109 protein-coding genes, 2 pseudogenes and 1 riboswitch are annotated in these 115343 nt (G+C 44.2%); of the genes and pseudogenes, 39 read left to right on the top strand and 72 right to left on the bottom strand.

The features are described 5' to 3' along the window. Positions 1 to 62: 62 nt before the first annotated feature. The gene (locus JMN17_RS07825; protein ID WP_087993266.1) at positions 63 to 815 is read right to left on the bottom strand and encodes a (S)-benzoin forming benzil reductase; all 753 of its coding nucleotides are present in this window, start codon (positions 813 to 815) and stop codon (positions 63 to 65) included. 152 nt (positions 816 to 967) lie between these two features. Further along, a riboswitch (purine riboswitch) is annotated at positions 968 to 1069 on the top strand. 127 nt (positions 1070 to 1196) lie between these two features. Between JMN17_RS07825 and JMN17_RS07820 the strand changes: the two genes are divergently transcribed. Further along, positions 1197 to 2390 carry a NupC/NupG family nucleoside CNT transporter gene (locus tag JMN17_RS07820; RefSeq protein ID WP_202327847.1) on the top strand — a complete coding sequence of 398 codons (1194 nt, stop codon included), beginning with the start codon at positions 1197 to 1199 and terminating at the stop codon, positions 2388 to 2390. Between the two features lie 42 nt (positions 2391 to 2432). On the opposite strand, the gene JMN17_RS07815 is transcribed toward JMN17_RS07820, so the two are convergent. The 3 genes from JMN17_RS07815 to JMN17_RS07805 form a co-directional block, all read right to left on the bottom strand. Further along, complete coding sequence (locus JMN17_RS07815; RefSeq protein ID WP_087993268.1) at positions 2433 to 3107, bottom strand: DUF3298 and DUF4163 domain-containing protein; 675 nt, start codon at positions 3105 to 3107, stop codon at positions 2433 to 2435. A gap of 97 nt (positions 3108 to 3204) precedes the next feature. Next, positions 3205 to 3495 (bottom strand): hypothetical protein, encoded by a 291-nt coding sequence (locus JMN17_RS07810; RefSeq protein WP_087993269.1) that lies wholly within the window; start codon positions 3493 to 3495, stop codon positions 3205 to 3207. 49 nt (positions 3496 to 3544) lie between these two features. Then, positions 3545 to 5605 (bottom strand): catalase, encoded by a 2061-nt coding sequence (locus tag JMN17_RS07805; protein WP_202327846.1) that lies wholly within the window; start codon positions 5603 to 5605, stop codon positions 3545 to 3547. Between the two features lie 209 nt (positions 5606 to 5814). Here JMN17_RS07805 and citH point away from each other — a divergent pair, with 209 nt between their 5' ends. Both citH and JMN17_RS07795 read left to right on the top strand, forming a co-directional pair. After that, positions 5815 to 7095, top strand: a complete 1281-nt coding sequence (gene citH, locus JMN17_RS07800) for a citrate transporter CitH (RefSeq protein ID WP_202327845.1) — start codon at positions 5815 to 5817, stop codon at positions 7093 to 7095. Between the two features lie 97 nt (positions 7096 to 7192). After that, the gene (locus tag JMN17_RS07795; protein WP_202327844.1) at positions 7193 to 7774 is read left to right on the top strand and encodes a DUF421 domain-containing protein; all 582 of its coding nucleotides are present in this window, start codon (positions 7193 to 7195) and stop codon (positions 7772 to 7774) included. A 384-nt stretch (positions 7775 to 8158) separates the two neighbouring features. Here the strand turns inward: JMN17_RS07795 and bglS are convergent, their stop codons facing one another. The 3 genes from bglS to JMN17_RS07780 form a co-directional block, all read right to left on the bottom strand. Further along, entirely contained in the window at positions 8159 to 8890 is a 732-nt protein-coding gene (gene bglS, locus JMN17_RS07790; RefSeq protein ID WP_087993272.1) for a beta-glucanase, read from the bottom strand. 748 nt (positions 8891 to 9638) lie between these two features. Then, complete coding sequence (gene licT, locus JMN17_RS07785) at positions 9639 to 10466, bottom strand: transcriptional antiterminator LicT (protein ID WP_087992012.1); 828 nt, start codon at positions 10464 to 10466, stop codon at positions 9639 to 9641. Between the two features lie 96 nt (positions 10467 to 10562). Further along, complete coding sequence (locus tag JMN17_RS07780; RefSeq protein WP_202327843.1) at positions 10563 to 11243, bottom strand: hypothetical protein; 681 nt, start codon at positions 11241 to 11243, stop codon at positions 10563 to 10565. 205 nt (positions 11244 to 11448) lie between these two features. Between JMN17_RS07780 and JMN17_RS07775 the strand changes: the two genes are divergently transcribed. Then, positions 11449 to 12735 (top strand): MFS transporter, encoded by a 1287-nt coding sequence (locus JMN17_RS07775; protein ID WP_087992014.1) that lies wholly within the window; start codon positions 11449 to 11451, stop codon positions 12733 to 12735. Between the two features lie 18 nt (positions 12736 to 12753). Here the strand turns inward: JMN17_RS07775 and dbpA are convergent, their stop codons facing one another. Together dbpA and JMN17_RS07765 are read right to left on the bottom strand one after the other, a co-directional pair. After that, positions 12754 to 14193, bottom strand: a complete 1440-nt coding sequence (dbpA, locus tag JMN17_RS07770; protein ID WP_087992015.1) for an ATP-dependent RNA helicase DbpA — start codon at positions 14191 to 14193, stop codon at positions 12754 to 12756. 81 nt (positions 14194 to 14274) lie between these two features. After that, entirely contained in the window at positions 14275 to 15423 is a 1149-nt protein-coding gene (locus tag JMN17_RS07765; protein ID WP_202327842.1) for a rhamnogalacturonan acetylesterase, read from the bottom strand. 154 nt (positions 15424 to 15577) lie between these two features. Here JMN17_RS07765 and JMN17_RS07760 point away from each other — a divergent pair, with 154 nt between their 5' ends. Further along, complete coding sequence (locus JMN17_RS07760; RefSeq protein WP_087992017.1) at positions 15578 to 15910, top strand: helix-turn-helix transcriptional regulator; 333 nt, start codon at positions 15578 to 15580, stop codon at positions 15908 to 15910. Positions 15911 to 15912: 2 nt separating this feature from the next. Next, positions 15913 to 16470, top strand: coding sequence for a DUF2812 domain-containing protein (locus JMN17_RS07755; protein WP_202327841.1), 558 nt, complete (start codon positions 15913 to 15915; stop codon positions 16468 to 16470). Positions 16471 to 16500: 30 nt separating this feature from the next. Here JMN17_RS07755 and JMN17_RS07750 read toward each other — a convergent pair whose 3' ends face one another. Further along, positions 16501 to 16938 (bottom strand): hypothetical protein, encoded by a 438-nt coding sequence (locus tag JMN17_RS07750; protein ID WP_202327840.1) that lies wholly within the window; start codon positions 16936 to 16938, stop codon positions 16501 to 16503. A gap of 222 nt (positions 16939 to 17160) precedes the next feature. Further along, positions 17161 to 18084 (bottom strand): DMT family transporter, encoded by a 924-nt coding sequence (locus tag JMN17_RS07745; protein WP_202328227.1) that lies wholly within the window; start codon positions 18082 to 18084, stop codon positions 17161 to 17163. A 647-nt stretch (positions 18085 to 18731) separates the two neighbouring features. Here JMN17_RS07745 and JMN17_RS07740 point away from each other — a divergent pair. Next, a complete protein-coding gene (locus JMN17_RS07740; RefSeq protein ID WP_202327839.1) occupies positions 18732 to 19496 on the top strand; it encodes a TerC family protein in 765 nt (254 codons plus the stop codon). Between the two features lie 307 nt (positions 19497 to 19803). Here the strand turns inward: JMN17_RS07740 and JMN17_RS07735 are convergent, their stop codons facing one another. The 12 genes from JMN17_RS07735 to JMN17_RS21705 all read right to left on the bottom strand — a co-directional run bounded on the left by JMN17_RS07735 (position 19804) and on the right by JMN17_RS21705 (position 29997). Then, complete coding sequence (locus JMN17_RS07735) at positions 19804 to 20250, bottom strand: universal stress protein (protein ID WP_087992020.1); 447 nt, start codon at positions 20248 to 20250, stop codon at positions 19804 to 19806. Between the two features lie 102 nt (positions 20251 to 20352). Then, positions 20353 to 21762 (bottom strand): aryl-phospho-beta-d-glucosidase, encoded by a 1410-nt coding sequence (gene bglH / locus JMN17_RS07730; protein ID WP_202327838.1) that lies wholly within the window; start codon positions 21760 to 21762, stop codon positions 20353 to 20355. A 22-nt stretch (positions 21763 to 21784) separates the two neighbouring features. Further along, positions 21785 to 23614, bottom strand: a complete 1830-nt coding sequence (locus JMN17_RS07725) for a beta-glucoside-specific PTS transporter subunit IIABC (protein WP_202327837.1) — start codon at positions 23612 to 23614, stop codon at positions 21785 to 21787. A 383-nt stretch (positions 23615 to 23997) separates the two neighbouring features. Beyond that, positions 23998 to 24183, bottom strand: a complete 186-nt coding sequence (locus JMN17_RS07720; RefSeq protein WP_127696313.1) for a hypothetical protein — start codon at positions 24181 to 24183, stop codon at positions 23998 to 24000. Between the two features lie 200 nt (positions 24184 to 24383). Next, a complete protein-coding gene (locus JMN17_RS07715; protein ID WP_127696312.1) occupies positions 24384 to 24770 on the bottom strand; it encodes a hypothetical protein in 387 nt (128 codons plus the stop codon). Positions 24771 to 24873: 103 nt separating this feature from the next. After that, positions 24874 to 25125, bottom strand: a complete 252-nt coding sequence (locus tag JMN17_RS07710; RefSeq protein WP_202327836.1) for a hypothetical protein — start codon at positions 25123 to 25125, stop codon at positions 24874 to 24876. A 10-nt stretch (positions 25126 to 25135) separates the two neighbouring features. After that, positions 25136 to 25582: a hypothetical protein gene (locus JMN17_RS07705; RefSeq protein WP_127696310.1), complete on the bottom strand. Its 447-nt coding sequence runs from the start codon at positions 25580 to 25582 to the stop codon at positions 25136 to 25138. A 23-nt stretch (positions 25583 to 25605) separates the two neighbouring features. Beyond that, complete coding sequence (locus JMN17_RS07700) at positions 25606 to 27375, bottom strand: T7SS effector LXG polymorphic toxin (protein ID WP_202327835.1); 1770 nt, start codon at positions 27373 to 27375, stop codon at positions 25606 to 25608. Between the two features lie 19 nt (positions 27376 to 27394). Further along, complete coding sequence (locus tag JMN17_RS07695) at positions 27395 to 27664, bottom strand: YwqI/YxiC family protein (RefSeq protein ID WP_044160050.1); 270 nt, start codon at positions 27662 to 27664, stop codon at positions 27395 to 27397. Positions 27665 to 27675: 11 nt separating this feature from the next. Further along, complete coding sequence (locus JMN17_RS07690) at positions 27676 to 28041, bottom strand: YwqH-like family protein (RefSeq protein WP_087991918.1); 366 nt, start codon at positions 28039 to 28041, stop codon at positions 27676 to 27678. A gap of 305 nt (positions 28042 to 28346) precedes the next feature. Further along, positions 28347 to 29765, bottom strand: coding sequence for an arabinan endo-1,5-alpha-L-arabinosidase AbnB (abnB, locus tag JMN17_RS07685; protein ID WP_202327834.1), 1419 nt, complete (start codon positions 29763 to 29765; stop codon positions 28347 to 28349). A 70-nt stretch (positions 29766 to 29835) separates the two neighbouring features. Continuing rightward, a complete protein-coding gene (locus JMN17_RS21705; RefSeq protein WP_242519872.1) occupies positions 29836 to 29997 on the bottom strand; it encodes a hypothetical protein in 162 nt (53 codons plus the stop codon). 401 nt (positions 29998 to 30398) lie between these two features. On the opposite strand from JMN17_RS21705, the gene hutP reads away from it, so the two are divergent. The 6 genes from hutP to JMN17_RS07650 all read left to right on the top strand — a co-directional run bounded on the left by hutP (position 30399) and on the right by JMN17_RS07650 (position 37873). After that, positions 30399 to 30845 (top strand): hut operon transcriptional regulator HutP, encoded by a 447-nt coding sequence (gene hutP / locus JMN17_RS07675; protein WP_141113404.1) that lies wholly within the window; start codon positions 30399 to 30401, stop codon positions 30843 to 30845. A gap of 112 nt (positions 30846 to 30957) precedes the next feature. Then, positions 30958 to 32484 (top strand): histidine ammonia-lyase, encoded by a 1527-nt coding sequence (gene hutH / locus JMN17_RS07670; RefSeq protein ID WP_087991921.1) that lies wholly within the window; start codon positions 30958 to 30960, stop codon positions 32482 to 32484. Next, positions 32481 to 34148, top strand: a complete 1668-nt coding sequence (hutU, locus tag JMN17_RS07665) for a urocanate hydratase (protein ID WP_087991922.1) — start codon at positions 32481 to 32483, stop codon at positions 34146 to 34148. The genes hutH and hutU overlap by 4 nt, the downstream gene beginning before the upstream one ends. 4 nt (positions 34149 to 34152) lie before the next feature. After that, a complete protein-coding gene (gene hutI, locus JMN17_RS07660; RefSeq protein WP_202327833.1) occupies positions 34153 to 35418 on the top strand; it encodes an imidazolonepropionase in 1266 nt (421 codons plus the stop codon). After that, entirely contained in the window at positions 35411 to 36367 is a 957-nt protein-coding gene (hutG, locus tag JMN17_RS07655) for a formimidoylglutamase (RefSeq protein WP_202327832.1), read from the top strand. The genes hutI and hutG overlap by 8 nt, the downstream gene beginning before the upstream one ends. Before the next feature lie 78 nt (positions 36368 to 36445). After that, entirely contained in the window at positions 36446 to 37873 is a 1428-nt protein-coding gene (locus JMN17_RS07650) for an amino acid permease (protein ID WP_202327831.1), read from the top strand. A gap of 42 nt (positions 37874 to 37915) precedes the next feature. On the opposite strand, the gene JMN17_RS07645 is transcribed toward JMN17_RS07650, so the two are convergent. The 11 genes and pseudogenes from JMN17_RS07645 to JMN17_RS07600 all read right to left on the bottom strand — a co-directional run bounded on the left by JMN17_RS07645 (position 37916) and on the right by JMN17_RS07600 (position 47661). Beyond that, on the bottom strand, positions 37916 to 39217 hold the full coding sequence (locus JMN17_RS07645) for a pyrimidine-nucleoside phosphorylase (protein WP_202327830.1): 1302 nt from the start codon (positions 39215 to 39217) through the stop codon (positions 37916 to 37918). Between the two features lie 28 nt (positions 39218 to 39245). Next, positions 39246 to 40427, bottom strand: a complete 1182-nt coding sequence (nupC, locus tag JMN17_RS07640) for a nucleoside permease NupC (protein ID WP_202327829.1) — start codon at positions 40425 to 40427, stop codon at positions 39246 to 39248. 93 nt (positions 40428 to 40520) lie between these two features. After that, on the bottom strand, positions 40521 to 41192 hold the full coding sequence (gene deoC / locus JMN17_RS07635; protein ID WP_202327828.1) for a deoxyribose-phosphate aldolase: 672 nt from the start codon (positions 41190 to 41192) through the stop codon (positions 40521 to 40523). A 105-nt stretch (positions 41193 to 41297) separates the two neighbouring features. Next, positions 41298 to 42239 (bottom strand): DNA-binding transcriptional repressor DeoR, encoded by a 942-nt coding sequence (gene deoR / locus JMN17_RS07630; RefSeq protein ID WP_202327827.1) that lies wholly within the window; start codon positions 42237 to 42239, stop codon positions 41298 to 41300. A gap of 134 nt (positions 42240 to 42373) precedes the next feature. After that, the gene (locus JMN17_RS07625; protein WP_202327826.1) at positions 42374 to 43201 is read right to left on the bottom strand and encodes a DUF1206 domain-containing protein; all 828 of its coding nucleotides are present in this window, start codon (positions 43199 to 43201) and stop codon (positions 42374 to 42376) included. A 71-nt stretch (positions 43202 to 43272) separates the two neighbouring features. Then, positions 43273 to 44385, bottom strand: coding sequence for an ethanolamine utilization protein EutH (gene eutH, locus JMN17_RS07620; RefSeq protein ID WP_202328226.1), 1113 nt, complete (start codon positions 44383 to 44385; stop codon positions 43273 to 43275). A gap of 233 nt (positions 44386 to 44618) precedes the next feature. Beyond that, entirely contained in the window at positions 44619 to 45605 is a 987-nt protein-coding gene (locus tag JMN17_RS07615; RefSeq protein ID WP_202327825.1) for a choloylglycine hydrolase family protein, read from the bottom strand. 373 nt (positions 45606 to 45978) lie between these two features. Further along, the gene (yidA, locus tag JMN17_RS07610; protein WP_087991932.1) at positions 45979 to 46791 is read right to left on the bottom strand and encodes a sugar-phosphatase; all 813 of its coding nucleotides are present in this window, start codon (positions 46789 to 46791) and stop codon (positions 45979 to 45981) included. A 39-nt stretch (positions 46792 to 46830) separates the two neighbouring features. Next, entirely contained in the window at positions 46831 to 47391 is a 561-nt protein-coding gene (locus JMN17_RS07605; protein ID WP_087991933.1) for a hypothetical protein, read from the bottom strand. Further along, entirely contained in the window at positions 47381 to 47431 is a 51-nt protein-coding gene (locus JMN17_RS21890) for a hypothetical protein (RefSeq protein WP_277986980.1), read from the bottom strand. The genes JMN17_RS07605 and JMN17_RS21890 overlap by 11 nt, the downstream gene beginning before the upstream one ends. Then, positions 47428 to 47661: pseudogene (locus JMN17_RS07600) on the bottom strand (DUF3255 family protein). The gene JMN17_RS21890 and the pseudogene JMN17_RS07600 overlap by 4 nt, the downstream one beginning before the upstream one ends. 228 nt (positions 47662 to 47889) lie before the next feature. Here JMN17_RS07600 and cotNE point away from each other — a divergent pair. Next, positions 47890 to 48246: an inner spore coat protein CotNE gene (gene cotNE, locus JMN17_RS07595; protein WP_087991934.1), complete on the top strand. Its 357-nt coding sequence runs from the start codon at positions 47890 to 47892 to the stop codon at positions 48244 to 48246. A 249-nt stretch (positions 48247 to 48495) separates the two neighbouring features. Beyond that, positions 48496 to 48849 carry a hypothetical protein gene (locus JMN17_RS07590; RefSeq protein WP_087991936.1) on the top strand — a complete coding sequence of 118 codons (354 nt, stop codon included), beginning with the start codon at positions 48496 to 48498 and terminating at the stop codon, positions 48847 to 48849. Positions 48850 to 48894: 45 nt separating this feature from the next. Here JMN17_RS07590 and JMN17_RS07585 read toward each other — a convergent pair whose 3' ends face one another. The 6 genes from JMN17_RS07585 to JMN17_RS07560 form a co-directional block, all read right to left on the bottom strand. Then, on the bottom strand, positions 48895 to 49236 hold the full coding sequence (locus JMN17_RS07585; protein ID WP_202328225.1) for a YxeA family protein: 342 nt from the start codon (positions 49234 to 49236) through the stop codon (positions 48895 to 48897). A gap of 22 nt (positions 49237 to 49258) precedes the next feature. After that, complete coding sequence (locus JMN17_RS07580) at positions 49259 to 51133, bottom strand: FtsX-like permease family protein (RefSeq protein WP_202327824.1); 1875 nt, start codon at positions 51131 to 51133, stop codon at positions 49259 to 49261. Next, complete coding sequence (locus tag JMN17_RS07575; protein ID WP_087991939.1) at positions 51108 to 51881, bottom strand: ABC transporter ATP-binding protein; 774 nt, start codon at positions 51879 to 51881, stop codon at positions 51108 to 51110. Before JMN17_RS07575 ends, JMN17_RS07580 begins: the two co-directional genes overlap by 26 nt. Before the next feature lie 145 nt (positions 51882 to 52026). Then, positions 52027 to 53004: a sensor histidine kinase gene (locus tag JMN17_RS07570; RefSeq protein ID WP_202327823.1), complete on the bottom strand. Its 978-nt coding sequence runs from the start codon at positions 53002 to 53004 to the stop codon at positions 52027 to 52029. Next, a complete protein-coding gene (locus tag JMN17_RS07565) occupies positions 53001 to 53690 on the bottom strand; it encodes a response regulator transcription factor (RefSeq protein WP_087991957.1) in 690 nt (229 codons plus the stop codon). The genes JMN17_RS07570 and JMN17_RS07565 overlap by 4 nt, the downstream gene beginning before the upstream one ends. Positions 53691 to 53812: 122 nt before the next feature. After that, entirely contained in the window at positions 53813 to 54211 is a 399-nt protein-coding gene (locus JMN17_RS07560) for a hypothetical protein (RefSeq protein WP_202327822.1), read from the bottom strand. 159 nt (positions 54212 to 54370) lie between these two features. On the opposite strand from JMN17_RS07560, the gene JMN17_RS07555 reads away from it, so the two are divergent. Continuing rightward, positions 54371 to 55336, top strand: coding sequence for an iron-hydroxamate ABC transporter substrate-binding protein (locus JMN17_RS07555; RefSeq protein WP_087991942.1), 966 nt, complete (start codon positions 54371 to 54373; stop codon positions 55334 to 55336). A gap of 43 nt (positions 55337 to 55379) precedes the next feature. Here the strand turns inward: JMN17_RS07555 and fba are convergent, their stop codons facing one another. The 10 genes and pseudogenes from fba to iolA all read right to left on the bottom strand — a co-directional run bounded on the left by fba (position 55380) and on the right by iolA (position 65566). Beyond that, on the bottom strand, positions 55380 to 56252 hold the full coding sequence (gene fba, locus JMN17_RS07550; protein ID WP_087991943.1) for a class II fructose-1,6-bisphosphate aldolase: 873 nt from the start codon (positions 56250 to 56252) through the stop codon (positions 55380 to 55382). Positions 56253 to 56272: 20 nt separating this feature from the next. Further along, positions 56273 to 57109, bottom strand: coding sequence for a 2-keto-myo-inositol isomerase (iolI, locus tag JMN17_RS07545; RefSeq protein ID WP_087991944.1), 837 nt, complete (start codon positions 57107 to 57109; stop codon positions 56273 to 56275). A gap of 86 nt (positions 57110 to 57195) precedes the next feature. Further along, a complete protein-coding gene (locus JMN17_RS07540; RefSeq protein WP_087991945.1) occupies positions 57196 to 58065 on the bottom strand; it encodes a sugar phosphate isomerase/epimerase family protein in 870 nt (289 codons plus the stop codon). Positions 58066 to 58083: 18 nt separating this feature from the next. Beyond that, positions 58084 to 59118, bottom strand: a complete 1035-nt coding sequence (iolG, locus tag JMN17_RS07535) for a bifunctional inositol 2-dehydrogenase/D-chiro-inositol 1-dehydrogenase (protein WP_202327821.1) — start codon at positions 59116 to 59118, stop codon at positions 58084 to 58086. 22 nt (positions 59119 to 59140) lie between these two features. Continuing rightward, positions 59141 to 59356, bottom strand: a pseudogene (locus JMN17_RS07530) (MFS transporter); the annotation flags it as partial. Continuing rightward, entirely contained in the window at positions 59356 to 60249 is an 894-nt protein-coding gene (gene iolE, locus JMN17_RS07525; RefSeq protein ID WP_202327820.1) for a myo-inosose-2 dehydratase, read from the bottom strand. The pseudogene JMN17_RS07530 and the gene iolE, both read right to left, overlap by 1 nt. 16 nt (positions 60250 to 60265) lie before the next feature. After that, positions 60266 to 62179: a 3D-(3,5/4)-trihydroxycyclohexane-1,2-dione acylhydrolase (decyclizing) gene (iolD, locus tag JMN17_RS07520; RefSeq protein WP_202327819.1), complete on the bottom strand. Its 1914-nt coding sequence runs from the start codon at positions 62177 to 62179 to the stop codon at positions 60266 to 60268. A gap of 32 nt (positions 62180 to 62211) precedes the next feature. Further along, a complete protein-coding gene (gene iolC / locus JMN17_RS07515; RefSeq protein ID WP_087991949.1) occupies positions 62212 to 63189 on the bottom strand; it encodes a 5-dehydro-2-deoxygluconokinase in 978 nt (325 codons plus the stop codon). 23 nt (positions 63190 to 63212) lie between these two features. After that, on the bottom strand, positions 63213 to 64028 hold the full coding sequence (gene iolB / locus JMN17_RS07510) for a 5-deoxy-glucuronate isomerase (protein WP_087991950.1): 816 nt from the start codon (positions 64026 to 64028) through the stop codon (positions 63213 to 63215). A gap of 74 nt (positions 64029 to 64102) precedes the next feature. Further along, on the bottom strand, positions 64103 to 65566 hold the full coding sequence (gene iolA, locus JMN17_RS07505; protein ID WP_202327818.1) for a methylmalonate-semialdehyde dehydrogenase: 1464 nt from the start codon (positions 65564 to 65566) through the stop codon (positions 64103 to 64105). Positions 65567 to 65979: 413 nt separating this feature from the next. On the opposite strand from iolA, the gene iolR reads away from it, so the two are divergent. The 3 genes from iolR to JMN17_RS07490 all read left to right on the top strand — a co-directional run bounded on the left by iolR (position 65980) and on the right by JMN17_RS07490 (position 68287). Then, a complete protein-coding gene (gene iolR / locus JMN17_RS07500) occupies positions 65980 to 66735 on the top strand; it encodes a myo-inositol utilization transcriptional regulator IolR (protein ID WP_087991952.1) in 756 nt (251 codons plus the stop codon). A 53-nt stretch (positions 66736 to 66788) separates the two neighbouring features. After that, positions 66789 to 67721, top strand: a complete 933-nt coding sequence (locus JMN17_RS07495) for an aldo/keto reductase (RefSeq protein WP_202327817.1) — start codon at positions 66789 to 66791, stop codon at positions 67719 to 67721. 251 nt (positions 67722 to 67972) lie between these two features. Then, complete coding sequence (locus JMN17_RS07490; RefSeq protein ID WP_121641573.1) at positions 67973 to 68287, top strand: DUF2628 domain-containing protein; 315 nt, start codon at positions 67973 to 67975, stop codon at positions 68285 to 68287. 298 nt (positions 68288 to 68585) lie between these two features. Here the strand turns inward: JMN17_RS07490 and JMN17_RS07485 are convergent, their stop codons facing one another. Next, entirely contained in the window at positions 68586 to 69056 is a 471-nt protein-coding gene (locus tag JMN17_RS07485) for a hypothetical protein (protein ID WP_202327816.1), read from the bottom strand. Positions 69057 to 69125: 69 nt separating this feature from the next. On the opposite strand from JMN17_RS07485, the gene JMN17_RS07480 reads away from it, so the two are divergent. The 3 genes from JMN17_RS07480 to JMN17_RS07470 all read left to right on the top strand — a co-directional run bounded on the left by JMN17_RS07480 (position 69126) and on the right by JMN17_RS07470 (position 71829). After that, entirely contained in the window at positions 69126 to 69713 is a 588-nt protein-coding gene (locus tag JMN17_RS07480; protein ID WP_202328224.1) for a CGNR zinc finger domain-containing protein, read from the top strand. Positions 69714 to 69848: 135 nt separating this feature from the next. Further along, positions 69849 to 70337: an HPP family protein gene (locus JMN17_RS07475; protein ID WP_242519884.1), complete on the top strand. Its 489-nt coding sequence runs from the start codon at positions 69849 to 69851 to the stop codon at positions 70335 to 70337. A 106-nt stretch (positions 70338 to 70443) separates the two neighbouring features. Continuing rightward, entirely contained in the window at positions 70444 to 71829 is a 1386-nt protein-coding gene (locus JMN17_RS07470; RefSeq protein ID WP_087991843.1) for a sugar porter family MFS transporter, read from the top strand. Positions 71830 to 71865: 36 nt separating this feature from the next. On the opposite strand, the gene htpG is transcribed toward JMN17_RS07470, so the two are convergent. Beyond that, the gene (gene htpG, locus JMN17_RS07465; RefSeq protein ID WP_087991842.1) at positions 71866 to 73746 is read right to left on the bottom strand and encodes a molecular chaperone HtpG; all 1881 of its coding nucleotides are present in this window, start codon (positions 73744 to 73746) and stop codon (positions 71866 to 71868) included. A gap of 166 nt (positions 73747 to 73912) precedes the next feature. Then, the gene (locus JMN17_RS07460; protein WP_087991847.1) at positions 73913 to 74164 is read right to left on the bottom strand and encodes a hypothetical protein; all 252 of its coding nucleotides are present in this window, start codon (positions 74162 to 74164) and stop codon (positions 73913 to 73915) included. A 117-nt stretch (positions 74165 to 74281) separates the two neighbouring features. Between JMN17_RS07460 and JMN17_RS07455 the strand changes: the two genes are divergently transcribed. Then, on the top strand, positions 74282 to 75103 hold the full coding sequence (locus JMN17_RS07455) for an SDR family oxidoreductase (RefSeq protein WP_087991841.1): 822 nt from the start codon (positions 74282 to 74284) through the stop codon (positions 75101 to 75103). 824 nt (positions 75104 to 75927) lie between these two features. On the opposite strand, the gene JMN17_RS07450 is transcribed toward JMN17_RS07455, so the two are convergent. Further along, entirely contained in the window at positions 75928 to 77070 is a 1143-nt protein-coding gene (locus JMN17_RS07450; RefSeq protein WP_202327815.1) for a TetR/AcrR family transcriptional regulator, read from the bottom strand. 140 nt (positions 77071 to 77210) lie between these two features. On the opposite strand from JMN17_RS07450, the gene JMN17_RS07445 reads away from it, so the two are divergent. Both JMN17_RS07445 and JMN17_RS07440 read left to right on the top strand, forming a co-directional pair. Beyond that, positions 77211 to 78548, top strand: coding sequence for an aldehyde dehydrogenase family protein (locus JMN17_RS07445; RefSeq protein ID WP_202327814.1), 1338 nt, complete (start codon positions 77211 to 77213; stop codon positions 78546 to 78548). 206 nt (positions 78549 to 78754) lie between these two features. Beyond that, a complete protein-coding gene (locus JMN17_RS07440; protein ID WP_148963237.1) occupies positions 78755 to 79222 on the top strand; it encodes an RDD family protein in 468 nt (155 codons plus the stop codon). Positions 79223 to 79265: 43 nt separating this feature from the next. Here JMN17_RS07440 and JMN17_RS07435 read toward each other — a convergent pair whose 3' ends face one another. After that, positions 79266 to 80498: an outer membrane protein assembly factor BamB family protein gene (locus JMN17_RS07435; protein ID WP_202327813.1), complete on the bottom strand. Its 1233-nt coding sequence runs from the start codon at positions 80496 to 80498 to the stop codon at positions 79266 to 79268. A 100-nt stretch (positions 80499 to 80598) separates the two neighbouring features. Continuing rightward, the gene (locus JMN17_RS07430; RefSeq protein ID WP_202327812.1) at positions 80599 to 81024 is read right to left on the bottom strand and encodes a DUF5391 family protein; all 426 of its coding nucleotides are present in this window, start codon (positions 81022 to 81024) and stop codon (positions 80599 to 80601) included. Positions 81025 to 81282: 258 nt separating this feature from the next. On the opposite strand from JMN17_RS07430, the gene JMN17_RS07425 reads away from it, so the two are divergent. Then, positions 81283 to 81738: an RDD family protein gene (locus JMN17_RS07425; RefSeq protein WP_148963236.1), complete on the top strand. Its 456-nt coding sequence runs from the start codon at positions 81283 to 81285 to the stop codon at positions 81736 to 81738. A gap of 29 nt (positions 81739 to 81767) precedes the next feature. On the opposite strand, the gene JMN17_RS07420 is transcribed toward JMN17_RS07425, so the two are convergent. The 3 genes from JMN17_RS07420 to yxaF all read right to left on the bottom strand — a co-directional run bounded on the left by JMN17_RS07420 (position 81768) and on the right by yxaF (position 84765). Beyond that, the gene (locus tag JMN17_RS07420) at positions 81768 to 82976 is read right to left on the bottom strand and encodes a DUF418 domain-containing protein (RefSeq protein ID WP_087991833.1); all 1209 of its coding nucleotides are present in this window, start codon (positions 82974 to 82976) and stop codon (positions 81768 to 81770) included. Between the two features lie 107 nt (positions 82977 to 83083). Next, positions 83084 to 84097, bottom strand: coding sequence for a quercetin 2,3-dioxygenase (locus JMN17_RS07415; RefSeq protein ID WP_202327811.1), 1014 nt, complete (start codon positions 84095 to 84097; stop codon positions 83084 to 83086). Positions 84098 to 84189: 92 nt separating this feature from the next. Beyond that, positions 84190 to 84765: a transcriptional regulator YxaF gene (gene yxaF, locus JMN17_RS07410; protein WP_087991831.1), complete on the bottom strand. Its 576-nt coding sequence runs from the start codon at positions 84763 to 84765 to the stop codon at positions 84190 to 84192. 130 nt (positions 84766 to 84895) lie between these two features. On the opposite strand from yxaF, the gene JMN17_RS07405 reads away from it, so the two are divergent. Further along, positions 84896 to 85966 (top strand): SDR family oxidoreductase, encoded by a 1071-nt coding sequence (locus tag JMN17_RS07405; RefSeq protein WP_202327810.1) that lies wholly within the window; start codon positions 84896 to 84898, stop codon positions 85964 to 85966. Positions 85967 to 86006: 40 nt separating this feature from the next. Here the strand turns inward: JMN17_RS07405 and JMN17_RS07400 are convergent, their stop codons facing one another. Both JMN17_RS07400 and JMN17_RS07395 read right to left on the bottom strand, forming a co-directional pair. After that, a complete protein-coding gene (locus JMN17_RS07400; RefSeq protein ID WP_202327809.1) occupies positions 86007 to 86489 on the bottom strand; it encodes a DUF1433 domain-containing protein in 483 nt (160 codons plus the stop codon). A 3-nt stretch (positions 86490 to 86492) separates the two neighbouring features. Beyond that, positions 86493 to 86978: a DUF1433 domain-containing protein gene (locus JMN17_RS07395; protein WP_087991828.1), complete on the bottom strand. Its 486-nt coding sequence runs from the start codon at positions 86976 to 86978 to the stop codon at positions 86493 to 86495. A 59-nt stretch (positions 86979 to 87037) separates the two neighbouring features. Between JMN17_RS07395 and JMN17_RS07390 the strand changes: the two genes are divergently transcribed. The 3 genes from JMN17_RS07390 to JMN17_RS07380 all read left to right on the top strand — a co-directional run bounded on the left by JMN17_RS07390 (position 87038) and on the right by JMN17_RS07380 (position 90619). Then, positions 87038 to 88501, top strand: coding sequence for a DUF2974 domain-containing protein (locus tag JMN17_RS07390; RefSeq protein ID WP_087991827.1), 1464 nt, complete (start codon positions 87038 to 87040; stop codon positions 88499 to 88501). 15 nt (positions 88502 to 88516) lie between these two features. Further along, on the top strand, positions 88517 to 88900 hold the full coding sequence (locus JMN17_RS07385) for a hypothetical protein (protein ID WP_202327808.1): 384 nt from the start codon (positions 88517 to 88519) through the stop codon (positions 88898 to 88900). Between the two features lie 141 nt (positions 88901 to 89041). Beyond that, complete coding sequence (locus tag JMN17_RS07380) at positions 89042 to 90619, top strand: Na+/H+ antiporter (RefSeq protein WP_087991825.1); 1578 nt, start codon at positions 89042 to 89044, stop codon at positions 90617 to 90619. A 237-nt stretch (positions 90620 to 90856) separates the two neighbouring features. Here JMN17_RS07380 and JMN17_RS07375 read toward each other — a convergent pair whose 3' ends face one another. Beyond that, complete coding sequence (locus JMN17_RS07375; RefSeq protein WP_087991824.1) at positions 90857 to 91888, bottom strand: polysaccharide pyruvyl transferase family protein; 1032 nt, start codon at positions 91886 to 91888, stop codon at positions 90857 to 90859. Between the two features lie 93 nt (positions 91889 to 91981). After that, positions 91982 to 93130 (bottom strand): glycerate kinase, encoded by a 1149-nt coding sequence (locus tag JMN17_RS07370; RefSeq protein WP_202327807.1) that lies wholly within the window; start codon positions 93128 to 93130, stop codon positions 91982 to 91984. 194 nt (positions 93131 to 93324) lie between these two features. Here JMN17_RS07370 and gntR point away from each other — a divergent pair, with 194 nt between their 5' ends. Genes gntR through gnd form a run of 4 tightly spaced genes read left to right on the top strand, consistent with a single transcriptional unit; the run spans position 93325 to position 98392 of the window. Continuing rightward, positions 93325 to 94056, top strand: coding sequence for a gluconate operon transcriptional repressor GntR (gene gntR / locus JMN17_RS07365; protein WP_087991823.1), 732 nt, complete (start codon positions 93325 to 93327; stop codon positions 94054 to 94056). After that, the gene (gntK, locus tag JMN17_RS07360; RefSeq protein ID WP_087991822.1) at positions 94049 to 95590 is read left to right on the top strand and encodes a gluconokinase; all 1542 of its coding nucleotides are present in this window, start codon (positions 94049 to 94051) and stop codon (positions 95588 to 95590) included. The genes gntR and gntK overlap by 8 nt, the downstream gene beginning before the upstream one ends. A gap of 28 nt (positions 95591 to 95618) precedes the next feature. After that, positions 95619 to 96965 (top strand): gluconate permease GntP, encoded by a 1347-nt coding sequence (gntP, locus tag JMN17_RS07355; RefSeq protein WP_087991821.1) that lies wholly within the window; start codon positions 95619 to 95621, stop codon positions 96963 to 96965. Positions 96966 to 96988: 23 nt separating this feature from the next. Next, the gene (gene gnd / locus JMN17_RS07350; protein WP_202327806.1) at positions 96989 to 98392 is read left to right on the top strand and encodes a decarboxylating NADP(+)-dependent phosphogluconate dehydrogenase; all 1404 of its coding nucleotides are present in this window, start codon (positions 96989 to 96991) and stop codon (positions 98390 to 98392) included. Between the two features lie 37 nt (positions 98393 to 98429). Here gnd and nhaC read toward each other — a convergent pair whose 3' ends face one another. Beyond that, positions 98430 to 99857, bottom strand: coding sequence for a Na+/H+ antiporter NhaC (gene nhaC, locus JMN17_RS07345; RefSeq protein WP_242519871.1), 1428 nt, complete (start codon positions 99855 to 99857; stop codon positions 98430 to 98432). Positions 99858 to 100788: 931 nt separating this feature from the next. Here nhaC and ahpC point away from each other — a divergent pair. Together ahpC and ahpF are read left to right on the top strand one after the other, a co-directional pair. After that, positions 100789 to 101352: an alkyl hydroperoxide reductase subunit C gene (gene ahpC, locus JMN17_RS07340; protein ID WP_024123485.1), complete on the top strand. Its 564-nt coding sequence runs from the start codon at positions 100789 to 100791 to the stop codon at positions 101350 to 101352. 13 nt (positions 101353 to 101365) lie between these two features. After that, positions 101366 to 102895 carry an alkyl hydroperoxide reductase subunit F gene (ahpF, locus tag JMN17_RS07335; RefSeq protein WP_202327805.1) on the top strand — a complete coding sequence of 510 codons (1530 nt, stop codon included), beginning with the start codon at positions 101366 to 101368 and terminating at the stop codon, positions 102893 to 102895. Between the two features lie 113 nt (positions 102896 to 103008). On the opposite strand, the gene JMN17_RS07330 is transcribed toward ahpF, so the two are convergent. The 3 genes from JMN17_RS07330 to JMN17_RS07320 form a co-directional block, all read right to left on the bottom strand. Beyond that, a complete protein-coding gene (locus JMN17_RS07330; protein WP_202327804.1) occupies positions 103009 to 104361 on the bottom strand; it encodes a polysaccharide pyruvyl transferase family protein in 1353 nt (450 codons plus the stop codon). Positions 104362 to 104649: 288 nt separating this feature from the next. Further along, on the bottom strand, positions 104650 to 106089 hold the full coding sequence (gene bglA, locus JMN17_RS07325; protein ID WP_087991817.1) for a 6-phospho-beta-glucosidase BglA: 1440 nt from the start codon (positions 106087 to 106089) through the stop codon (positions 104650 to 104652). A 13-nt stretch (positions 106090 to 106102) separates the two neighbouring features. Beyond that, a complete protein-coding gene (locus JMN17_RS07320) occupies positions 106103 to 107971 on the bottom strand; it encodes a beta-glucoside-specific PTS transporter subunit IIABC (protein WP_202327803.1) in 1869 nt (622 codons plus the stop codon). Between the two features lie 158 nt (positions 107972 to 108129). On the opposite strand from JMN17_RS07320, the gene JMN17_RS07315 reads away from it, so the two are divergent. Beyond that, positions 108130 to 108840 carry a GntR family transcriptional regulator gene (locus JMN17_RS07315; protein ID WP_202327802.1) on the top strand — a complete coding sequence of 237 codons (711 nt, stop codon included), beginning with the start codon at positions 108130 to 108132 and terminating at the stop codon, positions 108838 to 108840. Between the two features lie 28 nt (positions 108841 to 108868). Then, complete coding sequence (locus JMN17_RS07310; RefSeq protein ID WP_202327800.1) at positions 108869 to 109027, top strand: hypothetical protein; 159 nt, start codon at positions 108869 to 108871, stop codon at positions 109025 to 109027. A 130-nt stretch (positions 109028 to 109157) separates the two neighbouring features. Here the strand turns inward: JMN17_RS07310 and JMN17_RS07305 are convergent, their stop codons facing one another. The 5 genes from JMN17_RS07305 to JMN17_RS07285 all read right to left on the bottom strand — a co-directional run bounded on the left by JMN17_RS07305 (position 109158) and on the right by JMN17_RS07285 (position 112584). Continuing rightward, on the bottom strand, positions 109158 to 109880 hold the full coding sequence (locus JMN17_RS07305; RefSeq protein ID WP_202327799.1) for a peptide ABC transporter permease: 723 nt from the start codon (positions 109878 to 109880) through the stop codon (positions 109158 to 109160). 20 nt (positions 109881 to 109900) lie between these two features. Then, a complete protein-coding gene (locus JMN17_RS07300; RefSeq protein WP_148963211.1) occupies positions 109901 to 110530 on the bottom strand; it encodes an ATP-binding cassette domain-containing protein in 630 nt (209 codons plus the stop codon). A gap of 145 nt (positions 110531 to 110675) precedes the next feature. After that, complete coding sequence (locus tag JMN17_RS07295) at positions 110676 to 111434, bottom strand: peptidase (RefSeq protein WP_202327798.1); 759 nt, start codon at positions 111432 to 111434, stop codon at positions 110676 to 110678. Further along, on the bottom strand, positions 111415 to 112377 hold the full coding sequence (locus JMN17_RS07290) for a YydG family radical SAM peptide epimerase (RefSeq protein WP_202327797.1): 963 nt from the start codon (positions 112375 to 112377) through the stop codon (positions 111415 to 111417). Before JMN17_RS07290 ends, JMN17_RS07295 begins: the two co-directional genes overlap by 20 nt. Before the next feature lie 57 nt (positions 112378 to 112434). Then, positions 112435 to 112584, bottom strand: a complete 150-nt coding sequence (locus JMN17_RS07285; protein ID WP_044160161.1) for an epipeptide YydF family RiPP — start codon at positions 112582 to 112584, stop codon at positions 112435 to 112437. A gap of 525 nt (positions 112585 to 113109) precedes the next feature. Here JMN17_RS07285 and fbp point away from each other — a divergent pair. Next, entirely contained in the window at positions 113110 to 115035 is a 1926-nt protein-coding gene (gene fbp / locus JMN17_RS07280; RefSeq protein WP_202327796.1) for a fructose-1,6-bisphosphatase, read from the top strand. Positions 115036 to 115343 lie beyond the last annotated feature (308 nt).

Raw genomic sequence — 115343 nt, 5'->3', positions numbered from 1 at the left:
ATATCGACATCAACCGTTTCTCTTTTTGCTGTATGAAGTTTCCCCGCCCCTGTACATAACAATTATCCATAAATCGGAAATAGATGTTCAACGATTGCTTGTTCTCCAAATTCATCATGAGTCAGAAATTGAATTAACGCGTCTGCAGTTTCTTCAGGAGACTGTAATTTCCCTGTTTTCTTTAACTGAATGAATTCATCAACATAAGGAAAATCTTCTTTGCGGACCGAGCGGATTTCGGTTTGCAGCTGTGTATCAATCACTCCGGGATAAACCGCTGCGATTTTCACTGGATTCTGCTGATTCTCCTGTTCCAATTTGATGCTTTTCGTAAATGAATCCAAACCAGCTTTTGACGTGCTGTAGCAGCTTTGTGAGGGCAATACATATTTGGCTGAGGCTGACGAGATATTCATGATTCGCTTATCCGTATCGATGAGCTTTGTGTGCTTCACAAATTGGGAGGTCATGACCATCGGAGCCATTAAATTCACTTGCATATGTTGGACCATGTCTTCCGCTTTATTGTGTTCAATCGGCCCCACAGGCGATAGCACGCCGGCATTATTGATCAAATAAATGCCTTCCGGATGCGGATCATGATTGATGTCTGCAAATAAGTCCTGAAAAAGCGCTTCAATCTTGTGGGTCTCTCTGAGGTCGAAGGAGTAATATCGCAATTGGGGATCTTGGTTAATCAGGCTTTGATTCGCCCGTCTTGACATACAGTACAGCCGATGGTTAGAATGGATGAGCTTTTTGCCTAATGCTTCGCCAATTCCTTTTGACGCGCCCGTAATAATGATATGCTTCATTTTTCCCCTCCTGATTTCCTAAACATCATTTCAACATAGCAATCCAGCGTGTTAAGCCTTTATTTCCTCAAATTCAAAATATAAATTTTATTATTGTGAAAATAGTTAAAAAGGTTGATTTTCAAAAAGTGAAAGGATAAAATACTGCTATCAACCTAGAAAATAGACATTCTTGTATATGATCAGTAATATGGTCTGATTGTTTCTACCTAGTAACCGTAAAAAACTAGACTACAAGAAAGTTTGAATAAATTTGAACGAGTTGAAAAGGACATGTTCTTTTCTGTTTGCTCTTATTTTTCACACTTTCTGCATTTCCAGAATTTGTGAAGAATAAGAGCTTTTTTTGTTTCCAAAATAAACCTCATAGGAGTTGCTATCATGTACTTTTTATTAAACCTTGTCGGTCTCATTGTGATTATGGCAGTTGTATTCCTATGTTCTCCGCAGAAAAAGAAAATCAAGTGGCGCCCGATCATTACGTTAATTGTTCTGGAATTGCTGATTACTTGGTTTATGCTGGGAACAAAAATCGGGAGCTGGACCATCGGTAAAATTGGTGATTTCTTCACTTGGCTGATTGCTTGCGCCAGTGATGGTATCGCGTTTGCCTTCCCGTCAGTGATGGCGAATGAAACAGTAGACTTTTTCTTTAGCGCGCTTCTTCCAATTATCTTTATCGTCACATTCTTTGATATTTTAACCTATTTCGGCATTTTGCCTTGGATGATTGATAAAATCGGCTGGTTGATTTCAAAGGCTTCCCGCTTGCCGAAATTAGAGAGCTTTTTCTCTATTCAAATGATGTTTTTGGGAAATACTGAAGCACTTGCGGTCATCCGCCAGCAGCTGACGGTATTAAACAACAACCGCCTGCTCACGTTCGGCTTGATGAGCATGAGCAGCATCAGCGGCTCCATTATTGGATCTTATCTGTCAATGGTGCCGGCGACATACGTGTTTACAGCGATTCCTTTGAACTGCTTAAACGCGCTGATTATCGCAAACCTGCTGAATCCTGTTCACGTGCCGGAGGATGAAGATATCATCTATACGCCGCCTAAAGAAGAGAAGAAAGACTTTTTCTCTACAATTTCTAACAGTATGCTTGTCGGCATGAACATGGTTATCGTTATTTTAGCAATGGTGATCGGATATGTCGCGTTAACGTCAGCGGTCAATGGCATTCTTGGCGTTTTCGTCCACGGCCTGACCATCCAGACAATCTTCGCTTATCTCTTCAGTCCGTTCGCATTCCTGCTTGGGCTGCCGGTACACGATGCGATGTATGTCGCTCAGCTGATGGGAATGAAATTGGCAACGAACGAGTTTGTTGCGATGCTTGACTTGAAAGAAAATCTCACATCACTTCCGCCTCACACCGTTGCGGTGGCGACGACATTCCTGACGTCATTTGCCAACTTCAGTACTGTCGGCATGATTTACGGCACGTACAACTCGATCCTTGACGGCGAAAAGTCAACGGTCATCGGAAAAAACGTGTGGAAATTGCTCGTCAGCGGAATTGCGGTATCTTTACTAAGTGCTGCGATTGTCGGCCTGTTTGTGTGGTAAAAACCTTGAGCCATATCCCTTTCCCGGATATGGCTTTTTTGATTATTGATAAATAGACGAAGGCACCTGCACATCACGGATTCCGGCCGCATAAGGCCCTAATTCATACTGGCCGAAGACGATGGCGATTCCGTTTTTCGTAAAGTAAAACACTGTGTCTTTGTTAAGGGTAATATCTTCTTTCTTTACATCTGGGAAAAACAGCGTGTCGTGTTTTTTGATATAGCTGTATAGATAATCTTTCGTTTTGCTGACTTTTGTTTTGGTATTCAGAATCTGATTCAGTGTCACCCGCTTTTTGGTTTTCAAGTCATAGTTGAAGGACTGAACAGACGTTAAACCATGGGCGCCGCCTGAATATATATAATTGAGTGTTTGAATGCTAAGCTTGCCCGCCGCATTATATTTGACGCTGAACGATGTTTGATATTCCGCTTTGAAACCCTGCTGTTCACCGGCTTTTTTGTTTTTTAAGTATTCTTGATACGATTGTTCAATGTAGGCTTTCAGCTCTTGATTGATTTTCTTTTCAAACGCGGCATTTCCGATGTGATGCACCTGAGGATACTTTAATTCCTTAATCTTTTTGTACGTATGGCTGCTGACAGCCGGTGTTTTCGCTTGAAACGCTTTTAATGATGGAGCCGCAGCATAGGCAAATACAGAAAAAAGCAAAACTGCAACCCCCGCGGCTTTCAGCATGTTATTCCATTTCATACACTCTCCTCCTTTGGTGTCGTTGTTTATCATTCCCTAGTACTGATAAAATCAAAAGAAGTTTCCAAATAAAAAAAGAGACAAGATGCCTCTTTTTTTACTGTTTACGCTCCAAAATCGCTTCATGAACCGCTTGTGCCAAATCTATATTTCCAAACATCTCCAACACCGCAATGACGGTCTGGTCCGGAATGTGCTCGGATTCGTGTTTCGGCACGGCCAGTTCGTCCATGGTTTTTCTCAAACTTTCATTGAGCTTTTGCTGCGGATACGCCTTGGCGTACAGCTCCAGCGGATCAAGGTCATGGTTGACGCACCATTGGGCAAACACCAAAATCATCATATTTTCATCGCGTTCGTAAGCTTCGGCGAGCTGTTTTTCGTTCATCTGTCATGCTCCTTATGAAAAGTATCTTCTTTTAAGATACAGGAGCGGATCACATTCGTCTATCCCAATGGCGGTGAGCGGCGACCGCCTCGATAAACGTCTTGCTGAAGGCGTTGTAATCAGCTTCATCTTTAGCAGTCACAAGGCCCGGCCCCTCTGTTGTCCCGACAGCTGATTGAAGAAGATCAATTCCTTCATTTGCCGCACCGATCGCCTTATAGTGATTGTAGGCTTCTCTGATAAACGCCATCGCGTGTTTGTCGTCTTTTAACTCTGGTCCTCCCGCGGCATAGACGGCATCATACAGAACAGAGTCAGTTGTCAGGAACGTGCCGCCTGCCTCAAGCTGCCGGCCGTTGCCGCTCGTGATGTACCCCAGCGTTTGGCTGATGATATCCGCTGTGATCCCTTCTTGCTTTAAGGCATCCAGCACGGTTTGCAGCTCTTTTTCATGAAATCCGTTTCCAGCGAGAACAGCCACTTTTCTTGATGACGCTGTTTTCACTGTGCGGGCTTGGCTTAACGCAGGCGAGGTCAGGATTTCTTTAGACGCATTACGTTTCGCCGGCGGCGCCACACCTACTCCTTTGGCGATTTCTTCCGCTAAGCCTTCATCCACATTGCTGAAGACATCAACGACCTGCCGCTGCACATCCTTGCTCTTGACCTTCCCGACCTCGAAGCAGAAGGCGGAGATGATGTGCTGTTTCTCGACAGGAGACATGCTGTTCCAGAACAGCTTCGCCTGTGCGTAATAATCGTTGAAGCTGTCGCTCCGCTGGCGGATTTTTTTGCCCTCGACTTTTTCCTGATAGTGGACATAGCCGCCTTCTTCGGCTGTCGCAGGCGACGGGTCATTGTTTTGCAGAGAGTTTTTATGATAAGCGACCGGCCCCTTATTGATCGTCATCCGGTGATAGCCGTCGTACTGGTTGTTATGGAACGGACATACCGGGCGGTTAATCGGAATCTCATGGAAGTTCGGGCCGCCAAGACGGATCAGCTGTGTGTCCGTATAAGAGAAAAGCCGGCCCTGCAGAAGCGGGTCATTTGTAAAATCGATGCCCGGCACGACATTTCCCGGGTGGAATGCGACTTGTTCTGTTTCCGCAAACACATTGTCCTGGTTGCGGTTCAGCGTCATTTTCCCAATGATTTTCACCGGCACGAGCTCTTCCGGCCACAGCTTGGTTGGGTCAAGAATATCAAAATCAAATTTGAACTCATCTTCTTCATCAATCATTTGCACGCCGAGCTCATATTCAACCATGCCGCCGTTTTCAATCGTTTCCCACAAGTCGCGGCGGTGGAAGTCGGGATCTTTCCCGGCAATTTTCTGCGCTTCATCCCATACGAGAGAATGCACGCCGAGCACTGGCTTCCAATGGAATTTCACGAAACGCGCCTTTCCTTGTTCATTAACAAAACGGAATGTGTGAACGCCGAAGCCCTCCATCATTCTGTAGCTGCGAGGGATGCCTCTGTCAGACATCGTCCACATCACCATATGCGCTGACTCAGGATTGTTGGCGACAAAATCCCAAAACGTATCATGAGCGGTCGCGGCTTGAGGCATTTCATTATGAGGTTCAGGCTTAAACGCGTGAACCAAGTCCGGAAATTTGATCGCATCCTGAATGAAAAACACCGGGATGTTATTTCCCACAAGATCATAATTTCCTTCTTCCGTATAAAATTTCGTCGCAAAGCCTCTGGCGTCGCGCACCGTGTCTGCGGAGCCTTTAGAACCCGCGACCGTCGAAAACCGGACAAATACCGGTGTCTTCACTGAAGGGTCCTGAAGAAATTTGGCCCGTGTATACTCGGCCATCGGCTCGTAAACCTGAAAAAAGCCATGTACGCCATACCCGCGCGCATGCACAACACGCTCCGGAATCCTCTCATGGTCAAAGTGCGTCATCTTCTCCCGGAAGTGAAAATCCTCCATCAGCGTCGGACCGCGAACCCCGGCTTTTAACGAGTGCTCATCCTCTGACACCCGCACGCCTTGGTTTGTCGTCATTTTCTTCCCGCTGTTATCGGCTCTGTACTGCTCAAGCTGCTCGTCCTTTAAGTGTTCATTTACACGTTTGCTTTGATCATCACTCATGTCCGTTCCCCCTTTTATTGATTCCATATCTAAAACGAAACATTCTACAGCACATTTACCCGCGGCCTTCTTCAGATAAACTGCTAATCCGTTCAATAGGATTTTAGGTCTACCTATCAGTATGAGGACATACATATTTGAAATAAGCCTTCTGTTCAGAAAGAAAAGGTGGAAGCGCTTACTTAAAATCGACTGAGGGAGGTCATAGCGTGCTTGCCATACTCGGTTTTGTGATGATCATTGTCTTTATGTACCTGATTATGTCTAACCGGCTTTCCGCTCTTATTGCATTGATTGTTGTTCCTGTTGCATTTGCCTTGATCAGCGGATTTGGCAAAGATCTTGGCGAGATGATGATTCAAGGTGTAACAGACCTCGCTCCGACCGGCATTATGCTGTTATTTGCCATCCTGTATTTCGGCATAATGATTGACTCCGGTTTGTTTGATCCTCTCATTGCCAAAATCTTATCGCTTGTCAAAGGAGACCCGTTAAAAATCGCCGTCGGCACAGCGGTTCTGACGATGACCATTTCGCTGGACGGGGATGGGACAACAACCTATATGCTTACCATTGCGGCTATGCTGCCTCTGTACAAACGGCTCGGCATGAATCGATTGGTATTGGCCGGAATTGCGATGCTCGGTTCGGGAGTCATGAATATTATTCCGTGGGGCGGGCCGACTGCGAGGGTTTTGGCTTCCTTGAAATTGGACACGTCGGAGGTCTTCACACCGCTGATTCCCGCTATGATCGCCGGCATTCTCTGGGTGATTGCAGTCAGTTATATCCTCGGAAAAAAAGAGCGGAAGCGGCTCGGCGTCATTTCGATTGAACACGCGCCTGCCTCCGATCAGGATGCAGATCCGCTCAAGCGTCCCGCTCTCCAATGGTTTAATCTTCTGCTGACTGTCGCCCTCATGGCTGCGCTGATCACCAGCCTGCTTCCGCTCCCTGTTCTTTTTATGACCGCGTTCGCCATCGCCTTGATGGTCAACTACCCAAATGTCAAAGAGCAGCAGAAACGGATCTCGGCGCATGCGGGAAACGCGTTAAACGTTGTCTCGATGGTGTTTGCGGCAGGCATATTCACAGGCATTCTTTCAGGCACGAAAATGGTGGATGCGATGGCCCATTCTCTCGTTTCACTCATCCCTGAGGCCATGGGCCCGCACCTGCCGTTAATCACAGCTATCGTCAGCATGCCATTCACCTTTTTCATGTCGAATGACGCCTTTTACTTCGGTGTTCTTCCGATCATCGCAGAAGCCGCTACCGCTTACGGAATAGACGCCGCCGAGATCGGAAGGGCCTCCTTGCTGGGCCAGCCGGTGCACCTCCTCAGCCCGCTTGTGCCTTCCACCTATCTATTGGTCGGAATGGCAGGCGTCAGCTTTGGCGACCATCAAAAATTCACCATCAAATGGGCCGTGGGGACAACGATTGTGATGACGATTGCGGCGCTTTTGATTGGGATTATTTCGTTTTAATGAGAAAAGGATTTCCGCTGGCGGAAATCCTTTTGTTCTGCATAATTTAAAAATCGAAGACCATACTATGGAAAAATCAAAATATAAAGGTGATTGCATGAATTTTGCTTGGGAAGCACTCATTTTAATTATATCCGGCATCATATTGCTAAGAATTTCAGGAAGAAAGTCAATCTCCCAGATGACATTAGCACAAACTGTGGTGATGATTTCCATTGGAACGATTATTGTCCAGCCGATTATAGAGACAAGTTTATGGAAAACCCTTGTGGCAGCCGGTATTTTTACTGCGGCTTTAATACTCATGGAATGGTTCCAGGTGAAGGCCAATTGGATGGAAAAGTTCTTAACCGGCAAAGCGAAATTAGTGATTGAAGATGGCAAACTCAATATAGAAAATATGAAAAAACTGCGGCTGACAGTTGACCAGCTTGAAATGCGATTGAGGATTCATGGAATCTCCAGCATAAAGGACATTAAGAATGCAACGATTGAAGCGAACGGCCAAATAGGATATGAATTGCGTGATGACAAGAAACCGCTCACGATTGGTGAATTCAAGAAATTGATGAATATGCCGGCCGCAAACACAGTTCAACAGCCTGAACCAGAAAATCAAGAAAACATTTTTCAAGAAATAAAAAACGGTCATTCTACACCTTCTGGCAAACTAAAATAAGGCTGTTCCTTGTGCGGAAACAGCCCGAGCGAATGACCTTATTGGATATATGAAATGACTGGCAGACTTTTAACACCCCATGCATAGTAGTAATTGAAAACGCTGAAAGAATCGATTGCTTTGCCGGTTTTTACATCTACGATTAAAATATGATATCCGTAGCTTTGATCATTTGCATCTAGTCTTCTAGGTGTTTTTTTCCTAACGTATCTGAAAACATTGGATTAATCAGACCGATAAAAAACTGATTTTTATGAATCAAAGGAGGACTGATATAATCTCGGTAAGTATTGCCCAGACCAGAAGATTCATGCCAACAATTTCACATTACAATCATAAGAGCATGGCTATTATTGAAGCAGCAGGCTCTTATTACATTTGACATTATTTTTTTGTATAACGCACCCAGTCGTAATGAGCGTATAGCGGTGTTACACCATTGTAGGAACCGAGCCATTCATCAACACCCGTACCATTCCACAAGTTCATCATGATCTTTCCTGGTGTTTTCGGAATTTGGCTTGTCGCAGTATGTTTTAATTGCCCATCGACATACCATTTAATAGAGTTTGGCTGCCAATCGAACGCATACGTATGATGAGCAGTGGCTGCATCAAATCCGAGATCCACTATCTTCTCATGGTTTCCTGCACCATTTGTATAATAGTTAAATTGAACCTTTGTTGTGTCTTTTCCTAAAAATTCGATATCAATCTCATCCCAAGGAGTTCCATCCGTTGGTCCTGTGTAAGTGAAGAACGATGAAACGATCCCTGTGTTTTTAGCTGGTTTCATTCTGACTTCATAAAGTCCATATCCATATGTTTGAACAGAGCGGTTTTCCCCGCAGTCAAACTTGTTATAAGATGGACTTGTTAGCGCCAAACGCATTTCACCTAATGACGTCATTGATACGTTATTTGCACGCCAAGTGCAGTTAAACATATTTCCATTCGAATAACCATTTGCTTTTTGCCATAATCCGGAGTTATAGCTGTTAAAAGGGTCAAAAAACGATCCACCTGTTTGAGCCGAGGCATTAGAAGTGACTGCAGAAAAACTCATAAACAATCCAGTGACAAGAATCAACAACACTCTTTTCATACAAGATGACATGTTGGCATTCCCCTTTCTGAGAAAGCGTTTTCTTTGTCGATCATACATGATTTTTATAAAGGGAACATCGGTCAAAATAATGATAATAAAGAATCTTACTTACTAGAATCCTGTACTATCATTTTTAGATTATACTTAGACTCAACTTTAACAAAATGAAAGTGATGAATGTATTGAATTCAACATGTTTGGTATTCCTTCTTCAACGCTGCGCTTTTATGAAAAGGAAGGAATTAGTTCCGGAAATGAATCGAGATACAAGCGGCCGAAGAGTCGATGATTTGTTGATCGAGTACAAGAGATAGCCGCTCTGAAAAATTGTACGCCGGCTCAGCTTGCACTTGCATAGACGATGGCAAATGAAGTGATTCGTATCCCTGGAACAAAGAGAATCCCTTATTTAGAAGAAAACGCATTTTCTTCCACGCCGGCCAGCTGTAAAATGCCTTTTGCCGCTGCTAAGAATCCCCATTTTTCATCCCTTCTGCTAAAAAATAAAAAACCTAAACTACCCCTATCGCAATAGGAACGAGTAGTTTAGGTTTTGCCTGCCTGACCAGTAACAATCCTATGAAACGCCCTCATCACCCTCTGAAAAAAATAAAAACCTAAATTACCATCAGTACAGACAGAGATCATCCGCACTCATTGCAATTTAGGTTTTGCCTGCTTAGCAGTAACAATCCTAACATCCTCATATGTGAATGTAAGAAAAAATCAACACAAGAAAATAAAAATGTCAACGCTTTCATTTGACGACCCTTTCGATGTGAATCGTTAAATACAGCAGCTCGTCACTGGTGAGCTTGTGTTTATACTCCCGCTCAATGTAGGTTTGGATTTTTTTCGTGCATTCATACGCGTGATGGTACTTTTCTATCACTGTCTCCAGTAAAAAATCGTCCTGGCTTTCCATGTGCGTGCCATTAAAAAGACGCTGCGCGAAAAACTTCAAATGGGTGACAAACCGATAATAGTGAAGCGTTTCTTCGTTGAATTCAATCTTAAAATGGTATTTTACGATACTCAAAATCTCTTGCATGACTTTTGTAATATTGATGATATTAGGCATCTCTTCATTCAGCTCGGCATTTACGATATGCATGGCAATAAAGCCAGCTTCATCCTCCGGCAGAGACACGCCAGTCTTGTTTTTCACCATGTGCAGCGCTTCTTTTCCGATTGCAAACTCGTCTTTGTACAGCCGCTTTGTTTCCCACAGCAAGGCGTTTTTGATATCAAGCCCTTTCTGATTGCGCTGGATGGCGAAGTTAATATGGTCGGTCAGCGACACATAGATGCTGTCGTTGAGCTTTTTGCCGAGCTTTAATTTCGCATAGCTGATAATCTCTTCGGATACTTCCATACACTCGATCGGTATATCATACAAAAGGGTTTTGAATTTTTCTGATACATCCTTGTTATCGAGCGTGAACACCTTCTCAATGCGGTCTTCATCGACATCATCGCCGGTCTTTTTCTGGAACGCGAGCCCCCTGCCCATGATGACCAATTCTTTTCCCTGTTCATTGACCACGCTGATCACGTTATTGTTGATCACCTTCGCAATTTTCATGACATGTTCCTCCAATCAACTAAGAACAAACTACACCTTGATTGTACATTCTTTTTGTACTAGGTCAATATCATCAGGGAAAGAGCAGGAAGCAGGTCAATACAATCCACTCAGCACCGGCTGCCCGGGCTGTTTTTGAAGCAGTGCCTCCAGATGTCGTTCAAATGCTGCCTTGTCAGCCCCCTGCTTTTTGACAATGCTGTTCATGATTTTGACGCTTTCGGCACTGTATTGCGTATATTGTTTTTTCAGCTGATCCAGCTGCTGTCTTGTCTTCTTCGCGTTTTTCGGTGTGACTTGGCTGATGAGTTTGATCATACGTTCTGTGATCTCAAAAAAAGCAGCACGATTTTCTTTCAGCTGCTGCATTTCGTTGCGGCTCATTCCATGATTGCGGGTTTTTTGAAGCAAAGCGATTGCCTCGGTGTTTTGTTTTTTGAGCGGTTTGTTTGCATGTTGAATCGCTCCAAGGTTCTCCTTCGCAATGTCTGCTTCTTCTTCAGTCATGCTGCTCCGAACAAAGTATTCAGGATTGCCGATTCCATAATCAAATGCTTCGCTTACACGTATCATGGAACTGAATACAATCGCCAGCTGCATATCGCTTGGGAGGGTCTGGAAGTCCTGTTTATTCTTATTGCTCATCGGTTTGGCTGTGGTTTGTTTGACCGTCTCTTGATCACGATCTGCAAACGTCTGAGCCTCATCTTCACTTTCGCATGCGCTCATCACAAGAACTGTGACCAGCAGGCTTATACACAAGCCTATTCGCCTCATGCTCTGTCTCCTCTCTGCTGAATCCCTTCTGGAAAATACGTAAAATGTAGTTAAATGGTACCAGATACACCTATCCCCATCAATAAACCAAAAGTATGATTTGGAACGCAAAAACATAAACATTTTGTAAAAATTTACGTGATTTCCATTCTTTTCAGCCCCATTTCTCGTACAATAAAAGTATTGTTACCAGAGGAGGGGGCTTGTGATGAAACGTTTTACGAAACAAGAAAACAGCTGGATTTTATATGACTGGGCAAATTCTGCATACTCGATTGTCGTGACCACCGCGGTGTTTCCGTTGTTTTATAAAGCAGCTGCTGCGGAAGGCGGTGTCGGAGCTGCTCAATCGACTGCCTATTTGGGATATACCATTGCGATTTCAACGTTTATTCTTGCGATGCTCGGGCCGATTTTAGGCACGATCGCCGACTATGAAGGGTGCAAAAAAAAGTTTTTCGGTTTCTTTGTGTCAGCCGGTGTTGCCAGCACCGCGATGCTAGCCTTTATTCCGAGTGAACATTGGCTGCTTTTATTGCTGTTTTATACGATATCAGCTATCGGTTTTTCCGGCGCCAACGTGTTTTACGATGCCTTTCTCGTTGACGTCACCCCGGAGAACCGAATGAACCTCATCTCTGCACGGGGTTTTGGCTTAGGCTACATAGGAAGCACGATTCCATTTATCATCAGCATTGCTGTCATCCTGCTTGCTCAAGCAGAGTCGATTCCGCTGTCTGTATCGGCCGCAAGCCAGCTGTCCTTTTTCATAACGGCTGCCTGGTGGGGGCTGTTTACCATCCCGATGCTGAAACATGTCCATCAGCGCTATTTCATCAAAAGAGAACCTCATATTGTTATCAACAGCTTTAAGCGGCTCGGCCAAACGATGAAACGGATTAGGCAGTACCGGGCGCTGTTCCTCTTTTTGCTTGCTTATTTCTTTTATATCGACGGAGTCGGCACGATTATTACGATGTCGACTTCCTATGGGTCTGATTTAGGGATCAGCCCCTCAAGCCTCCTGATCATCCTGTTTGTCACTCAAGTCGTCGCCGCGCCGTTTTCCATTGTATACGGAAAAATGGCAGAACGCTTTACGGGAAAAACAATGCTGTACGTTGGAATCGTCATTTATATGATTGTCTGTGTGTACGCTTATTTTATGGAGACAACGCTAGATTTCTGGATACTGGCCATGCTTGTCGCCACTTCGCAGGGCGGCATTCAAGCCCTCAGCCGTTCTTATTTCGCCAAGCTCGTGCCAAAGCGCCACGCCAATGAATTCTTCGGCTTTTACAACATTTTCGGAAAATTCGCTTCGATTATGGGACCGCTGCTCATTGCCGTTACCGCTCAGGTTACCGGGAGATCCTCGACTGCGGTGTTCAGCCTGATTGTTCTATTTGTAATCGGCATTGTGATCCTCGCTTTTGTCCCGGAGGAGACCAGCGCGGATATAAGCCAGCAGCAAAATGACCTGCCCCTTTAACTGGGAGCAGGTCATTCATCATTTATTCGCTTTATTCACCTTGAGCTTTTTCCCTTTGACGGTTGTGTTTTTCATCACTTTGAGAACTTGAGGGCCTTTTCCGTTTAAAATTTCCACGTAAGAGGCGTTATCCATGATCGTGATAATGCCGATGTCATCAGTTGACACACCGTCAATTTTGGCAATCGTTCCTACAAAATCAACAGCTCTGATTTTCTTTTTCTTTCCGCCGTTAAAATACAGCTTCATAATGTCTTTATTCAGCTCTTCGCTTTTGTCCTTTTTGAATTCCGGACGGTCATTCAATTTGGATAGAAAATCAGGTTTCTTCTTGGCCACTTCTTCTTGAGAAGGGGCTTCTATTTGTTGAATCTCAAACCCGATATATTCTTCAATGTCAGCTAAAAACCGTTTTTCGAAGGCCGTGACAAACGAAATGGCCTTTCCTTTGTTTCCTGCGCGCCCCGTCCGGCCTGTGCGGTGGACGTAGCTTTCCTTCTCAAGCGGCAGATCATAGTTGATGACAAGAGAGATATTTTCAATATCAATCCCGCGCGCGGCGACATCTGTCGCGACTAAGTAACGGTACTCGCCCCGTTTAAATTCATCCATGACATCGAAACGGTCTTCCTGAATCATTCCGCCGTGTATTTTATCGCACGGATACCCTAAGTTATCCAATTCATCGGTCAGCTGATTGACATGCTCTTTCGTCCGGCAGAAAATGATGCAGCTGTCAGGATTCTCCGTCATCAGCACATCTTTCAGCAAAGCAAACTTATTCTCTTCTCGTACTTGAATCACCGCATGTTCAATATTCCTGGTGGTAAGACCGGCCGCTTTGATTTCGATATGCTCCGGGTTTTGCATGTATTGCCGGCTTAATTTCTCAATATCCTCCGGCAGGGTCGCCGAAAACAGCATCGTCGTACGCTCAACCGGCAGATGCTTGATAATCGCCTCCACCTGCTCGATGAAGCCCATATTCAACATCTCATCGGCTTCATCAATCACCAAATAGGACAGACGGTCTAACGGCAGCGTGCCCTTTTCGATATGATCCAGTACACGTCCCGGCGTGCCGACAACGATGTGGCTTTTTTGCTTCAGTTCAGCTTTTTGTTTGTCAAAGGATGACTTTCCAAACACAGCAGTCGCTTTGATTCGTTTAAAGCGTCCGATGTTTGTGATATCCTCTTTAACTTGTACGGCAAGCTCACGGGTCGGTGTTAAAATAAGCGCCTGCGGCTTGTTTTCGTCCCAATCCGCCAGCTCACAGAGAGGAATCCCGAATGAAGCCGTTTTCCCGCTTCCCGTCTGTGATTTGACGACAAGATCCTTTCGTTCTAAGGCAGCGGGGATCACGCTCTGCTGCACCTTGGTCGGTTCTGTATATCCCAGTCCTTCTAATGCTCGTAAAATGTCATGACTGATTTGATAGTTTTTAAAATGACTCATGTATAAACTCCTGTCTCTTGCAGATGTTCTCATTATACGCTAATTCACACAGGCATATGTGTTTTGCCGAAAAATGACGTATTAAAATCCTTCAATTCTCTGGCGTTTCAACTCCTGAACGGCTAGCCGCGCCAGTGCGTCGGCTCCCGCGCGGTTAGGATGCAGCGTATCTCCGTCCATATATAACGCGAGTGTTTTTTCCGGACCGATTGATGTAAAGTAAGCCGAACTAAGGACATTTAAGTCAATGAGGTGCGTTTTCTCCTCTTCGGCCAAAGCCAAAATAGAAGCCCTGTACCATCGGTTGACAGACGAATGAATGCCTTCAGACGTAAAATCTGTCGCCCGTCCCTGTGGTGTTGAAAGGATAATTTCCGCACCCTTCGCTTTCACCTGGCGGATCATATCTCGCATCATCTCCTTAAACTCCGCTTCAGATTCATGATGCTTCGGATTTGTATCATTAATGCCGAGCTGCAACATAAAATAATCTCCCGGCTTGATATACTTCAAGATCGCCTCAAGCTGCCCGTCATTTCGAAACCCTCTCGCGATCTGCCCGCCTGACGCCATGTTTCTGACTTGAAAGGTGTGTTTGTCGACATAGTGAGGCAGCATCTGCCCCCAGCCCGCCTGCTTGCTGCTGTTGAGCGGATAATAATTGCACACCGTCGAATCGCCGCCGACATAAATGGTTCGGTTTGTCACCGGCTGATCAGACAATTTCTTGATTTTCAAGGCACTGAGCGTAAAAGCGGTGCCTGCTTTTCCCTCTGTCACCAGCAGATTCAGCTGCCCGTCGGTGACAGGAATTTGGAACGTATCCTCCGCACCGTCCCCCGTCATATTGATGACCTGAAACACACCCTCCGCCGCCACACTGGCCCTTGCCGTATTGCCAAGCGTCACCTTCACCTCGTAAAGGCCATTCGGAAGATCCACGCTAAACGTATTGTCGCTTTTCGTCCCATACGTCAAAAACTGAACCGCATCACTCTTCACACCAGTCCCGGATGCCGCCACATCCTTCATATTCTCCGGTGTTTGAAAACCGTAGCCCGTTGACCGGTCATACCGATCAGACGCCCTGACACCAATGTAATCAGGCTCAACCGAACCGCTCCCAAAATCAAACTGATACACCTTCGGCTCCGCCGCCTTCACACTCTCAATCCCACCGGAACACAGCATCAACATCATCACAAAACCCGCAGCCATCCACTTTTTCATCAAGATTCCCCCTATATGTAAACGCATACATTAATGCATACTCGGTGATTGTTTCTTTATGATGACTGAATGCAGATTTGACAAAACAAAAGGAATATTTTATTATATCAATAAGTGATATATCATTAGTTGATATAAGAAATGAGGTGACCCCTTGCCAAAACAACGTCAGGAAATGGATCAGCTTACCGATCCAGCCTATTACATTGTCTTAACATTGCTGGAACCAAAACACGGATATTCGATCATGCAGGAGATTGAGGACATGACCGATGACTCCTTTACGATCGGCCCGGCTACTTTATATACATTGTTAAAGAAATTACTGCAAAAAGAGATCATTGAGCTAATCAACAATGACAACCCGCGCCGCAAAGTATACCAGACCACCCTGCGCGGCCAAGAATTACTCAAAAAAGAAATTCAGCGCAGAAAAGTGATGGCGGAACACGGAGAACGCGCTTTTCAACAATTGAAAGGGGATTAGTCGTGAAACAGAAAAAATATATGATGTCCGAAGGATTGGCGTTTTCAGAAGAAAAGGATATGAAGAGACTAAGCGATATGGCCGGCAAAGGCTGGGTGCTCGATTCATTTGCGTTTATGGGGTATAAGCTTAGAAAAGCTGAACCGCGGAAATTGATCTACAGCTTAGACTATCGTGCCGTCGATGATGACAACATAGATGAGTACCTTGAAATATTCGAAAATGCCGGATGGGAGCATGTTTGTTCTGAATACACCACACATATCTTTGCCGCCGCACCCGGAACGAAGCCGATTTACTCCGACCGTTCAACCATGATTGATAAATACAAACAAAGTGAATATACCCTCCGCTATATCACATTGTTCATGCTCTGTCTTACTGCGGCTTTCACAGTCATCAGGAGTATGTTTATTTCTGCTGAAGCTTCCATACTTAATAACACCATACACATCCTTTTTGTCTTTCTCATCACCATCACGATCCCGGCTATCCTCACTTACGCAGCCTCTGTCTTTAGAATTTGGCGAGTCAAACGCAGAAACCCCAACCTTGAGTGAAGGCTGGGGTTTTGCTTAATCATAAAATGATTAATAAAGAGAAGCGAACGTATAGTTAATCGTTTTTTTCGTTCCTGTGTTGCTGAATTTAAATCTGTATTTTGTTTTATAGCTCTTAGATGCTTTACTGTAGTTCAGGTTAGTATAGCCTTTTTTCTTGGCATAAAACGTTTTAATGGTTTTCCACCCTTTACTTGTCTTCTGTTGCATCTCGGCTTTTATTTTCCCGCTTCCAGATCCTTTTGCAGTAATGCTCGCATTCGTTCCTTGACCTGGATACCAAATCTGAAATGTTGGTGAGTACGTATAGTTTTTGAAAGAGCCTGAATGGTAGTGGGTAGTCCATATACTGCCTTTTTTCACCCAATCTTTTGCTTGGGCTTTGTTACCGGCAAGATCTATAGCTGTAAAGCTTGTCAATGCGATAACAAAAGCAACGAAGGTCATGATCAATTTCTTCTTTTTCATTATGTAATTCCTCCCGCTCTCGTATAGTTCTTTTTATCACCTTTAAATATGATAATCATGATTAGAAGATGATGAATCCTTCTAAAATACTAAATTATGGCGATTTATCATGCATCTCACATACATAATGACTATAGACTCATTTCTTTAGATACATTTCCTGTTCTGCTTGAGAACGTTTGGAAATAAAACAAAAGCAGCTGCCTTCGACAGCTGCTTTCTTTACATTTGAGAATTCTCAGCAACCACATCCGCCTTCCCCCGCCTCCTGACAAGCGTCAAAGCCATGCCCGCAAAGATCATTACGATGCCTAGTGTTTGATAGAGGTCTGGGCGGAAACCCGTGAAGACGGTATCGAGTACGATTGCGACAGCCGGGTCGAGGAAGACAATGATTGAAATAAATTTCGTTGATAAAAAACGCAAACTGTCAAAAAACAGCAAATACACAATACCTGTATGAATGATACCGGTAGACACCACCATGATCCAGTTCCCCTGAGACAGGCCGGCAAAAGCGCCAAAGTGAATAAACGGAATCAGGATAATGATCCCTAAACCGGTTTGCAGGAAGGTGGTCGCGTAAGGGCTGAGGTTGTGAATGCCTTTTCCCAATAAAGTAGTGAACGCATAAAACAGTGCGGCGAGAACGGCCCAAATGATTCCTGATCCCATCAGCTGCGTTAGTGATGTGCTGCCATTAATCCCGGAAATCAGCGCAGTTCCCAGAAAACAGATGATAATGGAACTGACGGAGATGACGTTTAATTTTTCTCTGTAGATGATGCTCCCCAGGAGAAGAACAAGCACCGGTGCAAGGTGATAAACCGAGATGGCGATCGTGACAGATGTTTCTTCAAAAGACTTAAATAAGAACACCCAGTTGAATACAAGAAAGAAACCGCACGCCAATGTTTGCAGCACTTCTCTCTTGCTCCACTTTTCGGTTTTATACTGGCCGGACGCCAGCCAGCAGAAGCTTAAAAATAGCGTCGCGCAAAGGCAGCGGATGAATACCAATTCAACTGACGGCAAATTGGTATGCTCTGAGAAAAAGCCGATGGAACCGAAAATCACCATGGAGATGACCATTTTCAGCACGGCTGTTGATTTTTGTTTTGATATGATTGAGAGATCTTGCTGCATCAAGTGTATTCTACCTCCAGTTATGTATATGGAAAATAACCCCAGATGCAAGGTGCTTTTCCCTTTATTATAGTTTCTTTCCGGCCGTCCAGCCGCCGTCTATGACAAAGTTTGAGCCTGTAATAAAGTGCGCCTCTCAGAAGCTAAAGATGACCTTTTAAATGATTCTGCTGATAATTCAAAAATGATTAAAATACTGGAATCCAATGGCTTTGTTCAGGCTGTACATCAAAGATTCTGCCTGCTGAACATCAGATAAGGCTGCTTCCTTCATATGAAAGCATTGTTTACTATAAATTCTGACATCTTATCCGTTTAATTATCTACTCCAACGACACGCTGACCGGTAGAAGTTGCTTTACCGCCTCAATGTCTTTGCACCTGTATTCATTATATTCTTTTTTTCACCATTTTACATTATACCTTTATTCATTTTGGTAATTTTAAGCAACACGGATACTATACTTAAATGATGTATCACTTATCATTTAGCATGTTGCACATGTAGATTTCTGGTTTTTGCCAACACGAAGAGCCCCCAAGAAATACCAACCTACTCAATTGGATTAACGATAGATGAGAAGGGGAATGCTGTTGATATCGCAACTTTTACAGCACACTTTACGTTTTAGAAAGGAACGATGTTAATGGAGTCTATCTGGCTGGAATATGCCTGGACATTGTTAATTTTAATCGGATTAGAAGGACTGCTATCGGCTGATAATGCCCTTGTACTGGCAGTGATCGCCAAGCATTTACCCGATGATCAGAAGAAAAAAGCGATAAATTATGGAATCATCATGGCATTTGCGTTCAGGTTTGCGGCGCTTTTTGCCATTTCGTTTATCGCGAATGTCTGGCAGATTCAGGCGATAGGAGCAGCGTATCTTCTTTACCTGGGCTTAAAGCATGTGATAAAGGCCCGTTTCGGGAAAAAAAATGAGAACATTCATGAGGAGGCAAAAGAGGAGGCTGCCGGAAAAGGTTTCTGGCCCACAGTCGGAAAGATTGCTTTAGCGGACCTCGCTTTTGCCATTGATTCGATTCTTGCTGCGGTTGCTTTAGCTCTCGGCCTTCCGGATTCACCGCTTGATGATTTCGGCGGCATGGATGGAGGACAATTTATTGTTGTTGTCCTAGGCGGAATTGCAGGGCTTATCCTGATTAAGTTTGCAGCAACCTGGTTTGTAAAACTTCTTAATCAGCGCCCCGCACTGGAAACAACCGCATATGCCATTGTGGCCTGGGTCGGTGTCAAACTGGTCGTCATTACCCTTGCCCATGAGGATATTGGAATCCTGGACCATCACTTTCCGCACAGCACCACCTGGACGCTGATCTTCTATGGCGTTTTAGTGGCCATTGCTTTATTCGGTTGGTTTGCGCCGGCCAATAAAGCAGCAAAGAAATAGATGGAATAAACAACAATGAAAAGAGGAAGGTATGTTTAAGAGCATACGGGACTTTTATGTGAACGGGGCAGCTAACATTCGAATAGGAAACTGGGAAAACAAATTAAAACGCTGTGGCAACTAGGCAGTTGGATTTGAAACCAAACCAGATAGAGGCGTCATCCCTTATTGTTCAAAGGGAGGCGCCTCTTTTGGTAAAGCTGTATTACAAAAAACAAGTTTATTTAAGGTTGTTTTTAAGTTTAAGTCTCGGACGATGGTCAGCCGCTATCATTAGCAAGATGTTCAGCAGAAATTTAATTTTTTTCTATCGAACAATTAAAACCGGGCAAGTTGATAATTGAGACACTTTATGGCTGACGCTTCCAAGCATCATTTCTTTCAGGCCGCTGATGCCCCGGCTGCCGACTACGATCAGGCTGACGCCTTTCTCTTTTGCGGTATTTAGTATCTCATGCGCCGGCTCGCCATTCGCGTAAATGATTTCAGCTTGAACACCGTTCTCGGCTGCATTTTCTTTTGCCTTCTCAAGGATTTTCATGCCTTCTTTTTTAACCTGGTCCCTGATTTCTTCAATAAAATGTTCAGGCACATAGACCATTCCCGTCAGAGAAGAAGTCGTGACGACGGCTTCTCTCCCCACATGAAGAATGCTTAGTTCCGTCTGCTGCTCTTTAGCCAAATGCACTGCGGCATCAAGCGCTTTTGCACTCATATCTGATCCGTCAATCGCAACTAACATTTTGTTAAACATGCTCTTCCCGCCTTTCGGACTGTGGGTGGTTCATCTTTCTCTTCTATTGTCCGCCCGCTTCCGGTTATTGTCAATTGAAGCGCATGAGTATTCAAAAAATTGTCAGAGACTCTCTCCATTTGTGGCGATGACCCGCTGATACCAGCCGAAGCTTTTTTTCTTGATGCGGTTTAATGTTCCGTTTCCTTCATTGTCCCGATCAACATAAATGTAGCCGTAGCGTTTTTTCATTTCCGCAGTGGAGGCGCTGACAAGGTCAATCGGTCCCCATGACGTGTATCCGATTAAGTCGACACCGTCAGCAATGGCTTCCCGGGCTTCAATCAAATGGTCCCGCAGATAGTCGATTCTGTAATCATCCTGAATAGAGCCGTCCTCCTCCACTTTGTCTGCCGCACCAAGGCCGTTTTCCACGATAAACAGCGGCTTCTGGTAGCGGTCATATAGCGTATTGAGCGTGGTGCGCAAGCCCTTCGGATCAATCTGCCAGCCCCATTCTGATGATTTGAGATATGGATTTTTCACACCGCCCAGCATGTTGCCTTCTGATTTTGTAAGATCTTCAGGATCAGTGCTTGCCGCCATCGACATGTAGTAGCTGAATCCGATGTAATCCACCGTATGTTCTTTCAAAATCTCTTCATCGCCATCAGCCATTTCAATTTCAATATGATTTTCTGCCAAGAAGCGTTTCATATATCCCGGGTATGCGCCTCGTGCCTGCACATCTGAGAAGAAAAGTGTTTTGCGCTCATTCTCCATTGCCGCGAAGACATCCTCCGGCTTAGATGTCATCGGATAGGTTGTCGTTGCCGCAATCATACAGCCAATTTTTGAATCAGGAATGATCTCATGCCCCGCTTTGACAGCGCGGGCGCTGGCGACAAACTGGTGGTGCGCGGCCTGATACATCGCGTTTAATTTGTTTTCTCCTTCTTCAAAGACAAGGCCGCCGCCGGTAAATGGCGCATGGAGCACCACGTTAATTTCATTGAACGTCATCCAATACTTCACTTTGTGCTGATAGCGTTTGAAAACGGTTTTGGCATAGCGTTCATAGAACTCGATGACCTTGCGATTCTTCCAGCCGCCATACTGTTTCACTAAGCCGAGCGGCATTTCATAATGAGAGATGGTGACAACAGGCTCAATCTCATGCTTTAACAGCTCATCAAACAGATCGTCATAAAATTTGAGTCCTTCTTCATTTGGCTCCTCTTCATCGCCATTCGGAAAAATTCTTGTCCACGCTATTGATGTGCGAAACGCCTTAAATCCCATTTCCGCAAACAAGGCAATGTCCTCTTTATAACGATGGTAAAAATCAATTCCGTCATGATACAGATTTAAGGAAGACATCGACTCATCAAATGGAGACATGATGCCGTTCGGTGATACGTCAGCCGTCGAAAGCCCCTTACCGCCCTCGTTATAAGCACCTTCCACTTGATTGGCAGCAACCGCGCCGCCCCATAAAAATCCTTCTGGAAATCGTTTTGCATTTGCACTCATATTGATCACCTCATCAGTTTTTTTAAGATAAAGCTAGCAACGCTTCTTTTGTCTTCACCTTGCCGATTTCTTTTACAGGCGATAACGAATATTGGTCTGTGTTGGTCACGATCACCGGGGTAATGACGTCATATCCCGCCGCTTTGATTTGTTCCAGATCAAAGGACACGAGCAAATCTCCCGGTGCGACCTTGTCGCCTTCTTTGACGTGAGCTGTAAACCATTGCCCCTCCAGCTTCACAGTGTCCAATCCAATGTGTATGAGAATTTCGGCTCCCTGATCACTCGTCATTCCAATCGCATGCTTGGTTTTAAAAACAGTGGTGACGCTTCCATGAACAGGAGAAACGACTTCTCCTTCTTCAGGCTCTATGGCAAACCCTTTTCCCATGACCCCGGCAGAAAACACTCCGTCATTCACTTCGCTTAATGCTTTTACTTCTCCTTTAATCGGGCTGTGAATGATTTCTCCGCTGCCTTCATACACAGACGGCCGCTGATCACTGTCAGACGGCACATCCTCGAATCCAATAAGATAGGCTGCCGCTGTTCCCGCCGCGAACGCAATCACAAGGCCGATCATGGCGTAAATAAACGTTGGTCCGATGAAGACCGGAATACTCGGCAGACCCGCGTTTCCTCCAACAATATAGGAAGCAACACCCGTCACACCGTAAAACGCGCCGCCGGCCGCTCCGCCCAGCAAAGCCGCCGCAAACGGTTTTTTTAAACGCATATTCACGCCGTACATCGCGGGTTCTGTAATCCCCATCAACGCCGTGATGCTTGTGGTAAGCGCGAGTGATTTGAATTTTTTGTTTCTGGAGCGAAGGAAGACGGCAAATGATGCCCCGGCCTGCCCCATATTCGCCAAAAACATAGCCGGCAGCAAGTAATCGTGCCCGTTTTGGGCAATGTTGTTAATCATAATAGGCACCAGTGCATAATGCATGCCCGTCATAATGATTAAAGAGAATGTTCCCGCAAGCAAAATCATCGCAATAAGCCCTGCATGATCAAATAAAACATTCACACCGACAGACAAGTATTCTCCCAAAATAGCGCCAAGCGGACCGACAGTAATCAGCGTCAGCGGCACAACAATCAGCAATGTCAGTGTCGGAACCACAATCAGCTTCAGAGAAGAGTGGGTGACCCGGTCAATCCACTTCTCAACATACGATGCGATCCAAATTGCAAGCAAAATCGGAATGACTGTTGAAGAATACGTGGCAGCGGTTACAGGAAGCCCGATAAAGGAAATCGGTTTCCCCGCACCGAGCAGTGCCGTCAGATCCGGGTGCAGAATAGCCGCCCCAATCGCCGCCGCTACATATGGATTGCTTCCGAACTTTCTCGCCGCGCTCATTGCAAGCAGGAGCGGCAGGAAGTAGAACGCGCCATCACCGACAGCCGAGAGAATCACATGCGCCTGACTCGTCTCTGTCATCCAGCCGAATGTAACGGCTAACGCGACAAGCCCTTTGATCATCCCTGCTCCCGCAATCGCCGGAAGAATCGGGGTAAACACACCAGAAATCACATCAAAGACCGCACTCAGCACATTCTTTTTCTGGGATGATGAACCGGCACTCTTCTCATCACTGAGCTTACCGTGCTGCAGCATCGCCTGGTACACCTTGGGCACATCATTTCCTATGATAATTTGAAACTGACCACCGCTGATATTAGTGCCCATCACACCCGGCAGCTGCTCCAGCTGACCGCGATCCGCCTTCGAATGGTCATGAAGATTAAAACGAAGCCTTGTCATGCAGTGAATCACGCGCTGAACGTTGTCTTCACCGCCTACGAGTTGTAATATGTCTTTCGATAACTTATCATAATCCATGTGAATACCTCCTTTTTATGGGGGAACCCGCTGGATGAAAGGTGGCCGCCTTTCACCAGCTTTTTTTGTATCAAATGCCGCATCACCTCCTAAATTGAGAATAAAAAAAACCTAAATGACACAGATTGCGAGAGTCTCCTCCTGCACCTGCACCATTTAGGTTTTGCCTGCTTTCGCAGTAACAATCCTGACGGGTCGTTTTATTTGTTTGTAGGTATACTTTAGCACTAGGTTTATAGGATGTCAACGCTTTCATTTTTGGTTTTGGACCTGAATATTTTACTTTTTAAATAACATTGTTTCTAATTTATCTAGCTCTGCCACAAGAGGTTCTTGATAGCTTTCACCTAGATATGTTTCAAAATATGCACGTAAAGCTCCTTTTACAAAAGTTTATTTTTTAATATTTTCTTGTCCTCATTACTATTTAATAACTCGTCTACTCTTTTTAATCTTCTTAAAAGAGTATTTAAATAGTTATGATCTTCTCGATTTACTCTGTTCTTTTTTTCTAATACTAAATCAATAACTTTTTGGACTTGTTTTTTAATCTTTGTTTCGCTATACACCACAAACTCCTATTTCCTAAGAATCTACCCTCTAAAATACGAAAAACCTTTTATTCTAAAAATAAACAAAAGCCTCAAAAGGATTTCCCAATCAAGTCTTGCTATTAGTTTATGAATCTATTTCGTATTTTTTTATACAAGGGCTATTACCTATCTGTATAAATTTCTGCTTTTTTCCATTATTATTTAACTTTTAATATTTAAACAGACTCTCTTAAAAATTCTATACTTATCCTGTCAACCTTCATCTCAACATTTTTACCAATCAAATAAGGATATTCTGAAAAATACTCATCTTCATCAGTAAGAACGATTCCTGCATCAATAGAATCCTCTTGTAAAACCCCCCTAATATAATATTGATAACCTAAACCAATACGTTCTAATTCTTTTGTTTCTTCTTTATTTTCACGAATAACTAACTCATCCAAAATAGTAAAACCAACTAATACAGAATATTTTTTCCCCACTTCAATTTCATAAGGACAAACAGAAGAAAAACCTGTGAATTCAACACCTTCAATTTCGAGGATCACTTCCTCTTCGATATGTGGATCAATTCCTTTAACAAGCGCTTTATATATCATAGTAGAACCTCTTTGATTTGTTTATTATATTGAATGAGATAGAGATTGTTTTTATACATTAAAACCTTGAAAGGCGTTTTGCCAATCAAGGTTTTATCATAGGCTAAGACTCAAAAGCTGTTTTTTCTGGAAATACACCTCCTTCTCTTACTAAACAAACAGCTAATCTTTGTGCAGCTCGATCAAAATAAAATGTTGACAGGAGATCTTTATCAGGAATTTCTTCTAACTCTGAAAACTTCCTAGTTATTTTATTTAATTTCATTTTGCCCATAGTATTTTCATTAGGCCCGAATTTGTAAACCACACTTTCATCATCTTCATATTCTTTTAGTAATAAAACGTATGAAGCCAATGTTTTTTCCTCATTTAATAAAATCTAATTCACTGCACTTTTCTTTTATCCATTCTATTCTTTCATCAGCTTCCTTTTTTGATAAAATACCTCGTTTATTTTTGTACTTAATATTTTCTTTTGCCCAAATTAAAATGATCTTGGTATATTCCACTGTCTCTATTGTGCATATACTATCTTCTTCTTCGTCTGCGAAAATATCTTCAACCACAGTTTTATGTTTATCAGAACTAATTATATTTACATTTCCTCCACTTTCGTATATTGGTAATTTTCCAGCTAATACTTTTATTAAATGCTCAATCTCTTCTTTTATGCTATTAAAATCACTAAATATATCAGATCCTAATGAATTACTAATGAGGTAACCATTTTTAAGTGACTCTTCTTTTTCGAAATCCAAAATGACTTCATCATAATCATCTTTATATTCAATCTTATACTTATACTCGAGCAATTAAACTATCTCCCATCTGTTTTTTAATATACAGGGTATGCCGATACTACCTTACCATTTTTTACAATTATCTCAATCGTCATACCATTACTAGCTGTTCCTCTATATCTGTTATTCTTATATAAAACTTTATTATCAAAAGCTAAATTTATTTCATTAATTACTTGTTGTGGAGTCCATTCTCTCGGAAAAAAAGTAGATTTTGCTTTTTTTGTTACCCCATTCACTTCTATATTCGCTCTATAAACACCATATTTATTTGGCGGATCTACATTATCAATAACTTTACCATGACTTTTTGAAAGGCCTTCGTAATGAAATCCAACTGCTTTATCTTTCACTATTTCACCGTCAAAAATATGATTTAGTGCATTACTTTTACTACCTTTTTTGAAGTTATCTGTTGCTGTAAGATCCGATATTTTCCAAATTGGTTGATATGAATTTTTCTTCTCAACACTCGGAATTCTGGTAAGTGCTTTCTCTCCCTTACTCCACACAAAAACATACTTTCCAATCTTAGCAATAGGAATAATAAAAAGAGTACTCAATATTCGTTCATCAACCGAAACTTTTTTATTAGTTTTAGGATCTTCGCCAGTTGTTGCGCGAATTCCATCATTAACAACAAAAAACTCACCTATTGTATCCGTTACTTTCCCTAAACCAGGTGCTTCTTCATCAATATTTTTGACTCCGCCAGCACTTCTGCCTTCTGGAATCTTTTCAACAATTTCTATACTAGGTTTACCATTTTTAAGATATCGTCGAACGATTTGGCCATTTTCGTAGATACTGTATACTCCGCCGATATAGTTTATATCTGCTTGATTCCTCACAGTTTCATCAGCAACATCTACTCTTTGGACCACTTTCCAGCCTTTAACGTTATAAAGTTTACCATTTATCACTCGAATATCTCCAGCTACTTTTGGAGATATCATAGCTGCTTCTTTCTGCAGTACCGTCAAGTTACTGTCATCACCATAAATCTCGCGCTCGATCTTCTGTTGTTTGTCATCCATCATCACAGAATCAACGTTTGATTGCTTATGTTTCTCCAGTTTCTTCAGCATCATCTCCATCGGTGATTCATCCGGCTGTTTCATTTGCGGATTGATGGCGCCGAAGGTTTGGTTGATCTTTTCTTCTTCCTGTGATTTCAAGATGGAGCCGCTTTTGTAGCCTGTGATTTCAATTTTCGGACCGGTGTACATCGTTTCGAGCTGATCGATATATTTTTTCATCGTTTGAAAATCTGATTTTGGCGTTTCTAGTGCTTGAGTTTGCTGGCCGTCAAATTGAAAGAGCTTATTCAGGGTGTCCGAAATCAGTCGCTCAGCCTGTTCTGTTTCCAACCGAAAAAAGGAGTCATTGACTGTCGGCAGGCTGACGATGTGGCCGATGGCTGATGTCTGCCGATTCACTGCGTCTGTGAGCTGCTCTGTCACTTCTCGTGCATGCTTGATCCCATGTCTGGCATCGTGTGAGAGAAAAGCCTCCGCAATCATGCCGTGGGAGTCAGATTCTACAGAGGAAATCGCATGCTGTGTTTGCTTCAGCACTTTTTTGTATTCGTCGATAAACATGCCAAAGAAAAGGAGAAAAGGCTTGTGGCACTCCTCGTAAAAGGTCCGGATGGCATCTCCGCCTTTTCCTTTTAACGCATCCTTCATGCCTGCCAGATGCTCAACACTTTTTTCCAGCTTCTCCAGCTGCTGTTTTTGCTTGTCCAGTTTCTCAATCGTATGCTGAATGCCCTCGTGAAGAGCGTGGACATCTAATGTTTTCAATCCCTTGTCCTCCCGCGCTTTATTTCATGGAAGATGATATGTTTTCGTCCGTTTCCTTCATGGCGTTTACCGCGCTTTCCGTTTGTGCGATATGCTTGGCCAGAACGGATGCATATGCTTCAGTGAGCTCTTTGATGTCCTCATTTAATTGCTCAATGGACTTCACAACGTTTAAATGGTTCCTGCCTGAAAGATGGCCGGGCACGGAGGATTTGAGTTCAGCTGAATTCTTGAGCTGAGAAAGCCCTTGCTTCACTGTGCCATACACCATTTTGATTTCCTGTGCCATTTGTGCTCACCTCACTTTTTATGTTTTTCCTGTTCTATTTCATGCTCTATTCTCGTGATTTGCCGCCTTATGGAATATACATCGCCCTCTAATGAATGGATTTTTCCTTCGATGCTTTCGATGATTCCGCTGACCTGTTGGCTTTTGATTTGATGATATGATTTGTTCATTCCATCACGAATATCTTCAAACCGCTCAGCGTGTGTTCCTCTCCATACATCCCGGTTAAGATGCGGCCGGTGAATGAGATGCTGAACCTCGGAAAAATCGTGTTTGATTTGCCTGATTTCGTGCAGCACTCGTTTTAACTGATGGATCTGTTCCTGTTTTTCATGTAAATCGGCTTTGACCGAATGTAACAACATTTCACTATGCATGCCGCAACACCTCATGTTTCTATCAAACTGTGTAAATTCTTTACAATACAGACTATTTTCATATTACATGATGGGTCATATTGGATAAATAGGTGAAAAGGTTTGTCTTGAGGAGGATTGATTAGTTCCAAATTGCTACAAAATTGCTTTTTATGATTTTACAAGGAGTATAATAAGAATAGAGAGGACTTTGTGTTTAGGTCTATATTCTCATCTAAAGCTTTTGTTTTTTCTTCCGTAGGACTGTTACTTATAGTCAATAGTGATCATAAAAAAACGCCCTCCTAAGAAGGCGCTTCTCCATCTTATTTAGACCCCCAAACAGCCTCACCGCTGCCATTCAACACACTAAACGTCATCACGTCCTTCTCTCTCACCGAATCCCACTGTCGTAAAAATACTCCGCTATACTTCTTGCCGGCTAACGTGATTTCGGCTGTATTTTTACCAGTTTTCTGCCATGTTCCGGTCATTTCCCCGGAAATGGTGTGGTTTTTGTTGAGTTGGATGTTGATGGTTTTTTTGATGTCTGCTGAGATGTCTTTTCCGTGCTGGATGAGTTTGTAGGTTCCTGTGATGTCTTTTTGTTTTACTTTTTCCAGTGTTTCACCTGCGTAACGATATGGGGCTGTTACCGGCCAGCCGTCTTTGTTCATGAACATTTGGTGGACTCTGACTTCGTGTTCTTCACCTCTGCCCGGGAAGCGGGTGTGGAAGAGTAAATAGGATCGTCCGGTTTTTTCGTCATAGTATGCGGAATTGTGGCCTGGCGAGACGTAGCCTGTTCCTTTTTCAGTTTCTGTTTCAAATGAATAGCTGCCCATCAGTTTGACGCCGTACGGTTCGATAGAGCGGTCATCGAAGACTGTGCCTTCTTTGCCGCGGACGTCAATCATTGGGTTGCCTTCTGCGTCATAGTAAGGGCCGTCCGGTTTTTTGGAGCGGGCGACACGAATGTTATAGCCTCCTGTTGCGTCGAGACCGCCATATGACAGGTATAAATAGTAGTATTGGGTGTCTGGATTGTAGAGAACATACGGGCCTTCGATTCTGCTGTGGTTGCCGCCGAGCAGTTTTTTGCCGTATCCCTGCCCAGGAAGCGGGAAGCCTGTTTTCGGATTCATTTCAAGAATGAAAATGCCGCCAGAGTATGATCCGTACACCATCCACAGCTTGCCGTCTTTATCAAAGAAGGTATGCGGGTCTACAACATTCGGGTGTTTGGTTGCGTCATACGGTGTTCCATCGCTGCTTGTGCCTTCCATTCCTGATTTTAAAAAGATGCCTTTGTTTTTGTACGGGCCTTCGATGTTGTCAGCGACGGCCACGCCCATGGCCGATCTTGGCGAATCGCCGCGGCAGGCGTTGTAGTACATGTAGTATTTGCCGTCCGCCAGTTGTGTGACGTCAGCCGCCCACAGGGTATCGGATTGCGCCCATTCGAAGGTATCTTTTAATTCTTCGTAGACATTCGGAATCAGAGGATTGGTGTTGCTTACACTGGTGGTCAGCTGTTGCCATTGCATGAGGTCATTTGTTTTTGCTGAAGCGAGATGAGATCCAAAAACATAAAAGGTGCCGTTTGTCTCAATGACAGAAGGGTCATGAACACTGACTTCTGTAAATACGGGTTTTTCTCCCTTTTGTGCATAAGCGGAGTTTGGCAGGGTAAAGGCCATAATAAGAGCTGCAAGAAAACATACACGGAACAATCGGTTTAACATCTAAACAGTTCGCCTCACTTTTTTATCAAATTTTAAGCGCTTACATTTTCTATGAAAAAGCCCGAGTCCGTTATAAAGGCCCGATGTTTTCATATTCAAACGTTCCCCACTGTTCTCTTACATTGACCATGATGTTCATGACATCCAGGGAGAGATGGATGGTCTGGCTGCCTGCTTGCATATTCCCTACTTCATAATTCAACCCTTTTGCCGTTTCTCCTTCTTTCATCATCTCTGTTTTTCCATTTGCGTATGTAATGAACGCTTTGTCCGGCCTTGTGAAGTCATCGACTGTGATAAAGCCATTTTCTCCGGCAACTACGCCTCTTTTTGCATTTTCACCCTCATTGTCAGTGATATGCCTGACTGCTCGTCTACACCTTTGTCAGCCGGCTTGGCCGTGCTGAGGATCTCATTCGGCTGGCTCGTGAGAAAACAGCAACCGCCCACACCCCTGTCTGGCTATCGTGTGCAATGTGCTGAAAAAAACCGTCCGGTTATCTGCGCCACGCTATCACAATAGCAATCTAACTTGTTAAAGACTGTAAAAAACCTTTTGACTTCTGCTGCTGAACCAATTAATATAATACACAGTTAATAGTTATCAGAATTTTTAGGAATTGAGTGATTCATATGACACTGCACAAAGAGCGCCGGATCGGCCGGCTGTCTGTTCTTCTGCTGCTTAATGAAGATGAAGAACGTACACAGGTCGGGGAGCTGGAGCGAGATGGATGGAAAGTCTGTCTCGGCAAGGTAGGATCAATGGACGCGCATAAAGTAGTAGCCGCAATTGAAACCGCTTCCAAAAAGAGCGGTGTCATTCAATCTGACGGTTATCGCGAGTCACATGCGCTTTATCATGCAACGATGGAGGCTTTGCATGGCGTGACCAGAGGTGAAATGCTGCTTGGATCGCTGCTTCGGACGGTTGGCTTGAGGTTTGCCGTTTTGAGGGGAAATCCTTATGAAAGTGAAGCGGAAGGCGATTGGATCGCTGTCTCGCTTTATGGAACAATCGGGGCGCCGATCAAAGGACTTGAGCATGAGACATTCGGCGTTGGAATCAATCACATATGAAACAGCCCATAGATCTTAGACGATAGGGGGCTATGCGTGAAATCAAATTTTCACAGCATAGCCCCTTTTTGTATGGGCGCTTTACCAAAGTAAAGACAAAGGAGTTGGGCTTATGGTGACTTTAGACGGTTCTTCATTGACAACAGCCGACGTCGCTCGTGTGCTGTTTGATTTTGAGGAGACAGCGGCTTCCGAGGAAAGTATGGAGCGCGTGAAAAAAAGCAGAGCGGCAGTGGAACGGATTGTTCACGAAGAAAAGACAATCTACGGCATCACCACCGGATTTGGCAAATTCAGTGATGTCCTGATTCAAAAAGAAGACTCGGCGACGCTGCAGCTGAATTTAATTCTTTCTCATGCCTGCGGAGTCGGTGATCCTTTTCCTGAGTGTGTTTCCAGGGCAATGTTGCTTTTGCGCGCCAATGCGCTGTTAAAAGGGTTTTCCGGTGTACGTGCTGAACTGGTTGAACAGTTGCTTGCTTTTCTAAATAAACGCGTCCATCCTGTCATCCCCCAGCAGGGATCACTTGGCGCAAGCGGGGATCTGGCGCCGCTTTCCCATTTGGCGCTTGCGCTGATCGGTCAAGGAGAAGTCTTTTTTGAGGGAGAAAAGATGCCGGCAATGAAGGGATTGAAAAAAGCCGGTATTCAGCCGATAACGCTGACATCCAAGGAAGGACTTGCCTTGATTAACGGGACTCAGGCCATGACTGCTATGGGTGTGGTCGCATACATTGAAGCTGAAAAACTAGCCTATCAAATCGAGCGCATCGCCAGCTTAACGATCGAGGGGCTGAGGGGAATTATTGATGCGTTTGACGAGGATATTCACTCAGCCCGCGGCTATCAGGAGCAGATTGACGTCGCAGAACGAATTCGCTTCTATCTATCCGACAGCAGCCTGACAACCTCTCAAGGTGAACTGCGGGTTCAGGATGCCTATTCATTGCGGTGTATTCCGCAAGTGCATGGTGCGACTTGGCAAACGTTAGTCTATGTCAAAGAAAAATTAGAGATTGAGATGAATGCAGCTACGGACAATCCTCTTATTTTCAATGACGGTGACAAAGTGATTTCCGGCGGAAACTTTCACGGACAGCCTATAGCCTTTGCCATGGATTTTCTGAAAATCGCAATGTCAGAGCTTGCGAATATTGCAGAGCGCAGGATAGAGCGCCTTGTGAACCCGCAGCTGAATGACCTGCCGCCATTCCTAAGCCCTCACCCCGGTCTGCAATCCGGTGCAATGATCATGCAGTACGCCGCGGCCTCACTCGTTTCTGAAAATAAAACACTGGCGCATCCTGCAAGTGTGGATTCTATTCCGTCATCCGCCAACCAAGAAGACCATGTCAGCATGGGAACCATTGCTGCGCGGCATGCCTACCAGGTGATCGCGAATACAAGAAGAGTCATTGCAATCGAAGCGATTTGCGCATTGCAGGCGGTTGAATACAGAGGCATAGAACATGCAGCGACCTATACCAAACAGCTTTTTCAGGAAATGAGAAAAGTCGTGCCTTCCATTCAGCAGGACCGTATTTTCTCCTATGACATAGAACGCTTGACTGACTGGCTGAAGAAGGAATCTTTATTACCAGATCACAAGAATGAAGAACTGAGGGGGATGAACATATGACTGATATAAAAAAATCTATCCGTGCCAATAGGGGAACAGAGCTTGAATGCTTAGGGTGGGAGCAAGAGGCGGTGCTTCGGATGCTTCGAAACAACCTTGATCCGGAAGTCGCCGAGAAGCCGGAGGACCTGATTGTATACGGCGGAATTGGCAAAGCCGCCCGGAATTGGGACGCTTTTCACGCCATTGAGCATTCTTTGAAAACACTTAAAAATGATGAGACATTGCTCGTGCAATCCGGAAAGCCCGTTGGTATGTTCCGAACCCATCCGCAGGCGCCGCGCGTGCTTTTAGCAAATTCTGTTCTTGTTCCGAAGTGGGCGGACTGGGAGCATTTCCACGAACTTGAGAAAAAAGGGTTAATGATGTACGGGCAAATGACAGCGGGCAGCTGGATTTACATTGGCTCACAAGGCATATTGCAAGGAACCTATGAAACCTTCGCCGAGCTCGCGAGACAGCATTTCGGAGGAAGCTTAAAAGGAACATTGACTCTGACAGCCGGTCTCGGCGGAATGGGAGGCGCCCAGCCGCTGTCTGTCACGATGAATGAAGGAGTCGTCATTGCCGTCGAGGTTGACGAGAAACGAATCGACAAACGAATTGAAACAAAATACTGCGACCGAAAAACAGCGTCGATTGAAGAAGCCTTAGCATGGGCTGAAGAGGCAAAGCTAGCAGGAAAACCTCTCTCCATCGCTCTTCTCGGAAACGCGGCAGAGGTTCACCATACCCTTCTGAATCGCGGCGTCACCATTGATATCGTCACCGATCAGACATCTGCCCATGACCCTTTAATCGGTTATGTTCCCGAGGGCTATTCCCTTAATGAAGCCGACCGTTTGCGCCAAGACAATCCAGAGCTTTACGTGCGCCTTGCGAAGCAAAGTATGAAAAAACATGTGGAAGCCATGCTGGCCTTTCAGCAAAAGGGCTCTGTTGTATTTGACTACGGCAACAATATCCGGCAAGTTGCTAAAGATGAAGGCCTGGAGAATGCCTTTGATTTTCCAGGGTTTGTCCCAGCCTACATCCGCCCCTTGTTCTGTGAAGGAAAAGGACCGTTCCGCTGGGCGGCGCTTTCCGGTGATCCGGCAGATATTTACCGTACAGATGCGTTATTAAAAGAACTATTTCCGGAAAATAAAGCCCTTCACCGCTGGATCGATATGGCACAGGATAAAGTCACGTTCCAAGGCTTGCCGTCCCGTATTTGCTGGCTCGGATATGGAGAACGAAAAAAGATGGGCCTCGCCATTAACGAGCTGGTCAGAAACGGGGAGCTAAAAGCGCCTGTCGTCATTGGGAGAGACCATTTGGACTGTGGGTCTGTCGCCTCTCCTAACCGGGAAACCGAAGCGATGAAGGACGGAAGTGACGCTGTCGGCGATTGGGCTGTGCTAAATGCGCTTGTCAACACGGCGGCCGGTGCAAGCTGGGTCTCCTTCCACCATGGCGGGGGCGTCGGAATGGGCTATTCCCTGCATGCCGGTATGGTCGCAGTTGCCGATGGAAGTGAGCTGGCTGACGAACGGCTCGCGCGGGTCTTAACGAGCGACCCTGGGATGGGCATTATCCGCCATGCGGATGCGGGTTATGAACGTGCCGTTGAAGTAGCGAAGAAACAAGACATTATCGTGCCAATGCAAAAAGAAAGGGAGTGATGACATGCCGAAACAAATTGATACGATTCTCATCAACATCGGTCAGCTTTTGACGATGGAAAGCAGCGGCCCCCGCGCGGGCAAAAGCATGCAGGCTCTTCATGTGATCGAAGACGCTGTGGTCGGCATCCATGAACAGAAGATTGTGTTCGCCTCAAAAAAAGGAGCTGAAGCCGATTACGAGGCAGACGAAATCATTGACTGTTCGGGACGGCTTGTAACGCCGGGTCTCGTCGATCCGCATACCCATCTTGTATTTGGCGGATCTCGGGAAAAGGAGCTGAATCTAAAGCTTCAGGGCATCTCATATTTAGATATACTGGCGCAGGGGGGCGGAATTCTGTCTACTGTCAAAGACACCAGAGCGGCTTCAGAAGAAGAGCTGCTGCAAAAAGGCCATTTTCATCTGGAGAGAATGCTGTCCTACGGGACGACCACGGCTGAAGTGAAAAGCGGCTATGGCTTAGAAAAAGAATCAGAGCTAAAACAATTGCGTGCCGCAAAACAACTTCATGAGAACCAGCCTGTTGACCTTGTCTCCACGTTTATGGGAGCCCATGCGATCCCTCCCGAATATCAACAAAACCCAGATGAATTTCTGGATCAAATGCTTTATCTGTTGCCGGAAATAAAAGAGCAAGAGCTCGCAAGCTTTGCGGATATTTTTACAGAAACAGGCGTTTTTACCGTCAGTCAATCCCGCCGTTACTTAAAAAAAGCGGCTGAAGCGGGATTCGGGTTGAAAATACACGCAGATGAAATCGACCCGCTTGGAGGAGCTGAATTAGCGGGGGAGCTAAAGGCTGTCTCAGCCGACCATTTAGTAGGCGCCTCAGACGAAGGCATAAAAAAATTGGCTGAGGCAGGAACGATCGCCGTCCTCTTGCCGGGCACGACATTTTATCTTGGCAAAAGCACATTCGCCAGAGCAAGAGACATGATTGATGAGGGTGTATGTGTCAGCTTGGCAACGGACTTTAATCCTGGCAGCTCGCCGACTGAAAATATCCAGCTGATCATGTCGATTGCCGCGCTTCATCTGAAAATGACTGCGGAAGAAATATGGCATGCGGTCACAGTCAATGCCGCATACGCCATAGGAAAAGGAGAAGAAGCCGGTCAGCTCAAAGCCGGCCGCTCAGCTGATCTTGTCATTTGGCAAGCCTCGAATTACATGTATATTCCGTATCACTATGGCGTCAATCATGTACATCAAGTCATGAAAAACGGAACAGTTGTTGTTAACAGGGAGAGAGCCATTTATGGATAAATACCCTTTTCTCAGAGAGGCTGGTTCTTCGTTTCAAGACCGGAATGTAACAAAAATGAGCGACCTGATCGCAAAATGGGACGGCCAAGGCATTAAAGGGCCGGCATTGATAGGTGTCCCCCTATCAAAATCCTCCATCAGTCATTCAGGCGCTTCCTTTGCCCCCGGAACAATCCGCCAGGCTCTTAAAAACACATCTGCCTATTCTGCCGAGCTTGGAGAACATGTCGTATCTGACCTTCTTTACGATCTGGGGGATATTGATATTCATGTCACTGATATCGTAAAGTCACATCATCAAATCTTTCTTACCATGCATGCGCTACTTTCGGATCACCCAGATTGGGTGCCGTTCATACTCGGTGGAGATAACTCCATCAGCTACTCCACTATAAAAGCAATAGCACAAACGAAAGGAACGATCGCAGTTATTCAATTTGATGCCCATCATGATGTTCGGAACACGGAGGACGGAGGGCCGACCAACGGCACTCCCTTCCGCCGCCTTTTGGATGAAGAAATCATTAAAGGCCAGCATTTGATTCAGCTGGGCATCAGAGAATTCAGCAACAGCTTAGCGTATGAAACATATGCGAAAAAACATAACGTGAACATTCACACGATGGGCATGGTACGTGAAAAAGGACTAGTCCCGACGATAAAAGAGATTCTGCCTGCCATCCAAACGAGAACAGACTTCATTTTTATATCAGTTGATATGGATGTCTTAGACCAGTCCCATGCACCCGGCTGTCCAGCGATTGGCCCAGGCGGCCTTTATACAGACGAATTACTCGAAGCCGTCAAATACATCGCACAGCAGCCTAATGTCGCCGGGATTGAAATCGTTGAAGTCGACCCTACCCTCGATTTTCGAGATATGACTAGCAGAGCCGCGGCGCACGTTCTGTTACACGCATTAAAAGGAATGAAGTTCTCCCCGTTCTAATGATCTTCTGTCTGGTTGTATTTTGGATACGAGAAACTCATCTGCCTAATGAATGGCAGCTAAAAGGAGGACGAGACGGTGAGTCTTCAGGGAAACAGCGGCCAACAGCTAAAACGCACGATGAAAAGCAGGCACTTATTTATGATCTCATTGGGAGGCGTCATAGGCACAGGACTTTTCCTCAGCACAGGCTATACGCTAAATCAAGCTGGACCCGGCGGTACGATCCTCGCATATGTAATCGGCGGGTTGATGATGTACCTCGTCATGCAATGTCTCGGTGAATTGTCGGTCGCCATGCCCGTGACCGGTTCTTTTCAAAAATACGCCACAACATTCATCGGGCCATCTACCGGTTTTATGGTCGGCATCATGTACTGGGTGAATTGGGTGGTGACGGTAGGTTCAGAGTTTACCGCATCCGGCATTCTCATGCAGCGCTGGTTTCCTGACAGCAGCGTATGGATGTGGAGTGCAATTTTCGCAGCTCTCCTTTTCGTATGCAACGCATTTTCAGTCAAGTTATTTGCGGAAACCGAATTTTGGTTTTCCAGCGTAAAGATTGTCACCATCATTTTATTTATCATTTTAGGAGGAGCCGCCATGTTCGGCCTGATCTCTCTAAACGGGACGGCTGATGCTCCTGTGTTTTCAAATTTCACAGATCATGGAGGGTTGTTTCCGAACGGCTTTCTCGCCGTTTTTATTGCCATGATATCTGTCAGTTTCGCCTTTTCCGGAACAGAGTTAATCGGAGTTACAGCTGGAGAATCAGCAAATCCTCAAAAGGATATTCCGCGCTCTATTCGTAATGTCGCATGGAGAACAGTCATTTTTTTCATTGGTGCCGTCTTCGTATTATCCGGACTGATTTCATGGAAAGAAGCAGGAGTGATTGAAAGCCCCTTTGTAGCAGTGTTTGCAGAAATCGGAATCCCTTACGCCGCAGATATTATGAATTTCGTGATATTAACAGCCTTGCTGTCCGTTGCCAATTCAGGCCTATATGCCTCAACCCGTATGCTGTGGTCGTTAGCAAATGAAAACATGATCAGCTCTCGTTTTAAAAAAGTCACATCTAAAGGCATTCCCTTAAATGCCTTAATGATCAGTATGGCCGTATCTTGTTTATCTCTCGTTTCCAGTATCGTGGCGCCCGGAACTGTATATGTGGTGATGGTAGCGATTGCTGGGTTCGCAGGAGTTGTGGTCTGGATGAGCATTGCCCTGTCTCAGCTCTTGTTTAGAAAGAGATTTCTTAAAAAAGGGGGAAATGTAAAAGATCTGACATTTCGCGCACCGCTTTATCCTTTTATACCTATAGCCGCTCTTTTATTATGTTCAGCTTCTTGTATCGGTCTCGCATTTGATCCCAATCAAAGAATCGCACTATTCTGCGGAATTCCTTGTATCATCCTTTGCTATCTCATCTTCTATTTCAAAAGAAAGTTTGAGAAAGCAAAAAAAATCAGACAAGAGGAATATCAGGTTGATCATATCCTTTAATTAAAACAGCACACCCCACTCAGGATGGGGTGTGCTTTATTTTTATTCCGTAATTAACGTATGAATCAGCTTCGGCGCCTTCGCCTCTGCTGCGATGCGGATGTTGTCATAGACTTTCGCCATGACTTCATCGACGTTGTCACGGTTGGCGTAAAGCGTGACGAGTGGTTCGCCTTTTTCTACCTTGTCGCCGACCTTTTTGCGGAGCATGATGCCGACAGCTAAATCGATTTCGTCTTCTTTTGTGGCGCGACCGGCACCTAACAGCATGGCTGCGACACCGATTTCGTCCGCGACGATTTCAGAAACGAAACCGGCTTCTTTGGCAGGCACATCAATTTGATAGGCAGCCTGCGGAAGCTTAGAAGGCTCGTCAACAATCGAGCTATCGCCGCCTTGGTTTTTCAGGAAGTCCTTGAATTTCTCAAGCGCTTTGCCGTTTTTCATGACTTCTTCCAGCTTCGCTCTCGCCTCGTCTAATGTATCGGCTTTTTTCGCAAGCACAACCATTTGGCTTCCGAGCGTTAAGACAAGCTCATGAAGATCCTCAGGGCCCTCGCCCTTGAGCGTGTCGATCGCTTCTTTGACTTCAAGCGCATTTCCAATCGCAAAGCCGAGCGGCTGGGACATGTCGGAAATGACTGCCATGGTTTGGCGGCCGACGTTATTTCCGATGCGCACCATCGCTTTGGCGAGTTCAGCCGCGTCTTCTTCCGTTTTCATGAAGGCGCCCGCACCCGTTTTCACGTCGAGTACAATAGCATCCGCCCCGGCAGCGATTTTCTTGCTCATAATCGAGCTTGCGATGAGCGGGATGGAGTTGACCGTTCCTGTCACATCACGAAGCGCGTACAGTTTTTTATCAGCCGGCGTTAAATTGCCGCTTTGGCCAATGACGGCGACCTTATCGCGATTCACAAGCTTAATAAATTCGTCCTTCGACAGCTCCACGTGAAAGCCGTCGATCGCTTCTAATTTATCAATCGTTCCGCCTGTATGTCCGAGGCCGCGTCCGGACATTTTGGCTACCGGCACATCAAGAGCCGCAACAAGCGGGGCGAGAACGAGTGTTGTCGTGTCGCCGACGCCGCCGGTGGAGTGTTTATCCACTTTAATTCCTTCAATGGCAGAAAGATCAATCGTTTCACCGGAGTTCACCATAGCCATCGTCAAATCCGCACGCTCGCGGTCACTCATATCCTGGAAAAAAATCGCCATGGCAAGCGAGCTTGCCTGATAATCAGGAATGCTTCCATCCGTATAGCCGTTCACGAAAAATTGAATTTCTTCTGTGGTGAGTTCTTTTCCGTTCTGTTTTTTGATGATAATATCTACCATTCTCATTATGGTCACCGATCCTTTTCGTTTATGTTCAGTAAATCAAGCCCACAATTGCCGCTGATAAAAAGCTGACAAGCGTAGCGCCGTATAATAATTTCAGGCCGAAACGAGCAACAACATTTCCTTGTTTTTCATTCAGTCCTTTTACGGCACCGGCTATGATTCCGATTGAGGAGAAGTTCGCAAATGACACTAGGAATACCGATACGATCGCTGTTGTACGGCCGCTGAAATCAAAGCCGTTTTGCGTTAATGTCGTCATAGCGACAAATTCATTCGATACCATTTTTGTTGCCATAATGCTTCCCGCATTAACAGCTTCATTCCATGGGATACCCACAAGAAAAGCGAATGGAGCAAACACATATCCAAGAAGGTCTTGGAAGGAAATACCGAGTACTGCATTAAAAATACCGTTAATCAAGGCAATAATCGCGACAAATCCGATCAGCATCGCAGCGACGACAACCGCTACTTTGAAGCCATCGAGGATGTATTCTCCAAGCACTTCGAAGAAGGATTGTTTTTCTTCTTCTTCAACACGAAGCATATCCTCTTCTTCTTCAACATCGTAAGGATTTATAATAGTAGCGATAATGAAACCGCCAAATAAGTTCAAGACCAGCGCCGTTACAACATATTCCGGTTCCAGCATCGTCATATACGCGCCGACGATTGACATGGATACAGTTGACATCGCAGAAGCGCAAAGCGTGTACAAGCGCTGCTGATTTAAAAGACCGAGTTCTTTCTTCAAGGAGATGAACACTTCAGACTGCCCTAAAATAGCAGAAGCGACTGCGTTATACGATTCCAGTCTCCCCATACCGTTTATCTTGCTGAGAGCAAGTCCGATATACTTAATAATAAACGGAAGTATCTTCCATTTTTGTAAAATCCCAATCAGAGCGGAAATAAACACGATCGGCAAGAGAACATTCATAAAGAATGTCGTTTGGTCCGCATTCACCAGACCGCCAAACACAAAGTTGATTCCTTCTGCCGCGTATTCAAGCAGGTAATTGAATCCTTTTGCAAATCCTCCTACAAGGAAATTCCCTACCCCGGTATTGAGGAGAATGTAACCGAGTATAAATTGCAAAATGAGCATAACAACAATTGGGCGGATCTTAATTCTTTTTTTCCCGCTGCTTGCGATCCACGCAAGGCCTAAAAACACGATTAAACCGATAATCCCAATCAAATACTTCATATGTGTTCTCCTTTATCTGTATTCGCTTACAATTATTATTTCCCCGTGAATAATAGAAGAGTAACGGAAAGCAATCGGCCTTCCGTCTGCTTCTTAATAGTTGTCTCCGCCAGATGCATGTTCCCCTTTTACAATGGAAACGCCTGCGCTAGCGCCGATTCGGCTCGCTCCCGCTTCGACCATTGTGTCAACATCTTCTTTCGTTCTGATGCCGCCTGATGCTTTCACGCCGATATCAGGGCCTACTGTTTTGCGCATTAAGGCGATATCTTCCTTCGTTGCGCCGCCTGTTGAGAAGCCTGTTGATGTTTTCACGAAATCCGCTCCCGCAGAAACCGCTAAACGGCATGCACGTTCTTTTTCTTCATCAGTCAGAAGGCATGTTTCGATAATGACTTTGACAAGCGCTTTTCCGGCTGCAGCTTCCACTACACCGCGGATATCCGCTTCAACCACATCATCTTCTTTATCTTTCAAAGCAGCAATGTTAATGACCATGTCCACTTCAGTGGCGCCTTTTGAAATCGCGTCTTTTGTTTCGAACGCTTTTGTTTCAGTTGTGTTGGCACCGAGCGGGAAGCCGATGACTGTACAAACGTCAACTCCAGTTCCCTCAAGCTCTTTTGCAGCAAGCTGCACCCATGTCGGATTGACACATACAGAAGCAAACTTGTATGTTTTCGCTTCTTCGATTAATGTTAGAATTTCCGCTTTTTGTGTATGCGGTTTCAAAGCTGTATGATCAATTTTGTTAGCTAATGACATCCGTCGCACACTTCCTTTTTTGTTAAGATATTTTTTAGCATAACCGACTTTTGAACATATGTAAATTGGTAATTGAAATTTTGTTCAGCGAACGGTTTGCACGTGTCACAAATCATTAACAAGCGCCCTTGCGGTATGCTGGTCAATGATTAAAACATTGGCATATTTTCCGGTTAACGCACCGTGTATGGAAGACACTTTTCTGCTTCCGCCGGCCACTAAAATTGAGCGTTCCTTCAGCCTCAGGTCTTCAAGCTCGACGCCGATGGTCCGGTCATTGATGGCTGTGCTGCAAATATTTCCTTTCGCATCAAAAAAGCGTGAACAAATATCGCCGACGGCCTGTCTTTTCAGCAAGGCTTTCTCTTCTTCATTAAAATACCCGAGCCTGAATAACAGCGCTTCGTCACGGACCGTTCCCACCGTAAAAAGAGCGATATTCGCTTGCTTGCCCATCTCGATGATCCGCTCGATATGACGGTCTTTCTCCACCATTTGCTTTACATCCGCATGGTCAAATACGACGGGAAGCGGGAGATAGCGCGGCATCGTTTGAAAAGCCTCTGCAAACAGCTGAATCGTTTCAGCAGAATACGTGTTCACCCGGGAATGGCTGATACCGCCTTTCAGCTGGACGACCTCGACGCCTTTTACCTCCTTCGGCTGCATGTTTTGCGCGATTTGATACATGGTGGTTCCCCAGCTGACGCCGACAATGTCGCCGTCTTTCACCGTTTCATGCATATATTCTGCACCATAGCGGCTTAGGTCATGTGTAATTCCTGCATAATCGGGTGTAGGGGAAAACACAACATGCGCCTCGAGAAGCCCGTATTTCTCTTCAAGCATGGAACCGAGCGCATCCAAATCCTCAAAAGGGTCCATGACGCGAATCTGGACAAATCCTTTTGCTTTTGCATATTGCAGCAGCCGGGAAACGGTCGGCCTTGAAATGCTGAGCTGCTCAGCAATTTGCTGCTGACTGTAGTCAGACTGATAGTATAGCCTTGCCGCTTCTATGCTTAATTGCTGTTTTTCCCGATCCATTCCGCACCTCCCTGTGGATCAGTTCATGATGAAACTGCTTTCGATTTGCTTTTATTATACAGGCTGACACCAGCTTTCATCCACCTGATTTCTAAGAAACTGAAAAACGCGCTGGACGCGAATCTGCCGAGAGCTCACTTCTCCCATGCCATATGCTGATAAATGCCTTTCATAATGGCGTACATTCCATATAAGATCAGCCCGAACGCCAAAATACATAAAATCATTTTGCCATGCGGCTGTTGCGCGAGTTCGGCGAGCGCGCCGTCAAAGCCTCTTGTGTCGTCAGGGTCAGCGGTCATCGCGGTCTTAATGAGAAAATAACCGATAGCTGAGAAAATAATAGCCCGAGCGATATGGCCTGCTCGTCCGGTGATTTTCGCAATGCATATCATCTGTTTGTTCATTTTTGACGTATCGAATTCTTTCATAAATGCAGCCCGGACGCCCTTCACAAATTGAACAATCGCAAATAGGATAAAAACCGCACCCGTAACCCCTGTGAGCCATTGGCCGAACGGCTGCGCCAATACATAAGCGGACCACGTCTGTTCTGAAGTGCCGCCGGTTCCTTGGCCAAACACAAATCGCAAGGCATTCCAAGCAATGGATGCGTAAACGGCGGCGCTGAAAAAGTTCCCCGTTCTCCGTGACAAACCGCGTCTGCTTGTTCCGTAGCCCTCTGTGTCCTTGAGCGCGCTCAGCACCATCCATATCACATAGCCGATGAGACCGACGCCAATGAGCAAAAGCAAGATTGATCCATACGGCATGCGTGATAGCGTTTGAAACGCTCCGCTCGAATCTTTCGCGCCGCCCGCCCCGGCTGCCGTCATACATGCTAAGATCCCGAGCAGGATAAAAACGCCGCCGAATGCAAAATAACCAAGCCTCCCGAATCGCTTAATCCAAGGCTTGGTTTCCTGTTTGACTTTTGACATGCACTCGTCTTTCACGGCCATGTGTCCAACCCTCTTTCACAGAATCCTTACTGTAACATTCCCGATTGGATAAAGTTGAAACAGCTTCTGCCTCAGCTATAGCCGGCTGACGCATGTTTTTGCTGATCAGCTGATTGTGCGGGCGTCATCCAGGCAGCCGCTGCCGCAGCTGTGATTCCCCCAGCTAATTTTCCAATGATCATGGCCGCCGCCATTTCTTTTTGCATTCCCGCCACAAAACCGAGATGGCTGCCAAGCACAAAGGCTGCGCTAACCGCAAACGCGACATTGATGACCTTTCCTCTCGGCGTCATATCTTTTAATGAGGCCAACATCGGAATATGATGAGCCAAAGAGGTCACCAAGCCTGCTGTTGCTTTCTCATCTAAATGAAAACATCTCCCCACTGCCTGAAGCGGCTTTTTAAAGGCTTTTGTGATAAAGGCTGTCATCGGAAAAGCCCCTGCCAAGGCAATCGCGATAGTGCCAGTCGTTTGTATTCCTGCTTCAACGCTTTCCATTCCCGGAATCAGCACAATGCCGGTCATCGTTTCAACGGAAACAGCTGCGAGCCCGATAATCGCAACCATACTGACAGCCTTTCCGAAGAGATGAAACAATCGAATGACGTTTTCGGTATACCGCCATAATCCAAAAGCGATCACAGCAGAAAAAAGACTCGGAATCAGAAGGTTTTTACCTATCATAATGGTGTCAAAACCTGCGCATAACCCGCCGGTTAAGCACCCGATCGGTACTGTACACAGCCCGATTAGTATGCCTTTTGCAAAATACGGGTGATCCTCTTTTTCGATGATGCCAAGAGCGACGGGAATCGTGAAAACGATTGCCGGCCCCATCATCGTTCCTAAAAACACCCATGAAAACAGTCCGGCATCTGGATCTTTGGCCATTTCTCCAGCGAGCGCATATCCACCCATATCAATGGCCAAGATAGTGTTCGCAAAGGATGAGGGATCAGCTCCAATCGCTGTATAAACCGGAGATACGATGGGAATGAGGATTGCTGCCAGCACGGGTGCCAGCGACACAATTCCGATCATCGACAGCGCCAGCGGACCCATGGCCTTGAAGCCGTCGGCAAACCGCTCGCCAAGCCCCCATCTGTTTCCCAAACAATAATCCGCCGCTCCCCCTAGTAAAAAGACAGCCAAAATGAATACAACCGCATCGTTCACCATCAGGGGTTTCTCCTTTTTTAAACGTATGATTGGTTTCATCATATCATCTGAAATCAAATCTTAATCAATATGCGCTAAAAATTCTTTGACATCGGCTTTCTCAACGGCTGTTATGATGTGCCGCGTCTATGTGGAAAGCTAATGTCCATTTGGTTTTGCCAATCATTCAGAAGCTGTGAAATTTCACAAAAAAATCAGCTGACCCCGGATTCATGACGGCATCAGCTGATTGAATCTTAATTAAGCTCTAGAATATTTTCTTCTGCTTTAGCAGAAAACACTTTAGGCTCAAAACGGTCAAGGTCTTCATGAAACAAACTTACTTTTTGGATTTGCCGATTGTCGTAGTGGTGAAAGTAGTAGTTTCCCGTGTCGCTGCACATCACAGAAGTATATTGCGTATAATCAATTTCGTCTTCTTCCGTTATCACAGCACCCTTGGGTATCGCCATGTTTGCCAAAAGCTGAAAAGCTGCGGATACACCTCTCGTTTCATCTGCCGCCGGCTCTAGATGTTCTTTCAGAAAAACAGCTCTGACAAACCGTGAAGGCGGTGTATAATCTCCCGGCAGACCTACAGTGCCCGAGCCTTCGCCAAAAGGGGACAGCATCAAGCCGGCCATCTCCTTGCTCTCGAATTGTTTCGGCCTTATTCCTATATATTGCCGAAGATTGGTCACATGCCATAAAAAGTCGGGGCTGTTCGTCATGACACCTGGTTGATTGTCATAGATTTTGATGCCTTCTGTTCTCGGTTCTATCGTCAGGCTGCGTCCCGTCCGGTCTGACAATATCCAGTGTAGCGGTAAAACTGTATCCAATAGCTCTAATTTCTTCTCTACAATCGTTAAAGATTGGATCTTTTCTTTTACGTCTTCCAAAGACTTACAGACTGACAGCACCCATGTGACAAACTCATGCGGGGCAATATGAACGCCGTCTCCCCGTATCGTTTTTTCGTACTCCGCATATCCCATAAAATAAAGCGCCGCACAAGATAAACCGCTTTCATTAACACCGTCGGCAAATAATATATTTCCAAGTTTTCTCCCCATACCGATAAACGCGTACTGCGTTTGATGCACCTTTCCGTCAGCTTCACTCGTCCAGCTGTAACGGCGCGGATAGAGAATGACCTCCGTCCCCAGCTGAAATGCAAAATCCATTGTTCTCGCTAATAAATGATTCCGGTCAGTAGTTTCCAATGTAAGACTTGTGCACATCTGATTCAGTCCCCTTTCAATTCAGGCTAAAATCATACATTTTGTGAACGAGTTGTTTTATCAGCATAACGAAAGTCAAATAGATTCGTCAAAAGATTAGCATGACATCAAAACAATGAACAAGAAGATTCGTTCCTCAAAAAAAAATGTACGATGCTGATGTTTATGGCGATTGCTTCCTTTTTATTTCTACAGTCCTCTTTCTTCAGCAGCAGAGCCAATCAGAAATTATACAGGTTTATGATCAATCGCTGACGTTCTAAATATCGACGGGGCAGCAGGAATGTTAGCGTCCATTCCGCAATTACAGACCGGACAGGCACAATAAAGCCGCCATAACAAAAAATCCAGCCTCCTAAAAGGCTGGACTTCATTATTTCGCCAAAACAAGCTCGTGAATCGCATGCGCAACTCCATGTTCATTATTGGAGCGTGTTTGAAAGTTTGCGGCCTCCAATACTTCTGGGATGGCGTTTGCCATGGCAACGCCGCATCCCGCCCATTCAATCATTGTCAGGTCGTTCCCGTTGTCACCTATGCTCATGACTTCCGCCTGTTCAATTTCAAGCAGCTGCGCCAGCTGGCGTACGGCATTTCCTTTGCTGGCTTCCGGATGCAGAATTTCATAAAAGAAAGGCGCGCTTCTGACCATCGTATATTTTTCTCTCACGTCTTCTGGAATTGATGTAATGACGCGGCTTAAGTTCTCCGGTTTATCAATAAACATCACTTTCGGGATGAGGATGTCTTTTGGCATTTCGTCAACTTTGCGGTAATGAAGCGGCACTTGTGTCACATAGGATTCGTATACGGTAAATTCACTGATATCCCGGTTAGGCGTATACAGATTAGATGAGTCAAAGTAATGCATCGGCGTCTTCAGCTCTAAGCTCAGGTCATATAATGAAGTTAAATCATCATATCCGAGAGACAGCTCCGTGACCACTTCATTTGTATGCGTATTTTGAACAAGCGCTCCGTTGTACGCGATGACATAGTCGCCTTCTTCAATTAAATTCAGTTCATCTAAATATCTCCGCACTCCCCCGATAGGCCGGCCGGTGCAAAGCACAATTTTGACGCCTTCCGCTTTTGCCGCGTGAAGCGCGTTGCGGACCTCCTCTGTTACTTCATGGTGATCATTTAAAAGTGTTCCGTCCATATCAATTGCAATTAGTTTGTACATCCTGCATCTCCTTCATGTCGTTTTCAGGCTATAGTCCCATCATATCGTTTTTTCTTTTTGATATTCAACTGGAAGAGATGATTTTCTCCTGATTCTATTTTGACGCCGGCCTTGTCTTCGCATACGCGTGCGCGGTTTCCGCTTTGTTTCTGTCTCCATTTCGCCGTTTTCTGCTTTTTTCTGTTTCATCAGCAGGAAGCCGGCAGCTAAAAAAGGAATGCCGGTTATATTCAAGATGGCTAGCTTCACACCTGCCGCCGTCAAAAAGACTGCCCATGATGATGAAGGGTTCCGTCTGATCATAACGTAAGCGGCCATTTCCATAACAATCAGGATGGCGTGAAGCACTACACAATAAATAAGCAATACAAGCGCAAAAAACAAAATATAATTCACGAATGCCCCCGAGTAGATCATAGCGCGCATCATTTGGATAAATGATAAGGACTGCATAGATCCGCTGATGACATTAGGATTATAAATCGTATAGTCACTCAATAAATGTTTAATCTTGAGAAAAGCCCAAAACATAAAAATCCACTGAATAATATGTAAGATAAGTCCTGTTAACACCAGGCTTTCAGCTTTTTTATTTCTCATATGTCTCCTCCTTGCCGGTCCTTGATTCGATTCTTGTCATCGTTTTTGTCTGGCCATTTTGCTCCCATATTTCAACGTCCCGTTTTCACCTCTTTTCAGCGTGCTTTTGAGCGGATAATAGGAGCCGAGATACTGAATCTCAATGAACCCGTCAGTGATCTGGGACATGATCTTGTATGCCTTAAAACAGCTGTACCTCTCCCTTTAATCACTTCCGTCTCTGCTACCTCGTCTTTGGTAAATGTAACTGCTGCATCTCACGCCGTCCATGGGTCCCGGGGTCATCCCCGCATCCCACGTTCCATCATAAAATGGCGTTGCTGTTGGCAGCCCGCTATCATGAACATACATCCGTTAAGAGTAACATGGCACAGTTTTTCTCATCGCAATCTCCGTCCTTTCTCTCCTTTTTGGGCGAATGCCGTGGCACTGTGCCAATGACTACATAAGTTATAAAGAATTCACCCATATTTTACATTTTTTAAGGAGATTGATCACATGGACCCTTATCAATATTACAGTCCGCAGCCGCCTTACTATAGCCAATATGAATACAATCCTTATCCGCAGCAGGATTATTATGAGCCCCTCCAGATGGACAGACAGCCGCCAGCATTAGAAAGAAGAATCGCAGCACTTGAACGGCAAAATGAACAACAAACAAGAGAGTTAACACGCCTTACAAATGAAGACCGCCGCCAAAATCGGGAAATTGCACGGATGGCCGAACAGGTCAATCAGTTAAGCCAGGCTGTTGAACGCCATACCCGCCGCTTAAATCGGCTCAATCAGCGCCTCCGCACAGTAGAAAACAGGCTGAATATCCCATTTACCGCAGGCGAAGGCGGTTTTTGAAGCGGGCAAAGAAAGAAGCGGAATACGATTTTCCCGATTTCAGGGTTTCGTTTTCCGCACTTCTTATGATTTTAACGCGGAGCATTTACATAAAAAGGGTTTGCACAAGTATACAATCTTTACCGTTTTCATTCAAAGATAGAGGGGGTAAGGAAAATAATTGTAGTTTCTCATTTGCAGAATTTCTTTTCATTCAGGTTGCATGATAATACCGACTCACGTCAATTGATCATTATGGAGGGATCATTCATGCATAATACACAACACGGCTTGCAGCAGCTGAACCAAGCCCGCCAAACTGCTCAGCAGCTCATTCAGCAAACACAGCAAAGCAGCCAGCAATATCGCCAAATGCTTCATCAGGAGCAGCAGAACATCCAAATGCTGCAGCAGATACTAAACCACGAACAACAAGCTGCACATACCATTCAGCAAGCACTGCACGGACATGATATGGCGATTCAAAAATGCCAGCAGGTTGTCAACATGTGCAACCAAATGCAGCAGGAACTCACTGGGCAATCCAGCGGCATGAATTCGAATGTATCAGCACTTCCATTCGGACAAAACACGCCATTCCAGCAGCATTCCTACCAGCAGTAACATATAAAAGCAAGCGGCATAGCTCCCCCTATGCCGCTTGCTTCTCTATTGTTTTAATTGTGATTGGACTTTTTTGAGCAAATCTTTATATTGCACTTCTTCCCAGGTCTCTACATATTTGCCTTTTGTGTTGACTTTTAAATAGGCATTCTTCCGCAGATCACCGCTTGCCAGGAACGTTATTTCGCTCTTTTCACCGGACTTATTGCAGCCGTCTAATGTATATTTAGTGCCGCCTGGTTTAAGATGCTGGCCATCTCGATTCATCTGGACATACATATCCTGTCTGGGAACAAGCGGGTTGATTCTGTCTGTTATCTCGTTATGAATGAAGAGAATGCTGCAAATCGCTGCGATAACCCCTGCCCCCACAATAATTGAAAAGATTTTTTTTCATCTTTACCTTCCTTTATTTCATCGTTAAATCGCTTTTTATTTTTTTCAAGTAGCTAAACCGCACCATCAAGAAGAACAGCAGCTGAAAAGCTAAAAATCCTCCGATTGTCAGCAGCAATGGTTTGGTTACGTTGACAAAGTCGCCAGCTCTAATGGCAAAAACCGTATGAAGAACAGCCATCGCAAAGGGAAAGAAGAACAAGATCGCTAATTGAATGGTTACGCTCTGTGACATTTCTTCTTCACTAAATCCAATCTTCGCTAATGAACGGTAGCGCTTCTGATCTTCCTCTAAATCCGTAAACAAACGGAAATACAAAAAGCTTCCGGCCGCGGTAAAGAAGACAATGGCAATGAAAAGCCCAATAAATAAGCTTAAGCTTGGCAGTTGCACTGTCATATAGTGCGTGCTGGCCTTCGCATCAAATTGAAAGTGAACGTCAGAATAATCACCATACAATTTATTTGTAAGTGATTGGCTGATGCCTAAACTGTCTTTCCAATTCTTAAATTTGTAACCAATGAGCTTCGTGCTTTCTCCAAGCTTATGAAGCTTTTTGTAGGTTGTTTCATTTACGACAAGAACGCTGTATACAGAAATCAGCGGTTTTTTTGTTTCTTTCACTTGGAGCTTCTGATTTGCCAGCTCATTTTTTTTGTTCAGCAGATCTAATTGTTTCGGAAATTCAGTTTTATCCTTGACTTCATAGGTGCTTGGGAAATAGATGCTTTCCCCGTTTTTCAGATCATTCATGCTCATGCTGAAGTGCTTTTGAAATGTTCCCTGATCCATTAAGATAACAGGCGGCACTTCATCTCCCCGCTTATAGCGCACATATGAAACCTGCATATCATAACGAGTAAATGAGAAATGGTTATGCTTCAGTTCGTGTTCAATATCTTGCAGGTGCTGTTTTTCTTTCGGATTGCCTTCAAAGGATAAGTACTCCATTTCATAGGCTGAATCCATTGCCCCGACAGTTGATTTGTAAACCGCCAGCACCCCTGTGGCTGTAAATGCCACTGCTGAAATAATACTGACGATAAAAAACAGGCGGGCGTTATCCTTTAAGCGATAGACTAAATCAGAAATCCAAATGACATTTTTCCCGCGCAAATAAAAGCCCTTCCACTTCTTCACGGCCCGCAATATCCAAATGCTGCTCTGGCTGAAGAAAAAATACGTTCCGACAATGGTTAAGATCAAAATCAGAAAAGGCATATAGGAGTGAACATTCTCTTTTAAGACCATTCCGTAGCCCATCACAAGGCATGCCACGCCGAAAATCGACAGAAGGATAGACGGCTTCGGCTCAGGTTTCATGTTTTCCGCGCCTTTGATCAGCAAAATAACGGTTTTGGATTTAATAAAAAAGAGCGTAAACTGCGATAATAGGAAAAATAAGAGCATAAATCCGCAAATCGTAATCCCCAACGCCTTCCAAGGCATATAAAGGGGCAAGGCGTCCATTTCTAAAATATAAGCGCCGATTGTAAAAAATGTTTTTGAAAAAATCAGTCCGCCGATGATCCCGGCAACAATTGAAAAGGCGCCGATCATCATGTTTTCAGCTGTCACCAGCACCCGCAGCTGGGCGGGCGTAATCCCCTGAATCAGCAGAATGCCAAACTCTTTGTTTCTGGATTTCAAAAAAGCATTAACGGAATATAGAACAAATAAAATTGAAAAAATAAAAATCATCCACTCCGCTGCTGTTAATCCTTTCCTCGCAATGGTATTCAAGTATCCTTCCTTAAGAGCAGGATGAAAAATAAACATAGCGAAAGTAAAGAAAATCAATACAGAAAAAGCACTGCTCAAAAAGAACGCCAAATACGACCGTTTGTTTCGTGTAACATTTTTATAAGCGAACTGAAGAAAGGTCATTTGCGTTTCCCCCCAGCATAGAAAGTACATCCAGAATTTGATCATAAAACACCTGGCGGTTATCCCCGCGGTAAATTTCGTTAAACAGTGTTCCGTCTTTAATAAAAATCACACGCTGGCAATAGCTTGCCGCCACAGGATCATGGGTGACCATCAATGCTGTAATCTGATCGTTCTGGTTCAGGCTTTGCATGGTTTCCATAACATCCTTGGAAGCTTTAGAGTCTAGGTTTCCCGTCGGTTCATCAGCCAGAATCAGTGAAGGTTTATGAATCACTGCTCTCGCAATGGCCGCCCGCTGGCGCTGTCCGCCTGAGACCTCAAACGGACGCTTTTGTAAAAGATTCTCTATTCCAAGCTTTTCTGCGATGGCATACAGCTTTTTTTCCATGACAGAAGGAGATTCTTTTTCGAGTGTTAACGGCAGCATGATATTTTCGCCAATCGTCAGTGTATCAAGCAGATTAAAGTCCTGAAACACGAAACCAAGCTGTTTGCGCCTGAATTGTGCCAGCCTTGTTCTTTTCAGATTGTGAGGGTTGTCTCCTTTGATCAAGACATCTCCGGAATCAGGACGATCTATGGTAGAGATGATATTCAAAAGCGTTGTTTTACCGGAACCCGACGGGCCCATTACAGCCGTGAATTCCCCTTCTTCTACTGAAAAAGAGATTTGTTTTAACGCCTGGTGGGACACTTGTCCTTTGTAAGTTTTATTTAAATGTTTGACCTCGAGCATATTCGCCATGAGAATCCTCCTTATCGTTATTCTTCATCAGAAACCGGCTTATCATGTGTGCGAAGAACCTCATAAAAAATCCCCCCTGATAAGCTGGTAAACAAATCTTATCAAGAGGGATGGCAGTGTGCTATGCGGTTTTCTTAATGCCTCCTTACACTTTTGTAAGAAATAAAAATTGTACCGCTGTGCCTTTTCCCGAAGAAGAGCTGATCTCTACTTCATGATTCAGTTTTTTCGTAATTTCTTTCACCAGATGAAGGCCTATCCCGGTTGATTCTTGGAAACGCCGGCCGTTTTCACCTGTGTAATAGGGGTCAAACACACGCTTTATATCCTGTGAGGGAATCCCCACACCATAATCTCTTACTTCTAACACCGTTTTAACCTCATGCTGAAATATCGTCAGCTTAATCCGGTCACTCATTCCCGCGGAATACTTCACCGCGTTTGTCACAACCTGCCCAATCGCAAATTTCAGCCATTTTGGGTCTGTATAAATCGTATCGTCAGTGAGAATATTCGTTTTCGGATATACACGATGCTCAATAAAATACCGTTTATAGCTTTGAATAACGGTTTGGAGAATCTCGGATAAAGAGGCTGCTTCTATTTTGAAATCTCTCTCAAACAGGTCGAGCCTCGAGGAATATAGCAATGTTTCCAATCCATATTCAATCTGCCGGACTTCTTTTTTGATTTGCCCAAAAATGGGTTCGTCCTCTTCCTGAATGATTAAATTAATAACAGAAAGCGGTGTCTTCACTTGGTGCACCCACTGGTTCATATAGGTTACCCTATCTTCCAGTTTGGCTTCTTTTTCTTGAAGCTTTTGATTGTGGAGGCGGTTCAGTTCCATCTGTTTTTCATAAAGCTCAGAACAAAACAAAGAAGAACCTAAATCAGGCACTTCCGCATCCTCCTGATGAGAGCTGATCCACTGATAAACACCGCGGTCTTGATACCAGCGATAGATCAAATACACCGCTAACAACAGCAGCTGCACGCCGAGTATATAGAATAAATGGGCAAGGGAACGCTGGCCTGCAAACCAATAGTACGTAAAAACAAAAATGCCTTGAATCAGAAAAAGCAATATTAAGAGTACATGAGCCCGTAAAAACAGTCTCATGACAGCGGCCTCAACTGATATCCTTCACCGCGGACAGATTCGATCGAAAAAGGCACCTCTAAGTCACGAAGCTTTTTGCGCAAACGGGTGATATATACATTCAGCGTATTGTCATCAACAAACAGATCAGTATCCCACGTTTTTTCCATTAACCGGTCTCTTCCCGTTACCTTTTCTCCGCGTTCCAGCAACACCTCAAGAAGCTTGCTTTCTTTCTTTGAGAGCTCGCACTTTTGTTCTTGATAACGCAGTTCAAATCGCTCTACATACAGCTGCACACTCTCGAATTCCACGATTCTTTCTCCCTGCTTTACCGCATACTCTCCATACGCCCTGCGAATTTGGCTTTTGATTTTCGCGAGCACAATATCATAAGAAAAGGGCTTTTCAATATAATCATCGCCGCCGTTTTCAATCGCCATCACCTGATCCATTTCGCCGCTTCTGGCAGAAATAAAGATGATCGGGCTGGTCGAATGCTGGCGGATTTGCCGGCACCAATAATATCCGTCATAGGCCGGCAAGTTGATATCAAGCAGCACCACATCGGGCTTTTCCCGCAAGAACTTATCCAATACAGCTGTGAAATCATTGGTAACCACGGTATTATATCCGTACTTCTCTAAATAATTTTGTAATAATGACCGAATGTCTTCGCTATCTTCCACAATCATGATTTTATTCATGCAATCCATCCTCCAAAAGGATAAGGCCGTTTCAGAGCCATCATTTTTTGATGCCCCCATCATAATGCTTTCATCGGTTCTGCGCAACAAGAGAAAGCGGGCCTTCATAAAAGACCCGCTTCTTACCGTTCTTTGCGAATATGTATATCTTGAATCGATTGTTTTGGTGCATGAAATCTGCTTTCGGCTTCACTTCTTGCCTCAGCAAAGGCCCGTGCCTCCACATTGTCTTTGTAGACATCCAGCTGAATCAGATACAGCGGACGCACTTTAAAACCATGAATAATCGTCACAGCCCACAGCGGGAGCACAATAAAAATTCCTGGTAAATCGGGCAGCACAAAACCAAACGCAAATACGAAAAAATAAATAATTCCATACATGATCCATTTTTTATTTCTAACCTTGATGCCAATCAATAAAAAGGCAAAAAAACTGGTGATAGCAAAAGGCATGAAAATAAACAGCATCCACCAGCTATGCCGCCATTCCCAAGCGGCACCTCTTTTTGTAATTTCCATATTTTTCTCCTCCTATTTACCTATAATAATAGATTAAGCATACCGCGTCACCTGTTAACGAGAAAATAGTGATAGACGGAGCACAGGTTTCCTGCTATATTATTAATTGATAATGATAATCATTACTGATTAATTAAAATACATATTGGGGGATTCTTGATGAAAAAGAACACATTGCTCGTGGGCATGCTGGTGCTGCTTCTTATGTTTGTCAGCGCTTGCAGCGGCACGGATTCGAAAGGAAGCTCAGGTGATTCAGCTTCCGATAAGACAGAAATGAGAACATACAAATCAACAAAAGGAGACGTCAAAATCCCTGCACATCCGAAACGCATCGTCACTGATTTTTATGCTGGTGAATTGCTGTCTGTCGGGGCGAATGTGGTTGGCTCGGGTTCATGGTCATTTGATAATCCGTTTTTAAAATCAAAGCTGAAAGATGTGGAGGATGTCGGTGATCCGATCAGCGTCGAAAAAGTGACGGAGCTTCAGCCTGACTTAATTGTTGTCATGAATGAAGAAAATATCGATCAATTAAAAAAAATCGCGCCAACTGTTGTCGTTCCTTATAACACAGCGAAAAACATAGAAGACACAGTCAGCATGTTCGGGGATATCGCCGGAGCGAAAGACGAAGCAACATCCTTTATGGCTGACTTTAACAAAAAAGCGGAAGCAGCCAAAAAGAAAATGGCCGGCGTCATCGACAAAGATGCGACTTTCGGTATTTATGAAAACACGGACAAGGGCGAATTTTGGGTGTTCAATGACAATGGCGGACGCGGCGGCCAAGCTGTATACAACGCGCTTGGGTTAAAAGCGTCTGAAAAAATTGAACAAGATGTCATCAAAAAAGGAGAGATGAAACAGCTCTCTCAAGAGGTCATTCCTGAGTATGCCGCAGATTATATGTTCATTACGGACTACAATCCGAAAGGCGAAAGCAAAACACTCGACAAACTGAAGGAATCCGCTATCTGGAAAAACCTAGACGCCGTCAAACATAACCGCGTGTTTATCAATGACTTTGACACATTCTACCCATACGATCCGATTTCCGTCAGCAAACAGGTTGATTTGATTGCTGATATGCTGGTGAAGCGTGAGAAAGAAAACCAAAAATAAATGGCATGACAAAAGCACTCACGATGACGTGAGTGCTTTTTCTTCAGCTGACTTGCTGTCTAGCGGCTTTTCCCGCTGAGCCGAATTCTTTCATTTTGCTTTTCACTGTTTCTTTTACCGCGTCAATTCCCGGCGTCATATAGGCGCGGGGTTCGTATAAGTCCCGATTTTCTTCAAACATGACGCGCGTTTTTTCTGCCCATGCCACCATACATTCCGTATTGATGTTGATCTTCGCGTGACCAAGCTGAATTGTTCTTGCGATTTGATCAGCCGGAATTCCCGATGCGCCGTGAAGAACAAGCGGAATATTCGTGACCTTAGCGATTTCCTCCATCTCTTTGAATCCGAGCTTAGGTTCACCTTGATACTTTCCATGGACTGATCCAAGCGCAGCCGCCAGGGCATCAATATTGGTTTCTTCCGCGAGACGCTGGCACTCATGAAGATCAGCGTATTTGACGCCGCCCACAAGGCCGTCCTCCATGCCGCCTACCGTGCCGACTTCAGCCTCCACTGACACACCGTGAAGCTTGGCATAATCCGCTACCTCTTTCGTCATGGCGATATTCTGATCAATCGGCGAATGTGATCCGTCAATCATGACCGAGCTAAACCCTGCGTCAATGGCTTGTTTGCAGCGCTCCACACTGCTGCCGTGATCAAGGTGAAGGACAACGGGAACGGTGATTGACAATTCTTCCATTAATGCATTGACCATCACGGCTACGGTTTTGAATCCGCCCAAGTAGTCGATCAGCCGATCTGATGCCGCCGCAATGACAGGAGACTGTTCTTCCTCCGCAGCCCGCAAAATCGCTTTTGTCCACTGCAGGCCATTAATATTAAACTGGCCGATTGCGTAATGCTCCCGTTTTGCATCTTCAAGAAGCTCTTTCATCGATACAAAAGCCATGTTCACCCCTCCTTTATCCATTACATGTTGAAGTATTTTGATACAACATCAACCGTTGTTTTTTTCGCTGTTTGAATGGCTTCCTCGGCACTCAGCTTATAGTATTCAGGCCGGAAAAGCTCAACCGATACAACATCAGAGAAACCGATTTCTTTGAGGGCTGATAAATGGGCATCTAAGTCAATCGCCCCTTGGCCAGGCCACACACGATCCTCATCCGTTAAAAAGCCGATTGGGAAATCTTCGGTATCGTCGATGTGGTAGATGAAAATTTTCTTTCCGTCCGCCTGCTTTAAGCTCTCAATATTTGAACCCATCGCATGGAAGTGGAAACTGTCAAGGACAAGCCCGACATTGTCACGGTTGACTGTGTTTACGATGTCGTACGCCTGTTCAAACGTATTGACCGTACATTGCGGATGCCCGACAAATTCAAGCGCGATTTTTACGCCGTACGGCTCCGCGATATCTGAAAGCTCAGTCAGCATCTCTACACTGCTCTTTTTGATCTCTTTTTTTACAATCTTCTGCTCAGTCACAAGCGGAACGGCCACGACATATTTTACGCCGAGGGTTTTGCACGTTTCCATCATGTCTTTAAATTCAGCGATGATCTCATTTGTGTCCTTTTCATCACGGTTGTTGAAAAAAACGAGTGCGTTTAAGGCAAGCGGTTTAATGTGATGGGTTTGAAAATACTCCGCAAGATCGTCCAATGAATGGTTTTTTAAGTACTCCGGCAGCTTATCCAATGTGCGGATTTCAATATAATCATAGCCGTGCTTTTCGCACAGTTCTAAATCCTGTTTAAGATTTGAGTTTTCCAATGTTGTGGCTTCATTAAAACAAAGTTTCATGTCAGACTCCCCCATCTGCGTTTTAGATATGAAGGGAGTTCGGCAGGGAGGCTGTTCGCCATATCCCGCCGAACTCCATGCTCAGCTTATGCCAGACCTAATTCTTCTTTCATTTTTTGAAGCATAAAACGGCTTGATTCATCCGCTCTTTTGTCAACCCAAGCAAATACGGCGTTGGTCGCAATTCCATCGAACTTCATTTCTCTCATCTTTCTGAAAATCGTCTCAAAATCAACCTCGCCTTGGCCAATGTCCAAATGCTGGTGAACCGTTACTTTCGCGTCAGGCGGATTGACGATATAGCGCAGGCCATGAGCCGCTTTATGATTATAGGTATCCGCAAATAAAACATGTGTGAGGCGGTCGCCGGCTTCGTCAAACATTGTCTCGATGTCGCCTTTGCCGTCATCATAGAAGAAGGTATGCGCAGTTGAATAGACAAGATTGATCCAATCCTTGTCAAGCGCGCGGATCATATCCATCGCACCTTTGTGCGTTTCGATAAAATCGTATGGATGGGCTTGAAGATTCAGTTTAACGCCTTCTTTTTCAAAGACTGGCAGAAGCTCATCCATGGATTTGATAAATTTTTCTTCACTTGTTAAAGGATCATATTTTGAACCGCTGAATTCACTGTTCATCAAATCCACTTCAAGTTCAACCGCAATTTCGATCGCCCTTTTCCAATTGCGCACCGCAGCCTGGCGGCGGTCTTCATCAGGACCCGCCCAGTGGTAAAGAGGGAGGAGCGATGAAAGCTTAACACCTGTATCCTTTAAAAGCCGCTTTAATTGTTTAATCTTTGCTGAATCGACCTTCGGATATTTATAGAATGGACAAAAATCCTCGCGCGGCGATAGCTCAATATACTCATAGCCAAGCTCCGCCGTTTTATAAACCATTTCCTCCAACGTTAAATCATCACGATACATCGATGGATCCAATGCTAATTTCATATTTTCACTCCTCTACTTTTAGTTTTCAACTGTTGTATAAGATTGATAGAATTCCGGCTTTTCCTTCAAATCAACTTTTTCTTTTTGTCCGGATTCCTGGGCTTTTACACACGCGTCAGTCGTAACAGCGGCAATATAGCCATCCCACGCCGTCGGTCCGCTGACCTCGCCTTTCTTTTGAATGGAATCAATGAAGTCTTGGATTTCTACGTCGTACGCGGCCACAAAGCGTCTCTGCCAATCCATCAGAATATCTGTGCTGAATTTGCCTTCTTTTCTCATGCTGATTCTTGATGGTTCAGGGAGCTTGATGACACCGTCTTCTCCGACGATTTCACATTGAATGTCGTAGCCGTATTTACAGTTCACATAGATTTCTGCATTGATGACGATGCCGCCTTTTGTTTCAATGACTACGATTTGCGGATCTTTTAAATGCGGAAGCGCGTTTTTCGATTTTTTCGGATAGATGACTTGAACGGACTCGTAGTCATCATTGACGAGCCAGTGCAGCACATCAATTTCATGAACAAGCGTATCAACAACGGCCATATCCGTTGTGTAATTTTCGGCAACACTTGGGTTGCGGTGCGCGCAGTGAATCATAAGCGTCTCACCGATGATATGGTTATCGAGCGCTTCCTTCAGCTGTACGTAACCGCTGTCATAACGGCGCATGAAGCCGACTTGAACAAGGCGTTTGCCCACTTTGATTTCCTCTTCGATGATGCGCATGCATCCTTCAGCCGTTGTCGCGAGCGGTTTTTCACAGAACACATATTTTTGGGCGTTAATCGCTTTCAGTACGCTCGATTCATGCGCAGGCCCCCAGCTTGTCACTAAGACAGCGTCTACATTTTCGTCGGCAAGAAGACTGTCATCATTCGGATAAACCGCCGCGTTTAATTGGTATTGCTCAACGACCTTTTGCGCGGCTTCTTGATTCACATCCGTTACAGCCACGATTTCCGCACCGGACAGCTTGTTCGTGATGCGGTTAATATGTTCTTTTCCGATTGCTCCAGTTCCAATTACACCAATACCTAAACTCATTGACAGCCACTCCTTCTGTTGGTTACATGATTTTGCTTTCTGTTCCTTGCTTTACTTGGGTCCGAGGAGATCCGTAGAGTTCCTCCTGAATTTGTTCAAGCGACTTGCCAGATGTATTCGGCGCGAAGAGAAGCCCGATGATCATACTGGCCGTCACACATCCGGGAAGAATTGCAGCCATTGTTCCAATGCCGAAATTGGTCATAACCATTGGGACAAACAGACTCCAAACCCCCATTAAGCCAGATTCAACAACTGCTTATCAATATAGTTTCTGGCGATCAATGCATACTCAAGCGGGTTTGCCACATCAGGGTCCTGTTCAGCTTCAACGACAATCCATCCGGAATAATTGTTCTTTAACAGCAGCTGATATACGTCTCTAAAATCAATGCATCCATCACCGGGAACCGTAAACATGCCTTTTAAAAACGATTGCCGAAACGACTTCCCTTCAAGCCTGCACTGTTCCATGACATTCAGTCTGGCATCTTTAAAATGCACATGCTTAATGCGGGCGAAATGCTTCTCAAGCATTCCCATGTAGTCTCCGTCAGAAATATAAGCATGGCCTGTATCATAGAGGAGGTGTACATGCGCAGGGTCTGTACCCGCCATCAGACGGTTCACTTCTTCCGCCGTTTGAACGCCAGTGCCGAGATGATGATGATAGACAAGCTTTAAGCCATGCTGATCGGCAATTTTGCCAAGGTGATCGAGCCCTTCACAAAGCCGTTCCCATTCTTCATCATTAAAGTACGGTTTATCTGTGAACACGTTTTTTTCCAGGCCTTGCACACTGTAGGTTTGTTCAGAGACAACAGCGACATCCGCTTTTACTTGCTGTAAGTACTCACAATACGCTTTAAACGCCTTTGCTGTTTCTCCGAGTCCGTCTCGGAGGATGAAGCTGCTGAACCATTTTCCTGCGATCCGCAAATTCCGAAGCTTCAGCTCTTTATTCAGGATGGCAGGTTCAGGGAAAAAGCCCCCGACTTCCGTGCCTTGAAAACGCGCGACGACAATATCACTTAACAAATGCTGAAGAGTATTTCCCGCTCCGATTTCAGGCATATCATCATTCCGCCACCCAATGGGAGCAATCCCCCACAGGATTTCATTTTTGCCCATCTATGATGCCTCCCCTCTAATACTGCTTAGCAGATTCCAGCATTTTCTCTTTTGCTTCGTATGCTTTCTGAACACTTTCTTGTTCAGACACCTCTGCTACGCCGACATGCCACCAGCTGTCATAGCCGTCCGTCATTGTTTTTGGCAGAACCTTCATTTCAATTAACGTTGATACGTCCTGTTTCTTCGCATCCTCTAACGCCTCTTTTAACTCTTCTACTGTGTTCGCACGATAGGTTTTCGCGCCGTATCCCTCAGCAACTTTCGCATAATCGACATTTAAAATCTGGTTGTCATCTGTGCGGAACTCACAATAGTAGCTGCCGCTGCCATGATCCATTTGCAAGTTGTTGATACATCCAAAACCAGAGTTATCAAAGAGCAGCACATTGATTTTCTTGTTGTACTGAATCGCTGTAATCAGCTCAGAGTGAAGCATCAGGAAGCTGCCGTCTCCGACAATGGAATATACTTCTCTGTCAGGGTGGGCCAGTTTAAGCCCAAGTGTCCCGGACACTTCATAGCCCATGCAGGAGTACCCGTATTCCAGGTGATACGTATTCGGAACATTTGAATGCCACAGACGCTGTAAATCTCCTGGAAGAGAGCCCGCTGAACAAATGATTACGCTGTCTTCAGCAATCGTTTCGTTGATTGTCAGCAATGCCGTTGTTTGCGGAAGTTCCGTATTCAACGCGTCAGCGTATTCATTTAGAATCTCTTGAGAGAAATGATGTTTGATTTCCGGATCAAACGCTTCCCGTTTAAATGCCACTTTGCTGAGGCATTCGCGTTCAGCGAGCCATTCGTCCTTCAGCTCCTTGATCGTTGAGCCGAATTCACTCTTATAGCCTGCAAGCAAGCCGTGCAGTTTGCCAAGCGTTACTTTCGCATCCGCCACCACTTGGAACGCGTCGAGTTTATACGCCTGCATTCGGCTGACATTAATGTTCAGGAACTTCGCTTTATCAAAATCAAAAGCGGTCTTAGAGGATGTCGCAAAATCCGTATATCTTGTGCCGATGCCGATAATCAAATCAGCTTGGCGGGCCGCTTTATTTGCCGCAAGTGTACCTGTGATGCCCATTCCGCCGAGGTTGTTCGCAAAATCAGCTTCAACTGTCGACTTTCCTGCCTGCGTTTCAACTAACGGAATGTGATACGCTTCAGAAATGGCAACCAATTCATCGCGCGCACCGGAATATTTTGCGCCGCCGCCGACGAGGATCACAGGATTTTTGCTGGCTTTCATCAGCTCCGCCGCACCTTGAAGCTCGCGTTCGCTCGGCTGCATGCGATCAATATAGTGAATCCGTTTGACGAAGAAACTTTCATCAAAGTCGTATGCTTCTCCTTCCACATCCTGAGAAATACAAATCGTTGCCGGACCTGCTTTTGCCGGATCAGTCATGACTTCAAACGCGCGCAGCAAACTGCTCATGAGCTGCTCAGGGCGCGTAATGCGGTCCCAGTATCTCGATACAGGTTTCAATGCATCGTTTGTTGTAATCGCCGCACTGTATTCTTGCTCCATTTGCTGCAGTACAGGGTCTGGCTGTCTTGTCGCAAATGTATCTGCCGGAATGAAGAGAACCGGGATATTGTTTGCCAATGCAGTGCCGGCCGCTGCTACTAAGTTGGCCGCTCCGGGTCCGACGGATGTAGAGACCGCATATATCTTTCTTCTCAGCATTTGTTTGCTGTACGCCATTGCGGCATGCGCCATTCCTTGTTCATTTTTCCCTTGATAGACTTTCAAATGGCCTGCATCCTGCTCAAGCGCCTGGCCAATCCCTAATACGTTACCATGACCGAAAATCGTGAAAATCCCTTCAACGAAAGGCTCTTCCTTTCCATCTACATGGATGTACTGCTGGTTTAAGAATTTAATCAGCGCTTGTGCTGTTGTTAAGCGAATTTTATTACCCACAAACGATCCCACCTTTACTCGATCTTTTTCAATTATGACTGTGCTTCAATAAGCTGTACGATTTCTTCCGCAGTCGGCATCGCTTCTGACGAACTGTGCTTGCTCACCACAATGGAGGCTGAAGCGCTGCCGTATTTCAATGCCGTTTCGATATCTTTTCCGCTGACAAGGCCATAGATGAAGGCTGACGCATAAGAATCACCAGCTCCAAAGGTTTTCAGCACGTTTGTCTTGTACGCTTGCGCTCGGAATACCTCGCCTGATTTGCTGTATGCGTAAGAGCCTTCGACGCCGTGTTTAATGACAACGAGGTCGGCTGAATGCTCAAATAAATGATTGACTGATTCCTCATTGCTTCCGCCTGTGCGATTTTCCATGGCGTCAAATTCATCGCGTGTGCCAATGACAATATCAGACTGCTCGGCGACCAAAGAATAGTAAACGGCTGTTTCATCCGCTGACTGCCACGTATATGGGCGGTAATCCAGTTCGAACACCACTTTGACCTGATGCTTTTTCGCATATTGAACAGCTTTCAACACCGCTTCCCGTGACGGGCTTTTGGCGAGCGCTGTCCCCGAAACAAGCAGCATTTTCGCCTTTGCGATATACGCCTCGCTTACCTCTGAAGGCTCCAGATAGAGGTCTGCCACATCATCGCGATACATTAAGATGCTGCACTCCTCAGGGCTGAGGATTTCTGTAAATGCAAGGCCCGCTTTATGGCCATCTTGATCAACAATCATCTGCGTTGTGTCAACGCCGGTATTTCTCATATAGGACTCTATGAATCTTCCATGCTGGTCATCTGGAATTTTGCCGATGAATCCCGCTTTTAAGCCTAGCTTCGCGCTGCCGATCGCGATATTCGCAGGTGAACCGCCGACGTATTTCGAAAACGTCATCGTTTCTTCCATTGGGCGGTTGTATTCCACTGCGTTCAAATCAATACATGCCCGGCCGATGGCAACAATATCAAAAGCCTTCTCTTCATTGAATGTATACTTCATCGTAAACAGCCACTCCTCACTTGTTAGCGTTCTAAAATCCACTCATGCGCCGGGTCGTTATGAAACTTCCATTTCCGCGTCGGCCCTGCCATGACATTTAAATAGTAGGATGTATATCCATCCGGAACGCCTACCGGGTGGTATCCAGCAGGAACGATGACAACGTTTTCATTTTCGACGGTCATCGTCTCGTCAATGGAGCGGTCATCTGTATATACGCGCTGAAACACAAAGCCCTGTCCCGGATCTAACTCATGGTAGTACGTTTCTTCTAAGAAAGATTCTTCCGGCAAGTTGTCTTGATCATGTTTATGAGGCGGGTAGCTGGACCAGTTGCCGCTTTCTGTATAGACTTCAACTACTAATAGGCTGTTAGCTGAAGGGTTTGAGTCCGGAAGAATGTTGTGAACAGTCCGTTTGTTTGAAAACTTCCCGCGATGCTCAATTCCGGTGTCTTCCGCTTTGATTAGCTTTGTTGGAAGCTGTTTTTCTGATGGAGAATAGCAAAGCGCCACTCTTGCGTCGCTGACCGCTGTAATCTCAAATGCACGGTCATTTGAAATATAGACGCTGTCTGTCGGTTTTCGTTCGAATACGCTTTCACGTGTGCCGATATTCTCAAAAGTCGACTCATGATCGGTCACTGTGATTTTTCCCGTTACTGCCACAATACAGATTTCTTGTTTTTTCAACTCTTCTGCATAGCTGGAACCGGAAGCGAGATCTAACACTTTAAACTCTACATAGGTGAGATCAGAGTTGGATTTCGTTACTTCGTGCACCAGTTTGACCCCATTCGATCCTTCATTCGACTGCGGCTTACGCAACAAATAACTCATAGTGAAGCCCTCCTCTTTCTATTGGCAGAATGAGTCCGAACAGCGCACATGGACGCCGTTCGGCTGTTCGTCGTTTAGTTGAAATCAGGCGCCGGATATCTTGCTGTAACCACTTTTTTACGCGTATAGAAGTCGACGCTGTCTTTTCCGTTCGCATGCAGCGTTCCAAAGAATGAAGACTTCCAGCCTGAGAATGGGAAGAACGCCATTGGAGCCGGCACACCCAGGTTGATGCCGAGCATTCCCGCATCGATGTTTTCACGGAAGTAGCGGATTGCATTTGAGTTGGATGTGAACAGGCAGGCACCGTTCGCAAACTCAGACTTATTGGCAATTTCAATCGCTTCTTTCAGGTTTTTCACGCGGATAACAGATAAGACCGGCGCGAAAATTTCATCTTTCCAGATCGTCATCTCTGTCGTGACATTGTCAAAGATCGTCGGGCCGACAAAGTAGCCTTCGTCAGACCCATTTTCACGTCCGTCACATACGAGTCTCGCGCCTTCTTCCAAACCTTTTTCGATATAGCTGAGTGTGCGTTTCTTGTTGTCTTCGCGAATAACCGGTCCTAAGAACACGCCGTCATCAAGGCCGTTACCGATTTTAATGTCAGCCACTTTTTCCTGCAGCTTCGCCATAAACTCATCAGCGATTCCTTCTTCAACCGTCACAACCGCACAAGCCATGCAGCGTTCACCGGCAGAACCGAAGGCTGCTCCGATGATGTTTGTGATTGTGTCTTCGAGATTCGCATCGTTCAGGACAATCGTATGGTTCTTCGCTCCTGTCAAAGATTGAACGCGTTTTAAGTTTTCGCTTCCTTTTTTGTAAACGTATTCGCCGACCGGCTTGGAGCCTACGAATGAAATCGCTTTAATTTCTGGATGCTCGAGGATGCCGTTCACAACGTCATGCGCACCGTATACGACGTTGAATACCCCTTTCGGAAGACCCGCTTTTTCAAAAAGCTCAACCAATTTCTCTGTTAACAGCGGCGTCCGCTCAGATGGCTTTAAAATAAATGTGTTTCCGAGCGCGATTGCCATCGGGAACATCCAGCAAGGAACCATCATCGGGAAGTTGAATGGCGCGATTCCGCCGACAACTCCGATTGGGTAGCGGTAGTTGGCCGCTTCAACGTCCGTTGCGATGGAAGCAAGCGAGTCACCCATCATCAGGGAAGGTGCTCCAGCTGCGAATTCCACGTTTTCAATTCCGCGTCCCACTTCTCCAAGCGCTTCTTTTGTGTTTTTTCCATTTTCAATGGTAATCAGATGAGCAAGTTCTTCTTTATGCTGAGAAAGCAGCTGCTGGAAGTTAAATAGAATTCTGGCACGGCGTGGAACCGCCACTTTTGACCAGGTTTGAAATGCCTCAGCCGCTTTTTGCGCAGCGTACTCAATATCCTCTTTTGTAGAGATCGGCACTTGGCACAGCACTTCTTTCGTCGCCGGATTAACAACTTCTTCGTATTGATCTGTTTTGCTTTCAACCCATTCACCGTTGATGTAGTTTTTTAATTTTCTGATTTCTGCCATTCTTATTGCCTCCTTCATTAGTAAACACATACACTTGTATGGATGGTTCAAGATAGATTCATATCAATATCCACTTTTCAGCAAGCCAAGAATTAAACGCTTTCAAAAAAACCAAAAAAATAAATGGCGATGCAATTTGAGATAAGCAACCATTTCATGCACATCAGGTTACTTTTTGGTCATTTCTTGGTTATATTCTAATCGCACAATACCCATAAGTCAATCATAAACACTACATTTTTTCATTATTTTTATTATATTAATCTTTTAACTAATTAAGAGATAAACAAGAAGTCCGTCGATTCTTGCAAAAGATATACACCGGTGTTATCATTTTTTAAGTAACTATTGATTAACTCTTGGTTTTTATTATATATTTATGTTACGTAAAGATTCAAGAAGGAGTTTTTAATATGAAACTGATGCGGATTCAGGAAATGGAGGAGTACATATTATCGCATGGCACTGTTTCCTTAGATGAGCTGTGCCAGGTGTTCAATGTCTCTAAAAACACAGTCAGACGAGATATCAACAAGCTAACAGAAAAGGGTGCGATTGAAAAAGTATACGGCGGCGTAACATCTATTGAAAAAACCGCATTAGTTCCTTTTGAGAATCGCACCATTCAGCACCAAGATGAAAAAACAAAAATCGCCCATTATGCCTCCCGTTTTATTGAAGATCACGATTTGATCTTCATTGATTCAGGAACGACAACAAAGTCTATTCTCGATACGCTTGACCCGGCCAAAAATGTCACCATTTTAACCAACAGCTTAGACATTATCAATGCGGCGTCAGCTTTGAAGAATATCAACTTAATCATTATCGGAAACAACTATAAGAGAAAAACCCGCTCCTTTGTCGGCATGGACGACCCGGCTATGCTTGATAAGTACAACATCAACAAAGCCTTTATGTCCGCTACCGGAACGACGCTGACACACGGATTGACCAATTCCGATCTGCTGGAGTACGACATTAAAAAAAGGATTTCGGAAAAAGCAAAAGAAGTGTATTTATTGGCTGACCATTCTAAATTCGGAAAATCAACACTTTTGACATATGCGCCGTTTGACAGGCTGCGTTGCATTGTGACATCTCAGCCATTAGATGACGAGTACACACAGTACTGCAATGAGCACCAAATCAGCATTCATCTGGCCTAACGGTTACAATAGTGTTGAGAGTCTTTCATCCATTTTATTCTAGGAGGCAGATCATGAAAAAAGCTACGCTCGGAAAATCAGACTTGCAGGTATTCCCTATCGGATTAGGAACAAATGCTGTCGGAGGACATAACCTCTACCCGAACCTGAATGAAGAAACCGGGAAAGAACTGGTACGCGAGGCGATCCGTAATGGTGTGACCATGTTAGACACCGCTTATATTTACGGGATCGGCCGTTCCGAAGAGCTAATTGGTGAAGTGCTGAGCGAGTTCAATCGCGAAGATGTCGTCATCGCGACGAAAGCGGCGCACAGAAAAGAAGGAAATGACTTTGTCTTTGATAATTCACCAGAATTCCTTAAGAAATCAGTTGATGAAAGCCTGAAGCGTTTGAATACGGATTATATCGATTTATTCTACATTCACTTCCCGGACGAACATACGCCGAAGGATGAAGCGGTTAACGCGCTGAATGAGATGAAGCAAGCCGGAAAAATCCGTTCCATCGGTGTATCCAACTTCTCTTTAGAGCAGCTGAAGGAAGCTAACAGAGACGGCTTGGTAGATGTCTTGCAAGGCGAATACAACCTGTTAAACCGTGAAGCGGAAAACACATTCTTCCCGTATACGAAGGAGCATAATATTTCATTTATCCCTTACTTCCCGCTCGTATCAGGATTACTGGCAGGAAAGTATACAGAAGATACAACGTTCCCTGAAGGAGACCTGCGAAACGAACAGGAACACTTCAAGGGCGAGCGTTTCAAAGAAAATATCAGAAAGGTCAACAAGCTTGCGCGGATTGCCGAAAAGCACAACGTTGATATCCCGCACATCGTATTGGCTTGGTATTTGGCAAGACCGGAAATTGATATTTTAATCCCTGGGGCAAAACGTGCCGATCAGCTGATTGATAACATCAAAACAGCCGACGTAACGCTTTCTCAAGACGATATTTCGTTTATTGATAAGCTGTTCTCATAATAAAAGGAAACCCGCCTTCTCACTTAGGAAGGCGGGTTTTGTATATTAATCTTGATCGCATTTCCCATATTTATACTTAATTGGATTTATATCATCCTTTTTTTCGTTTTTTTAAATTTGAAGTTACTTTTTCCCTAAAGTAGTAGTATGATAGGAATTGTTGAGCAGAAAATGAACTTTGCAATCTTTCTTTTGTCTTATTTTTCTTTGATTCTGCTTACGATATCATCTTAGAGAAGAGGTTGAATACGATGAAGGTTTTGCTGAAAAACGAAGGCGGACTGACAAAGGAAGTAAAAGTCGGATTTAGCTGGACGACTTTCTTCTTCGGGTTTTTCCCTGCGTTATTCCGCGGTGATTTAAAATGGGCTGCGATCATGTTTATTATTTCTGTCGTTCTTGGCTCATTTACGTTAGGAATTGGCGGCTGGGTCAGCGGCATTGTTTTCTCATTTATTTATAATAAGCTTTACATAAAAGAACTGATCGAAAAGGGATACCGCCCAGCAAACGAAGAATCCCAAGCGATTTTAGAAAGAAACCAAATCGTTACACCTGCAGCATAAGAATGAAAACCTTACCCCATTAGGAGTAAGGTTTTTTCATGACATTTCCCCTTCGGCACATGAAATACAGATGCAGAAACGGCCTGTTTTCCGATAAATATGAAGAGCACCGCCCCTATGATCAGCAGCTTTTTGCTTTTGATTTTATCGGAGAGAAATCCAAACAGGATCGCACCAGGGATAGACGCCCAAGGGACACGAGAAGCATTTGTACGCTATACTTACACATTTTTTCTTTTCCCAATTTGTAAAATAACTTTTTTAACTTTTCACATTTGAAAATCACATGATCATTTCATCATGCTGTTGTAAAGCACGTAAATAGATAAGCTGTGGTCCCTTCATATCCAAATACCAGAAACAAATTCCATTCATCAAAGATGACGACATGTCTGCTTTCATTTGTAAATAGCCGTTCATCAATTTGAATCCCGTTATTTTCATAGGCAAGAATTCGCTGTAAAACAGATGCTCCGTCAAATTCTGAAAAGATCCCATACTCTATCACCGGTTCCAGTATTTTGGTGATTACAGCCTCTCTGTTTTTCTCTACCTCCGCTCTTTTCCATTCCCAGCCTTCTACCGCATACTCTTCCCTCTCCATCAATAAACTAAAGACCTCTTCAACTGATCTCTCTTCTGATCGTTCAGCTGTTAAGTAAAAAACGAATGATTCTGAGTCAGGCTCGAGAAATTCTTGAATACTGATATGTGGTAAAAAAGCCAATTGGCTGCTACACACTTTCTCAAGCTTTTGTTTTTTGAACACGGCAAAACCTCCTTTTATTCATATCCTTGCGTGAAAAAGGTTTTGGCGCTTACAATGATGTTGAAAGGAATGATTACATTGGCAAATACTCAATTCCCTCTTATCACACAAAACCTTTCTCTCGATCTCGTGAATACTGAAATCATAAGCTATGATAAACGGCACGATCTCATCCAGTCAGTAAATCATTTGATGGAATGGTTTGACAAAATGGGAGAGACAGCTCCTTTTCTCCATTCTTTTACGTTACAGCAAGTCCAAGAACATGATTCTCTCGTACTGCAACGAATTCATCAATTCCGCGCTGAGCTGAGAAAACATTTTGAGCGTATCGCCGAGGGCGGTGAACCCTCTCAAGCTTTCATCTCTTTCCTGCAAGATCAAATTGCCGCCGCTCCCTTTTCTTATCAAATCATAGATGACACACTGGCCCGCATACCGAATGGAACACTCGATCAATCCATTTTATCGCTTATCGCTTACGACGCGTTATGGCTGATTCATACAAAAGAAATCCAACAGCTGAAAAGGTGCGCAAACGAAAAGTGCATTTTGCTCTTTCTTGATAAAACAGGAAGGCGAAAATGGTGCTCCATGAAGATATGCGGCAACAGACAAAAGGTCTCCCGCCATCAGAAAAAAATCAACAATGAGTAAAAAACCGTTCCCCAGTGAACGGTTTTTTATTGTTATCATACACTAACTACTGAAAATAAAATTGACAGGTTAGTTTTTAACTATTATTCTATACCTACTGGAGGGATTCATTTGGAAAACAACTTCTTTTTGAAAATGAAAGGAAAAGGGAAAACACCTTTACAGGTAAATAGCAAAGATGCTGTTACAGGGCTTATAGGAGGATTTATCACCATATTGGCACTTGCTTCGTTGACCGCTTATACTTCAAGCTTATGGTTAATGGCACCTTTTGGAGCAAGCTGTGTGCTCGTATTCAGCGCTTGGAATGCTCCATTATCACAGCCGAGAAATGTGATTGGCGGCCATTTCATTTCTGCACTTACAGGGATTGTTGTCTTTGAGGTATTCGGGGCCCATCCATGGACCTTTGCATTAGGCACAGGACTTGCCATTTGCTTGATGATGCTGACTAAAACCACTCATCCTCCTGCCGGCGCAGATCCGATTGTCGTCATTCAAGGGGCGTATGCTTGGAGCTATTTAGTATTTCCCGTACTTATTGGATCTGTCATCATCGTGATCATCGCTCTCGTTATCAATAACTTGCGCAAAAATCGCCAATATCCCGCATTTTGGCTTTAATGTTCAAAACAATGTTTCAAATCAGATAGGGAAAGGGTACTCATTTATTAACTTTGTTAAACATATATGAGGTGCTCATTGGTTCAACAACTGAGGGGGAACATTTGTGAAGAAAGACATAAGGAAATATATGATCTACTTTTTCGGCGCTTTAGGGGGGCTGCTTTACGGTTACGATACGGGCGTCATCTCTGGAGCGCTGCTGTTTATCAACAACGATATTCCTCTAACAACATTGACCGAGGGATTGGTCGTCAGCATGCTGCTTCTTGGCGCGATCTTCGGGTCTGCTTTAAGCGGCACATGCTCAGATCGCTGGGGCAGGAGAAAAGTTGTATTTGTCCTCTCCATCATTTTCATTATTGGTGCGCTCGCTTGCGCATTTTCTCAAACGGTCGGCATGCTGATTGCGTCTCGGGTGATTCTCGGATTGGCCGTAGGCGGTTCAACGGCACTGGTGCCTGTATATCTTTCAGAAATGGCGCCGACAAAAATCCGCGGAACACTGGGCACGATGAACAACTTAATGGTTGTTACCGGTATTTTATTAGCCTATATCGTCAACTATCTGTTCACGCCATTTGAAGCGTGGCGCTGGATGGTGGGGCTGGCTGCGGTGCCTGCTGTGCTTTTATTAATCGGGATCGCGTTTATGCCTGAATCACCAAGATGGCTCGTGAAACGCGGACGTGTAGAAGAAGCGAAAAACATCATGAAAATCACTCATGATCAAGAAAATATTGAACAAGAACTTGCGGATATGAAAGAAACGGAAGCAGGGGAAAAAGAGACAACACTCGGTTTGCTGAAAGCAAAATGGATTCGCCCTATGCTTCTCATTGGCGTCGGCCTTGCCGTTTTCCAGCAGGCTGTCGGCATTAACACGGTGATCTACTACGCGCCGACCATTTTCACGAAGGCCGGTCTCGGCACATCCGCATCAGTACTCGGCACAATGGGGATCGGCGTCCTCAACGTCATCATGTGTATCACCGCCATGATCTTAATTGACCGTGTCGGCCGCAAAAAGCTCCTGATCTGGGGAAGTGTCGGTATTACACTGAGCTTGGCAGCACTAGCAGCTGTGCTCCTGACACTGGGGCTCTCTACATCAACAGCATGGCTGACCGTCGTTTTTCTCGGTGTCTATATCGTGTTTTACCAAGCAACATGGGGGCCAGTTGTATGGGTTCTGATGCCTGAGCTCTTCCCATCCAAAGTACGCGGAGCCGCAACAGGCTTTACTACTTTGGTATTATCAGCGACCAACCTGATCGTGTCGCTCGTCTTTCCGCTGATGCTCAGCGCGATGGGCATCGCATGGGTCTTTACCATTTTTTCAGGGATCTGTCTGCTATCGCTTTTCTTCGCCTTCTACATGGTTCCTGAAACCAAAGGGAAAAGCTTGGAAGACATTGAAGCAAGCCTGAAACAACGGTTTAAAAAGAAGAACAGCAGCCAGAGCCAAGTGCTGAATGAGCGTACATTATAAAAAAGGAATCGTCTCACAGGACGATTCCTTTCTCTGTTACACCATAACCTTGCACATATTGTTCGTAAATTCCACAGGGTCCTGAATCGGCAGGCCTTCGATGAGAAGCGCCTGATTGTACAGGAGATTTGTGTACAGGCTCAATTTCTCTTTATCCTGTTCAAATGCATCCTGCAGCGTATTGAATACCTCGTGATTCGGGTTGATTTCCAGCACTTTTTCCGCCTGTACATTTTGGCTGTCCGGCATCGCGTTTAAGATTTTTTCCATCTCAATCGTGACTTCGCCGTCAGCAGCAAGGCAGACCGGATGTGATTTGAGTCGTTTTGAGATTTTGACGTTTTTCACTTTATCTGACAAAATGTTTTTCATTTCCTCAAACAGATCCTTATACTTGCTTTCCTCTTCCTCTGACTGCTTTTGATCCTCATCCGTGTCTATGCCAAGGTCTCCGCTTGATACGGATTTAAATTCTTTTTCCTGATAAGATGTCAGCATTTTAATCGCAAACTCATCAATGTCCTCTGTGAAGTAGAGAATTTCATAGCCTTTGTCCGCTACCATTTCCGTTTGCGGCAGTTTCTCAATGCGATCGTATGAATCACCTGTCGCGTAATAAATATATTTCTGCTCCTCAGGCATTCTCGATACGTACTCATCTAGGCTGACCAATTTTTTCTCTTTCGAAGAGTAGAATAATAAGAGGTCCTTCAATTGATCCTTATTCGCGCCATAATCATTGTACACGCCGAATTTCAGCTGTCTGCCGAACGACTTGTAGAACGTCTCGTATTTCTCTCTGTCTTTTTTCAGCAGGCTTTGCAGCTCGCTTTTGATTTTCTTGCTGATGTTTTTCGCGATCAGCTTCAGCTGACGGTCATGCTGCAGCATTTCCCTGGAAATGTTCAGTGACAGATCCTCAGAATCGACCATCCCCTTCACGAAGCTGAAGTGGTCCGGAAGCAGATCCGCGCATTTGTTCATGATCAGAACGCCATTTGAATACAGTTCCAAGCCTTTCTCATATTCTTTGGAATAATAGTCGAACGGCATGTTTTCAGGAATAAATAGAATCGCGTTGTAGCGTACGGCGCCATCCACACTGATATGAACGTGTGAGAGCGGTTTATCAAATCCGTAATGCTTTTCAGCATAGAACTTTTCATAGTCCTCATCTGTCAGCTCGCTTTTGTTTTTTCTCCAGATCGGCACCATACTGTTGACCGTCTGTTCTTCCTGCACCTCTTCAAATTCATTCTCGCTGTCTTCCTTCGGCTTATTAATGGTAGTATCCATTTTGATCGGGTAGCGAATGAAGTCGGAGTACTTTTTGATGATCGCTTTTAAACGATATTCTTCTAAGAATTCGTCATAGCTGTCATCTTCTGTGTTCTCTTTGATTGTCAGAATAATGTCTGTACCGATAGCATCCTTTTCACACGGCTCAATCGTATAGCCATCTGCGCCCGCAGACTCCCATTTATACGCCTCTTCGCTGCCGAGCGCCTTACTGATGACCGTCACGACATCGGCAACCATAAACGCCGCGTAAAATCCGACACCGAATTGGCCGATGATGTCATGTCCGTCCTTCTGCTCGTTTTCCTTTTTAAACGCGAGGGAACCGCTTTTTGCAATTGTGCCGAGATGCTGCTCAAGCTCGTCCTTTGTCATCCCGATCCCCGTATCAGAGATCGTTAATGTTCTAGCACTTTTGTCAGCCGCGACCTTTATGTAATAACTGTCTTTATCAAACGTAAGCGCATCGTCCGTCAGCGCTTTGTAATAGATCTTGTCAATCGCGTCACTTGAATTGGAGATTAACTCACGAAGGAAAATTTCTTTTTGGGTGTAAATCGAGTTAATCATCATATCCAGCAGGCGTTTGGACTCTGCTTTAAATTCTTTTTTAGCCATTCTAGATCGCCCCTTTTTGATTTGTTATTAGGTTATGTAAACTCTTATCAGCATCTATTTATCACATACGGTGACAATTGTCAATTAGATTAATAGATGCATATATATGTAAATTTAACATGATTTAGATGCACTTTCACTATATATTCTCAAAAAAGAGAGGTCATCACCCTCTCTTTTTTACTGCGCCATTCCAGCGGCCAAACTCTCGCTTCATCCAAATATGCACCGGGTAGAAAAACAACCCGAACGGTATCAAAAATAATATATTATGCCATGAAGCATTTAGAAACGCGCGGGCTGTAACCGGAAACGTAATCTCTTTGAATAGAAAAGAGATGACAGTCAGCACAACAAACGCGGACGGAATCGTGACGAAGCAATAAAACTTGAGCTCCTTCTTATGCTGCACCTTCAACACACACAAACCCCCCAACAATTTCTAGTCCATCTTAACATATGTTGGCATTTCTTTTCTCGCATGTTTATCACTGCACATAGCGGGAAGACAAATAGAAAAAGGAGGACTCGTGTTATGAGAAGACTTGAAAACAAAACCGCAGTCATCACAGGCGCAGCGACAGGCATTGGGCAAGCGACGGCAGAGGTTTTTGCCAATGAAGGCGCGCGTGTGATGATCGGAGACATTAATGAAGACCAAATGATAGAAACCGTTGAAGCGATTAGAAAAAACGGAGGACAGGCGGACGCCTTTCACCTCGATGTGTCAGATGAAAACAGTGTGAAAGCATTTGCGGATCAAATCAAGGATGCTTGCGGTAACATTGATATTCTGTTTAATAACGCCGGGGTTGATCAGGAGGGCGGAAAAGTGCACGAATATCCCGTTGACCTGTTTGACCGCATTATCGCCGTCGACCTGCGCGGCACGTTTCTTTGCAGCAAATACTTGATTCCGCTCATGCTCGAAAACGGAGGCTCCATCATCAACACCTCCTCCATGTCAGGCCGGGCCGCGGACCTCGATCGCTCCGGCTACAACGCCGCAAAAGGCGGAATCACCAATCTGACAAGAGCGATGGCGATTGATTACGCAAGAGACGGCATCCGCGTCAATTCCATTTCACCGGGCACGATCGAAACGCCGCTGATTGACAAATTAGCAGGTACCAAGGAACAGGAAATGGGCGAAACATTCCGTGAAGCCAACAAGTGGATCACGCCGCTCGGACGCCTCGGTAAGCCGAAGGAAATGGCAACAGTGGCGCTGTTCCTCGCCTCAGACGACAGCTCATACGTCACAGGAGAAGATATCACCGCAGACGGCGGCATTATGGCTTATACATGGCCTGGGAAGATGTTGATTGATGAGAAGTGGAAGGAAGAAACGAAATAAACGAAATAAACATGGTCTGCGCAATATATGTATTACGATCCATACATTAATTAACATTAAAAGGGAGCTCAGCCTTGACCACGAGGTTAAGCTCTCTCTTCATTTGCTCCTAATTATTTTTCTCTATCTGTAAAAAAGAGATGAAAACTACTTATTGTATTCATATTTATTTTACATACTGTCAATTCTACCTTACAATATATTTAGCATTTATTAGGAGTTGATAGAATGAAATTGCTGTATACCTATATCATTTTAGGAGGTTTCATAAGCATATCTCTTTCTTGTTTTTTTCAGTTAGGTATTTTTAATCTCGCTTTATATCTTATCTATTTAAACTATGCACTTTTTTTATATAAACGAGCTAAAAACGCCAAAAGTTCAAATTAATACTTAGTATATCCCTTAACAGATTGTCAAAAATAGAGAAAGTAAAATCTTGTAGGATAAAGAATTCACTCTTACAAGTTCTACATATAGAAAGGTACGCAATTTATGTCACAAAACAAACTTCTCTTTTTACTCTTTTCACTTTCTTCTATCGTTCGCTTGCTCTTTAATACAATTTTAGACCCCACTGTAAGCTGGAAATCTTGGTTGGTGAACATTGCTCTAATTCTTTTGGCCCTTCTATTTTTAAATTTATGTTTGAAAGAAAAGAAAGAAACTCAAAAGACCAAGTGACATAACGACACAAAGCCCGAACTGAGTATCCGGGCAAATGTATATCCGTTGGAAGCGTTACCTCTCTCAGGTTTTCTTTTCAAAACCTACTGAAGTTACTCCCCAGCCTTCCATTTCAACCGCAGGCTGGTTTCTCTCGTTTATAGCAAGACAACCTTATACTTCTTCACATCCAAAAACTGCAAAAACTCCCTCGCCAGCACTTCCGGCGCATGCGCTTTTCCTTCATCAAGCCGATACAAAATCAGCCCTATAATCATCGCGGATACATAATAGGCGTAAAGTTTTTTCTCCGCATGAATGTCAGTCTGCTGATGCAGGTAAAACGATTCCAGCGCTTTGAACATATCAGGTATCACATGAGGAACACCCCATTCCCGATTGAGAAAAGGGACAATGGGCATGTTTGATAAAGCAGAAAGCAGACTGGCTAGCGCCTCCTCCGCATCCTTTAAAGAAAGCTCATTCGGACTTGAGGCAATCGTCAGGTGATCTATAATCTCCGCACATGATTGCTGAATCATGGTCTGCAGCAATTCCTCTTTGCTGGCATAGTGATCATAAAAGGTTGCGCGGCGGATATTGCTTTTCCGGGTCATGTCAGAAATCGTGATGGCCGCGTAGTCTTTTTTCTCTGCCAATACGTCCAGCAAAGCCTTCTGCAACGCTTCTCTCGTTCGAACCACACGCCTGTCGATTTGCTTGTCCTCCTGCCGCTTCCTTGACGGGGCCTGTCCAAACAGCCAATAAAACCGCTTTTGAGAAACGAGCTCCCATACCTTTTGGCTGATGGCTTCCGGAGAAGCGTCCGCATCCTCATGCAGCCAATAGAGGATAATCGCGTACGTGTACAAAGCCCGATAATGTCCGTAAATCTCCTGTTCGATCGGCGTCAGATTCACATTGACCGGAGCCAGCAAAACATCCAGCTGAAACACATCCTTAAAAAAACGATGAAAATGTCCTCTATTCATCATCGTGCCAAAAAAGGATCGATGCTCGTGGACAAAGGACAGAGTCGGATGCACGGTGTGCCGTTTTTTATTTAAATGGAGTGTGTCCATATGCTTGAAGGCGTCATAGAGCGCTTCACCCAGCCCTTCCTTCATGTCTTCGATCACATCCTCAATAATAGAGAACTTGTCTTCATAATAAAGGTAGAGCGTCCCGCGGCTCACTTTGGCCTTTTCAGCAATTTCTTTCATCGTGATGTGTTGAATGTCTCTTTCTTCCAATAAAGCCAGCAGCGCCTGTTTCACTTGAGCTTCAGCAGATTCCGCCACAAAAACACCCCCAGTCATTAGACAGATATTCGATATATGTACGGTAACGTATAGATGGTTCACCGTTGTCTTTCTTATAGAAAAGGTACCACTTTATAATAGGTCCGAGAAAAGAAGAAAGCAAATGAGGGGGATTTACAATGGAACAGCAAATAAAAGACGACATTCAGCGTGTGTTTCAGCTTCAGAAAAAACAGCAAAAAGCATTACGAGCTTCAACAGCGGAACAGCGCAAAGAAAAGCTTCAGCGCTTTTTAGATTCTGTGATCGCCCATGAGGAAGAAATCACCGAAGCGATCCGCAAAGACGTCCGCAAACCATATCACGAGGTCAAAAAAGCGGAAATCGAAGGAACAAAAAAAGCAATCCGAGATAATATGAACAACCTGGAAAAGTGGATGGCGCCTAAAGAAGTCGGTTCATCGTTAAGCCCCGAGGCAAATGGGATTCTCATGTACGAGCCAAAAGGCGTAACACTTATCCTTGGCCCGTGGAACTATCCGTTTATGCTCACAATGGCGCCGCTTGCCGCTTCTCTCGCAGCCGGAAACAGCGCGATTGTGAAGCTGTCCGATTTTACGATGAACACAAGCAACATTGCCGCTAAAGTAATCCGAGATGCTTTTGATGAAAAAGAAGTCGCGATTTTTGAAGGAGAGGTTGAGGTGGCAACCGAGCTTCTGGATCAGCCATTCGACCATATTTTCTTCACCGGAAGCACAAATGTCGGAAAAATCGTCATGACAGCGGCTGCCAAACACTTGGCATCTGTCACACTTGAGCTTGGCGGCAAGAGCCCGACAATCATTGACAGTGAATACGATCTCATGGACGCAGCGAAAAAGATCGCCGTCGGCAAATTCGTAAACGCCGGCCAAACCTGCATCGCACCTGATTATCTGTTCATTAAAAAAGATGTGCAGGACAAGTTCGCGGGCATTTTACAAACAATCGTCAACGCAGGATTTATGGAGGATGATCGCAATCCGGACCGCAGCAAATTTACGCAGATTGTCAACGACCGCAACTTCAACCGCGTCAAAGACCTGTTCGACGACGCTATCGAAAAAGGTGCGGAAGTCGTGTTCGGCGGCGTATTCGATGCCAGCGACCGCACGATCTCGCCAACCGTTTTGAAAAACGTCACGCCCGACATGAAAATCATGCAGGAGGAAATCTTCGCACCGATCCTGCCAATGATGAATTATGAAGACATCGACGAGGTCATCGATTACGTAAATGACCGCGATAAACCGCTTGCGCTTTATGTATTCAGCCACAACCAAGGCCTGATCGACAACGTCCTTCAGCATACAACATCAGGCAACGCAGCCATTAACGATGTTGTCGTTCACTTCAGTGACGTCAACCTGCCATTCGGCGGCGTCAACACAAGCGGGATCGGCTCCTATCATGGCGTATATGGATTTAAAGAGTTTTCTCACGAAAAAGGTGTATTGATTCAAGCCTCTAAATAATCATAGTTAAGAGAATCTGCATTACTCTGCGGATTCTCTTTTTTATCATCCTATTAACCTAAAGACAAAAAGGAAAATAGAAGAAATGAATAGTAATAAAATACTGTTTTTGCTACGAGACCAAATTCCTCTAGTATATCTCATTGAAACCGCACAACCTCTCACGTATAATATCCCAGAAAACTTCAAAGGAGAGAATTTTATACATGGAAAAACCAGCTGGATTTTGGATTCGGGCAGTTGCCTCTATTATTGATGATTTGATTATCTATTTTTTTGCTTTTATTATGATTTTTATTAACACCTTCATTGTCCTGCCTCTCATTGATGCAGGAAGCCCTTATATGACAGAAGGAGAATATAAATTTTATGTGCTGGTATTCGGAACAATCCCTGTTATAGCCATCATCTATATCTTCGGCATTCTTTATTATAGCTTGCTGACTTCTTCAAAAATGCAAGCAACACTGGGCAAAAAACTCATGGGCATCATCGTTGTCAATCAGTATGGCGAGCGTCTTTCTTTTTGGCACAGCTTTGGCCGTTTCTTCGCTTACATACCATCAGGCATTTTGTATATCGGTTACATTATGGCGGCTTTCCCCTCTAAACTGGCATTACACGATTATATTTGCGGGACAAAGGTTATCTATAAAAGTAAAAATCTCGATTGATTACCAAAAAAAGGCTGACGAGATAACCTCGCCAGCCTTTCTGCTATTTCCCAAAAGCCATTAGCTTCGTATAGCTTCCAATATAAAGCGTTCCGTCCTCAGCAAGCTGAGGAGATGACACGACGTTGCTGTCGGTTTGATAGCTCCATAATTCATTGCCGTTTGAGTCCGCCGCATAAACCTTCATATCATCTGACCCGAAATAAACCGTTCCTTTCGCATCAATTAGCGGTGCCGTTCTGACAGGGCCTCCTGTGTAGAATGACCAGTTCATATCTCCGTTTTTGCTGATGGAAAACAGCTCGCCGCTTCCTGAACCGATGTAGATATTGCCATTATGGTCGATCGCAGGCGATGAACTGGAGAACCCGTTAAGCGGAAATGTCCATTTTAAGCTGCCTGTTGACGTATACGCATACAGCTGTCCGTCTTGGTTACCGGCATAAACGTTGCCATCCTTATCAATCACTGGATATCCTTTAAACGCATTTGACGTCGTTCTGGACCATTTCACCTGTCCGGTTCCGGAGTTGATCGCATAAAACACGTAATTATATGTGCCTACATATACAGTGCCGTTTTTGGCAAGCACCGGCACAGAGCTGACGACACCATTTGTTTTCAACTTCCAGCGTTCTGTCCAAGTTGATTTTGACGTCGGTTTGATCGCGTGAACATAATTATCAAGTGTTGAGAAGTACAACGTGCCGTCTGAACCGATCACCGTTTCAGAGCTTGGCCCGCCGCTTAATGGGACCGTTGTTAGAATCTCGCCTGTTTCCTTGTCGATAAAATAAATCTTTTTGTCATAGGATGCCAGATAGATAACGCCGTTGGTTCCGAGTACGGGAGATTGCGTGAATGTTTTTCCCAGATTGCCTGTCACCCATTTGACTGAGCCATCCGGATTAAAAGCTTTCATTTCCCCATCTCTGGAATGAAGATATACTGTGCCGTCTTCATCAATCACAGCCCCCGCTCCATTTTGAGGAGTCGTTCTGATGTCGTTTTGCCATTTCAGTGTCCCGTCTGTATTTCCGGCGAACCGGCTTTCGCGTGACCAGTTAAACATGGCAGGCGCCATCGCTTGTACATCATACCTTCCTGTTAAAAAGCCGGATGCTCCATTATTTTGAGAAAACACCGTTTCCGCCGCATAAGCAGCTGTTGGCTGAAGCACTTTGGCAGCGGGCACATCAGAAACAGCGCCGACTGACACAGCAGCCGCCACCGCGGCTCCCGCAATCAAAGCTTTCATGCGAAATGAACTGACCATCATTGAGACCCCCATTATATGTAATTTCTAATTTGTGATCATCATAACATATTCATCCATTTTATAATTCTACTTCACAAAACCATCACAAACTAGAAAACTATGTAAGGCTGTTCGCGGACGTTTTTTCAGCAACAGAACGAAAAGCAGCCACAAACCAAATGATGTTGACAGCAGCCGCGGCGAAACAAACCACAATCACAAAGACCACCTCAGAAAGCAGCTGGTCACTGAACAAACCATACATCAAGATAAAACCGGCCGAAGAGAAATGAATCAGCAACCCAAAACCGCAAAGCACCGCCATTACATACCTCATCGCATCAACTCCAAGCATGTAAATAACAAAAGGAATGAAATACATCACAAGGATCATACCGATAGCTGACCACATGCCGACTGAGTTAAATTGATTGGCCGCCGCTCCCGTTCCGGCCAGCGGCGAAAGTGAAGCAGCGGCAATCACGGCACAAAAAAGAAACGCAGAAATGATTGTTGCGATCGCCACCCTGTTTTTTCTAGACATCAAACCCCTCCCTCAAATGAAAATATTAACATATATCATTATAATGTAATCTAAATGAGAAATTCATTATATTTTAAAGAAAATGACAGAATGCAGAAAATGAGATTCGCTTAAATGTAGTAGATTTATATAGTAAAGACACAGGGATAAAAGACTCATTTTTCAGGCATATCAGGATTTTATCACCATATCATATTGCGCATATTATTTTTTCAAAGTATACTATTCCAGATTCATTCAAAGGAGAGAGAAAAAGACATGGAAAAACCAGCAGGATTTTGGATTCGTTTTTTAGCTTATTTTATTGATGGCATTATTGTATCTGTTCCTAGTTATATTATTCTATTTATTATCAATAGTGTGTTTATAGCTGGATCTGTGGCAACAGACCCTTACATGACAGAAGAGGAGTATCTCGTGAAATACATGACGTTCGCATTTTTGCCTACCATGCTGATCATGCTCGTCATCTGTGTGTTATATTACGGTCTGCTCACAGCTTCTAAAATGCAGGGCACACTCGGCAAAAAAATTCTTGGCCTGAAAGTGGTCAATGAACAAGGCGATCGGGTTTCTATCGGACAGGCAATCGGCCGTTACTTTGCATACATCTTATCTGGAATTATCTTTTATATTGGCTTTATCATGATCGGCTTCGGAGAGAAAAAAGGTCTGCATGACATCATTTGCAAAACACGTGTCGTGTATAAATAATAGAAGAAAGTCTAGACACCAATAGGCGTCTAGACTTTTGTTTTCTTTACCATAGGCTGCCACGCCAGATACGTAGCGCTCCTCCACAGCCACTCAAACGGCCCCATCCGGAATACCCGAAGCCAAAGGTGGCTGAAGACCATCTGAACGGCACAAACAGCAATCGTAATGAGCACGCCGGCAGCAGGATACACTTTCCCGTACAGCCCCAAGCCGTAATGATAGAATATCCACGTACACACGATAGACTGCATCAGATAATTGGTAAACGCCATCCGTCCAACAGCGGAGAATGATTGCAGCACTGTTTTTACTCTTGTTTTATGATAAAGATAGACAACCGTTGTGACATAGAAAAACATGAGGAAGGGCGCGCCAATCAGCAAAAATACTTGCCTATCCGTTACACTGTACAGCACTTGTGCGCTGATGCCGATGACAAGCCCAGCCATCCACACGCTTTTCAAGCCTTTGCGATGCTTTCCGGGTTCATGCAAATATCGTGACTTCGCCGCCGCAGCCCCCAGCAAAAACATGCTGAAATAAGGAATGGATGCAAAGAAGAAGCTGATCGGGTTATACGTAAGCATGCCATTCGAAGACATGTAAACAAGACGATCGTGGATCCGCTGTTCCGCAATCTCCTTCAAGCTGCCGCTTCCGTACGCATGGAGCGCTTGTTTTGCCTGCTGAGTTACCGCTTGAGTCCATTCCTGTCCGTTTGCTTGATAAAAGCTTGTCAAAATGAACGGTATGGTAAACAAAAGATACAAAGAGAGCGCCCATATCAGCAGTGTTTTCGGCTTTGCTTTTCGAAATAAGAGCAGAACAAAACCGAGCAGGGCGTATTCCGTTAAAATGTCCCCGTCCCAAATCAAAAAGGCGTGAATGGTTCCAATCAAGAGAAGCGCCGCTAACCTTCTCGCATAGAGCGGAACAAACCGTTTCCCTTTGCTTACTGCCCTCTCCATCATAACAACCATGCCGAATCCAAATAAAAAGGAAAACAATAAAATACATTTTGTTTGGATGAAGAATGTCAGTATGTCTGTTACTGCAAAATCAGCTTCAGACCACTTTTCTGTAAAAAAGTTCTCTTTTCCAAGCATAGACAAATACATATCCGGATAACTGAAATGGGCCAGATTGACAAATAAGATCCCGAAAATCGCCATTCCCCTTAGCACATCAAGCACGCCGATCCGTTCATTTGCCAAAGTCGGCTGTAATGAAACCATATCTATCACGCTCCTTTTTTCTGTACCCTAAGAGTATGAAAAAAAGAAACGCAGAAACATCGATTTAGGTGACACACAGGCATGGAAACCTTACAATCTTGTTATCTTTATGGTTTCATGACCTTTAAATCTAATGCTTCGATATTTTGCAAAACGCGGTCAAATCGCAGCGCCTGAGGCTCACTTGGATAGATGTGGCCTTCATACGGCTCACCTAACGTCCGGAAAAACGGTTCAAATAAGCCTGGAACCAATACGCCCACCATCTTTGTATAATGGGAATCCAGACGATAGGAATGAACGGTATTCTTTGGAACATGCAGAAAATCTCCAGGGTTCAGCTGAATTTCCTGTCCATTTGCCCACATCGTCATCTGCCCTTCTAAGCAATAAAATGTTTCTGTATGATGTTCATGGTAGTGATCAACGATCCGTTCGCCTTTAGGGCCATCCGATGATACGACGATAAACTGGCCGTCTGTATTTTTTTGTGCAGCCACAATGCGGTGAAGCTGATCTCCCGTCACCAGGCGGTCGCCTTCTCCAGACTCAAGCACGTATGGAACAGCTCCATCTGGAAGCTCTGTAAGTTCCGCTAACTTTGCCGCACCGGAAGGCTTTTCTTCATCAAGAAATGCAATGTCCGCCACAGTCGCCGCTTCTGCAAATCGCTCGTTTGACACCTCCTCGCTTGCGTACGGAGGATGTTCAGCGTAATCATATGGATTCCCAATAACGGAATACATGTGCGCTACATTTCCCTTCATCGTGTAAGACACCAGTCGCGTTCTGTGGCTCTGCATCTGGTAGCTGTGCGGTGTTCCGGCTGGAATGTTCGCATAATCGCCTGATACTAATAAATAATGTTCTCCATCAAGCGTCAGCTCAAGCTTTCCGTCCAAAACGAGAATCCCTTCATGTGTATCCTTGTGGACGTGAAGCGGAAAGGCATCTCCTTTTCCCCCGGAAAGCAGCACGATCTCAAACAGATCGCCTGTACTCTTCCCATTCGCCATCACCGTGGCGACTTGTCTTCCGAACAAATAGCGCTCACCTTCTCCGCTGCGGAGCAAATAAGGCATTTTTTCTTTAGGCAATGAATGTTCAAATAATGTTTTCATATATCGTTTCCTCCAATTTAGACCAGTCTATATATTAAAATATACATTACTAGACCGTTCTATATAATTGTAGGAGAAAGGATAACAAAACGCTACCCTTTTTTTCTCACCAGCACTGGAATTTGTTCGGCAATGAGAAGAAGAGGCGTTTTGACTTTATTCGTTAACGAAAGCATGATGCCGCCCTCGATCATCGAATTGATCAGCATTCCAAGCTGATTCGCTTCTTCTTCTGCAAATCCGTTTTCCATTAGTTTTCTGGCAAAAACCGCTTCCCAGCTTTTAAACACCTTCATGCAAACCGTCCGCAGCGGTTCACTGATTAATGCTGTCTCACTCGCAAGCAAACCGACTGGAAGGCCTTGAATGCTTTCTGTATTGTCAAACTGGCTGGCTGTTTTTTTGATAAATTGCTGAATCGCTTCTATTGGATCAGAGAATTCATCCATGCTTTGCTGTATCAGATGTTCAATCAGTTTTCCTGTATATGTAACCGCTTCAACTGCTAATTCTTCTTTGCCGTTCGGGAAAAAGTGATAAAGCGATCCCTTAGGAGCACCGCTTTCTTTCACAATCTGGTTCAAACCCGTCGCGTGATATCCTTGAAGCTGGAACAGACGTGACGCCGTGTGAAGAATTTTTTCGCGTGAATCTCCTCTGCTAGTCATTAAAACATTCCCTCCTAGGTATGGTAGAGCGACTTATATAATATAAAAAAGAACCCTGTGATTGTCAAAAAGGGGTAAGGACCTCCCGGATGGGGTAAATGTAGAAAAACAGCGTCTAGGAGGAATCTCAATGACAAACGATGATTCACTCACGAATACGGAAAAGCTTGAACAACAGAACCCGGGCACGAAAAAGAAGCTCAGATTGAAACAACTCAAGGATCAAGTGATCGTGATTACCGGCGCCTCAAGCGGAATCGGACTTGTCACTGCGCGAATGGCAGCTGAAAAAGGCGCGAAGGTTGTGGCAGCAGGGCGAAATGAAGAGGCTTTGAAGGATCTTACTGAAGAATTAAAGGAAAAAGGGCACGACGCGATATGGATGAAAGCGGATGTCGGGAAAGAAGAAGACATCAACCGCATCGCAGAAACCGCGATCAGCACATTCGGCCGCTTTGACACATGGGTCAACAATGCCGCCGTCTCGACTTTCGGGCACGCCATGGATGTCACCGTCGAAGACATGAAGCGCATGTTTGACACAAACTTCTGGGGACCTGTTTACGGAACAAGAGCGGCCGTCAAACACTACACCAGCAGAGGCGTGCCGGGCGCACTCATCAATGTGGGAAGCCTGTTCGGCGACAGGGGAACCGTCATTCAATCCACATACGCGTCAGCCAAGTTCGCGCTTCACGGCTGGACGGAAAGCATTCGGGTGGAGCTCGAGAAAGAACAGGCGCCCGTCTCGGTTACGCTCATCCATCCGGGCAGAATTGACACGCCTTACAACGAGCATGCTCACAGCTACCTCGACAAACAGCCGGCTCATTCCCGCTCCATGATCTATCCGCCGGAAGCGGCCGCCGAAGCCATCCTGTTTGCCGCCGAACACTCGAAGCGCGACATGTACATCGGCTCACAGGCAAAAGCCATCGCCATGCTGGGCGCTCTTTTCCCCCGGCTGACCGACAAACTGATGGAAAAAATCATGTACCACAGCCAGCATGCCGAAAGACCGTCCAAGCCGCGTGAAGAAGGCGCGCTTTATCATGCGGGCTACGGCATGCATGACAGGGGGACAAATAAAGGATGGCTGCGGTCCAGAAGCTATTACACGCAAGCTACGAAGCGCCCGATTGTATCCGCGGCTGTTGTTGCCGGACTGTTGGCTTGGGGAATGGCGAAGAGGCGGAAGTAAACCGATCACTAAAATAAACAGGCGTTTTGCCTGTTTATTTTCACTCTCCTATATCTCTTAAATACTGTTCACGCTCTTTTTTATCAGGGTAAGCGGTTTTGATGTATTTATCTTTTACTTCTTTGCTGTATTCGCTCCAATCTGTAAAACGATTACCTACATCCTCAGAGTAACTCATTCCGTCCACTTTATTGGAATCATAAATTAAATCTGCTGAGAAATAAAACTTATCTGGATTGTCATTTATATAACCATTCACTACTATTCTTCCCATCGGATTTATAGTCACTTTATCTTCAAAAGTTACAGACTTTATAAAATGATGAATATCCTCTTTTCTTAACTCTTCTTCTATTTTTGGCTTCATTTCCTCGACGTATGCTTCAGTTTTTTCTTTGCTACCTATGTATTTTTTACTTTTAGAAGTGTCTGACGTTTTTTTGATTTCATAAATAAAGCCAACCATTACGAGTAACAAAACGCTAACAAAAGCTAATAGTTTAAATGGCGCTTGTTTTTTCATAGATTATTTTATTTCCCCTATGTCTTTTAAATATTGTTCTCGTTCTTCTTTCGATAAACTATTTAAAAAGTCTTCTTTGACCTCTTTATCAAAATCATCCCAGTTTTCAAATCGGTCCGCTAAGTCTTTATCATAACCTATGGAATCTACTTTATCAGTTCCATATCTCAAAGAGACATCGAATGAGAATTTTTCAGGATTGTTGTTTACGTACCCTGATAGTTCGATCATTCCCATTGGACTGATTGAGACATCCTTATCGAATGTTATATCATTAACAAAATGATGGATATCATCTTTTTTCAATTTTTCCTTTATTTTCGGTTTCATTTTTTCAGCGTATTCTTCTGCCTTTTGTTGTTCATTTTTTTCATTTGTGTTCACGCTATGATCCCCTCCATCTGATGATTGATTATGATTAAAGTAAACAATTCCAATTAAAAATACTATAATCACTCCAACAAAAAGTGTTTTTTTGGAAAATGACATGGTTTTTCACCCTTTTTTATTTTATTATACTAGATATGTAAAGATTAGGAGTGTTGTGATTGTCTAAATACAGGTCAAAAAAATTAACCGCTGAAGATTTCAACCTTATTTCAAATAATGCTTATAAAATAGAAAAATACCATGTTGGAGAGACTATTGAAGTTAGTAATGGAGAAAGATTATACGTTATCGATTATAAAAAAACAGAAAAGGGCCTTAACGCCCTCACACTTGTTACTAGAGAGGATTATCGTAATTCCCATGAAGGCAAACACCCTGAAAAAATCCAAAACGCCATCATCGCGTACCGTGGATCAGAACCTATCAGCCCGGGTCAATTACAAGACACAATAAAGCCATATCGTGAAGAGCGGGAACAGCTTATTAAAGAATTAGAGAAAAAGGGAATCAACATTCCTAAAGATGAAGATGGTTCTTTCTATGACTACGCACAAGGGGTTCCTGAATATTCAAATGAGATTTTACAGGATTGGCTCCATATGGATACCAGTTATTTGGTTGGCAAAAAACCATTTGATGACGGGACGGAGAACCAAGCCATTCAGGCAGATCAATATGCAAAAAAAATACATAAAGACTTTAAAAACGCTGACATTCAAGTCACCGGTCACTCATTAGGCGGTTCTAATGCAAGCTATGCAGTCGTGATGAATGACTTTATCAAACGCGGCGTTACTTTCGAAAATCCTAACATATATGAAAACCTGCCTGAGGATGTAAAAGCCCGAGCATTAAAAGGGGATTTCCGCAGCCGTTTAACAGAATATATTAATTTAAATGATGGATTATCTTTGTTGAATCGGGATGCTGCTGAAATAGGTAATGTGAAAGTGATGTATGACGAGGCTTTGCCGAACGGTGTACAAAATAATCGCCTTCCTGATGCAGTAAAGATGTTGGGCCTTGCATTTAAACGTTACAACAATCAATCTCTTGATGTATCACTATTTGTCGAAGCCTTGATGGGAAGTCACAATCTGGACCGATATAACTTCAATTCAGATGGCTCTGTCCAAACTGTTGATGATGTGTTAAAAAACAATCCTGACTTTGCATTAACGATGCTTAAGCAAATGAAATCAACCAATGTGAAAGCCAATACAGGTGTTTCAATCCTCATTAAGTCGCATGTATTGATGAATACATGCACGCAGTTAAAACATATCGCTGAATTGGAATGGTCTAGGATTATTCGCCAGATTGAAAGAATTGATGACAAAGTAAAGGATTCTATTGAGGATGTCAGGAACATGCATGCAAGAATGGTTGGTTTTGGCACATATGATGAATTAGCTATTTCTGATGTCGATGATCTGATCAATAAACTTAAAATGAACAAACCGCATCACCTTTTTTACTCAAAAGAAAAATATGATCAGGCAGTAGATGCCGCGCTTCATTTACAGCACTTGCTTCAGATGGTTGCAGATGACCTTGGACATATGGGACACGCTTACCATGATGCAGATCTGGCAGCAGCAAGCCGGATGGGGATTTCATAAGGGAGAGAAAGAGACATGGATTTTATGAATAAAAAACCTACAGATGCAGACCGTTTTATGCAAAGAGTGACAAGCCAGCATTCAACCACTTCGCTTTTTTCAAATGCCCATCTAGATACATCTGAAATGACACCAGAACAATTGGCGGCGTACAAAGAGAAGAAAAGACAAGAACAAAAATTGGCGCTGATGAATTCAATCAAAAAACAATTAAGCTATGCTTTTCAAGAAGACCGTAAGAATTTGTCTTCGATCAAAGATAATATCACAGATGCCGAGCTGGCGGTTAAGACAAAGCGGGACATTCTCGACCATCATATGTCAGGAAAAGCGATTGACAGTGTCACGGATAAAATGAAGGATCATGTATCGAGTGTAGTCAATTCCATTGGCTTATAGAATAAAGAACCAAAAGCCGGCAAATTGCCTGCTTTTTTGCTTTTCCGCAGACTGGCAAAGGACTGTTTTACATATGATATGATTACCAATGACAAAATGAGGGTAATTTTTTAGTTACACAATTCATAAAAGGAGGTTCTAATGGAACACTTAGATTTGCATCATATTTTCGAACTAGGTTTTTTGTTGGTCATGATTGCAGCCGGTATTACCGCGATTGCCAAGAAGTGCAGACAGCCTTATCCGATCGCACTCGTGATTGTCGGCACGATCATTGGACTTGTACATATTCCGCTCTTCGAACCGCTGAAAGATTTTATTACTGAAGGAGAAGTCTTTAACTTCGTCATCATTACGCTGTTCTTGCCGGCTTTATTAGGAGAAGCTGCCCTGAAGCTGCCCTTTTCCCATTTGCGGGAAAATAAGCGCCCCGTTCTGGCGCTGGCCTTCGGCGGCACACTCATCTCGTTTCTGATCGTCGGCTTTTCTTCCATGTGGCTGATGCATTTGGCCATTCCGGCGGCGTTTGTTTTTGCCGCGCTGATGAGTGCGACAGACCCAGTTAGTGTGCTGTCCATTTTCAAAAGCGTCGGTGCGCCGAAAAAGCTTTCGATTGTCGTTGAAGGAGAAAGCCTGTTCAATGACGGGCTGGCGGTAGTGCTGTTCAACATTTCCGCCTTTTACTTAATGACTTATTTAGATCTCGGCATTCAAGGCGCCGGTTTAGGCTTGTGGGAGTTTGTCAAAGTCATTTCCCTCGGCCTCATTATCGGAGGCGCTCTAGGATTTGTCTTTTCCCAGCTCACCAAGTATTTTGATGATTATCCTTTAGAAATTATTTTTAGTATCATTCTGTTTTACAGCTCATTTCTATTGGCGGAAATGGCAGGTGCCTCCGGCGTAATCGCTGTCGTAGTCGCCGCGCTTATATTCGGCAATTACGGCGCAAAAATCGGCATGAGCCCGACGACCAAGCTGAATATCAATAACTTTTGGGACGTCGCCGCCTTGCTCGCGAACTCCCTTGTCTTTTTGATGGTCGGACTTGAGATCACGAGAATTGACCTGACTGATAAATGGGGTTTGGCGATTATGGCGATTGTCATTGTGCTTATCGCCCGAAGTGCCGCCGTCTATATCAGTCTGGCCTTTATTAAGAAATTTCCGGCGACATGGAAACATACCATCAATTGGGGCGGGCTGAAGGGCTCTCTGTCCATTGCCCTTGTACTGAGCCTGCCGAGAGACTTCCCGGGGCGTGAAGACATTCTGATTTTCGCCTTCAGTGTCGTTTTATTCTCCCTTGTTGTTCAGGGGCTTACCATTAAGCCGCTTCTGGAACGGTTAGGCGTGAATCAAAAGGAAGAGGGCAATCAGGAATATGAGGAATTGCTTGCAAAAGGACACCGGCTAGAAACCGCTATCCAGGAAGTCCAGCAAGTCAAACACAATTTGCTGATACACGAAGCTGTCTCCAGCGAACTGACAGACCAATACAAAGAAGAAGTCAGCCAGCTGCATCAACAAACAAACCAATTGTTCGAAACATACCCGGAACTCAAAAACAAACAGCAAACCATCTTGAAAAAACATTCGTTATACGCCCAGTACCAAGCGATCGAGAACTTATCAAAGGAAGATATCATCTCAAACGAAGTGGCTGAGAAAGAGCAAGCGCGGATCATTGATGAAATCGTTTCTTTGGAAAACGATCATTAACGCAAAAAAGCAGACTGTCATCTGTCTGCTTCAGATTGTTGACAAAATCCTAAAACGGTTTAGTTTTAGGATTTTGTCATCTTGTCAGCGTGATTGAAAACCCTTGAAGTCTAGGAAGGACGAGCATTGGAGCGGAGCGAATGTTATCATTCGTGAGCACCAACGCGCAGGACTGACAACGAATGCGAGGGTTTGTCGACACGCTGAAAGCAGACTGCCATCAGTCTGCTTTTTCTTTTATGATTTGAAAAAATCAACCAGCGGCTGAAAATCCCTGGATAAATCAACTTCATTCGGTTCTGCTTGAAGCAGGCGGTCAATCATGCGCTCCAGTTCTTTCATATCATGTTGATCTGTGTATTCAATGAAGTTTAAGCTTTCGAGCCAATCCCGGTACGAATGTTTAGCTTTGCCGTAACTGTTTCCAAAGACAAGGCAAGGTGTTTTGGTAATAATCGAGAAAATCATCGCGTGAAGACGGTCGGTGATCACCAATTTACTGGAACCGATGCGGTCAAGCATCTCCATTAAATGTTTTTCACGATCGGCGTAATCAATGGTGTCTACCGTGTCCAACACCGTATCGGTACGTTCCGTACAGGTTGTTTTTTCTGCCCATTTTCTCATCTGTGAAATAAAATCTTCGTCGGTCACTTTCTCCTTATCCGCTCTTAAAATAAAGAGAACGCCGTCCCGCTCAAGCTCTCTCGGCACAATATCCAAGGAGAGCACCATATCCGGTGTAAAAATCACATTAGAATTGAAGGTCTCTTTCACAACATCCAGCGTCTGTGTCTCACGCGCGGCAATCGTTAAATTAGAATTTTGATGGTACGCGTCCTGTGTTTTTTTCTTTTCTTTATTTCCAGCGTCTGTGTCTTCAAAATAAACGGATTGCGGCAGAGAAATCGATTTATAGTCCTTAAACGCCGAGAAAACCTTCCTTCTGTCTTCCTCAATATCGAGATAAAGGTTTCCTAAATTTCCTCCGCCGGTAAAGCAGACAATATCGTCTTCACGGATGATCTCCTTCACCAGTTCAATCCCCTCATCTGTCGCATAATCCATAATTTCAATATATTCATAATACGGAAAATGATTTTTTATAAATTTCTCTTCCGCATACGCAATCGCTTGGTCACCAATGTTTGTGTAACTCGGGGAACCAAACAAAAATACTTTTCGTTTATCATGTAACAGGGCATCTGGCTCGACATTTGGCGCAATGCCTTTTACGAGTTTTTTGCCTTTGATTTCTTGTACAGTCATATCTTTGTCCTCCTTCTGGGATGATTGCCTCATTGTGTAGTTAACTGTCTCTACCCAAAAAGGAGGATGGCTATGCATCGGCATGTGCGCCGGCTATATCAGAAACATCGTTTTCGCCAATTTGATGGATGCTGCAATGTCCCGAGCCGTTCTTTCCATGTATTCTGCGGCATGTTCAAACGCGTCTTCAAGAGGCACGGCGCCGGGAACGATGCTGAAAAGCGCATCAATTCCGTGCTGATAGACGGCATCACTGTCTCGTGATACCGATCCCGCTATGCCGATGACGGGCACATCGTATGATTTAGCCGCTTTGGCCACGCCGATCGGTGTTTTCCCATAAATCGTTTGGCTGTCAATCCGCCCCTCACCGGTAATCACAAGATCCGCATCCTGAACTTCATCTTCAAAATCAACCGCTGCAAGCACAATATCAATGCCTCTTTTCAAATCAGCATGCAGAAAAGCCAGCAGCCCCCACCCAAGACCGCCCGCTGCGCCGGCGCCCTTTATTTCCCTGCAGGCTGTTCCGAGCGCTTTTTCTGCCACATCCGCGAAATGGGTTAGGTTCTGGTCCAGCACTTCCACCATGTCGTCTGTCGCGCCTTTTTGCGGCCCGAAGACAGCCGCAGCTCCTTTTGGCCCGATTAACGGATTGTCCACGTCGCAGGCGACCTCCAGTTTGACATTCTCCAATCTGGAATCAAGCTCGCTGATATCGAGTGATGCGAGCTGAGATAACGCGCCGCCTCCGAACCCGATCTCACGGCCTGATTCATCAAGAAGCCTTCCGCCCAACGCTTGAATCATCCCGGCTCCTCCGTCATTCGTTGCGCTTCCGCCGATCCCGATGATCAAACGCTCTGCGCCCGCGTCAAGAGCGGCTGCCATTAATTCTCCCGTCCCCCTTGTTGTCGTGACGAGCGGATTGCGCCTTTCAACAGGCACGAGATGAAGCCCTGAAGCGGCTGCCATTTCAATCACAGCTGTTTTCCCATCTCCCATCATGCCAAAAAACGCTTTCACCGGTTCTCCCAGCGGCCCCGTGACAACCTGTTCTTTGATCCATCCGTTTGTGGCATCAACCAGAGACTGAACGGTGCCCTCACCGCCATCCGCCATCGGCATTTTTCTGTAATCGGCATTCGGAAAAACCGATTTGAAACCTCTTTCTATCGCGTCAGCGGCATCCAAAGCTGATAAGCTTTCCTTAAAAGAATCAGGTGCAATGATAATTTTCATCCAAATCGCCTCTTTCAAAACATGATTCACTTACACGATCTATCTCCAATGTATCATATAACGTTTGGAAATACATACCATCATTTATGGTAAAATTTTAATAAAAATTAGAAATGAAAGTGTTTGCATAAATGAAAAAATCGGGTTATCATACTTGTATACAAGTATACTCCTTGAGTGAGGAAGGTGAGTGTATGCTAGACTCCAAAGACCTGTTGTATCCCGCAAAGTGGCTCTCAAAAGCGTCAACCGGTGTTCGTGTCGCATACGAGCTGAGGATGCGGATCATTTCAGGCATGATTGAAAGCGGTACCATTCTATCAGAAAATACGATCGCCGCCGAGTTTTCCGTAAGCCGTTCACCAGTTCGCGAAGCGTTAAAAATACTCGCATCCGAAAAAATCATCCGCTTAGAACGAATGGGGGCGGTTGCAATTGGGTTAACTGAGAAGGAAATCACGGAAATTTATGATGTGCGTTTACTATTAGAAACATTTGTCTTTGAACGGCTTGTCAAAATCGACATTGAGCCCTTAGTCAAGGACCTCAGCAAAATACTTGAAATGATGAAAGTCTCCATCAAATACGAGGACGTAGATGAATTTTCATTTCAAGACGTGCTGTTTCATGAAACGATTATCCGTGCGATCGACCATTCATACATTCAGATGATCTGGAACAATCTAAAACCCGTTATGGAAAGCTTTATTCTTTTATCAATGCGGGCACGATTAAAAGAAAAACACGAGGATTTCACAAGGATTTTAGATAACCATGAGCTTTATATTCAGGCCATTAAAGCAAAAGACAGGGCACTGATGATTCAGTCTCTTCACCAAAATTTTGATGATGTGCAAGAAAAGGTAGAAGACCTGTGGCTCTCACAACAAATGCTGGCAAAAGGAGCTGAACACAATAATGACTAGTTATATGTTAGGAATCGATATCGGCACGACAAGCACAAAAGCTGTGTTGTTCAGTGAAAACGGAGACGTGGTACAGAAAGAAAGCATCGGCTACCCGCTCTATACACCGGACATCTCAACGGCTGAACAAGACCCTGAAGCGATTTTTCAGGCCGTTATCCAAACTACCGCGAGAATTACACAACAGCATCCGCAAAAACAGATCTCATTCATATCATTCAGCAGCGCCATGCACAGTGTCATCGCAATTGATGAAAATGACCAGCCGCTGACGCCATGCATCACGTGGGCCGACAACCGGAGCGAAGGCTGGGCGCATAAGATCAAAGATGAATTGAACGGGCATGAGGTGTACAAGCGGACAGGAACACCGATCCATCCGATGTCGCCGTTAAGCAAAATCACCTGGATCACGAACGAACAAAAAGAAATCGCTTCCAAAGCAAAAAAATATATCGGCATCAAAGAGTACATTTTCAAACAGCTGTTCAATGAATATGTCATTGATTACTCCTTGGCATCAGCGACAGGCATGATGAACCTGAAAAGCTTGGATTGGGACGAAGAAGCACTGCGCATCGCAGGCATCACGCCGGACCACTTATCAAAACTCGTGCCAACGACTGAAATCTTTCAGCATTGCAGCCCGAAATTAGCGATACAGATGGGAATCGATCCGGAAACACCTTTTGTCATCGGCGCCAGCGACGGCGTGCTGTCCAATCTCGGCGTCAACGCCGTTAAAAAGGGTGAAATTGCCGTCACCATCGGGACAAGCGGTGCTATCCGGACAATTATTGATCAGCCGCAAACTGATGAAAAGGGCCGGATTTTCTGCTACGCCTTGACGGACAAGCACTGGGTCATCGGCGGACCGGTAAACAATGGGGGCATCGTGCTTCGCTGGATCAGAGACGAATTTGCCTCTTCCGAAATCGAGACAGCGACACGACTGGGGATTGATCCATATGACGTGCTGACGAAGATCGCCCAACGCGTCAGACCCGGTTCCGACGGTTTGCTGTTCCACCCATATCTCGCCGGAGAACGCGCTCCGCTGTGGAATCCAGATGTACGCGGCTCATTTTTCGGCCTGACGATGTCGCATAGGAAAGAGCATATGATACGGGCTGCATTAGAGGGGGTCATTTACAACCTGTACACGGTGTTCCTGGCGTTAACCGAATGCATGGATAGCCCGGTAACCCGCATCCAGGCGACAGGGGGATTTGCAAGGTCGGAGGTTTGGCGCCAAATGATGGCGGATATCTTCGAATCACAGGTTGTCGTTCCGGAAAGCTACGAAAGCTCATGTCTTGGCGCCTGCATTTTAGGCCTGTATGCGACAGGAAAAATTGATTCATTCGACGCCGTGTCCGACATGGTCGGCAGCACGCACAGACACACGCCGATCGAAGACTCAGCCAAAGAATATAGAAAATTAATGCCGATTTTCATTAATCTCTCAAGATCATTAGAGAATCAATATACACAAATTGCAGATTATCAGAGAGGCTTAATCACACACAACTAGTACATGACACGAAGGGGAGGGCACTACCATGCCATTAATCATCGTTGCAATTGGGATCTTAGCTTTACTGCTTTTGATTATGGGCTTAAAATTAAACACATTTATTTCCTTGCTGATCGTATCGTTCGGCGTGGCATTGGCACTCGGGATGCCGTTCGATAAAGTTGTCAGCTCTATTGAACAAGGAATAGGGGGAACTCTTGGCCACATCGCACTCATCTTCGGGCTCGGTGCGATGCTGGGCAAGCTGATCGCGGATTCTGGAGGCGCACAGCGCATCGCGATGACGCTCGTCAACAAATTCGGCGAGAAAAACATTCAATGGGCCGTTGTCATTGCCTCATTCATTATTGGTATTGCTTTATTTTTTGAAGTAGGATTGGTTCTATTAATTCCGATTGTATTTGCGATTTCAAGAGAATTGAAGATTTCTATTTTATATCTCGGAATTCCGATGGTCGCGGCGCTGTCCGTCACGCACGGTTTCCTGCCGCCGCACCCGGGGCCTACGGCGATTGCCGGTGAGTACGGCGCAAACATCGGGGAAGTGCTGCTGTACGGCTTTATGGTTGCTGTTCCGACAGTGCTCATCGCAGGGCCTTTGTTTACAAAGATCGCGAAAAAAATCGTGCCTGCATCATTTGCGAAAAGCGGCAATATCGCATCACTCGGCACGCAAAAAACGTTCAAGCTTGAGGAGACACCCGGCTTCGGAATCAGCGTCTTTACTGCAATGCTTCCGATTATCATCATGTCGATCGCTACCATTATTGATCTGCTTCAAGAAACAATCGGATTTGCGGATAACGGTGTTTTAGCTTTTATCCGATTGATTGGAAACGCATCGACTGCTATGATTATTTCGTTATTGGTCGCGGTCTACACAATGGGCATCGCACGCAACATTCCGATCAAAACCGTAATGGACTCTTGTTCAGCAGCCATTTCACAAATCGGCATGATGCTTCTGATCATCGGGGGAGGCGGCGCCTTCAAACAAGTGCTGATCAACGGCGGTGTCGGCGATTACGTGGCGGACTTATTCAAAGGTACAGCATTATCGCCAATCGTCTTGGCATGGCTCATCGCGGCGATCCTGCGCATTTCTCTAGGATCAGCCACTGTTGCCGCGCTAAGCACAACCGGACTTGTCATTCCGTTGTTGGGACAATCTGATGTCAACCTGGCATTAGTCGTGCTTGCAACAGGCGCCGGAAGTGTCATCGCTTCCCACGTCAATGACGCCGGCTTCTGGATGTTCAAGGAGTACTTCGGATTAAGCATGAAAGAAACATTTGCCACATGGACGTTGCTGGAAACGATTATTTCGGTTGCTGGACTTGGATTCATATTATTGTTAAGTTTAGTTGTATGAAATTGATGAAGGAGCTGTAACACATGTTCAATACGATCGGTGTCATAGGCTTAGGCGTAATGGGAAGCAATATCGCCTTAAACATGGCAAATAAAGGTGAAAACGTCGCCGTCTATAATTACACCAGAGATTTAACGGACCAACTCGTCCAAAAGCTGGATGGACAATCTCTCAGCCCGTACTACAAGCTGCAGGATTTTGTTCAATCGTTAGAGAAACCAAGAAAAATCTTTCTGATGGTCACAGCGGGAAAACCCGTAGATTCCGTCATCCAATCATTAATGCCTTTGCTTGAAGAAGGCGACGTCATCATGGACGGGGGCAACTCCCACTATGAAGATACAGAAAGAAGATATGACGAGCTGAAGGAAAAAGGCATCGGCTATCTGGGAGTCGGCATTTCCGGCGGCGAAGTAGGCGCATTAACAGGGCCTTCCATCATGCCGGGCGGAGATCGTGACGTCTATGACAAAGCCGCTCCTATCCTGACGAAAATCGCAGCTCAAGTTGGAGACGATCCGTGCTGTGTCTATATCGGTCCAAAAGGGGCAGGGCACTTTACAAAAATGGTGCACAACGGCATTGAGTATGCTGACATGCAGCTGATTGCAGAAGCGTACACGTTTCTGAGAGAAACACTGCACCTGCCGCTCGAAGAAATCGCATCTATTTTTGAAACCTGGAACCAAGGTGAGCTGAAAAGCTATTTAATAGAGATTACAGCTGAGATTTTACGCAAAAAAGACGAACAAACAGGACAGCCTCTGATTGATGTCATCCTTGATAAAACCGGCCAAAAAGGCACCGGAAAATGGACGAGCATGCAGGCGATTGATAACGGCATTCCGTCCACAATCATCACAGAGTCCTTGTTCGCCCGCTACTTGTCTTCCTTAAAAGAAGAACGGGTGGCAGCTCAAGACGTGTTAGCAGGTCCGGAAGCTGAAGAAAAACACTTCGATAAAGACACTTGGGTTGAATACGTCAGACAGGCTCTTTACATGGGGAAAGTATGCGCCTACGCACAAGGCTTTGCCCAATACAAAATGTCATCTGAGCTTTACGGCTGGAACTTGCCGCTTAAAGACATCGCTTTGATATTCCGTGGCGGCTGCATCATCCGCGCAGATTTCCTAAACGTGATCAGCGACGCATTCAGCGAGCGGCCTAACCTATCAAACCTGCTGATCGCGCCTTATTTCTCAGATAAGCTCCAAGGCTATCAAACAGGCCTGCGAAAAGTTGTTTGCGAGGGCATCAGCACAGGAATCTCATTCCCATGCTTAACCACCGCGCTCACTTATTACGACGGCTACCGCACAGGACGGTCCAATGCGAACCTCTTGCAGGCACAGCGCGATTACTTCGGCGCCCATACGTACGAACGGACAGATATGGACGGCGTTTTCCATACCAATTGGCAGTAATCAAAAAAACCTCGCTCATTTTGAGCGAGGTTTTTGATTATGCCTCTAATTCTACAAGTTTTTTTGCTTTCTTTTTGTCCCGCTTTTCTTTTTTTGTCATCGTCAATCCAGTGATTCCATAGAAAAGAGAAACCAAGGGCGTGATGAAAGCCAAGAAACAGAACGGAAGATAAGCGACTGTTGCTATCCCTAAGGCTCCAGCTGTATATAGACCGCCGCCAGTCCATGGAATAAGCGGTGCAGCTTGTGTTCCTGAATCTTCTAACACGCGCGACAGGTTTTCAGGTTTTAAGTTTAAGCGTTCATAAATCGGTCTCATCAATGTTCCGCCCATAACCGTTGAGAAGTATACAGATCCGCCGATTGCAAGTGTAAGATAACTCACAATGATGGTCACAAAAACAGCCGTCCCTGTATGCTTAATTTTATGGGCAAAAGAAGCAATCAACGCTTCTAATACTTGTGACTCCGCAAGCATCCCGCCTAAACCAAGCGCAAATAAGAACAAGGCAATTAAGCTCAACATACTGGAAAGTCCGCCTCGTTGAAGCAAGCTATCAACCATGTCAATGCCTGATTCAACTGTATACCCGCCATAGAACGTATTCATGACATCTTGAAAACTCAAGCCTTGATAGAACATCGCGATAACGCCGCCAACAGCTGCCCCAATGAAAATGGAAGGAATCGCTGGTTTCTTTAACATTAACAGCGCAATGAGAACAACAATCGGAATCATTGGCACAAGTCCGAGATGGAATGTTTCGTTCAAATAAGACGTCAGTTGATTGACACTTTCTGAATTTACAGATGCGGAATTGTATCGCAAACCAACAATCGTATAAATGATCGCTGCAATGATATATGCAGGAATTGTCGTCCAAAGCATGTGTTTAATATGGCTGAAGATTTCTCCGCCGGAAACAGTAGGGGCTAAGTTCGTCGTATCCGATAGCGGAGACATTTTATCTCCGAAATACGCTCCGCTGACAATAGCGCCGGCAGTCAGCCCTGCCGGTATCCCCATCGTGGCTCCAACACCCATCATTGCAACCCCGGCAGTTCCGACTGTTCCCCATGACGTACCTGTTGCGACAGATACTAATGAACAAAAAACTAAAGTTGTGACTAAAAAGAATTGTGGTGAAATCGCGTGTATACCGTAATAAATTAATGTAGGTACTGTCCCTGACGCGATCCATGCGCCGATTAAAATCCCGACGGTTAGCAGTATCAGCCCAGGCTGCAGTGCCCTGCTCATCGATTTCATCATCGATTTTTCTACTTGTTTATAGGTAAACCCCAATCCCATCATAAACGGGATCAATACAAGCATGCTGATAAACATCAGAATTTGAATCGGTGCATCAAATACAAGAATTCCAATTGATATCACACTAACCGCTGCAATCAGCATCGATAGTGCATACATAAACGAAGGCCTTTTTATCTTATCGGTTTCCAACAAACCACTCCTTTGAATAAGTTGATCTTACATCTAAATCTGGAATACATATTGACTGGCACTTTCATAAGATCAAGTGAATTTTTAAAACGGGGACTCATTTTGATTGAATGGAGAATACTTTATACGCCGGGCGAATGATTAGGTCCATTCACCCATAAATAAATGATGGGGTATAACGTTTTACCACATGGGAAATGGTATGTGAACATCTTACTACAAAACAAAATGTTCAGTAAAATTGTATATCCTCTGATATTTCATCATTATCTCAGTTGATCCGGTCTGAAAGTCATTATCCTGCTATATCTATAAAAATGCTCCGTTATCGTGCCAAATCGTTCAGAAAACAGGATCGTACGTTCGCAATCGGCTTTTTATCCCGGCCATTTTCCTAAAAAGCGCCAACGAAATGATAAAAATCAGCAAAAACCCATCTTTTACAGAATTACTGTATTATTATTATCGAAATAATCAACAAGCCGAAATATCGTCCGGTTTTCCGACCTCCATGTTTCACCGCACGATCCATTTCAGTAATTGGCATTTTCTTCTTTTCGATATACCCCTTATCTTTTTAGTCTAAACCTTTTAACTGGCCTATTTAATGAGAAAACGCAGCCTTCACATTGATAATGAGAATCAAGTCAGCAATCGGGCAAGTAGTTTTAGCATCTGCTTCAAAAAAGAAAAACACCCGTATGTGACTTTAATTGTGATATTTTGAGCTGTAGGAATCCATACTATATAATAGAAAGTTGAAACCTCTCCCGAGAAGCTTCATGTTTTTTATCCGAATCTCTCCTTTTCACTTGACAAGAGAAAAGGTATTATATAATAATTTATACAGAATTATAATTATTATAGATAGCGGGAGCATGGCTTCACATCATCTATAATGTCCATTTATCACTATTAGGAGGAAGATATTATGTCTTTAATTGGAAAAGAAGTACAACCATTCGAAGCGAAAGCATTCAAAAACGGTGAATTCATCGATGTAACAAACGAGTCTCTGAAAGGCCAATGGAGCGTATTCTGCTTCTACCCAGCAGATTTCTCTTTCGTATGTCCAACTGAGCTTGAAGATCTTCAAAACCAATACGCTGCACTTAAAGAATTAGGTGTTGAAGTATACTCTATCTCTACAGATACTCACTTCGTACACAAAGGCTGGCATGACAGCTCTGAAAAAATCGGCAAAATCACTTACGCAATGATCGGTGATCCTTCTCAAACGATCTCTCGCAATTTTGACGTATTAGATGAAGAATCTGGTCTAGCTGACCGCGGAACATTCATCATCGATCCAGACGGCGTTATCCAAACTGTTGAAATCAATGCAGGCGGTATCGGCCGTGATGCAAGCAACCTGATCAGCAAAGTAAAAGCAGCACAATACGTTCGTCAAAATCCAGGTGAAGTTTGCCCGGCTAAATGGGAAGAAGGCGGCGAAACTCTTACACCTAGCCTTGACCTAGTAGGTAAAATCTAAGGAGTGCATTCCATTGGTACTTGATGCAAATATCAAAGCACAATTAAATCAATACATGCAGCTTATTGAGAATGACATTGTTCTCAAAGTGAGCGCAGGTGAAGATGACATTTCTAAGGACATGCTGGCTCTCGTTGATGAGCTGGCTTCCATGTCATCTAAAATCACAGTTGAAAAAGCTGAATTAAACAGAACGCCAAGCTTCAGTGTCAATCGTGTTGGAGAAGATACTGGCGTTACATTCGCCGGTATCCCTCTGGGCCACGAATTTACATCCTTGGTTTTGGCGCTGCTCCAAGTAAGCGGCAGATCGCCTAAGGTAGACCAAAAAGTCATTGATCAGGTGAAGAAGATCAGCGGTGAATACCACTTTGAATCTTATATCAGCCTGACATGCCACAACTGTCCTGATGTTGTACAAGCCTTAAACATGATGAGCGTGCTCAACCCGAACATTACGCACACGATGATCGACGGTGCAGCATATAAAGCAGAAGTTGAAAGCAAAAACATCATGGCAGTGCCGACCGTTTACCTGAATGGCGAATCCTTCGGAAGCGGCCGTATGACGCTTGAAGAAATTCTTGCGAAAATGGGCAGCGGCGCAGACGCATCCGAGTTTGCAGACAAAGAGCCGTTTGACGTTCTTGTTGTCGGAGGCGGACCGGCTGGGGCAAGTGCAGCGATCTACACTGCGCGTAAAGGCATCCGCACCGGTGTCGTCGCTGAGCGCTTCGGCGGACAGGTTCTCGATACAATGAGCATCGAAAACTTCATCAGCGTCAAAGCGACAGAAGGACCGAAGCTTGCTGCAAGCCTTGAAGAGCATGTGAAGGAATATGATATTGATGTCATGAACCTTCAGCGCGCAAAACGCCTTGAGAAGAAAGATCTGTTCGAACTTGAACTCGAAAACGGCGCTGTCCTGAAAAGCAAAACAGTGATCCTATCAACAGGTGCCCGCTGGCGCAATGTCAACGTACCTGGTGAACAAGAGTTCAAAAACAAAGGTGTCGCGTACTGCCCGCACTGTGATGGGCCATTGTTTGAAGGCAAAGACGTAGCGGTCATTGGCGGAGGAAACTCTGGAATCGAGGCTGCTATCGATCTCGCAGGCATCGTCAAACACGTCACTGTGCTTGAGTTTGCACCTGAACTGAAAGCTGACGAAGTCCTGCAAAAACGCCTCTACAGCCTGCCTAACGTCACTGTCGTGAAAAACGCACAAACGAAAGAAATCACAGGCGATCAAAGCGTAAACGGCATCACATACGTTGACCGTGAAACAGGCGAAGAAAAACACGTTGAACTCCAAGGTGTATTCGTGCAAATCGGTCTCGTGCCAAACACAGATTGGTTAGATGAAACGGTTGAACGCAACCGCATCGGCGAAATCATCGTCGACAAGCACGGCGCGACAAGCGTTCCAGGCTTATTCGCTGCCGGCGACTGCACAGACAGCGCGTTTAATCAAATCATTATTTCCATGGGATCAGGTGCAACTGCCGCTCTCGGCGCGTTTGATTACCTTATCCGCAATTAATACAACAAAGCCGCAATATTGCCAGATTGGTGGCAGCATTGCGGCTTCTTTTTTATTCCAAATATATTGCATGTTTTATACATTTGTAATATAGTTGTAATGTTAGTGAAATATTATTTACCGCTCAGCATATTTGCTGTTTTTAAAGCGAAACGCACTGATTTTCTATTTAAAGTGCCCTGATACTTTTTGACCTTGTTCTTTAGGTCTTTAATGGTTTTTTCCTTTTTGGCATTTTCTAATGCCATAAGCGCTTCCCAGCGTTTCGCTGTTTCTGTGGAACTGCAGCCGCTAACTGTAGTCACAGGCGAAAGAAGCTTCGTGTTAGATAGTTTTTCGTCAAAAGGAACGGTATCAGGAATCGCTTTCTCTTTATAAATATGATCCAATTCATTTTGATTCAGGAAGCTGATGAAATGGTCAAAGTTTTGCGCTTGCTGTTTCTCAGGCTGTTGAAAATCAACTGTTTCAATTAATTCTGACAGTTTTGTTTGCTCCGTTATCTCATTTGCCATGATATGCGTTAACTGATGGTACTCAGCTAATTCCCGCATTCTGGCATCTTTCGGAAGCAAAAGGCTCGGTGTTCCGGCAATCGTCGCCGCGATATTCCCATGCAGCCTTGCGCCAAAGCTCAAATCAGCTTGTTTCAGGAAATCCAGCCAAGTCGGCACATTTAAAAAGAATCGGACTCTATCATTCTGATAAGCTGGGTCTTCCATGCTGACAGGGTAATTATCGGCAGGCTTTGCTATCGCAGGCGCCCCGGCATACGTCAAAATCATCTCTTTTCGCCATTGCGGGATGAAGTAATGATTCGGGAACTCTTTCATGCTTCTCGTAATGAAGTCCAGCACATGCTTAGGAGACAGCCTTGATGAGTTAACCGTCACCATTGATTCAGGTGTGATAGTGGTGTCTCTAATCTTCAGCTCTCTTCCAAACGCATACATAGAAGGACAGCCAATTACCGTATGGTCAATACCTTCACGGAAGCCTAATCTGGATAGGTATTTCGCTGTAATCTCACCGCGGACACCGATCATATTTGATCTCTCCAGCACAGCACTCACAAACGCCTTTACATCCTCGTCAAAAGGAAAACCTTCATTTAACTTTGGTTCAAACGGAGCCCGCAAACCAACACCAATCACAACAACCGGAATGGTTAACTTCTTAATTAATTGGGTATATTTCCGTAAAGAAGGTACAAAATCCTCGCGGAAGGCATCTGCCAGCGGAATAATGTACATATCATATTTTTCATTGATTTGCTCCGCATCCGCCGCATTAATCCGATAATAATCAGGAGTAATCGTCGTTCCTTCTGTCATCAGCGTACGAAACACACTGTAGGCATATACTAAGTTTCCTACGTTACCGCCAATGGAGTTGCGAACAATCATTTCAGCTGGATCAAATGTATCAAATGGTGATATCCCAGCTCTTATTAAAATGTTTTTCAATGTGATGTTGCCCCTTCCTCACCAAATTTTAATCAGGAGATTTGCTCAGGGAACTCTATCATGTTCTTAGACTTCGGCCAGACACCCGCTTTCATCCCTTTTTACTTACAAACTCTCTCCCTTTCTTCCGTTCTAATATTCAATTATACAAAAAAGGATCTTACAGGTGAAATCATAACATAACGTTCAGCGCTGGTAATCTATTCCCATCACTGGATGTTCGTTCACATCACACAAAAAAACCCGAACCAGGCACTTTAGTAAAAGTGCTCGATTCGGGCCAGCTGCTTACAATTCCTCGCCATTCGTTTGAATGACGTTTTTATACCACTCAAATGAATCTTTCTTATATCGCTTCATAGATCCGTTTCCTTCATTATCACGATCAACATAGATCATGCCGTAGCGTTTTTTCATTTCGCCTGTTGTAAAGGAGACGATATCAATAATGCCCCACGGGGTGTAGCCGATTAAATCTACACCGTCGTAAGTGACCGCTTTTTCCAATGCTTCAATATGTGATTTCAAATATTGGATTCGTTCCGGATCATGGATCTTGCCGCCTTCCTCCACCGTATCCACTGCGCCAAAGCCGTTTTCCACGATGAATAGCGGGATTTGGTACCGATCATAAAAACGGTTTAACGTATATCTCAGCCCGGTGGGATCAATCGCCCAACCCCAGTCACTCGATGTGATGTATGGGTTTTCGACACCATTTGGCAATCCGCCGTTAACGATATCGCCTGTATTATCATTTTCCACATCGCTTTTCACAGTTGTTGACATGTAGTAGCTGAAGCCTAAGTAATCGACGGTGCCGTTTCTTAAAATCTCATCATCGCCATCTTCGAAAGTGATGTGATAGCCTTCCCGTTCAAATTCCTTCAGCGCGTAGCTTGGATAGTACCCGCGAACCTGCACATCCGGGAAGAAATACCGCTGCCTCATTTCTTCCTCAGCCAGCATCACATCTTCAGGATTGGATGAGAAAGGATAGATCGGCACGTGTGACACCATGGCACCGATCTGGAAGTCTGGATTGATGTCTTTTCCTTTTGCCACCGCTAATGCGCTCGCCACTAATTCATGGTGCGCCGTTTGATACATGACTTCCTTGGCATTTTCGTTTTCTCCGACCGTAACACCTGAATTCGTCCATAGGAACAGCGGGTTATTCACATCCATTTGGTTGTTGATCTCGTTAAAGGTCATCCAGTACTTCACTTTATCTTTGTAACGATTGAAGCAGGCCTCTGCGAAATTGACGAAGAAGTCCACGACTTTCCGATTTCTGAAGCCGCCATATTCTCTTGCCAGATGCAGCGGCATTTCAAAATGGGACAAGGTAATGACCGGCTCGATCCCATGCTTCAGCAACTCATCAAACACATCATCATAGAACTGCAAGCCCGCTTCGTTCGGCTCAGCCTCATCGCCTTTCGGGAAAATCCGGCTCCAGCCAATGGACGTCCGCAAGCATTTTAAGCCCATTTCCGCAAACAAAGCGATATCTTCCTTGTATCTGTGATAGAAATCAATGGCTTCATGGTTCGGATAAAATTCGTTCTCTTCAATCGTATCCGTGATTTTTCTCGGCACGCCGTGCGCACCCGCTGTCATCACATCGACTACACTCGGCCCTTTACCGCCTTGATTCCATCCGCCTTCAAATTGGTGTGCAGCTAACGCGCCGCCCCATAAAAAATCCTTCGGCATGTGTCCCATGTTTTATTCCTCCTCAGCTTACGACTGTAAATAATTTTTGGTCTAACGTACTTTCTTCAATATCTTCGATGAGAATTTCCTGATACGCATGTGAATTCGTGATGATGACTGGGGTAATCGTTGTTAACCCTTTCTCTTCAATGAAAGCTTTATCAAATTCAACAAGCACTTCGCCTTTTTTAACTGTATCGCCCTCTCCCACCTTCAAGGAAAAAGGAGTTCCGTCTAATGTCACTGTATCCAGTCCGATATGCACCAGCAACTCGACGCCAGACGCCGAACGAAGGCCGATCGCATGCTTTGTAGGCGCAACCATGACAACGGTGCCGTCAAACGGAGCATAAAGCTTATTTTCGGATGGCTCAATCGCCAACCCTTGTCCCATTGCGCCTGAACTGAATACCTCATCAGGCACCTTAGAAAGCGGGATGACCTTGCCGCTAAACGGTGCATATACTGTTTCTTCATTTGCCTGTGCCGTTTGACGATTTTCCTTATCCGGCTGAGCAGCTGTATCTTCACCGTAGCCAAAGATTTGAATCAGCACAACTGGGAGAATAATCGCAATCGCCGAACCGATCAAAATCCCCCAAATTGACGCCGGGAATTGTTCATTGATGCCATTCACGATCGTCAGCGGTCCTGGAAGCCCCGCATACGCAAAGTAATACGGATTGAAAAAGCTTGCCACAACCGCGCCGACCGCGCCGGAAATACAGCCAAAAATAAACGGTTTCTTAAATCTCAAGGTCACGCCGTAGATCGCCGGCTCTGTAATGCCGAACAAGCCTGTGACCCCAGCTGAAACGCTGACTTTTCTCGTTTCCTTGTTTCTCGCTTTAAGGATGACGCCAAGCACCGCCCCAACCTGTGCAATGACCGCAATCGTTTGATACGCCTGGAATGAATCCCGTCCGTATAAATCATAGTTCGCCAATACCATCGGCGTGATGCCCCAATGTACCCCAAAGATGACGATGACCTGCCAGAAGGCGCCGATGATCGCTCCAGCCAAAGCCGGCACGTTTTCCGCCAAGAAGTTGTAACCGTTTGCAATTCCATTTGCGCCTAATGTTGTCACAGGGCCAATGAGAATAATCGTTAACGGCACCATCACCACCATGCACAGAAACGGAACAAATAACGGCCTGACCACTTCGTTCATTCTCTTATTCAAAAATCGTTCGAGATAAGACAATATCCACACTAAAAATAATGGCGGCAGTACGGAGGATGTGTATGTCGTTTCCGATAAAGCAATCCCTAAGAAAGAAATACTCTTTCCGTCTGCGATTTGAACGGCCATCTCCGCCCATGTCGGACTGACTAACGCGGCACAGCACGCTACAGCGATATACATGTTGGCCTTAAAATGCTTTGATGCCGTAATCGCGATAAAGATAGGCAAAAACGTAAACGGCGCCCAAGATATAAAACTAAAAACCTGATAAGCTCCTGTTTTCTCAAAGCCATCAAACAATAAATTAATGATAATTAATGCCCCTTGCAAAATACCAGCAGCGGCCAGAATGTATACAAACGGCGCAAACACCGCTGACATCGTCGCAATAATCCGGTTCAGAACGGTCCCTTTATTCTCGCTTTGTTCCTCAGACAGATCGATATTGACCAGCTTTGAAAATTCTTCGAAGACTTCCCCGACGTGCTGTCCAATGACAATTTGAAATTGGCCGCTGTTCTCTACAACCGTAATGACACCGGGCATCGACTTCACAATATCCTTCGCTTTAGGGTTAGACCGCTTCAGCACCAACCGAAGCCTCGTCGCGCAGCGAGAAGCTCCAATGACATTCTCTTCCCCGCCTACGGCCTCCAAAATGTCTTTTGCTAGTCTGCTATAATCTCTCACTTTCCCCGACATTTTCACCCACCCCTTCGTTTTGGTTACGCTTTCATTATAATTGTACCGGTATAATTTATCAATACCCAAACAAAATATTTATTCATTAACTATAATTGTAAGCGGTTTATGCTATAATTTTGACAAGTGAAACTAAACGAAAAAAATGAGGAATGCGTATGTTAAAGTACCAGCAAATTGCAGAAGAAATTGAAAGATATATAGAAGAACACCAGCTTCAGCAGGGAGACAAACTGCCAGTGCTAGAAACCCTCATGGCAAAGTTTGAAGTCAGCAAAAGCACAATCACAAAATCCTTAGATCTATTAGAACAAAAAGGCGCGATCTTTCAGCTCAGAGGAAGCGGCATCTTCGTCAGAAAACACAAACGAAAAGGCTACATCAGCCTCCTGTCGAATCAAGGATTTAAAAAAGACCTTGAGGATTTCAATATCACCTCAAAAGTCATTGAACTAGACGTGAGAAAGCCGACACAAGAAGCGGCGGACAACCTCAACATCGGACTTGAGGAGGACGTATACTTTGTCAAAAGAGTCCGCTACATCAACAGCCAAACCCTGTGCTACGAAGAATCCTATTACAACAAATCCATCGTCACGTATTTAAACAACGAAATCGTCTCCCACTCGATCTTCCATTACATCCGGGAAGGACTCGGATTAAAAATTGGTTTTTCTGACTTGTTTCTTCACGTGGATCAGCTTAATGAGGAAGAAGCGGAATATTTGGGGCTGAAGGCTGGACTGCCGAAGCTGTATATAGAAAGTATTTTTCACCTGACGAATGGGGTTCCGTTTGATTTCTCGAAGATTTCTTATAATTATGAGCAGTCGCAGTTTGTGGTGCAGGCTAATAGCTTTTTGTTGTAGGGCTGCTTTGCTATGGAAGGTGGTCGACATGTACAAAATCATCATTCCTGCCATACTAGCCATCTTCGTGCTCTGGATACTCTTACAGATTTCACTGGAGATGAGCATCTTTAAGAATCCAATGAATTACTTTATTGTATTCATTATCTTTTTCCTCTTTATAAAGATGGTGAAAGGAAAACAATAATAGATTGGGTGATGCAAGCTGGAAGACCCCCCTTAACAAAATCAACAGGCCACATGGATTTATCTCAGAGTTTAACGACAATATAGATGCACACAAAAAGCTACTTCACTGAGAGAAGTAGCTTCCTTTATCATATGCCCATTTTGATCCATCTTGTTTTAGAAAAGCGAAGAATAATCGCATTTATGATCATGATTGAAACTATATATAAAATAATATATAAAATGTCATTATTCCCAAGTGTCATGTTATCAGATTGTAATACTCTTTCTATTCGGGGATACATCGTGTTACCTGCCTCAAATGGAGCAATAAAACCAAACACTTTATTGCTTACAGCTACTAAAATAACAGAAGTCATCCAATAAACGATACTGACACCTATGCTAATTAATATATTTGGACATAGCATGCTTATCGTTCCAATGATGAAAATATACTGTAATATAACTGCGGAAAATAAAAACAGTAATAATGTAAAATGAGAAAAATCACCGTACATCAACGATATAATTAGCAGGCCTAGCGCGATAAACGCAAAACATTCCAAAAACAAAACAGCTATCTTTTTATAAAAGAAGGTATAGATGTTGTCCCCTATTAATTTGTAAAAGAGAATATTTTTGTTTGAATACTCTCTATTAATAAAAAAAGCTATAACAAATGAAAATAACATCAAACCAAACTGGGTCGCAACGGTATAGGAGCTAAAGAAAAACATCTCAGGTGTAACATGGCTGACTTTATCGATTCCTACCAGTAAAAAATATCCCAGTAAAAATAAAAACACGAACATAGATCCTAAAATAATGAAAACTTTGTTGCTTATACTCTTTTTAAACTCTAATTTCATCTTAAGCCCCCACTGTTTTATTACTCATTTATATACACTTCAATTAATTGATCCACTGAATGATACTGTTGGATTTCTTGGTGATTAAATATAAAATAATCCCCTTCTATCGCCTTTAAATCAGACAAATCATGTGTAATATTAATGATAATTTTCTCTGGGTTCTCCTGAATATACTTGTTTATGAAGCCATGAATCTCTATAACCGTTTTTTTGTCTAATGAATTCGTTATTTCGTCTAAAACAATAATATTTTTATCCTCTAGTAAGAAGCTAAGCAGTTTTAATTTTTGCTTTTGGCCATCACTCAAATTCTTAATAAGAACTTTACCGTCGATATTATCAAGATTAAGTAAATGTGCAATCTTATTTATCTTTTCGGAATCAAACTTTTCGCTCAAAAAGTGTAATAAAAAATCCTTAGAAACATCATGAGGTATATTTGACGAGCTAGATATTAAAGATACATTTTGACGAATGTCTCTGCCGATTCGTTTGCTATTATTCAACAAAAAGTCTTTAGCAAGCTGTGATTTACCGACCCCATTTTTTCCGACTACATGGTTGATTTTCCCACTCGAAAAATGTAAGTCAGTGTCCTGAAGTAACGTTTTGCCTTTCACTTTTAAAGTATAATTCGCTATGTTCATATACATACTCCTAGGAAATATTTGCATAAAAAAAGGTTTTTGAATGTGCTGGTTACTAATGTTTTCGCTTTTGAGGTACCTCTTTCGTTTCCGATTCGGAACCGCAAGAAATGTTTTTAGATGGTTAATTTGGAGATCTTTTACTCTAGTTTACAATATATAATATCCAATGTACAACTGAATTTACCGCAAGGCCAATCCCTATAATTTGAATAACAAGAACTAACCAATGATTTGTCTTTAAGCGGCTAAATTCATCCAAGCTAAGAAAAGCTAAAAGAATTTTGTAACCATCAGAATTCAATATTGGCACCAGGTTCCACAATAAAGTAGACGAGAATAGCATAAATGCCATCGTTAAAGGTTCACTTGAAATTGTAAATTGATTTATTATTTCTAAAGTGTTGATTATAAAATAATTGATAAACAAGCCGAATAAGTGAACGATTATCTTTTCATTTCTTGATAGCATATAGGTTTCATTCAATTGGACATAAAAAGCTGGGAATACATAAAAATTCAGTTTGAATCCTACTTTATCATAGTTTTTCCCAAAAAATTTTAAAGAATAGACGTGTCCCAACTCATGAAGCACTATGTTCATTATAAAATAAATAACTATAATTATCCACATTTTCCATTCAAAGAAAACAGATGATAATTCATTCTGCAGTTTTATTAAATGAATATAATTTAATATGAACATCAAAGCTGTAAAAGATAAGAACAGGTAAAAAAACTTTGTTGATACTTTCTCTTTATACATTTTAAAACGTAATAATTGTTCATCTGTCAGAGAATGCAAGCTATTTTTATAGTATTCTCCACTTTTCTTGTCTTTTATAAATACATTGTTTTGCACAATCACTTCGTATTTTTCATCTTCATACTTTAAAATTTTCATAATAGTATTTTTCCATATAAGGATAAAAATAATTTATTTTTTCTGCCGAGTTGAATAAAGAACCACAAACACCACAAATAGAAGAAAATTCATAAGGAATATCAAATTCCCCTATCTTATTATTTTCTTTTAAAATATCCAAAAACCATTTGAACCCTTCTTTTCTAAGAATAAATAATAGCAAATTGGAATTTAACTTTTCTACTGTTCTTTCGAAACTTTGGTTATATTCATCTCTTAAAGTTATTTTCGTTTCAAAAATAGCAGGGGAACAGCATGGGTAAATCTCTCCATCATGATGATATACAATGTCATATCCGGGACAATGTAAGGAATCTTCATCTTCAAGACTATAAAATTTATGTATGTTATCTTCCTTAATTCTAGTTTTAGCAGCACCAACTGATATCATTGGAAATTTTGTTATCTTTACACCTAGGATTGAATCCCCTAATTCCTCTAAAATGTGGTTAGACATTTTGTCTTTAGTAACTGCCATATTAAGAGAAAGATCTATACTCCCCCGGTATTTCCTGCTATGTTCAAAAATTCTTTTTATACTAGACGGTTTAACAAATGGAGCATGGTACTCATCGTAACTTATAGTCAGTGCTACCACATTTAAAGAATTCATATCTTGAAAGTATTCTTGAACCTTTTTCTTGCTTATGCCCCAAAACCCATTAGAGATCAAGGTTATTTGTTTTTCGTATGGTTTAATAATTTCCATTAATTCTTTTAAAAATTTATAATCCAAAAAAACTTCTCCACCAGTAAAAGAAATCACTTGGATGGTTTTATTTTCTGCGAATTCAGTTACTAACTTTCTTATGTAATCCTTTTCCATCTTCACCGTAGAAGTTGGCGAGCTAGAAAAACAACAATGGTCACATTGCGCATTACACTTTGAATCTAAATTAATTGATACTGTTTTATCATACATGATTAATCCCCCAAAAATGGTAAAGGAGAGTTAGACTCTCCTTTTATACCCTTCTAATTAATGTCCACTTCCAAGAATCCAGCGACTGTCTTGAGATTTTACAAAATACCAAAGATCATTCACTTTTGCTAACTTTTGTGATTCATCTAATAGACCCTTAAATTCTAAGTTTTTCACAGTCTCATTGTTAGTGTTTTCCTTTTTCATACTATCCCTCCTTCTCTTCTAATATAAACCAATTATTCCATGTAGACCAATCTATGTCAATATTTTGTACCAAAAATTCTGAATAATGTTACTAGTCTTGGTATATAAAGCCCATAGTCTTCTAGACCCGCTAAGCTATACCAAATGATAGGCAATAGATTGATTTAAAGCTTCGTAATGAAGATCAAAACATCATTTGACTACACTAGTTAAGAGAGATGCAGATTTTAAGTAGAGAGAAACAAAGGAAACTGCTCCTTCTGCTAAGCGAGATTGATAGTCCAAACTACCCCAAACCAGCCTGCAAGACCTCCTCCATGGATACTGCTGAAAAGTCTTTTTAGCTCTTGCCTATCCTATCAAGGCACCTCTTTCCCCTCATTTTGATTGTCTCTAAAAGGCGTTATGCGGTACTATCATATAAAGGTCCAATGATGAAAAACAATGTCACACTTTTAAATTCAACTGATCATGCAAAAGCTTATAAATAGGGATAGCTTTATTCTATAAAGGGGATGGACGATTTTGGAAAGCAAATACTTAGATTTACTCGCGCAAAAATACGATTGCGAAGAAAAAGTGGTAACGGAAATCATTAATTTGAAAGCGATTCTGAACCTGCCAAAAGGCACCGAGCATTTTGTCAGTGATCTGCACGGGGAATATCAGGCATTCCAGCACGTGCTGCGTAATGGTTCAGGACGAGTAAAAGAGAAAATTCGCGATATTTTCAGCGGTGTCATTTACGATAGAGAAATTGATGAATTAGCAGCATTGGTCTATTATCCGGAAGATAAACTAAAGTTAATCAAACATGACTTTGATAAGAAAGAAGCATTGAATGATTGGTATAAAAAAACGATAAACAGAATGATTAAGCTCGTTTCTTATTGCTCCTCGAAGTATACCCGCTCCAAACTGCGCAAAGCGCTGCCTGCCCAGTTTGCTTATATTACGGAGGAGCTGCTGTACAAAACAGAAGAAGCCGCCAACAAGGAGCGATATTACTCCGAAATCATAGATCAGATTATTGAACTTGGCCAGGCCGATAAGCTGATCACCGGCCTTGCTTACAGCGTTCAGCGACTGGTGGTCGACCATCTGCATGTTGTCGGCGATATTTACGACCGCGGTCCGCAGCCGGATCGGATTATGGAAGAACTGATCAACTATCATTCTGTCGATATTCAGTGGGGCAATCACGATGTCCTTTGGATAGGAGCTTATGCCGGTTCCAAAGTATGCCTGGCCAACATTATCCGTATCTGTGCCCGCTATGATAACTTGGATATTATTGAAGACGTGTACGGCATCAACCTGAGACCGCTGCTGAACCTGGCGGAAAAATATTATGACGATAATCCAGCGTTCCGTCCAAAAGCAGACGAAAACAGGCCAGAGGCTGAGATAAAGCAAATCACAAAAATTCATCAAGCGATCGCGATGATCCAATTCAAGCTTGAGAGCCCGATTATCAAGAGACGGCCGAACTTTAATATGGATGAACGCTTGTTACTAGAGAAAATTGATTATGATAAAAATGAAATCACGCTGCACGGGAAAACATATCAACTGGAAAACACCTGCTTTGCGACGATTAATCCGGAACAGCCTGATGAGCTATTAGAGGAAGAAGCCGAAGTGCTGGACAAGCTGCTATTCTCTGTCCAGCATTCCGAAAAGCTGGGCCGCCATATGAAATTTATGATGAAAAAAGGCAGCCTTTATTTAAAATATAACGGCAACCTGTTAATTCACGGCTGTATTCCTGTCGATGAAAAAGGCAATATGGAAACGATGATGATTGAGGACAAAGCTTATGCGGGCCGTGAGCTGCTCGATGTATTTGAACGATTCTTACGAGAAGCGTTTGCCCATCCGGACAAAACCGATGACCTGGCCACAGATATGGTCTGGTATTTATGGACAGGTGAATCCTCCTCTCTCTTCGGAAAACGCGCCATGACGACATTTGAGCGCTATTTCATTAAAGAGAAGGAAACACATAAAGAGAAGAAAAACCCGTATTACTATTTACGTGAAGACGAGGCAACCTGCCGAAACATCCTGGCAGAATTCGGCCTCAATCCAGATCACGGCCATATCATCAACGGCCATACGCCCGTAAAAGAAATCGAAGGAGAAGACCCAATCAAAGCAAACGGAAAAATGATCGTCATCGACGGCGGCTTCTCCAAAGCCTACCAATCCACAACAGGCATCGCCGGCTACACGCTGTTATACAACTCCTACGGCATGCAGCTCGTCGCCCATAAACACTTCAACTCCAAGGCAGAAGTCCTAAGCACCGGAACCGATGTGTTAACGGTGAAACGATTAGTGGACAAAGAGCTTGAGCGGAAGAAAGTGAAGGAAACGAATGTTGGTGAGGAACTGTTGCAGGAAGTGGCTATTTTGGAGAGTTTGCGGGAGTATCGGTATATGAAGTGAGGGTGAAGATATGCTCATCTAAAGGTAGACAGAGATGAAATAAAAAATCTGTATGCCCTAGAGGAGCTTTTTCATGTTTGGAAAATAGTACTCAAGATAAAAACTATGCATACTTTCAGGATGTGATTAGGAAAATGCTTAAGCTAATGGGGTTGCAGATAAAGTTGAAAAAGATCAATAGTAGGCGGTTCTCAGTCAGATTCGGTCCGAAGATCAATATCTTGCAATTTCAGAACTAAATCAAGAGGAAAGCTTCTCTGTCCAGATTTTATATGAGATTGACAAGTTCTCACGTCAAGGGTATTACT

The organism is Bacillus sp. RHFS10, from assembly GCF_016757475.1.
GTDB lineage: Bacteria > Bacillota > Bacilli > Bacillales > Bacillaceae > Bacillus > Bacillus subtilis_G.
Note: the sequence above shows the minus strand (reverse complement) of the source record. Positions and strands in the feature narration are given on the sequence as shown.

Coding starts and splice junctions, on each gene's coding strand:
- JMN17_RS07825 (WP_087993266.1), bottom strand. CDS start 815: ATGAAGCATATCATTATTACGGGCGCGTCAAAAGGAATTGGCGAAGCA.
- JMN17_RS07820 (WP_202327847.1), top strand. CDS start 1,197: ATGTACTTTTTATTAAACCTTGTCGGTCTCATTGTGATTATGGCAGTT.
- JMN17_RS07815 (WP_087993268.1), bottom strand. CDS start 3,107: ATGAAATGGAATAACATGCTGAAAGCCGCGGGGGTTGCAGTTTTGCTT.
- JMN17_RS07810 (WP_087993269.1), bottom strand. CDS start 3,495: ATGAACGAAAAACAGCTCGCCGAAGCTTACGAACGCGATGAAAATATG.
- JMN17_RS07805 (WP_202327846.1), bottom strand. CDS start 5,605: ATGAGTGATGATCAAAGCAAACGTGTAAATGAACACTTAAAGGACGAG.
- JMN17_RS07795 (WP_202327844.1), top strand. CDS start 7,193: ATGAATTTTGCTTGGGAAGCACTCATTTTAATTATATCCGGCATCATA.
- bglS (WP_087993272.1), bottom strand. CDS start 8,890: ATGTCATCTTGTATGAAAAGAGTGTTGTTGATTCTTGTCACTGGATTG.
- licT (WP_087992012.1), bottom strand. CDS start 10,466: ATGAAAATTGCGAAGGTGATCAACAATAACGTGATCAGCGTGGTCAAT.
- JMN17_RS07780 (WP_202327843.1), bottom strand. CDS start 11,243: ATGAGGCGAATAGGCTTGTGTATAAGCCTGCTGGTCACAGTTCTTGTG.
- dbpA (WP_087992015.1), bottom strand. CDS start 14,193: ATGAGTCATTTTAAAAACTATCAAATCAGTCATGACATTTTACGAGCA.
- JMN17_RS07765 (WP_202327842.1), bottom strand. CDS start 15,423: ATGAAAAAGTGGATGGCTGCGGGTTTTGTGATGATGTTGATGCTGTGT.
- JMN17_RS07750 (WP_202327840.1), bottom strand. CDS start 16,938: ATGAAAAAGAAGAAATTGATCATGACCTTCGTTGCTTTTGTTATCGCA.
- JMN17_RS07745 (WP_202328227.1), bottom strand. CDS start 18,084: ATGCAGCAAGATCTCTCAATCATATCAAAACAAAAATCAACAGCCGTG.
- JMN17_RS07740 (WP_202327839.1), top strand. CDS start 18,732: ATGGAGTCTATCTGGCTGGAATATGCCTGGACATTGTTAATTTTAATC.
- JMN17_RS07735 (WP_087992020.1), bottom strand. CDS start 20,250: ATGTTTAACAAAATGTTAGTTGCGATTGACGGATCAGATATGAGTGCA.
- bglH (WP_202327838.1), bottom strand. CDS start 21,762: ATGAGTGCAAATGCAAAACGATTTCCAGAAGGATTTTTATGGGGCGGC.
- JMN17_RS07725 (WP_202327837.1), bottom strand. CDS start 23,614: ATGGATTATGATAAGTTATCGAAAGACATATTACAACTCGTAGGCGGT.
- JMN17_RS07715 (WP_127696312.1), bottom strand. CDS start 24,770: ATGATATATAAAGCGCTTGTTAAAGGAATTGATCCACATATCGAAGAG.
- JMN17_RS07695 (WP_044160050.1), bottom strand. CDS start 27,664: ATGGCACAGGAAATCAAAATGGTGTATGGCACAGTGAAGCAAGGGCTT.
- JMN17_RS07690 (WP_087991918.1), bottom strand. CDS start 28,041: ATGCATAGTGAAATGTTGTTACATTCGGTCAAAGCCGATTTACATGAA.
- abnB (WP_202327834.1), bottom strand. CDS start 29,765: ATGTTAAACCGATTGTTCCGTGTATGTTTTCTTGCAGCTCTTATTATG.
- JMN17_RS21705 (WP_242519872.1), bottom strand. CDS start 29,997: ATGATGAAAGAAGGAGAAACGGCAAAAGGGTTGAATTATGAAGTAGGG.
- hutP (WP_141113404.1), top strand. CDS start 30,399: ATGACACTGCACAAAGAGCGCCGGATCGGCCGGCTGTCTGTTCTTCTG.
- hutH (WP_087991921.1), top strand. CDS start 30,958: ATGGTGACTTTAGACGGTTCTTCATTGACAACAGCCGACGTCGCTCGT.
- hutU (WP_087991922.1), top strand. CDS start 32,481: ATGACTGATATAAAAAAATCTATCCGTGCCAATAGGGGAACAGAGCTT.
- hutI (WP_202327833.1), top strand. CDS start 34,153: ATGCCGAAACAAATTGATACGATTCTCATCAACATCGGTCAGCTTTTG.
- hutG (WP_202327832.1), top strand. CDS start 35,411: ATGGATAAATACCCTTTTCTCAGAGAGGCTGGTTCTTCGTTTCAAGAC.
- JMN17_RS07645 (WP_202327830.1), bottom strand. CDS start 39,217: ATGAGAATGGTAGATATTATCATCAAAAAACAGAACGGAAAAGAACTC.
- nupC (WP_202327829.1), bottom strand. CDS start 40,427: ATGAAGTATTTGATTGGGATTATCGGTTTAATCGTGTTTTTAGGCCTT.
- deoC (WP_202327828.1), bottom strand. CDS start 41,192: ATGTCATTAGCTAACAAAATTGATCATACAGCTTTGAAACCGCATACA.
- deoR (WP_202327827.1), bottom strand. CDS start 42,239: ATGGATCGGGAAAAACAGCAATTAAGCATAGAAGCGGCAAGGCTATAC.
- JMN17_RS07625 (WP_202327826.1), bottom strand. CDS start 43,201: ATGGCCGTGAAAGACGAGTGCATGTCAAAAGTCAAACAGGAAACCAAG.
- JMN17_RS07615 (WP_202327825.1), bottom strand. CDS start 45,605: ATGTGCACAAGTCTTACATTGGAAACTACTGACCGGAATCATTTATTA.
- yidA (WP_087991932.1), bottom strand. CDS start 46,791: ATGTACAAACTAATTGCAATTGATATGGACGGAACACTTTTAAATGAT.
- JMN17_RS07605 (WP_087991933.1), bottom strand. CDS start 47,391: ATGAGAAATAAAAAAGCTGAAAGCCTGGTGTTAACAGGACTTATCTTA.
- cotNE (WP_087991934.1), top strand. CDS start 47,890: ATGGACCCTTATCAATATTACAGTCCGCAGCCGCCTTACTATAGCCAA.
- JMN17_RS07590 (WP_087991936.1), top strand. CDS start 48,496: ATGCATAATACACAACACGGCTTGCAGCAGCTGAACCAAGCCCGCCAA.
- JMN17_RS07580 (WP_202327824.1), bottom strand. CDS start 51,133: ATGACCTTTCTTCAGTTCGCTTATAAAAATGTTACACGAAACAAACGG.
- JMN17_RS07575 (WP_087991939.1), bottom strand. CDS start 51,881: ATGGCGAATATGCTCGAGGTCAAACATTTAAATAAAACTTACAAAGGA.
- JMN17_RS07570 (WP_202327823.1), bottom strand. CDS start 53,004: ATGAGACTGTTTTTACGGGCTCATGTACTCTTAATATTGCTTTTTCTG.
- JMN17_RS07565 (WP_087991957.1), bottom strand. CDS start 53,690: ATGAATAAAATCATGATTGTGGAAGATAGCGAAGACATTCGGTCATTA.
- JMN17_RS07560 (WP_202327822.1), bottom strand. CDS start 54,211: ATGGAAATTACAAAAAGAGGTGCCGCTTGGGAATGGCGGCATAGCTGG.
- JMN17_RS07555 (WP_087991942.1), top strand. CDS start 54,371: ATGAAAAAGAACACATTGCTCGTGGGCATGCTGGTGCTGCTTCTTATG.
- fba (WP_087991943.1), bottom strand. CDS start 56,252: ATGGCTTTTGTATCGATGAAAGAGCTTCTTGAAGATGCAAAACGGGAG.
- iolI (WP_087991944.1), bottom strand. CDS start 57,109: ATGAAACTTTGTTTTAATGAAGCCACAACATTGGAAAACTCAAATCTT.
- JMN17_RS07540 (WP_087991945.1), bottom strand. CDS start 58,065: ATGAAATTAGCATTGGATCCATCGATGTATCGTGATGATTTAACGTTG.
- iolG (WP_202327821.1), bottom strand. CDS start 59,118: ATGAGTTTAGGTATTGGTGTAATTGGAACTGGAGCAATCGGAAAAGAA.
- iolE (WP_202327820.1), bottom strand. CDS start 60,249: ATGGGCAAAAATGAAATCCTGTGGGGGATTGCTCCCATTGGGTGGCGG.
- iolC (WP_087991949.1), bottom strand. CDS start 63,189: ATGAAGTATACATTCAATGAAGAGAAGGCTTTTGATATTGTTGCCATC.
- iolB (WP_087991950.1), bottom strand. CDS start 64,028: ATGAGTTATTTGTTGCGTAAGCCGCAGTCGAATGAAGGATCGAATGGG.
- iolA (WP_202327818.1), bottom strand. CDS start 65,566: ATGGCAGAAATCAGAAAATTAAAAAACTACATCAACGGTGAATGGGTT.
- iolR (WP_087991952.1), top strand. CDS start 65,980: ATGAAACTGATGCGGATTCAGGAAATGGAGGAGTACATATTATCGCAT.
- JMN17_RS07495 (WP_202327817.1), top strand. CDS start 66,789: ATGAAAAAAGCTACGCTCGGAAAATCAGACTTGCAGGTATTCCCTATC.
- JMN17_RS07490 (WP_121641573.1), top strand. CDS start 67,973: ATGAAGGTTTTGCTGAAAAACGAAGGCGGACTGACAAAGGAAGTAAAA.
- JMN17_RS07480 (WP_202328224.1), top strand. CDS start 69,126: ATGATTACATTGGCAAATACTCAATTCCCTCTTATCACACAAAACCTT.
- JMN17_RS07475 (WP_242519884.1), top strand. CDS start 69,849: ATGAAAGGAAAAGGGAAAACACCTTTACAGGTAAATAGCAAAGATGCT.
- htpG (WP_087991842.1), bottom strand. CDS start 73,746: ATGGCTAAAAAAGAATTTAAAGCAGAGTCCAAACGCCTGCTGGATATG.
- JMN17_RS07455 (WP_087991841.1), top strand. CDS start 74,282: ATGAGAAGACTTGAAAACAAAACCGCAGTCATCACAGGCGCAGCGACA.
- JMN17_RS07445 (WP_202327814.1), top strand. CDS start 77,211: ATGGAACAGCAAATAAAAGACGACATTCAGCGTGTGTTTCAGCTTCAG.
- JMN17_RS07440 (WP_148963237.1), top strand. CDS start 78,755: ATGGAAAAACCAGCTGGATTTTGGATTCGGGCAGTTGCCTCTATTATT.
- JMN17_RS07435 (WP_202327813.1), bottom strand. CDS start 80,498: ATGGTCAGTTCATTTCGCATGAAAGCTTTGATTGCGGGAGCCGCGGTG.
- JMN17_RS07430 (WP_202327812.1), bottom strand. CDS start 81,024: ATGTCTAGAAAAAACAGGGTGGCGATCGCAACAATCATTTCTGCGTTT.
- JMN17_RS07425 (WP_148963236.1), top strand. CDS start 81,283: ATGGAAAAACCAGCAGGATTTTGGATTCGTTTTTTAGCTTATTTTATT.
- JMN17_RS07420 (WP_087991833.1), bottom strand. CDS start 82,976: ATGGTTTCATTACAGCCGACTTTGGCAAATGAACGGATCGGCGTGCTT.
- JMN17_RS07415 (WP_202327811.1), bottom strand. CDS start 84,097: ATGAAAACATTATTTGAACATTCATTGCCTAAAGAAAAAATGCCTTAT.
- yxaF (WP_087991831.1), bottom strand. CDS start 84,765: ATGACTAGCAGAGGAGATTCACGCGAAAAAATTCTTCACACGGCGTCA.
- JMN17_RS07405 (WP_202327810.1), top strand. CDS start 84,896: ATGACAAACGATGATTCACTCACGAATACGGAAAAGCTTGAACAACAG.
- JMN17_RS07400 (WP_202327809.1), bottom strand. CDS start 86,489: ATGAAAAAACAAGCGCCATTTAAACTATTAGCTTTTGTTAGCGTTTTG.
- JMN17_RS07395 (WP_087991828.1), bottom strand. CDS start 86,978: ATGTCATTTTCCAAAAAAACACTTTTTGTTGGAGTGATTATAGTATTT.
- JMN17_RS07385 (WP_202327808.1), top strand. CDS start 88,517: ATGGATTTTATGAATAAAAAACCTACAGATGCAGACCGTTTTATGCAA.
- JMN17_RS07380 (WP_087991825.1), top strand. CDS start 89,042: ATGGAACACTTAGATTTGCATCATATTTTCGAACTAGGTTTTTTGTTG.
- JMN17_RS07375 (WP_087991824.1), bottom strand. CDS start 91,888: ATGACTGTACAAGAAATCAAAGGCAAAAAACTCGTAAAAGGCATTGCG.
- JMN17_RS07370 (WP_202327807.1), bottom strand. CDS start 93,130: ATGAAAATTATCATTGCACCTGATTCTTTTAAGGAAAGCTTATCAGCT.
- gntR (WP_087991823.1), top strand. CDS start 93,325: ATGCTAGACTCCAAAGACCTGTTGTATCCCGCAAAGTGGCTCTCAAAA.
- gntK (WP_087991822.1), top strand. CDS start 94,049: ATGACTAGTTATATGTTAGGAATCGATATCGGCACGACAAGCACAAAA.
- gntP (WP_087991821.1), top strand. CDS start 95,619: ATGCCATTAATCATCGTTGCAATTGGGATCTTAGCTTTACTGCTTTTG.
- gnd (WP_202327806.1), top strand. CDS start 96,989: ATGTTCAATACGATCGGTGTCATAGGCTTAGGCGTAATGGGAAGCAAT.
- ahpC (WP_024123485.1), top strand. CDS start 100,789: ATGTCTTTAATTGGAAAAGAAGTACAACCATTCGAAGCGAAAGCATTC.
- bglA (WP_087991817.1), bottom strand. CDS start 106,089: ATGGGACACATGCCGAAGGATTTTTTATGGGGCGGCGCGTTAGCTGCA.
- JMN17_RS07320 (WP_202327803.1), bottom strand. CDS start 107,971: ATGTCGGGGAAAGTGAGAGATTATAGCAGACTAGCAAAAGACATTTTG.
- JMN17_RS07315 (WP_202327802.1), top strand. CDS start 108,130: ATGTTAAAGTACCAGCAAATTGCAGAAGAAATTGAAAGATATATAGAA.
- JMN17_RS07310 (WP_202327800.1), top strand. CDS start 108,869: ATGTACAAAATCATCATTCCTGCCATACTAGCCATCTTCGTGCTCTGG.
- JMN17_RS07305 (WP_202327799.1), bottom strand. CDS start 109,880: ATGAAATTAGAGTTTAAAAAGAGTATAAGCAACAAAGTTTTCATTATT.
- JMN17_RS07300 (WP_148963211.1), bottom strand. CDS start 110,530: ATGAACATAGCGAATTATACTTTAAAAGTGAAAGGCAAAACGTTACTT.
- JMN17_RS07295 (WP_202327798.1), bottom strand. CDS start 111,434: ATGAAAATTTTAAAGTATGAAGATGAAAAATACGAAGTGATTGTGCAA.
- JMN17_RS07290 (WP_202327797.1), bottom strand. CDS start 112,377: ATGTATGATAAAACAGTATCAATTAATTTAGATTCAAAGTGTAATGCG.
- JMN17_RS07285 (WP_044160161.1), bottom strand. CDS start 112,584: ATGAAAAAGGAAAACACTAACAATGAGACTGTGAAAAACTTAGAATTT.